This is a genomic window from Microtetraspora sp. NBRC 16547, from assembly GCF_030268965.1.
Lineage (GTDB): Bacteria > Actinomycetota > Actinomycetes > Streptosporangiales > Streptosporangiaceae > Microtetraspora.
In genome coordinates, this window is record NZ_BSSE01000010.1 from 1 (window position 1) to 115,343 (window position 115,343).

Here is a 115,343-nt window from a genome sequence, read left to right on the forward strand (position 1 = left end):
ATCTGCAAACTTCTCAAGCCGCGGGCGTACCAGCGCCATCTCGTCAGGTGTCACGACAGCATGATCCCGAAGTAACTCATCAAAATGATCACGTTAAGTGATCATCGATCTAACGAAGTACTACTAGGTCGCCGCGGTGGTAGACCAGACGCCGAGCTCGTCGATCAGTGCTGCTTGTAGGGGCAGCATCTGGTCGGCGAGCTCCGCGTCGGTCAACTGGGCCAAGTACGAGTTCGGCGGCGGCTGAGCACCCCGCGCCACGAGGAGTTCCACCACGCGCCACGACCGCGTGAATGGCCATACCGGGAACTCTCGGTCAACCGCGGGCCGGCAGGCGCAGGCCGGACATGCCGCCGTCGACGGCGAGGGACATGCCCGTCACCGCCCCGGCGGCCGGCGATGCCAGGTACAGCACAGCCGCGGCCACCTCCTGCGCGGTGACCAGGCGGCCGGTGGGCTGGCGGGCGGCGAGCCGGCGCTTCTCGGCCTGCGGGTCGTCGGCCTTGGCGAGCAGCCGCGCCACCCACGGAGTGTCGACCGTTCCGGGAGCGACGCAGTTGACCCGGATTCCCTCACCGACCAGGTCGGCGGCCATGGCGAGAGTCAGCGCGTGCACCGCGCCCTTCGACGCCGAGTACAGGGCCCGCTTGGGCAGGCCGGCGCCCGCCGCGATAGAGGAGACGTTGACGATCGCCGCCGCTTCGGACCGGCGCAGATAGGGCAGGGCGGCGGCGGTGGTCCGGGTGACCCCCGTCACGTTCACGTCCAGGACGCGTGCCCATTCCGCGTCGTCGTTGTCCTCGACGGTGCCGACAGCCGAGATCCCGGCGTTGTTGATCAGGATGTCCACTCCGCCGAATGCCTCCGCCACCGACTCCATCCCCGCGATGAGCGAGGCACGGTCGGCCACGTCGGCCCGGACCCCGTGGACACGCGGGTCGTCCGGCGCGCCCGGATCCAGATCGAACACCCCCACCCGGGCGCCGTCGGCGACGAGCGCCTCCACACAGGCGCGGCCGATTCCCGAGCCGCCCCCGGTCACCACGGCCACCAAACCGTCAAACATCACAAGAATCTCCGTCCAATCCAAGTAGTCGTCGAAGCCGGTGCACGGCGGCCTGGAAGGCCGCGCGGTCGAGGGTGTCGAAATACCGCTCGGGCAGAGTGTCCGCGGCGGGTGGCACGCCCAGGCGCGCATTGATCTCGGCCATGAGCCGCAGCCGCCGGTAACCGAGGGCGAGCACGTCGGGCCGGTCGCCGGTGACCGCCTCCACCAGATCACCCACCCGGTCCAGGGTCAGCGGCCGGGTCGGAGTCGCGGCGAACACGCACACGCCCAGCGCGTCCAGGCCCGACCACAGGGCCATCAGCACCGCGGTCCGTTCCACATCGATCTCGCCCGCCGGGCGGGGCACCCGCGCCCCCAGCCGGCGTACCTCCGGATAGGCGTACGGCAGGCCGTGCTCGGGGTCGAAATCGAGGTCGTGCTCGCACACGTCGTAGCGCGGGCCGAACGGGGCGACCGCGTAGCCGAGGCCCAGGTTGGGCTGCTGCCGCGGGTCGAACGGCGGCAGCGCCACCCCCTTGACGGTGTCGGGGCCGGGCGGCGGGTAGGCCCCGCCGTCGAAGGGCGTACGGCCGGCGGCGCGCAGCGCCTCGCCGTACGACACCGGGTCGACGCCCTGGCGCAGGCACTGCGCGTTGTCATCGAGGACGGCCGCGGTGTCCGTGATACCGAGGTCGCGGCCGAGCGCGGCGAGGGCCTCCTGGTGAAGCCCGGCACCCTGGAACGTCTTCACGCAGTCCGTCGGGCAGCCGGGGCAGGGTGCGACGCCGTCGGGCTCCGGCGCGGGCGCCATGACCGCGTCCGGCCCGACCGTGGGCCACACGCCGAAGCCGGGCGCGTTGTGCTGCCAGCCGGCGAGTGGATTGCGCGGGGCCTCCTCGGCGTACCAGCCGGTGATCTGGGCGAGGGCGAGCGGATCGGCGACGGGCGGGCGGTCGGTGCCGACGCAGACGACGGCCTTGACGTTCTTGGCACCCCACACCGCGCCGAAGCCCAGGCGCGGCAGCGGGTGCTGCCGACACGTGACCACCGACGCGTACGGCGTGCCCGCTTCTCCCGCCGGGCCGATCACGGCGACGGCGGCGTTCGGGCCGTGCCGGGCGACGAGCGCGTCGGTGGCCGTCCAGGTGTCGCTTCCCCACAGGTCGGCGGCGTCGTGCAGGCTCGCCGAGCCTCCGGTGACCAGGACGTACACCGGGTGTTCCGCGCGACCGCGCAGGACCACCCCGGTGGCGCCCGCGGCCCGCAGGCCCGCGGCGAAGGGCCCCTCGGCGCGGGTCTCCGCGACCCCGCCGGACAGCGGTGACACACCGACCGCGGCGACCCGGGCGAGCCCGGGCGCGGCGACGCCCGCGACGCTGGAGGCGACCAGCGCGCTCGGTGCGTCGGCCGCCAGGCGCCCCGCCGCCTCCGAAGCGGCCACATCGGCGGGAGCTCCGCCCCGACGGCCCCCATCAGGCAGCACGCCGGGCACATCAGTCAGCACGTCGGGCACATCAGTCAGCAGGTCGGGCAGGGCGTCGAGAAGCAGGCGCAACGCCTGGATCGAGCCGCCGTACCCCTCGACCGGCCGGGTGCTCACCCGCCCGGTGGCCAGGTCGACGTCGACTATGCCCATGCCGGCCCGTCGGGGTAGGAGTAGGTGGCGATGCTGTCCGCGCGCATCTCGGCCGAGAATCCGGGCAGTATCGGCGCGACGTAATGGCCGTCGCGGACGATCGCCGGGGCGAGGAAGTGCTCGTGCAGGTGGTCGACGAACTCGATGACCCGGTCATCGGTCGTGCCCGACACCGCCACGTAGTCGAACATCGACAGGTGCTGGACCAGTTCGCACAGCCCCACACCGCCGGCGTGCGGGCACACCGGCACGCCGTACTTCGCGGCCAGCAGCAGGATCGCGATGTTCTCGTTGACTCCGCCGACCCGGCACGCGTCGATCTGGACGAAGTCGACGGCGCCGGCTTGCAGCAGCTGCTTGAACACGACCCGGTTCTGCACGTGCTCCCCTGTCGCGACCCGGATCGGCCCGCCCTCGGGCGAGGCGGTGGCCAGGGCGGTGCGGATCGCGGCGTGGGCGAGGACGTCGTCGGGGCTGGTCGGCTCCTCGATCCACCACGGGTCGTACTCGGCCAGCGCCGTCATCCGGTCGACCGCGGTGGCGACGTCCCAGCGCTGGTTGGCGTCGACCGCGATCCGGATGTCCGGGCCGACGGCCTCGCGCGCCACCCGGAAGCGGCGGGCGTCGTCGGCCAGGTCGGCGCCGACCTTCAGCTTGATCTGGGTGAACCCGTCGGCCACGGCCTGCTTCGCCAGCCGGACCACCTTGTCGTCGTCGTACCCCAGCCAGCCGGGTGAGGTCGTGTACGCGGGGTAGCCGCGGGTCCGCAACGCCTCGATCCGCTCGGCACGACCCGGCTCGGCGGCCCGCAGGATCCGCAGCGCCTCTTCGGGGGTGAGCGCGTCGGTGAGGTAACGCCAGTCGACGAGGTCGACGATCTGCTCGGGGGTGAGGTCGGCGAGGTAGCGCCAGACGGGCTTGCCGGCTCGCTTGGCGACCAGGTCCCACATCGCGTTGATGAGCGCGGCGGCGGCGAGGTGCACCACCCCCTTCTCCGGCCCCAGCCAGCGCAACTGCGAGTCGTGTGTGAGCTCGCGGGCGAACGCGCCGAGGTCGACGGCGTCGGGGTCGGCTCCGACGACGAAGGGGGAGAGCGCCTCGATCGCCGCTCGGCAGATCTCGTTGCCGCGGCCGATGGTGAACGTGAACCCGTGCCCTTCCGGCCCTTCGTCGGTGCGCAGGACCACGTACGCGGCCGAGTAGTCCGGGTCGGGGTTCATCGCGTCGGAGCCGTCCAGCTCGCGCGACGTCGGAAACCGCACATCGAAGGTGTCGACCGCGACGATCACGGCCATCAGGCGCTCCTCAGGGCCGAACGCTGCCGGCCGAGGCCGTCGATCTCGACCTCCATCACGTCACCCGGCGCCAGGTAAGGGAACCGGCCAGACAGCGCGACCCCCTGCGGCGTACCGGTGTTGATGAGGTCTCCCGGATCCAGGACGGTGTACTGGGACAGGTGCCACACCAGGTACGCCACATCGAAGATCATGTCCTTGGTCGAGGAGTCCTGCCGGGCCTCGCCGTTGACCCATGAGCGCAGCCCCAGCGCCTGCGGATCGACGATCTCGTCGGGCGTCACCAGCCACGGTCCGAGCGGCTGGAAGGTCTCGCACGACTTGCCCTTCGACCACTGGCCACCGGACTGGTCGAGCTGGAAGTCCCGCTCCGACACGTCGTTGGACAGCACGAAACCGGCGATGTGCGCGAGCGCCTCATCCGGGGAGGACAGGTACCGGGCGCGTCGGCCGATCACCACGCCCAGTTCCACCTCCCAGTCCGTCTTCGCGGAACCGCGGGGGATCAGCACGTCGTCGAACGGCCCGACCACGGTGTTCGGGGCCTTGTAGAAAACGATCGGGACGGTGGGCGGCTCCGCGCCGGACTCGGCCGCGTGGGCGGCGTAGTTCTGGCCGACACACAGGATCACGCCCGGGCGCGCGATCGGCGCCCCGATCCGCTGTCCCTCGATGTCGATCTCCGGAAGTCCGGTCGCCTCGCGTACCCTCCGCACCCCGTCCGAGGCGAAGAACGCCGCGTCGAGATCGGCCGTGATCGACGACAGGTCGAAGTGACGGCCCTCGGTGTACAGCACGGGCTTCTCGGCCCCCATCGGTCCGACCCGCATGAGCTTCAAGAGACAACCTCCAGACGATAGGTACGGATCGCGGTGCCCGCCGTGACGGCGGCCCGCTCGGTCGCCGACAGCCCGCCCAGGCAGGCGTCGACCGTCTCCAGGGCGGCGGCGTACGAGGCGACGAGTTCGCACACCGGCCAGTCGGAGCCGACCATGAGCCGCTCGGCGCCGAACAGCTCAAGGGCGGCCTCGACGTACGGCCGGATCAGGGACACGTTCCAGCCGGGTCCGGCCTCCACCAGCAGGCCGGACAGCTTCGCGACGACGTTGTCGCAGGCGGCCAGGGGAGCCACGGCCGCCCGCCACTCGGCGAACCCCTCGGCTCCCGCGCCGATCCGCGGTTTGCCGAGATGGTCGAGGACGAAGACCGTGCCCGGGGTGGCCCGCGCCGCCTCGGCACTGGCGGCCAACTGCCCGACATGGACGACGAGGTCGTAGGTCAACCCCGCGGCGCCGAAGCCGGCCAGCGCCGCTCGTACGTCGGGGCGGGCGAGGTGCCCCGGATCGTCGACGCCCTGCACCTGATCGCGGATGCCGACCAACTTCGCCGCGCCGGGCAGGTCACGGTAGGCCGCCAGGGTGGCGGGCAGGTCGGGGTCGGTCAGTGACGCCCAGCCGACCACGCCCGCGATGCGCGGCGTCGTGGCGGCCAGCGCGAGGAACTCGGCGGTCTCGGCGGCGTCGCAGCGGCCCGCCTCGACGAGAACGGTGGCCGTGACGCCCGCCGCCTCCAGCCGGGGCGTGAGGTCGGCGATGGTGTAGTCGCGCCGGATCGCCTCCAGGCCCGGCTCGGCGAGCCACTGGTAGTCCGCGGTCCACAGGTGATGGTGCGCGTCGATGATCACGGTGTCGGTGCCTCCTCCGGCAGCAGGCCGTCCCTCTTCAGATCGGCCCACATCGCGCCCGGGATGTCCCAGTCGAACATCGCCGTGTTGTCGATGATCTCCTCCGGGCTCCGGGCCCCGATCACGACGCTCGCGACCGCCGGATGGCCGAGCGGGAACTGGATCGCCGCCGCGCGAAGTGGCACTCCATGCCGTTCGCACACCGCCCGGATCGCCAGCGCCCGATCGACCAGCGCACGGTCGGCCGGGGCGTAGTCGAAGTGGGCGCCCGGCTTCGGATCGGCGAGCAGGCCCGAGTTGTACACTCCGGCGGCGAGGACCGAGATGCCCTTCTCCCGGCACAGCGGCAGCAGCTCGTCCAGCCCCGACTGGTCCAGCAGCGTGTAGCGCCCGGCGAGCATGAGACAGTCGAAGTCGCCTGCCCGGGCGAGGTCCGCCAGCATTCCCGCCTGGTTCATGCCCGCGCTGACCGCACCGACCTGTCCTCGCGCGCGCAGCTCCGCCAGCGCCGGGTATGCCCCGCTCATCGCCTCCGCGAAGTGGTCGTCGGGGTCGTGGATGTGTGCGATGTCGACCCGGTCCAGGCCCAGCCGCAGCAGGCTCTCCGCGTGCGAGCGCAGCACCCCGGCGTGGGAGAAATCGAAAACCGGGGTGAGGTCGCTCGACTCCGCCCAGAATTCCTGCGTGTCGGCACCGCGGGGCACGAGCAACCGGCCGACCTTGGTCGACAGCGTGAACTCCTCCCGCGACTTGCCCGACAGCACCGCCCCGGCCCGGCGCTCGGAGAGCCCGCAGCCGTACAGCGGGGCGGTGTCGAAGTAGCGCAGCCCGAGGTCCCAGGCCGCCTCGACCGTCGCCCGCGCGGCCTCGTCGCCCACGGCGGTGAACAATCCGCCGATCGGCGCGAGCCCGAGGCCCAACCGGGTCACCTCCACGTCGGTGCGCCCCAGCCGGACCTTCTCCGTCGCCCTTTGCGTCGCCTTCTCCGGCCCCTTCTCCGGCCCCTTCTCCCGCTCTGTCACGCGGCCTCCTGCGAACCGTGGATCAGCCGGATGACCGCCTGGCTCATCCGGTCGTACTCGTGATCGTTGACCAGTTCGCCCGCGACGGCGAAGTCGCGCATCACCGCGATGCGGTCGGCGAGAGTGATCATCTCGGGCAGATCCGACGAGATGAGCAGAATGGCCATGCCCTGCTCGGCGAGTCCGGCGATCAGCTCGTGGAATGCGGCCTTGGTGCGAACATCGATGCCCACTGTCGGCTCGTCGATGATGAGGATGTCGCAGTCCGCGGCGAGCCACTTCGCCAGACTGACCTTCTGCTGGTTGCCGCCGGAGAGCTGTCCGGCGAGTTGGTCGGGCGAGGCGAGCCGGATGCCCAGCCGCTCGGTGTAGTCGGCGACCAGCGCCCGCTCCGCGCGGTCGCGCACCAGCCCCAGGCGCGAGAGCCGCCGCCATACGGTCACCGCGATGTTGCGCGCGATCGTCTGGTCGAGGAAGAGCCCCTCCTCCTTGCGGTTCTCGGTGACGTAGCCGATGCGGTGCCGCCGCAGCGCGTCGCCCACATCGCGGATGCGGGCCGTCTTCCCGTGCACCCGTACCTCGCCGGCGGTGATCTGCTCGAGTCCCAGCAGGGCCTTGGCCAACTCGCTGCGACCGGCACCGACCAGTCCGTACAGGCCGAGGATCTCGCCCGGGCGCACCGTGAGGCCGACATCGTGGTGCCCGGCGGAGGTGGAGACCCCGTCCAGGACCAGCGCCGGTTCGGCCGAGGGGTCGACGGTGCGCTGGGGGAGCCGTACCTCCTGGTAGGCCCGGCCCACCATCAGGTCGACGATCTGGTCACGGGAGTGACGGGCGAGCGGTTCGGCCTCGGCGACGCTGCGGCCGTCCCGGAGGACGGTCACCGTGTCGGCGACCGCGAAGATCTCCTCCAGCTTGTGACTGACCAGCACGACGGCGTGGCCCTGGTCACGCAGCCGGCGCACGATGGCGTACAGCCGGTCGGCCTCGTCACCCGTCAGCGACGCGGTCGGTTCGTCGAGCAAGAGCACCTTGGAGTCGGCCGAGAGCGCCTTGGCGATCTCCACGAGCTGCATCTGCGCCACCGACAGCCGCGACACCGGCGTATCGGGGTCGATGTCCACATCGAGCAGTTCCAGGCAGCGCCGAGCCTCCGAACGGACGCGGGCCCGGTCGACCAGCCCCTTACGCCGGGGAAGGTGCTGCAGGCAGATGTTCTCCGCGACGCTGAACGCCGGGATCAGGTTCCGCTCCTGGTGAACGACTCCGACGCCGGCCCGCTGGGCGTCCTGCGGGCTGCCGAAGTGCACCTCCTGCGGGCCGTCCGGCCCGGCCAGCAGGACACGTCCGCCGTCCGGCCGGTACACCCCGGTCAGGAGCTTGATCAGGGTGCTCTTGCCGGCGCCGTTCTCCCCCAGCAGGGCGTGGACGCTGCCGGCGGTCAGGGTCAACGTCGCCTGGTCGAGCGCCCGCACACCGGGGAAGGTCTTGACCAGCTTCTCGGCCGACAACACGATGCTCATCGCGCACCTCCGGTGAGTTTGTCGCGGGCCCGGCCGAGCAGGACGGCGCCCAGCACGACCGCGCCGATGATGAGGTCGACCCACCGGCGGTTGATGTCGAACTGCGCCTGCGTGACGTCGACCAGCCGCACCAGAAACGCCGCGAGCACCGTGCCGGTCACGCTCACCACGCCGCCGGCCAGGGCGACCCCGCCGATGATCGGCGCGGCGAAGCTGGACAGCAGCAGGTCGTCGCCGATCGACGCGTTCACCGTGCCGAACGCGGCCACCACGATGACGGCGGCGACCCCAGCGAGCAGGCCCGACAGCGTGTGGGCGAGTACGAGCGCCCGGTCGTTGGAGATGCCCGACAGCCGCGCCGCGAAGGGGTTGCCGCCGGAGGCGAGCAGACGACGCCCGGGCACCGAGTGGCGGAAGAACAGCGCTGTCGCGACGGCGACCGTCCCCGCCAACAGGAAGACCACGGGTACGCCGAGCACCGACGCCCCGCCCAGGGCACGCAGGCCCGGCGAGTAACCCTGATAGGTGCCGGTCCCGTTCACTCCGTAGCGCAGCCCTTCGAGGATCGTCATCGTGGCGAGAGTGACGATGAACCCGTTGAGCCGGGTGAAGACCACCAGCAGTCCGTTGACCAGGCCGACGAGCGCTCCGAGGGCCAGGGCGGCGAGCACCGCGAACGGCGCGGGCACGCCGGCTTCGACCAGCAACCACGCCGACGCCATCGCGCAGAAGCCGGTCAGTACGCCCACGGAGAGGTTCATCTGGCCGACGACGAGCACCACCATCTGGGCCAGTCCGATGACGATCGGCACCGCGAGGAAGCGGAGGAACGCGTCCATCGTGCCGGCGGTGAGCAGGTTGAGATCGGTGGCGACGGCGAGCGCGCCGAAGCCGACGATCGCGATCACGGCGAGGGTGAACTCGTTCGTGCGCACGAGGTTCTTCAGCGCGCGGTTCTTCATCACGGGGTTCTTCATCACGAGGTTCTTCATGACGAGGACACCGCCCTGCGCTCGGCGAGCACGGCGCGCAGCCGGTCCAGCGACAGCGCGGCCAGCAGGACCAGGCCGATGTAGAGCTTCAGCTCCTCCAGCGAGAACTGCAGGAGATTGAGGCCCTTGTAGATGACTTGGGTGAGGGTCGCCCCGAGCACTGTGCCGAGCACGCTGACCGCGCCACCGGCGAGCAGCGTGCCGCCGAGCACCGGGGCGAGGAACGACGGCAGCAGGAACGATTCGCCGATGCTGGCGGAGAACGCGCCGTTGTTGGCGGCGAGCATGAAGCCGGCGAGGGCGGCGAGCAGGCCGCTGGTGGCATGAGCGGCGACGATCCGCCGGTGCGTGGGGATGCCGGACAGTTCGGCCGCGACTGGATTGGCACCCGTCATCAGGATCTCCCGGCCGAGGCGCGCGAAGCGGAACAGCAGCCCGACGCCGAGCGCCGCGACGAGCGCGAACGGTACGACGAGCGGGACGCGCGGGCCGCACAACTCGCCCGCGCAGTAGTCGGCGAAGGTGTCGAAGCGCAGCTCGGCCAGTCCGGCCGGCTTCACCGCGAACGCCACACCGTCGGTCGCCTGCGTGTAGAGGATCGTCACCAGGCCCAGCAGGCCGAAGTCGAGCGCGAGCGTCACGACGAAGGAGTTCACGCCGGTCTTGGCGATGACCAGACCGGCGAGGGCTCCGATGGCCGCCCCCACGGCGAGGCCGATGGCGAGGCCGACCAGCAGCGGCACACCGAGCCGGTCGTACGCCAGTCCCATGGCGAACGTGGACAGCGCGGCCATCCGGCCGACGGCCATGTTCATGTGGCCAAGGGACAGCACGGCGAGCTGGGCCAGGCCGACGACGACGTACACGCTGACGTCGGCCTGCAGCGGCGCGAGGGTGAGCTTGGGATCGAGGAACGCGGGGCTCAGCGATGAGAAGAGCGCGACCAGCGCGGCGATGACGATGACCAGGCCCAGGCGCGGATTGGCCCAGAACGGCAGGACGCGCGACCGCGCGCCGGGGGGCGCCGCCGACGGCGCGGAGGCCGTCGGCGGCTGGGGAGAAGCCGTTCTCACGCGACTCTCCTGTCATCGATCGCGTCACGGTCCCAGTCGATGCCGAGGCCGGGCGCGGTCGGGGCGAGGGCGTGGCCGTCCTCGACGAGGATCTCGGTCCGGGTCACCGCGCGCAGCTGCGGGATGTACTCCAGGTAGCGGCTGTTGGGCACGGCCGCGCACAGGCTCAGGTGCAGCTCCATGAGGAAGTGCGGGCACACCGCCACGTTGCACGCCTCGGCCATGTGAGCGACCTTGAGCCACGGGGTGATCCCGCCGACTCGGGCGACGTCGACCTGGACGATGCCCGCGGCCTGGCGGCGCAGGTACTCGGCGAACTGCCCGATCGAGTACATCGACTCGCCGACGGCGATCGGGATGCTCGTCGAGCGGACGAGCAGCTCGTGACCGGCCACGTCGTCGGCGGGTAGCGGCTCTTCGAACCAGGTGAGCCCATGCGGTTCGAGCAGCCGTGCCCGGCGGATCGCCTCGGCGGCGGTCAACGACTGGTTGGCGTCGACCATCACGTCGAGCCGGTCACCGACGGCGGCCCGGACCGCGCCGATCCGCTCGGCGTCCTCGGCCGGGTCGGGCTTGCCGATCTTGAGCTTGACACCCTGCCAGCCGGTCGCCTGGGACGCCTTCGCCCCGGCGACCAGTTCGTCGACACTGAGATGCAGCCAGCCGCCCTCGGTGTCGTAGAGCGGGATGCGGTCCTTGGCCCCGCCGGCCAGCACCCACAGGGGCAGATCGGCGGTCTTGGCGCGCAGGTCCCACAGCGCGGTGTCGACGGCGGCCAGGGCCAGTGAGGTGATCGCGCCGACGGCGGTGGCGCGGGTGCTGGCGTGGAGGTCGCGCCAGATCGCCTCCACCCGGGTGGCGTCAGCGCCGATCAGGCGGGGCACCAGGTGGTCGCGCAGGAGCGCGAGCACCGCGGTGCCGCCGGTGCCGATGGTGTACGAGTAGCCGGTGCCGTGCCGGCCGTCGGCGGTGCGGATTTCGACGAAGAGCGTCTCCTGCTTGAGGAACGCCTGCACGGCGTCGGTGCGGACGGTCTCGACGGCGATGTCGACGAGGTACGCCTCAGCGTGCGTGATCGTGGACATCACTTGCACGTCAGGTACTCGGCGTCGAACTGCTTCTTGAGTTCGTCGGTGGTGGTGGTGCGGTCGGCCTCGTAGCTGTCCACGTTGTCCTTGGTCACGACGAACGAGCCGGAGTCGATGACGATGCCCGGCGTGGCCATCGTGCAGCCGCCGGCGATTTTGGCGAGGGCGTACGAACCGACGTAGGCCTGGCCGACCGGGTTCTGCAGCACGGTGCCGGCCACGGAGCCGTCGCGGAGACCGTCGAGGATCGCCTTGTCGTCGTCGATGGCGATGACCTTGATGGGCAGCTTCGCCTGCCGGACGCCTTCGGCGGAGGCGACCGACGGGTTGTAGGCGGTGTTGACGATGCCCTGGATCTGGCTGCCCTTGGCGGCGAGGAGGTCGGCGACGGCCTTCTGCGCGCTCTGCAGGTCCTTGTCGATGTCGGTGACGTTCTGGAGCAGGACGACCTTGCCGCTGGTCTCGGCGACCGCCTTCTCCACACCCTTGATGCGGCGCTGGGTGTTGGAGTCGACCTTGTTGCCGGTCAGATGGACGAGGTTGCCGGCGCCGCCGATCGCGTCGATGGCGGCCTTCGCGGCCTTGTACGCGGCGAGCTCGACGTCGGTGGACAGGCAGAAGTCGGCCTTGTTAGCGTCACCGGCGGGGCAGGAGGCGAGGGAGGCGACAGGGTAGCCCTGATGCTTGAGATCTTCGAAGGTGGAGTTGATGTTGTCGGGCGAGACACCGAAGACGCCGAAGGCGTTGTAGCCCTGTGCGGCGAGGGACTTGAGCACGTCGTTCTGCTTCGTCTGGTCCCAGCCGGCGGTCTCGTTGTAGGTGACGTCACCGAGCGCGAATTCGGACTTCGCCTTGGCTCCGGCATCCTTCCACGGCTGGAAGTACGGGTGCGAGCCGCCTGGAACCAAGGCCACCTTCACCTGGTCCATGGCCATCCCCTTGGCGGTGGCCTCGCCGGCGTCGTCGCTCTTCTTCGTACACGCCGTGGCGGTCACGGCAAGTGCGAGCACAGCGAGACCTGCGCCTATGCGGTCCAGCGCGGTGCGCCTCATGCGGTTCTCCTCGGGGGGCGACGGCGGATCATGGATCCTATAGGAAAGATTGTGCTGGTAATATGTACATGCATATGCCGTCCCCAGTCAAGGGCTCGGAGGAGACGAGATGGCGAAGGAAACCCGATTCCGGGTCCCACCGGCACGGCGACTTACCCTGACCGAGGATGTGTACGAGACGGTCAAAACGCTCATTATGGACCATGCGCTTCCGCCCAGTGAGCGGGTGAACATCGACGCTCTCTCCAGGGAACTCGACGTCTCTCCCACCCCCGTACGAGAGGCACTGGCCCGGCTGGAATCCGACGGCCTCGTGCGCAAGCGCCCGCTGTCCGGCTACACGACGACACCTCTGCTGACCAGGAACGAGTTCGACGACCTCTTCGACATGCGGCTGCTCCTCGAAAGCGCGGCCGCCGCCCGGGCGGCGGCCCGCGCCTCCGCCGCCGAGCGGGACAAGATCACCGCCGAGGCCGCCGCGACCACCGAGGTAGGCGACGGACAGCGGAGGAACCCGGCGTTCACGGCCCAGGACGCGAGATTCCACGACCTCATCGCCGAGGTGGCGGGTAGCCCGCTGCTCCGCGACGCCATCACCCGGCTCCACGCCCACCTGCATCTGCACCGCCTGTACTTCCCGGTCGCGACGGCCTCCGACACCCGTGCGGAGCACGAGCGCATAGCCGCCGCCATCTCCCACGGCGACCCGGACGCCGCCGCGACCGCGATGCGCGAGCACCTCACAGCCGCCCGGCAGCGCCACCTGTCGGCCTTCGACCAGATGCCTCCAGCGGGAGGGCCGGCGACCGCGGTCTGACCTCGCCGGACGGGGAGTTTGACGTCCGCCGCCGGTGGTGTCACGTGAGCCCGGTGGTGTGACGGTCCGCCGCATGCGGAACGTTCGGAGGGGTATTGAACGGCCATCCGCCCGGACAGACGGGGGCGGCTGTTCGTCCTGGTGATGCCCTGTCTCGGTAGGCCGGCGGGAGAAGGGGGTGCTTCGGCGATGTCAGACGTCGTGGACCGCCTGATCAGCTCGCTCAACGCCCATGATCTCGACGAGGTGATGCGGTGCTACCGGGCCGACGCGGCCATGGTCGGCCCGGTGATGGAGGCGGGAAGCCCCGAGGAGATCGGCTCTTACTTTCTGCACGTCTGGCAGGGGTTTCCCGACTTCGGGCTCACTGTGTGGGAGAAGATCACCTGTGGTGAGGTCGTCGCGGCCGAGCTGCTGATCTCAGGCAGGCAGACGGGGCCCTACCTGATGATCGGCGGCGAGATACTGGCACCGACGGGCCGCAGCGTCAGCCTGCGCTGTTGCTGCTTCTGGAACGTCGAGGACGACCTCATCGCCAGCCAGCGCATCTATTACGACCAGTTGGAAATCTACGCTCAGCTCGGGTTCCGGCTCCCGAGCGACTTCGAGGCGACTTAACCCTTTCGGCCGGCGGCGAGCTGGGACTCGGCGCTGCCGAGCAGCATCTCCAGGGCGGCGGGGTAGGCGCTGTCGTTCATGCCGGCGACCAGCAGGGGGGCGACCGCCGCGATGTTGGGGTGAGTGGCGGCCGGCAGGCGGGCGTAGGTCGCCTGCCAGATCTCCTCGTCTGCCGTGCGTGCTTCCACGGGCAGCGCCAGGGACGCCGCGTCCAGCGCGGCGAAGGCCAGGGTCATGTCGATGAAGGCGTGGTAGATGCGGACCACGTCTCGGTCCGGGAATCCGGCGCCCCGCAGCAGCCCGAGGATCGCCTCGTCGGCCGCGACCTCGTGAGACTTGCCGGTTATGCGGTTGGCGGTCAGCACCGCGGCCTGTGGGTGTTCGAGGTAGGCGGCGTGGATGCGCAGGCCCAGTTCGCGCAGGTCGGCGCGCCAGTCGCCGGTGCTGTGCCAGCCGGCCATCGCCTGGCCGATGAGCATGTCGCCGATGGCCAGGGTCAGGTCGTCCATGCCGGTGAAGTAGCGGTAGAGCGTGCTGGGGTCGGCACCCAGGGCCGTGCCGAGCCGTCGCGCGCTCAGACCCGCGGAGCCGTGCTCGCGCAGCATGCGCAGCGCGGTCCGCACGATCAGCTCCTCTGAGAGGACCATCCCGTTCTTTGTCGGGCGGCGGCGTTGCCGCGCCGACTCCGAGACCACCGGCTTGGGCACGGTGCTCCCTCCTCATCCTGTTTCCTGCTCCGTTACCCGGGAGCTTATGCCAACACCATTGACGTATGAAGGGGTGGTGGCGTTGGATCGGGCGCACCGAAGGCGTGCGCCTTGGAAAGGGGAAGGTTCTGTCATGCGTGTTCTGCTCGTCGGCGCCGGTGGTGTGGGCACGGCGATCACCCGGATCGCGGCCCGCCGGTCGTTCTTCGACCACATGGTCGTCGCCGACTACGACCAGTCCCGCGCCGAGGCGGCCGTCGCCGCGCTCGGGGAGGCGGGCACCCGCTTCAGCGCCGAGCGGGTCGACGCGAGCGACGAGGCGGCCGTGGTGGCACTGCTGGAGGCGCACCGCTGCGACGTCCTGCTCAACGCCACCGACCCGCGCTTCGTGATGCCGCTGTTCCGGGCGGCGCTGAGCGTCGGTGCGCACTACCTGGACATGGCGATGTCGCTGTCCCGGCCGCACCCGGAGCGTCCCCACGAGGTGTGCGGGGTCAAGCTCGGCGACGCCCAGTTCGAAATGGCCGCCGAGTGGGAGAAGGCGGGCAAGCTCGCGCTGGTCGGCATCGGTGTGGAGCCGGGGCTGTCGGACGTCTTCGCCCGGTACGCCGCCGACGAGCTCTTCGATCACATCGAGGAGATCGGCATCCGCGACGGCGCCAACCTCACCGTCGAGGGATACGACTTCGCGCCCTCGTTCAACATCTGGACCACCATCGAAGAGTGCCTCAACCCGCCGGTCGTCTACGAGGCCGACCGGGGCTGGTTCACCACCCCGCCCTTCAGCGAGCCGGAGGTGTTCGACTTCCCCGACGGCATCGGCCCGGTCGAGTGCGTCAACGTCGAGCACGAGGAGGTCCTGCTCGTACCCCGCTGGGTCGACGCCAAGCGGGTGACCTTCAAGTACGGGCTGGGCGAGGAGTTCATCCAGACGCTGCGGACCCTGCATCTGCTGGGCCTCGACCGCACCGAGCCGGTCCAGGTCCCGGGTGAGGGCGGCGCCCCCGTCATGGTCTCCCCGCGCGACGTGGTCGCGGCATGCCTGCCCGACCCGGCGACCCTCGGGGAGCGCATGCGCGGCAAGACGTGCGCGGGCACCTGGGTCAAGGGCACCAAGAACGGCAGTCCGCGCGAGGTCTACCTCTACCACGTGGTCGACAACGAGTGGTCCATGCGGGAGTACGGCTCCCAGGCAGTGGTGTGGCAGACCGCCGTCAACCCGGTGGTGGCCCTCGAGTTGATCGCCGCGGGCACCTGGTCCGGCGCCGGCGTCCTGGGCCCGGAAGCCCTTCCGCCTCGGCCCTTCCTCGATCTGCTGACCGCGTACGGCACCCCTTGGGGCATGCGCGAACAGTGACCGCAGGCGTCGGGGCGGCCTGCCCCGGCGCCAGGGCTACGGCACGGTGCTCCACCGCGCCGACCGGCTTTCGTTGTCGACGATGGCGGGCTGCGGGTGCGGCCCGGTGACTCTATCTATTTGCCCTGCGGGCGGCGGCCGCTCGGCGCACCGCGTACGCCGCGGCGCCGACGGCCAGCACAGCGGCCCCGGAGACCACCGAGGAGACCGGCAGGGCGAAGGCAAGGGCCAGACAGCCCGCCAGCCCGAGCACGGGCACGATCCGTGCGGGGCGGCCCTCGGCGGGGGAGAGGGTCCATGCGGCGGCGTTGGCGACGGCGTAGTACGCCAGCACCCCGAATGACGAGAACCCGATCGCGCCGCGGAGGTCCGCCGTCGCGGCGAGGACCGCCACAACGCCGCCGACGGCGAGTTCGGCGTGATGCGGCACTTTGAATCGCGGATGAACCGCGGCCAGGATGTGCGGCAGGTGCCGGTCGCGGGCCATGGCCAAGGTGGTGCGCGACACGCCCAGAATCAGCGCCAGCAGGGAGCCGAGCGCGGCCACCGCGGCTCCCGCGCGCACCACCGGTACCAAGCCGGGAAGACCCGCGGCGCGGACCGCGTCGGCGAGCGGGGCGGTGGCCTCACCCAGGCTGGTACCGCCCAGCACGGCCAGCACCGCGACCGCCACCGCCGTGTAGACGACCAGAGTGATGCCGAGCGCAAGCGGGATGGCGCGGGGAATGACGCGGGCCGGGTCGCGGACCTCTTCGCCGAGCGTGGCGATGCGGGCGTACCCGGCGAAGGCGAAGAACAACAGGCCCGCTGCCTGCAGCACCCCGCCGAAGGTGGCGCCGGAGCCGATGTCCAGCCGGGTGGCGTCCGCCTCGCCGGAGACCGCCACAGTGACCGCGACCGTGGCCAGCACCGACAGGACCACGGCGACGATCGCCCTCGTCAGCCAGGCGGACTTGTGCACTCCCGCGTAGTTGACCGCGGTCAGCGCCACGACGGCGGCCACCGCCACCGCGTGCGCCTGTGACGGCCACAGGTATGAGCCGATGGTGAGCGCCATCGCCGCACAGGAGGCGGACTTGCCGACCACGAAGCCCCACCCGGCCAGGTAGCCCCAGAAGTCTCCGAGGCGCTCGCGGCCGTAGACGTAGGTCCCGCCGGCGGCCGGGTAGCGTGCCGCCAGCCGAGCCGAGGAAGTGGCATTGCAGTATGCCACCACCGCCGCGAGTGCCAGTCCCAGGAGCAGGCCGGGACCGGCCGCGGCCGCGGCAGGCCCCAGCGCGGAGAAGACACCGGCGCCGATCATCGATCCCAGGCCGATGACCACGGCATCGGTCAGGCCCAGGCGCCGCTCCAACATCGGCTGCCCGGCTCCGGTCGACGTGCCGGCCATGGCGTTAACCCTCCATCGACGTGAAACGGATTCGAGATCGGGTTTCGATCGAGGCCGACGAAGCCGCGGCTCTCTCGAGGACGTCACCATCCTCGCGCAACCTCGGTCACCCCCGCGCCGGCCGGTCCGGCGTCCTACCGCTTCAGCCGGAGCGTGACCAGTTCGAACGGCCGCAGCGTCAGGGGCACCGTGTCTCCCTCGTCCCCCTCGCGCCGCGGCTCGCCGATGGGCCGCTCCAGCAGGTCGGTCGCCGTGACGCCGGTGATCGGGAAGCCCGCGGTCAGGGTTGCCCGGGCCCGGCCGCCATGCGCTTCGTGGAACCGTACGATGACGTCGCCGCTCCCGTCGTCGGCCAGCTTGACGGCGGTCACGACGACCGCGTCGTTGTCGAGCGTGACCAGCGGCGCGACCTCGGCGTCACCGAGCACCCGTCGCGCGGGCAGGTTGATGACGTAACCCTCGCGGACCGCGTCGCCGATCGTCGCGCCCGGCACGAGCGCGTGCCGGAACCGGTGCACGCCCTGGTCGGTCTCGGGGTCGGGGAAGCGGGGGGCGCGCAGCAGGGAGGCCCGGAGCGTGGTGGTCGTCCCGCCGTCGGAGGCGCGGACCGCTCGGGTCACGTCGTGGCCGTAGGTCGAGTCGTTGACCAGGGCCACGCCCCAGCCGGGCTCCTCCAGGTGCACGAAGCGGTGGTTGCACGCCTCGAACTTGGCGGCCTCCCAGCTCGTGTTGGTGTGGGTGGCCCGGTAGGTGTGGCCGTACTGGGTCTCCGAGGCGTACCGCTCGGCGCGCACATCCAGGGAGAAGGCCAGCTTGAGGAACTTCTCGGTCTCATGCCAGTCGACCTCGGTCTGGATGTCGAGCCGCTTGGCGCCGGGCGGGAGGCTGAGCGACTGGGTCACCTTCGAGCGGCCGAACGAGCGGGTCACGCGGACCGAGCCCGGCTCCTCGCCGGGCGCCACCTCGTCGGCGTCCACCAGGTCGGTGACCGTGTTGCGGTAGAACTCGTCCACGTCCCAGGCGTCCCACATGTTGGGGAAGTCGGGGTGGATCTGCAGCAGGTTGGCCGCCCCGCCGGGCGCGACGGCCTCCCGTTCGGCGGCGAGGTCATAAACCGACACGACCAGGCCGCGCCCGTCGATCTCCACCCGGAGCAGGCCGTTGTCGAGGATGTGGCCGCCCCTCTCGCCGACGGCGTCACGCGAGCGGACGCCGGTGGCGCCGCCGACGAGGAGAGGCGCGGAGGCGCCGCCCGCCGCGACGCCCTCGCGGGTGTGCGGTGCGGAGTTGAAGAGGAGCGGCGTGCCCCCGGCGGGATCACCGGCGAGGGCGCGCTGCGCCGCGTCGATGATGCCGTCCAGCTCCTCGGCCACGGCCGCGTAGGTTTTCTCGGCCTCGCGGTGCACCCAGGCGATGGACGAGCCGGGCAGGATGTCGTGGAACTGGTGGAGCAGCACGATCTTCCAGACCCGGTCGAGCTGCTCGTACGGGTAAGGGTGCCCGGCCCGTACGGCGGCGGTCGCGGCCCACAGTTCGGCCTCCCGCAGCAGGGACTCGCTGCGCCGGTTGCCCTGCTTGGTCTTGGCCTGGCTGGTCAAGGTGGCGCGGTGGAGTTCGAGGTAGAGCTCGCCGACCCAGACGGGCGGGTTGGGGTATTCGGCTTCGGCCTTGGCGAAGAACTCGGCGGGCGTCTCCCAGGTGACGGTGGCCGAGCCTGCCAGGTCGCGCATCCTGGCCGCCTTGGCGACCATCTCGCGGGTGGTGCCGCCGCCCCCGTCGCCCCAGCCGGTGGGGGCGAGGGAGCGCCGCGCGACGCCCTTGTCCTTGAAGTTGCGCGCCGCGTGCGCGATCTCGCCGCCCTTCATCGAGCAGTTGTACGTGTCGACGGGCGGGAAGTGGGTGAAGATCCGGGTGCCGTCGATGCCCTCCCAGAGGAAAGTGTGGTGCGGGAACGTGTTGGTCCGGCTCCACGAGATCTTCTGGGTGAGCAGCCACTTCGACCCGGCGGCCCTGATGATCTGGGGGAGCCCGGCGGCGAAGCCGAACGTGTCGGGCAGCCACACCTCGTCGTTCTCGATGCCGAACTCGTCCAGGAAGAACCGCTTGCCGTGCACGAACTGCCGGGCCATCGCCTCGGAGCCCGGCATGTTGGTGTCGGACTCCACCCACATGCCGCCTGTAGGGACGAACCGCCCGGTGGCCACCGCCTTGGTCACCCTGGCCCAGACCTCGGGCCGGTGCTCCTTCACCCAGGCCCACTGCTGCGCCTGCGACATGGCGAAGACGAAGTCGCGCTCGCTCTCCAGCAGCGCGGTCATGTTGGACGTGGTGCGGGCGACCTTGCGCACGGTCTCGCGGAGCGGCCACAGCCAGGCCGAGTCGATGTGCGCGTGGCCGACGGCGCTGATCCGGTGTGCGGACGGCTCGGCGGGCGTGGACAGGACCCCGGTGAGCCGCTCACGGGCGGCGGTCGCGGTGCCGTTCACGTCCTGGAGGTCGACCGCGTCGAGCGCCCGCTCCACGGCGCGCAGGATCTCCCAGCGGCGGGCGCCCTCGACCGGCAGCTCCCGCATGAGCTCGCCCAGCACCTCCAGGTCCATCACCAGCTGCCACACGGTCTCGTCGAAGACGGCCAGGTCCATGCGGCCCAGCCGGTATTGCGGCCGGGTCCCGGCGGTCTCCTTGTCGCCGAGCGTGGTCGGCAGGAAGGGGTGGTAGTCGAGGACGACGGGGTTGGACGCGGCCTCGATGTGCAGCCGCACCTCCTCACCGCCCTCGACGGGCGCCCCGACGCGTACCCACTGGTTGCGCGGGTTGAGACCCTTCACCGGGGTGCCGTCGGGGCGGTAGACGAGACCCTCGCACTGGAAGCCCGGCATGTTCTCGTCGAACCCGAGGTCGAGGATCGCCTCGACGGTCCTCCCCGCCCATTCGGCGGGCACCACGCCGGTGACGGTGAACCAGCTCGTGCCCCACGGCGGGCCCCACTCGTCCCCGACCGCGATGGGCCCGGGTACGGCCGACAGGCCCTCGGCGACCGGAACCGGCTCGCCGGGCGCGTGCCAGACGGCCACGTCGAGCGGCACGGACGCGGGATACACCGCCGGCCGGATGCGCTCGTCGAGGACGCGCTTGAGGCGGGCTTCGACCAGATCGCGGTCGTCATGCATCGGGGCTCCTGAACATCTGAACGGTCAACCGGAAACGCAGCTTGGCCAGGGCATACCCGGCGAGGGCCGCCTCCACGGCCTCCGACGGTCTCGGGCCAGGGCGAGGTGTTCCAGGCGAGCACTCCCTCCTGAACCGCCCCCTGAGGCGGGGCGGCGTGTAAGGACGGCTCCTCTGCCGTCGCGTGTTTGTCGTACCGGCTCGGTACGGTCCGCTTGTTCCCGCGTGAACGTGGGGGAGACGCCTCACAGGTTCCGGGGAGTTGAGACCGACGTGGAGTTCCGAGGAGTTCCGATGCCCGAGACCATGCTTCCTGACGACCTGGCGCGGCTTCTGCCCGACGACGGCGTACGCCGCACGCTGGAGGTGACGCCGCCCGCCGGTCGCCTCGTGGCCCCGGATCCGTCCATGGTCACCCCCGGTGCGACGGACTTCGAGCGGCCGGTCCTGTGGATGAGCTCCCAGCCTGTCGATGGAAGGGTCTGGTCCGCTTTCCGCGACCAGCATCCGCGATCGGGGTTGTGGCCGCTGCTCCTGCTGCACGACCTGGCGGACGGGGATGACGACCGTCCCTGGGCCGACGGCGAGCTCACGCCGTGGCCGGTGGCGGAGATCGACGAGCACGACGCCGCGGCGTTCGTGGCCGAGGAGTGGTCAGGCTGGACGGAGGAGGCCGATGGGGACGACCAGGTCTTCGGCCTGAAGGATCTCGAACCGTTCGGCCGCGAGTGTCCGGGGCTGGCTCCCGTGGCGGCCGTCACCGAGGACCCGTCGGCGGTCGCCGACCGGTTCGCTCGGGAGATGGCCGGGCGGCCGGCGCATCTGGGCCTGGTGGCGGCCGGGCGAGGCGCGGACGCGCTGACCGTGATCGGCTGGCTGGGACCGATCAACCGTCACGAGACGCCGCCGCTGTCGGCGATGCTGCGCAGCTGGGAGGAGCGCTTCGGCGTCCGGGTGGTCGCCGTCGGCTTCGACACCCTCTACCTCAGCGTCGCCGCGCCGCCGACGACGCCGGAGGAGGCGCTGCGGGTGGCGGCCGAGCATTTCGTGTTCTGTCCGGACAACATCCAGCAGGGCGACGCCGACGGCACGCTCAGGTCGTACGCCGAGCGACTGGTCGGCGCGAACGCGTGGGCCTTCTGGTGGGACTAGGGAGAGGGTTCTCCGTCCCTGAGGCGGAGCCGCAGCCAGGTGACCAGGCGGGTGCCGGGATCTGGACCTCTACTCCTGCCGTGCCGGCTCCTCCGCGGACCCGCCCGACAGGTCGAACTGGTCGTCACGCCACTCGCCGGCCAGTCGCGTGCCCGAGTGCTGCTCCTCGCGCGTTCGCAGCTCGACTCGGCGGATCTTGCCGGAGATCGTCTTCGGCAGGTCGTAGAACTCCAGGCGGCGGACGCGGAGGTACGGGGGCAGGTGCTCCCGGGAGTAGGCGAGGATCGACCGCGACGTCTCCTCGTCGGGCTGGTAACCCGGCGCCAGGGCGACGTACGCCTTCGGCACCGCCAGGCGGACGGGGTCTGGCGCGGGAACGACGGCGGCCTCGGCGACGGCGGGATGCTCGATGAGGACGCTCTCCAGCTCGAAGGGGCTGACCTTGTAGTCGGAGGCCTTGAAGACGTCGTCGGTGCGTCCGACGAAGGTGATGTATCCGTCGGCGTCCCGGCTGGCGACGTCTCCGGTGTGGTAGTAGCCGTCCGCCATCGCCTCGGCGTTGAGCTCCTCGTCCCCCTGGTATCCGGTCATGAGGGTCAGCGGGGCCTGGGACAGGTCGAGGCAGAGCTCGCCCTCGCCCTCGCCGGGGACCTTCTCGCCGGTCGTCGGGTCGACGAGGACGACCGGGACGCCCGGCAGGGGGCGGCCCATGGATCCCGTCTTGACGCGCTGGCCGGGGGAGTTGCCGACTGACGCGGTGGTCTCGGTCTGCCCGAAACCGTCCCGGATCGTCAGCCCCCATCGCTTCTCGACCTGGTTGATGACCTCGGGGTTCAATGGTTCCCCCGCGCCGACGGCCTCGCGCAGCGCGACCGGGGCTTCGGACAGGTCGGCGTTGATGAGCATGCGCCACACCGTGGGTGGGGCGCAGAACGTGGTCACCTTCTCGGATCGCAGCTGCGCCAGGAGCGCCACCGGGTCGAAGCGCGAGTAGTTGTAGACGAAGACGGTGGCCTCGGCGAGCCATGGGGCGAAGAAGTTCGACCACGCGTGCTTCGCCCAGCCCGGCGAGGAGATGTTGAGGTGGACGTCCCCGGGCCGCAGCCCCAGCCAGTACATGGTCGACAGGTGGCCCACGGGATAGGACACGTGGGTGTGCTCGACGAGTTTCGGCCTGCTGGTCGTGCCCGACGTGAAGTAGAGCAGCAACCGGTCCCCGCTCGCGTTGCCCGGGTGCGGCAGCGGCGCGGCCTCCAGCTCGTACGCCGCCGCGAGCTCCCGCCAGCCCTTGACCGCGCCTCCCACGACGACCTTCAGGTAGGACCCCGGAACGGTCTCGAACTTCGGCGCGTCGGCCGCGTTGCAGATGACCGCCTTCGCGTTCCCACGGTCGAGCCGGTCGACGAGCTCGGCGGGCCCGACCGCCGTGGTCGTCGGCACGACGACCGCGCCGAGCTTGATGATCGCGAGCATCGACTCCCACAGCTCGACCTGGTTGCCGAGCATGACCACGACGCTGTCGCCGCGGCCCACTCCGCCGGCCGCGAGATGGCGGGCCACCTGGTCGGACCTGCGGCACAGCTCGGCGAACGAGTACGCGGAGCGGCTTCCGCCCTCCTCGACGATCACCAGGCCGGTGCGCTCGTCGTCCCGCGCCCACGTCTCGAACCAGTCGTGCGCCCAGTTGAAGGTGTCGCCCACATCGGGCCACGAGAACTCCGCGACGGCGCTGTCGTACGACGTGCGCAGGTCGATCAGGCGGTCCCGTGCGGCTCGCAGGGCGGACGTGGGGTCGAGTGACATCGCAGCCTCCTTGGGGGTCCGTCGCACATGGTGACTTTGATTCCTCCGTCGCGACACCCCCCGATGGGGGTCACGGGAGGAGGCCGTGGCGACGGGCGGCGACGACGGCCTCGTGCCGGCTGTGCACGTCGAGCCGGACGAGGATGTCGCGCATGTAGCTCTTGACCGTCATGGGTGCGATGCCGAGCTCCGCCGCGACGCTCGCGTAGGTGCGTCCCGTCGCCACCATCGACAGGACCGCCAGCTCGCGCGCGCGGAGCGCGGGCACGTTCTCGGCCGCGTTGCCGGCCGCCTTGCCAGCCGCATTGCCGGCTGCCTCGCCGGACAGCTCCTCCAGCAGGTCGCTGATCCGCTCGCGGACCACGCCGTCGACTGTGCTCTGCCGCAACGCGTGCAGGCCGGAGTGGACCTTGCGCAGCCGTTCGAGCGCGCTCGCGTGGAGCCGGTCGACCGACTCGACGTGAGCGGCCACGCGCCGCTCGATCTCGTCCTCCACGGCCAGCTTCCGTGCCAGCACGCGGGCCGCGACCGTGGTCGCGGTCTTGAGGCGGTCGCCGAGGCCCGGGCTCTCGCGGACGGCGGAGTAGATCACGCCGCGCACCGTCGTGCCGACGAGCACGGGCGCCGCGACGGTAGCCCGGATGCCTTCGGTCAGGACCGGGAAGTCGTAGTCGTGGGAGATGTCGTCCGCGATGCGGTAGTCGTCGACGCCGACCACGCGGCGTTCGCCCCAGGCGCGGCCGCCGACCCCGGCGCCCGGGGACACCGCGAGCCCGGACAGCAGGCGGGTCCGGGTGCCGTCGAAGTGTGCCAGGCACAGCCGGCCGTCCACCACCGGGCCGCCGAAGGCGATCGGGGCGCCCGTGGCCTCGCGCAACGAGCGCAGCTCCTGCCCCCACAGGTGCGGGATGTCCGGGGGCGTTTCGCCGTCGAGCCTGACCATGCTTCATCTTGCCCTGGTTCGACCGCCGGGGGAATACCTGGTCGCCGGCTGGCAGATCCCGGTCAAGAGGGGGTAAGCTTGGCCGCTGCGAAGGGGAGTAGCCCCGCGAACCGGTCGTCGACACGCTGGAGCCCCCGGCTCCCGGTGGCCGGGCCTGTGATCTGAAACAGGCGGGCGAGACCTTCGGCCCATTGTCGACGACGTGTGCGCGTCGCGGGGCCGAAGCCGTGCCGCCGCCCCCGCGCCGGTCGATCTCGGACCTCGCGACCGCGGGAAGGTTGGACGAGGTCGTGATACATGTCCTGTTGCTCATCGCCTGCGCGGTGGCGATCTATTTGTCCTGCGAGTGGTTCGTCAACGCGGTCGAGTGGCTGGGTGAGCGGCTGAACGTCGGGAAGATGGCGGTTGGCACCATCCTGGCGGCTTTCGGAACGGCACTGCCCGAATCCGTGGTGACGCTGGTCGCGGTGACCACCGGCGGCACGGAGGAGGCCAAGAACATCGGGGTGGGCGCGGCGATGGGCGGCCCGCTGGCCCTGGCCACCGTCGCGTACGGAGTGAGCGGCGTGGTCCTGCTGCTCCATCGGCGCAGGCGGCGCGCGGCTGTCATCGCCGGAGGCTCCGGCGAGGTTGAGGTGGATCCTCCGGGTGACTCCGCGCAGGCGCTCGGAACCGCGCGGGACATGGCCCGCCTGGCCAAGGACCAGACGTGGTTCCTGCCGATCTTCATCGTCAAGGTCGGGCTCGGCCTCGTCGCGTTCGCGTTCAAGCCCGTGCTGGGTCTGCTGTTCTTCGCCGCCTACGCCGTGTACTTCTGGCGTGAGATCCGCGGCGGCCACGATGATGACGACGAGCTGGAGGTGGAGCTGGAGCCGCTGAAGTTCCAGCCCAAGGCGGCCGCGCCGGCCACCTGGGCGGTGATCGCCCAGACCCTCGTCACCCTCGTGGTGATCTTCTTCGCGTCGCATCTCTTCGTGACCCAGCTGGAGATCATCGGCCCGATGATCGGGCTGTCCGCCTCCGTCACGGCGCTGTTGCTGTCTCCCATCGCCACGGAGCTTCCTGAGACGATGAACGCGATCATCTGGATCCGGCAGGGGAAGACCAAACTGGCCCTGGCCAACATCTCCGGCGCCATGATGATCCAGGCCACCGTGCCGAGCGGGTTGGGGCTGCTGTTCACCGCCTGGAAGTTCGACGGCGCCCTCCTGTGGTCGGGGCTGGTCACGATGGCGGCGATCGTCTACCTGCTGGCGAACATGCGCGCCCACAGGCTGACTCCCCTCCGGCTTGGGATGGCCGCCGGCTTCTACCTGGTGTTCGCGATCGGGCTCATCCCGATCCTCACCTGAGGCTCCGGCCGGTCGATCGACGAACGGCGGCCGGAGGCCATGACCGTACACATGGCGGCACACATGGCGGCACACATGCCGTACGCCTGGCCGTACGGACCGGTCGCCGGGGACCTTCGGCCCTGCTCACCGGGGCGCCGATGTGATGCGCTGGCCTCGTACTTCAGCCGCCGGAGTCGCGCCACGTGAGAACGGAGAGGGGAAGAGATGGCCGAACCGATCGTCGTCGGCGCGGACGGTTCCCCGGCCGCCTCGGCCGCCGTCGCGTGGGCGGCCGACGATGCGGCCAAGAAGGGAGCGCCCCTGCGGGTGGTCCACGCCGTCTACCGCCTGCCGTACGCCAGCCCGCCCTACCCGATTCCCGGCCTGGACGACGCCCTGACGAGGGCGGGCGGCCAGTTCCTCCTGGAGGCTGAGCGGCTCGCGCTGGGACGGCACCCCGATCTCGACGTGTCCACCCGGCTGTTCGAAGGAGGCCCGGCCCGCGTCCTGATCCGCGAGGCCGCAAGCGCGTCCGAGCTGGTGGTCGGCAGCCGTGGCCGCGGCGGGTTCACCGGGATGCTGCTGGGCTCGGTGAGCACGCAACTCGCCGGTCACGCGGCCGTCCCCGTCGTCGTGGTACGGCCCGGCCACACGGAGGCGGCCCGTCCCGAGGTGGTCGTCGGCGTCGACGAGTCGCAGGAGTGTGAGCCCGCGTTGGCCTACGCGTTCGAGCAGGCGCGGCTGCGCGGCTGCCTGCTGCGCGCGGTGCACGGATGGCGGCTGCCGCCCGAGATCTACACCGGATGGTTCGTCTACGACCTGCCCGAGATGCAGCAACTGCGCGAGAGCCTCACCGCGGGACGGCTCGCCGCCTGGCGGGCGAGATATACCGACGTGTCCGCCGAGGTGGAGGTGATCTGCGATCACCCGGTCGCCGCGCTGGTCGAGGCGGCCAAGAACGCGGCCGTGCTCGTCGTGGGCTCCCACGGCAGGGGCGGGGTCGGCGCGATGGTGCTCGGCTCGGTCAGCCGCGGCGTGCTGCACCACGCCCGATGCCCCGTCGCGGTGGTGCGCTCCCGGCCCGCGGACCGGACGTCCGCGCAGGCCACCCCCTGAGCGGCATCTCCAGAGGGGCACCCCCCTGAGCGGCGCCCCCTGAGCGGCGCCCCCTGAGCGGCGCCCCCTGAGCGGCGCCCCCTGAGCGGCGCCCCCTGAGCGGCGCCCCCTGAGCGGCGCCCCCTGAGCGGCGTCACCGCCGTACGGCTGGCCCGAGAGGCGTGAGGCGGCGCCGCGTCACCGACGCCGCCTCGTCAGAGCCGCCTTATCGGAGCCGCCGGCGGTACGGCGAGGGCGGGGGAGCGGCGGGCGCGATCCGTACCCGGATGTCGACCGCCGCGGCCCCGCGCGGAGTGACGATCAGCGGGTTGATGTCGAGCTCGGCGACCTCGGGCAGGTCGTCGAGCAGCCGCCCGATCCGGACGATCCGCTCCTCCAGCGCGCGTACGTCCGCCTCCGGGCGACCCCGGTAGCCGAACAGCAGGGGAGCGCAACGCAGTTCCCTGATCATGTCCGCGGCGTCGCCGTGCGTGAGCGGCGGCACCCGGAACGCGTGGTCGGCCAGCAGTTCGGCGGTCACGCCGCCCATGCCGACCATGACCAGCGGGCCGAAGGCCGCGTGCCGGACGCCGCCGACGATCATCTCGATGCCGCCGGCCGCCATGCGCTGCACGAGCCCGCCGGTCATCGCGGGGCCGATCCGCTCCGCCATCTCCCGGTAGGCCGCAGCGACGTCCTCAGGGGTGTGCAGGCCCAGCCGTACGCCTCCGACGTCGCTCTTGTGGACGATGCCGGGCCCGGTGGCCTTCAGGACCGCGGGCAGTCCGACCAGGGCCGCCGCCTCCGCCGCGCTCTCCGGGTCGTCCACGCCGATCGACTCGATCACGTCCACGCCGTAGCAGGCGAGCAGCCGCGCGGCGGTGCGATGGTCGAGCCAGCCGCCTTCCGGAGTACGGGCGAGCTCGCGGGCGACGATCTCCTCCGCCGCCGCGACGGCACGCCGGTCCTTCTCGGAGTCCGTCTCCGGTTCCGGCTCCTCCGGCCGGGCGCGCCAGCGGGCGTGGCACTCCGCGCGGGCCAGGGCGTGCACCGCCTGCTCGGGGAAGGCGTAGGTGGGCACCCGGCCGCCGATCAGCCCGTCGTGGCCCACCACGCAGGCGAGCACCGTCTTTCCCGTGTCCCGCGTCGCCTCGTCGATCGCCGCCTCCATGCGGACGCGTCCGGAGCCGAACGGCGGCGTGTAGACCACGATGACGGCGTCCACGCCGGGGTCGGCCAGCACGGTTCCAACCGCGAAGGCCAGCTCGTCGGCGTCGCCGTCCGCGGTGAGGTCGACAGGATTGCCCACGGCGGCCCCGGGCCGCAGGCGGGCGCGCAGCCGCTGCCGGGTCTCCTCCGACAGCTCGGGCACCTCCAGCCCCTGCCGCTCGCAGGCGTCGGCCGTCAACGCCTCGGGACCGCCGGAGTTGCCGACGATCGCCACGCGCGGCCCGGCGGGAAGCGGCTGGCCGACCAGGAGCCGTGCCGTGTCGAGGAGGTCCTGGACGGTGTCCACGCGGATCACTCCGGAGCCGGTCAGCAGCGCGTCCACGGCGATGTCCGGGGTGGCCGCCGCGGCCGTGTGCGAGCGGACGGCGCGGTCGCCGGAGGCGCTGCGCCCGCTCTTGACCACCACGATCGGCTTGGTACGGCCGACCCGGCGGGCGATCCGGCCGAAGCGGCGCGGGTTGCCGAAGGACTCCAGATAGAGGCCGATCACGTCGGTGCGGTCGTCGTCCTCCCAATACTCCAGCAGGTCGTTGCCGCTCACGTCCGCCTTGTTGCCGACGGACACGAAGCCGGACAGGCCGAGGCCGACCTCGGCTGCGCGGTCGATCAGCGCCACCGCGACGGCTCCCGACTGCGACATCAGGGCCAGCCGCCCGGGCGGGGGAGGCGTGGGCAGGAAGCTCGCGTTGAGCCGCGACCCGGTGTCGACCACGCCCAGGCAGTTGGGGCCGACCAGGCGCATCCCCGCCTCGCGGCAGATCGCCAGCAGCTCCGCCTCCGGCTTCGCGTCGCCGGCCTCGGCGAAGCCCGCGCTAACCACGATCAGGTTCCCCACGCCGATCCGCGCGCAGTCGCGGGCCACGTCCAGTACGGCCTCCGCCGGCACGGCCACGACGGCAAGGCCGACCGGCCCGGGAACGCTGTCCAGATCGGGGTAGGCGGGGAGGCCGCAGAGCAGGTCGGCGCGCGGGTTGATCGGATAGACGGGGCCGGGGAAGCCGCCGTCGACCAGGTTGCGCAGTACGCGGTGACCGACGTTGGAGGGGTCGCGGCCGGCGCCGATGACGGCGACCGACTCCGGCGACAGCAGCCGGGCCAGCGAGGCACGCTCCGCCTCGTGCGCGCGTTCCTCAACCTTCATCAGCAGGCGGTGGGTGGGCCGCGGCGTGATGTGCAGCTCCACCTGCTCGCCGTGGTGGCTCCGTCCGACTTCGAGGCCCAGGTCCCGCACCACTTCGAGCATCGGCCGGTTCTCGGCCAGGACGTCGGCGATCACCTCGCGCACTCCGCTCTCGGCGGCGTCCAGGGCCAGGTGCTCCAGCAGGAGGGTGCCCAGCCCCTGGCCGTGCACGCCGTCGTCGAGGAGGATGCCGAGGTCGGCGACCTGGCCCGTGTCGTCGGGCATGTACTCGGCGACGGCCACGAGCCGGCCGTTCATCAGCGCCACGAGCGCGTGGCCGTCGAAGCCGGGCTCGGTCAGGCGATCGATGTAGACATGGGCGGAGGCCCTGCCGCCGCTGAAGAACCGCAGGTACGCCGAGCGCTCGCTGGTCCGGTCGACCAGCGCCCGTAGCGCGGGCCGATCCGCCGGGCGTAGCGGGCGCAGATGCGCGATCCCGCCGTCGCGTAGAAGGACGTCGCATTCACCGGAGGCCGCTCGTTTCATGCCTCCAGCCTCGGCTCGGGCGGTGGTACGAAACAGGGTCTTTGTGCCCACAGGGAACGGGCTCTCGTCCCTCCGGCGCCTCGGCGCCGCCACCACCGCGCCGCCACCACCGCGCCGCCACCACCGCGCCGCCACCACCGCGCCGCCACCACCGGGGCATCCCCGCCGCCGGATCCTCCGGCCGCGCAGACGGCGGCGCGGGCGGCGGCGCGGCATACCGTCGGGCACTGGGGGAAGGGCTGCTCGTCAGGAGGGGCGCGTGATGGAACCCTGGACGCTGACCTATGAGGGCTTCGACCCCAACGACGAGGGGTTGCGCGAGGCTCTCTGCACGCTGGGCAACGGCCGTTTCGCCACCCGCGGGGCGGCGCCGGAGGCCCTGGCCGACGAGGTGCACTATCCCGGGACGTACATCGCGGGCTGCTATGACCGGCTGGTTTCGACCGTCGCCGGGTACGACGTGACGAACGAGGACATGGTCAACGCGCCGAACTGGCTGCCCCTGACCTTCGCGACGACCGGCTCGGAGTGGTTCTCGCCGCGCACCGCCCACCTGCTGGAATATCGGCAGGACCTTGACCTGCGCCACGCCGTTCTGCACCGCTTTGTTCGGTTCCGGGACGAGGAGGGCCGGATCACCGCCGTCCGGCAGCGCCGCCTGGTCTCCATGGCCGATCCGCAGCTGGCCGCGCTGGAGACGACCTTCACCGCCGAGAACTGGTCCGGCCCGCTGCGCGTACGTGCCGCGCTCGACGGCCGGGTGACCAACCGGGGCGTGCCGCGCTACCACGAACTGCGCGGCGACCACCTGACCGCCCACGCCACCGGGACGGACGGAGACATCCTGTGGCTGCGCGCCCATACGCGTACCTCAGCGGTCGTGATCGCTCTCGCCGCGCGCGTGGAGGCCCGCGCGCCGGGACACGAGGTCGCGCGGGATCCGGAGCTGATCGCGCGGGAGCACGTCCTGGAGCTGGATCGCGGCCGTCCGGCGGTGGTCGTGAAGACCGTCGCGCTGGTGACGTCCCGCGACCACGCCGTCGCCGGTCCCGTCGAGACGGCGGTCCGGCGGGTACGGCTGGCACCGGGGTTCGAGCCGTTGCTCGAACGGCACCAGATCGCCTGGGACGCGTTGTGGGGGCGGGCCCGGCTGGACGTCGACGATTGGAAGGCGCGGCGCAATGTCCGGTTGAACATCTTCCACGTGCTGCAGACGCTGTCGCCGCACACTGCCGACCTCGACGTGGGGGTCCCGGCGCGCGGCCTCCACGGTGAGGCGTACCGGGGACACGTGTTCTGGGACGAGCTCTTCGTGCTGCCCTGGCTGAACCTGCGCTTCCCCGAGATCGCGCGCGGCCTGCTGCGATATCGCTGGCGGCGGTTGCCCGAGGCGCGGGCCGCCGCGTCCGCCGTGGGCCTGGCGGGGGCGATGTTCCCCTGGCAGAGCGGCGGCGACGGGCGGGAGGAGACGCAGGCCCTCCACGTCAACCCGCGGTCCGGCCGGTGGCTGCCGGATCACTCGCGCCTGCAGCGCCACGTCGGCCTGGCCATCGCCTACAACGTGTGGCAGCACTACCTGGTCACCGGCGACCTGGAGTTCCTCGCCCACTTCGGCGCGGAGCTGCTGATCGAGATCGCCCGGTTCTTCGCCTCGCTGGCGCGGTTCGACCCCGCTTCCGGCCGGTACGAGATCCACGGCGTCATGGGACCCGACGAATATCACGACGCCTATCCCGGGGCCGCCCTCCCCGGGCTGGACAACAACGCGTACACGAACGTGATGACGGTGTGGCTGCTCCTGCGGGCGCAGGAGACGCTCGACCTGCTGCCGCGGCGGGCGTACAAGGAGCTGGTCACGCGGCTCGGCCTCGACGCCGCCGAGACGGAACGCTGGGACGACATCACTCGCGGGATGCGGGTGGACTTCCACGACGACGGAGTGATCAGCCAGTTCACCGGCTACGCCGGGCTGCTCGAACTCGACTGGGCGCGTTACCGGGGCGTGCGGCGGCTGGACCGCGAGCTGGAGGCCGAGGGGGACAGCACCAACCGCTACCAGGCGTCCAAGCAGGCGGACGTGCTCATGCTGTTCTACCTGCTCACCGCCCGGGAGCTGGGGGAGATCCTCGACCGGCTCGGCTACCGGACGGAGCCCGGCATGATCCCGCGTACGATCCACTACTACCTCGCCCGCACCTGCCACGGATCGACGCTGAGCGCGGTCGTCCACGGCTGGGTGCTGGCCCGGTGCGACCGGTCGGGGTCCTGGCGGTTCTTCACGGAGACGCTCACCGCCGACCTCGGCGACGTCCAGGGCGGCACCACGGCCGAGGGCGTGCACCTGGGCGCGATGGCGGGCACCCTCGACCTGCTCCAACGCTGTTACCTCGGGCTGGAGATCCGCCACGACGGCCTGCACCTGGATCCGCTCCTGCCCGACCGGTTGGCCATGCTCTCGCTGCGGATCCGGTGCCGGGGCGCGGAGTTGGCGATCCAGGCCGACCCCGCAGGGATCGAGATCTGCCGCGCCGACGACGGCCCGGACACCGTGGCGGTGACCGTATGCGGCCGGGCCGCCCGGCTCGGGCCTCGGGAGAGCCGCACTTTCCGCCTGCGGGACGAGACGCTTCCGGCCGCCGGATATGTCTAGGCGGCGAAGACGCGGCGGGCGGTGACGAGTCCCGGCCCTGCTCTCACGCCACGGCCCGGCACCGGCAGAGCCAGGCCGTTGACGGGCGGGGAAGCGGACGGGCCGGGTCGTCGACGGGCGGGCCGCGCTTCTCACCGACGTACCCTGCTGGAAGGATGCTGAGCGTGTCACCCGAGGTGCCGGCCCTGCGCCTGCCGCGAGCCATCGTCTTCGCGGCGGTGTGCGTCGTCGTCTCCGCGGCCGGACACGCCGTCGCGGGCGGCGGCTCGGTCCCGCCCGACGTGATGGCGCTCGGCGCCGTGGGCACCCTGGCGCTGGCCTACGCGCTCAACGGCCGCGAGCGTGGCCCCGAGGTGGTGCTGACGGCGACGATCGGCGCGCAGATCCTGCTGCACGAGCTGTTCGCCTGGTCCGCGACGACGATGCTCTCCACCCCCGTGCCCTCCATCCCCATGCCCTCCACCCCCATGCCGGCCGTGCGGATCGTGCCGGGCATGGCCGCGATACCGGCCGCGCCGGTCGTGCTCTCCGGCGCTGGGCACGGCGGCCATCTCGGCGTGGGAATGCCGCTGGCGCACCTCGTGCTCGCCGCGTCGACCGGCTGGTGGCTGTATCGCGGTGAGAGAGCGGTGTGGCTCATGCTGCGCCTGTGGAACACGGCCCCGTTCGCCGTACTGCGCTGGATCCGCGCCGTCTCGGTCGGGACGTTCTCGCCGCCGGGCCGGGCCGTACCGCCGTCCGAGCCCGGGCCGTATGTCGGCAGGGAGGTCGCGGCGGCGATCCATCGGCGCGGTCCGCCGCCGCGCCCAGCGCCGGCTCTGAGCCGCTGAACGGCTGAAACCCGGCGCGCCCGGTGATCGTACGCTCCGCGATGTGGCGTGAGCGTTTTTCGGTTTTCCCGGCATGATCCGGGATTCTCTGCATGGAGTCAGTGATGGCATTCCTGCCACGATTCATCCGCAACGGCCTTGTGGCGGCGCTCGGCTGCGGAATGTTCCTCGTCCTGACGGCGAACGCCGCCCAGGCCCACGACAGCCTGAAGAGCAGTTCCCCCGCTCAGAACGCCCAGGTCGACGACCTCAAGAAGATCGAGCTCGACTACAGCTCCCAGGTGCGGTTCCCTGTCGTCATCATGCGTGACAGCGCCGGGAAGCCGGTCCAGGTCGGCACGCCCCGCGTCGACGGGTCCAAGGTGCTCGCCGACGTCACCGCGCCGCTGACGCCTGGCGGTTACGTGATCGCCTGGCGCGTGGTCTCCTCGGACGGCCACCCCATCGAGGGGGAGATCCCGTTCACCGTGAGCGGATCGGGAAGCGCCGGGGCCGCCACACCGGCGGCCTCCATCTCGGCTTCGAGCGTCGCCGCCTCGACCGAGGTCTCGCCCTCCTCGACCTCGCCCGCCTCGGCGTCGGCCGCGGCGCCTTCCGGCGCGGCCGCTCCCGCCGCGCAGGTGTCCGCTTCGGCGGTCGAACCCGCGGAGACGTCACGCGGCGCCGGTGGATGGATCTGGGGCGGGCTCCTCGCCCTGGCGGTGGTCGGGGCGGTCATCTGGCTGCGCAACAGCCGTGGGAATCCCCCTGCTCAGCAGGAGCAGAGCCGGGGGTAGCACGTTCATGAGAACGGCGGTCGGGCCCTGATGGTCGGGCCCTGACGGCCGCCACCTGACGGCCGCCACCTGACGGCCGGCTCCCGGACGGACAGAGCCGGGGCCGGCGGTCAGGGGCGGGTCTCCGGCTCGACGCCGAGCACCTCCTCGGGGCTGCGCGGGTCGGGCGCGGTGGGAGGTAGGCCCCCGACGGCACGCAGGACTCGCCCCACCGCGGGCCCCCAGGCCGGGCGGAGCGAGGCGTCGCGCAGCAGATCGGAGTCGGTGAGCAGGCGGTCCGCCGGTCCGGAGTGGAGCGCTCCCCTCGCGATGATCGCGACGTCGTCGGCCCATCGGTGGGCGAAATCGACGTCGTGCGTGGACGCGATGATCGTCGTCCCGCCCGCGCCCAGCCGCCGTAAGGTCGAAAGCAGCGCCTCGGTGCCCGCCGGGTCGAGCCCGGCGGTGGGCTCGTCCAGGATGAGCACCACCGGGCGCAGGGCGAGCGCTCCCGCGATGGCGACCCGCTTGCGCTGGCCGAAGGACAGCAGGTGAGTGGGCTGTTCCACCAGCGGGACGATCTCCATGTCCTCCAGCGCCGCGGTCACGCGCGCCGCCACGGCGGCCGGTCGCAGCCCGAGGTTCAACGGGCCGAAGGAGACGTCCTGACCGACGGTGGCGGCGAAGAGCTGGTCGTCCGGGTCCTGGTGGACGAACTGGACCTGCGTGCGGAACTCGCTCAGGGCCGCGCGCCCGTAGCCGAGGGGACGGCCGTGCAGCATGACCTGGCCCGCCGTCGGCCGGAGGCCGCCGCACAGGAGGCGCAGCAGCGTGGTCTTCCCTCCTCCGTTGGGTCCCAGTACGGCGAGGGCGGCCCCCTGGGACACCTCCAGGCTGAGCTCCGAGAAGACCGGGGGAGACCCGGGATAGGAGTACGAGAGCCGGTCGGCGGCGAGTACCGCGGTCATGCGGCCATCCCTTTCAGATGAAGGCGTCAAACGGAGGCATCAGACGAAGGCCGACGCGGAGGTCAGCATGAGGGTCAGTCCGGCCGACACGAGCCCGGGCAGCGGGGCGACCGCGAGAAAGCCGCCGGTCAGGGGGAGGCTCTCGACGCTGACGGCGAGACTTCCCGTGTAGCCGCGGTCGCTCAGGCCGTCCTCCAGGCGGCGGGCCCGGTCGAAGGACAGGACGAAGACCTGGGCCGCCAGCCCGGTGACGGATCTCCACCGGGCCCGCCACGACAGGGTGCCCAGCCGGTCCACCTGGGCACGCCGTACGGCGTCGACCGTCTCCAGGACCACGGACAGCATGCGGTAGACGAGCCCGGCCACCTCGGCGACGCCGGACAGACCCGGCCGGCGCGCGATCCGGGGCAGCACGTCGGCGAGCGGGGTCGTCATGGCGAACAGGAGCTGGCAGAAGACGGCCGCCACGCAGCGGCCGATCACCTCGCCCGCCCGTGCCGCGCCGCCTGGAGCCCAGGCGAGCCCGGACGCGTCCACGCTGACCAGGAAGGTCACCGAGCCGGTGACGATGAACGCGAGCGGGGCGCGGGCCGAGCGCAGGAACGCGCGCGGCGGCACGCGGGCCCAGCCCAGCGCGACCAGGAGAGTGATCGCCGCCGTGATGGGCGCGCCTGGCCAGGGCGGCAGCAGCAGGGCGCTCAAGAGCAGTCCTCCCGCCAGGACCGCCTTGGCCGCGGGATGGCGCCGCCGCCACGGGCTCCGGTAGGCGGCGGCGTCGATGGCGAGCACGTCGCGCTCAGCAGGCGGGCGCGCCGGGTTCGGCGGCGTCGCGCCCCGCTCCCGACGGTGCGTTCCCTGCCCCCGCCAGCGCGTTCGCCGCCCCCGCCAACGGGGTTCCCGCCCCCGCCGACGCGTGCCGCAGCCTGTTGCGGGTGCGCGCGACGCCGAAGTAGTAACCGAGGAACCCGGCGCCGACCGCGGCCTGCAAGGCGAACAGCGCGGACTCGATCTCCCCCGACGGAGGCTCGTACAGCGAGGCGAACCACGGCTTGTAGTGGGGCGCGAGCTCGCCGATCGCCGCCTCGGCCTGGGCGTCCGCCCCCGCGAAGGGCTCCTCGCGCCCCTCGCCCGCTCCCATCGCCAGGGGAAGTACGGCGAGCGCGGCGACGGCGGCCAGCAGGAGCAGGTTGATGAGGGTGTCGCGCTTCACAAGGCGCCGCACAAGGCGATTCATGAGGTCTTTCACGACGCCGCCTGGCCTTCCTTCAGGACGCGGAGCCGGATCAGCTCGGCCGCGCTGGTGGAGCGGAGCAGGCGCACGATGAGCACGGTGAGCAGCCCTTCACTGACGGCCAGCGGGATCTGGGTCACCGCGAAGATCGCGCCGAACTTGCTCAGGGCGCCGGTGAAGCCGCCAGCCGGGTCGGGGAAGGCGAGTGCCAGCTGGGCCGACGTCACGCAGTACGTCACCAGGTCCGCGGCGAAGGCTCCGGCGAAGACCGAGCCGAGCAGCCCTCCGCCCATGCGCCGGACCAGCGCGTACGCCCCGTATCCGGCCCACGGGCCGACGACGGCCATCGAGAACGCGTTGGCCCCGAGCGTGGTGAGCCCGCCGTGGGCGAGCAGCAGCGCCTGGAACAGCAGCGTGATCGTGCCCAGCACGGTCATCACCGGAGGCCGGAACAGGATGGCGCCCAACCCGGTGCCCGTGGGGTGGGAGCAGCTGCCGGTGACCGAAGGGATCTTCAGCGCGGACAGGACGAAACAGAACGCGCCCGACGCTCCGACGAGCAGCTTCGCCTCGGGGTTCTCCCGGATCTGACGATTGAGGCGGACGACGCCGTGGACGACGAACGGAGCGGCGGCGACGGTCCAGCCCGCCGCATGCAAGGGGGGCAGGAACCCCTCGGCGATGTGCATGGTGAAACCCGACCTTTCCAGCACCTCGTGGATGGTGTTTCCGTGCCTTGGCCGGTCTCCTGGCTGACGGGTTGGCACATCTCGCTCGCCTTCCCAGGCGGCTGTCGCCCAGTGGCTTCCGCGTACGCGGATGAGCGAGACGATTCCCGATCACAGTGGCGAGGGCCGCGCCGGATTGGCGTCCCGAATGGGGCGCGCACCGGACTTCCCGTTTGCCGAGGCGGCTTCAGCGTAAGCCCGATCTCTTGTCATGGACAAGGCGGGGTAACTGCGAACTGGTCGCACGTGCATCTACAAGGCAGGAGCCCGCGCGAGCGGCGGGTGCGGTTCCGTGGGTTCCCGTGCGGCCCGCCCCGTACAGGCAGGGCGCCGGTCAGGGGTGCTGGAAACCCTTGCCGGTCCGGTCGAGAGGGTCCGGCTCCAGCCCGAGATAGGTTGCGCGCAGCTCGTCCCAGACGGCCAGCCGATCGTAGTCCGGCGGGTCGAGGATCTGCTGGCGGTCGGTGAGGAAGGGATTGGGCAGCAGCACGGTCATGAGCTGCTCGTCCCGCCCGTTGAACATGCGCACGCCCCACGAGGTCGGGCAGCCGTCCGGGCCGATGGAGCGGTACAGCTCGGCGCGGGCGCAGCGACGGATCCGTCCCAGTTCAGGACCGCTGGCCGTGTGCTCGCCGATGCACAGGTGGAAGTGCCAGCGGCCGAAGTCGACGGTGACGTAGCCGTCGAACATGCTGATCCGCTCGGGCGCGTTCGGCGCGGCGACCTCCCAGGCCGCACCCTGGATGATCACGCCGAACCAGATGTGCTTCCAGTGCTTCTGGAAGATGTCGGTGACCAGGGACAGGAGGGTCTGTTCATCGGTGGGCAGCGGCCAGACGTGCAGCGTGCCGGTTCCGGGTTCCTCCACGACGGTGTGACTCATCGTGCGCCTCCGCTCGGTAGGTACGGGCCCCGGCCGTCAGTCGAGCTCGGTCAAGGGCCGAAGCAGCGCGCAGTCGCCGCACTTGCCGCCACCAGGCAGGCGGTAGTAGAGGCAGCAGCTGCGCCGTACGAAGAAGGGGTGCCGGGTCGTGGCGTCGGCCAGTGCGCCGCTGCCCCGGAGTACGCCCAGGGAGAGCAGTTCGTGGCCGGTCGCGAGCGCGCGCTCGGCGAGTGGGGGACGCTGGAGGGCGATCACCCGAATGGTTCCGGCCAGCGCGGAGGCGGCGTTCCCCCACAGCAGGCCCGGCGCGATCTTCGTGATCCGTCGCACGGTTCCGGCCAGCGGCTCCAGCAGCCCGGTCATCACGGTGCGATAGAGGGACACGGGCAGAGTCCGGGAGAGGGACGGGTCGGGAGACGGGGAGTGAGACCGGGCGCGGGGGCCGGCCAGCCGCTCCCGATCGTCCGCCCACCATCCGGCCGGTCGCACGGCGCGCAGCGGCAGCGGCCCCGCGGGCACCGGCCGACACAGGATCCGGACGGGATCCAGGTCGAGCACCAGACCGTGGGCGATGGCTGCGGCGACGGCGGGCGACCACAGCCGGGCGGCCAGGCCCTGGTACAGGATCGAGGCGGCGATCCTGGTCTCGGCGGTGTCCAGGCGCCGGGCGACGCCGTCGATCAGCGCCGCGAGCGCGTCCGTGCCGGTGCACAGGTCGGCGAGGGGCCGCCAGTCCAGGGCGTCAGGCCCTGCCGGACCGGTCTCGATCTCGAAGTACGCGCTGAACCCGGCCACGTCGGCGAGGACGTCGGCGAGCGTGCCCGGATCGGCGACCGTGCCCGGATCGGTGACGCGGTCACCGACGGTCCGTTCGCCGGTCGGCTCCGAGGTGCCGCCGGTCGCGGTCTCAGGTATGGAGAGGTGGTCCATGTCGCATCGCCAGTCCGGTCTGTGCCGTGCGGCTGCGCGGCCGTGCGCCGTGCGGTCGTGTGGGAGTGCGGTCGTGCGGTGGCACGGCGGCGATCACCGCGGGCGACTCGGGTGGTGTCCCTGACAAGTTAACTGTCATGGCGGGAAGCGGCGCAAAGTTGACGTTCGCGGTCCCCGCGGGATACGTTCCCGAGGATTCGCGGTGGTCCGAGGGAAATCCGGTGAGATGCCGGTGCGGTCGCGCCACTGTATCCGGAGCGTGAGCTCCGGGAGCCAGGTCACTTGGCCGCCGCGTCCTCATCTGGCGGGACGCGTCATCCCAAGGAGGCATCGATGAGCGAGCCGACCATCTCCATCTCGCACTCCCACCCTTTCTCCGGCTTCTCCGGCCCGGTACGCCCACGTGCGGCGATCTGCCCGCCCGGCGCCGTCCGCCGCCGCGCCGGGTCCTGACCTGACCGCCGTGCCCGGCCTGCCGGCGGTGCCGGGCCCGCGCGTGGCCTGCCGTACGTCTGGTGCCGGTGAGCAGGAGCCCCCGCGCCCCACGCCCTGACAGGACGGGCGGACACGGACGCGCCGGCAGGACGCGTTGACAGGACTATCCAGAAGGGACCTTCGTGATCATCGCTTATCCGTTCAGCGCCGTCGTGGGGCTCGACGATCTCAAACTGGCGTTGATTCTCAACGCGGTCTCCCCCCGGGTGGGCGGCGTGCTGGTGCGCGGGGAGAAGGGCACGGCCAAGTCCACCATCGTCCGCGCGCTGGCCGCCCAGCTGCCTCCCGTCGAGGTGGTCGCCGGGTGCCGCTTCGCCTGCGATCCTTCCACTCCAGATCCGTCCTGCCCCGACGGCCCGCACGGCGCGGGCGAGGGCCGGCGGGCACGCCCGGCCGCGCTCGTGGAGCTGCCGGTGGGGGCCTCGGAGGACCGGCTGGTGGGCGCGCTCGACATCGAGCGGGCGCTCACCGAGGGGGTCAAGGCGTTCGAACCCGGTCTCCTCGCCGCCGCCCACCGGGGCGTTCTCTACGTGGACGAGGTCAACCTGCTGCACGACCAACTCGTGGACCTGCTGCTGGACGCCGCCGCGCTCGGCACCTGCTTCGTCGAGCGCGAGTCGGTGTCGGTGCGGCACGCGGCGCGGTTCCTGCTCGTCGGCACGATGAACCCCGAGGAGGGCGAGCTGCGGCCCCAGCTCCTGGACCGGTTCGGGCTGACCGTCGAGGTGCGGGCGTCCCGCGCTCCGGCCGAGCGGGCCGAGGTCGTACGGCGCCGCCTGGCCTTCGACGCCGACCCGGCGGGCTTCGCGGCGAGCTGGGAGGCCGAGGAGTCGGCCCTGGCCGGGCGGATCCTCCAGGCCAGGGAGCGGGTGGCGGACGTCGTCCTGCCGGATGCCCGGCTGCGTCAGATCGCCGCGGTGTGTGCGGCCTTCGAGGTGGACGGGCTCCGGGCCGACCTGGTGACCGCCAACGCCGCCATCGCGCTCGCGGCCTGGCATGGCCGTACGAAGGTGACGACCGAGGACGTGCGCGAGGCCGCCCGGCTGTCCCTGCCGCACCGCCGGAGGCGTGACCCGTTCGACGCGCCGGGCCTGGACGAGGCCCACCTCGACGACCTCCTGTCCCAGCACGCTGACCAGGATCCCGACGACGACCCTGACGGTCCCGGTGGACCTGGGGGCGCTCCGGAGCACGGCCCGGATGCCGGCGGCTCGGACGACGGAGGCGAGAGTGTCACCGCTGAAACCGCCCACGATGACGGCGACAGTGCAGCCGGCGGGCGCGGCGGTCCCGACGGCGGCTCTCTCGGCTCCGGCGTCGCAAGCGTCTGCGATCCGGGTGCGCCGGAGGAGAACGGCCGTGCGGATCGTCCCTCCACTGAGCGGGTGATCGCCGCCGCGGATCCGTACCGGGTACGCGCCTTCCAGGTTCCGGGGCTCGGAGACGGCGCCTCGGGGCGGCGGTCGCGGGGGCGCACCCCGAACGGCCGCACCACCGGCTCGCGCGTCCCCTCCGGGCGGCTCCAGCGGCCGCATCTGTCCGCGACTCTGCGTGCCGCCGCGCCGTATCAGCGGGAACGCGGCCGTACCGGGCCGGGCCTGCTGGTCCGCGACACTGACCTGCGCGAGGCGGTCCGCGAGGGCAGGGAGGGCAACCTCGTGCTCTTCGTGGTGGACGCGAGCGGCTCGATGGCGGCGCGCCGGCGCATGCGCGAGGTCAAGACCGCCGTGCTGAGCCTGCTCCTGGACGCCTACCAGCGGCGGGACAAGGTCGGGCTGATCACCTTCAGGGGTTCCGGTGCCGAACTTGTGCTGCCGCCGACCTCTTCGGTGGAGGCCGGTGCCGCACGGTTGCGGGAGCTGCCGACCGGCGGCCGTACCCCGCTGGCCGCCGGACTGCGGCGGGCCGCCGAGGTGCTCCGCGTGGAGCGGCTGCGCGATCCCGCCCGGCGGCCGCTGCTGGTGGTCGTCACGGACGGCCGCGCGACAGCGGGGACCGACGTGGCCGGAGCGGCCGCGCGGCTCGCCGGCACGGCCGGTGTCGTGGTCGACTGCGAGAGCGGCCCGGTACGGCTGGGCCTGGCGCTCGACCTCGCGGCCCGCCTGGGCGCGCCCGCCGTACGGCTCGACGCGCTGGCCGCGGGTGGCCTCGGCGCCCTGGTCCGCGAGCACAGGGCCGAGCGCGGCGAATACCGGAACGACTACAGGAGGGCGGTCTGAGATGCCGCAGGGCAAGCCGGCCATCGTGCCCGACGACGGGCTCACCACGCGGCAGCGCCGTACCCGGCCGCTGCTGATCGTGCACACGGGCTCTGGCAAGGGCAAGTCCACCGCCGCGTTCGGGATGGCGCTGCGCGCCTGGAACCAGGGGTGGCCCATCGGGGTGTTCCAGTTCGTCAAGTCGGCCAAGTGGCGCATCGGCGAGGAGCGCGCTCTGCGGGTGCTCGGCGATTCCGGCGAGGGTGGTCCCGTGACCTGGCACAAGATGGGCGAGGGCTGGTCGTGGATCCAGCGGCCCGGCAGCGAGGAGGACCACGCCGCCGACGCCCGCGAGGGCTGGGAGCAGATCAAACGCGACCTGGCCGCCGAGACGTACCGCTTCTACGTGCTCGACGAGTTCACCTACCCGCTGAAATGGGGCTGGCTGGACATCGCGGAGGTGGTCGACACGCTGACGGCGCGGCCGGGCGTCCAGCACGTCGTGATCACCGGCAGGGACGCCGACCCGAGGCTGGTGGAGGCGGCCGACCTGGTGACCGAGATGGGCAAGGTCAGACACCCCATGGACGCCGGGCAGAAAGGTCAAAAGGGCATCGAATGGTGATCCCGCGCCTGGTGATCGCCGCCCCGTCCTCGGGCAGCGGGAAGACCACGGTCGCGACCGGGCTGATGGCGGCGCTGCGCGCGCGGGGGCTGCGGGTCTCGCCGCACAAGGTGGGGCCGGACTACATCGACCCCGGCTACCACGCGCTCGCCACCGGACGGCCGGGTCGCAACCTCGATCCCTGGCTGACCGGTGAGGAACTGGTCGCCCCGCTGTTCCTGCACGGCGCGCGGGACGCCGACCTGGCCGTGGTCGAGGGTGTCATGGGGTTGTACGACGGTGCCGGGTTGGAGGAGTTCGCCTCCACCGCGCACGTCGCACGGCTGATCGGCGCGCCCGTGGTCCTGGTGGTGGACGCCGCCCGGCAGGGCCGTTCGGTCGCCGCGCTGGTGCAGGGCTTCGCGTCGTTCGACACGCGGGTACGGCTGGCGGGGGTGATCCTCAACCGGGTCGGCTCCGAGCGGCACGAGGAGATCTGCCGGTCCGCGCTGGCGGAGAGCGGTGTGCCGGTGCTCGGCGTGATCCCCCGGGTGGACGGCGTGGCGACCCCGTCCCGCCATCTCGGGCTGATCCCGGCGGCCGAGCGCCGGGAGGACGCGGTGGCGGCGGTGGACCGGATGGGCGCGCTGATCGCCGCCTCCTGCGACCTCGACGAACTCGTGGCGCTGGCGCGTTCCGCGCCGCCCCTCGCGCAGGCCCCCTGGAATCCCACGGTGCCGCTCCTGGGCATGGCCGTGAGTCCCTCGGCGTCTGAGTGGCACACCGGTTCGCGGCCATCCGGGCGGCGGCCGGTGGTGGCGGTGGCGGGCGGTTCGGCGTTCACCTTCGGGTACGCCGAGCAGGTCGAGCTGCTGGCCGCCGCCGGCGCCGACGTGGTGACGTTCGACCCGCTCAGGGACGAACGCCTGCCGGAGGGCGCGGGGGCGATCGTCATCGGCGGCGGCTTCCCCGAGATGTACGCGGCGGAGCTGTCCGCGAACGAACCGCTGCGGCGTGAGGTGGCGGCCTTCGCCGGACCGATCGTGGCCGAGTGCGCGGGACTGCTCTATCTGGCCCGCGAGTTGGACGGCCACCCCATGTGCGGGCGGCTCGACGTCACCGCGACGATGACGGGCAGGCTCACGCTCGGCTACCGCGACGCCGTGGCGACCGCCGACTCCGTGCTCACCCGGGAGGGCGAGCGCTACCGGGGGCACGAGTTCCACCGCACGGCCACCGACCCCGCGCACGCGGAGCGGCCGCTGTTCCGCTGGCGCGGCGCGGCCGACGGTTTCGTCGAGCCTCTCCTCGCCGCGTCCTACCTCCACCTGCACTGGGCGGGCAGCCCCGAACTGGCTGGACGCCTGGTCGCCGCCTGCCGCCGACCGCCAGCGGAGAGCGGCGGCCGGCGTCACAGCTAGCACCGTCGGCGGCGATCAGGAGTGTCGCCGGCGTTGCCGCATGGCCTTGAACGGTGCGACCTCGACGATCGCCTGCCGAGGATCGCCAGGCCGAGCGAGATCTCGTCCCGCGTGGAGGTGAAGACGGGCGTGATCTCCGGATGATGGCCCGATCGAAAATCGTCACCGCGGCGGGCGCGCACACGGATGGTCGCTCCCAGCGGCGCTGCCGTTCACCTGGGCGAGTGATCAGTTTCGCCTGTGCAGTGCCTGGCGTTGCGTTACGGGACATCCGTGAGTTGTTGACTTCCCTGGTGCGGATGTTCAACGGACAAAGGATGCTTATGCGCAGAAATACCATTCCTATGATGGCCGCGGTTGCGACGGTTCTGACCGCGGCTGTGGCCGCACCGGCCGCGGGGGCTGCGCTGCCGCAGTCTTACACCGTTGCTGGCGTTTCCGACACGCCCTTCTTCGGCCAATCGTTGCCTCTCAGCGCGCCGTCGGTGACGACCACCGTGACGCCAGGGGTGACCCTGACCTCGATGTCGCTTGGGGCGAAGGACGCCGACGACTACTGGACCGTCCAGGTGTACCTGCCGGCCACGATCGACGGCCCGCTCAACGTGGCCGACACCGCGCTGGGGCCGAAGAAGATCGCCGATCAGGTGGCCCAGGCACTACGGAGCAAGGGGTTCGATCCGCGCACCGAACAGGTCGACTCGCCTGCCTATGCCGATCACCCTGCGGGAACCCTCGGATGGATCGTACGGATCGGGCAGTACGCGACCAGCGGTGACGCCTCGGCGATGCTGTCCAAGCTCAGAGCAGCCGGCTTCGCGGGCGGCACGCGCTACACGGCGCAGGATGGCACCGACGCCACCGCGCCGCAGAAGGTCCACGTGCTCCGGGTGGATTTCCGCGAGTTCGGCGGAACCGTCGGCACCGACTTCGGACCGACCCTGAACGGCACCGAGAAGCTGACCGACCTGGCCGCCGCGGCGGGCGCCGTGGCCGGCATCAACGCCCAGTGGTTCTACAACAGTGCTCCGGGCGGTCTGTTTGTCAAGGACGGCAAGCTGCTCGGTGCGGCGACCCAGGGTCGGGCCGGGGTGAAGATCACCCACGGTGGCCGTGCGGTCGATGTGGACACCTACACCGCCCATGTGACGCTCCGCGCCGGACGGGACACCATCGAGATCGACGGCGTCAACCGCGTGCCCGGTGAGATTTGGAACTGCGGTGGCGTGGGTGGTGACCTGCCGACCGAGAAGCCGCAGCATGACCTGAAATGCACTGACAGCAGTGAGTTGGTGCAATTCACCCCTGAATGGGGAGCGACGCCGACCGGTGCCGGTGCTGAGGTCGTGCTCGACGCGCATGACAAGGTGATCGCGGTGAACGCCACGCGCGGTGCCGGCGTGCCCGCCGGCGGATCGACCATCCAGGCCATCGGTGACAGCGCCGACTGGCTGCTGGAGCACACCAAGGTGGGAACGAAGTTGACTCTCACCGAACGGGTCGAGGACAGCAAGGGCCGCAAGGTCGCACTGACCCCGGGCACCACGATCCTGCAGGTCGGGCCCGCCCTTGTCCGAGACGGGAAGGTGTCGGTCAACGCCGCGGCGGATGGTTTGATCCGCGAAGGCGAGGACCAGACGTTCACCTACAACTGGGCCGTACGCGGCAATCCGCGATCGATGATCGGCATGGACGACCAGGGCAGGCTGATGCTGGTGGTCGTCGACGGTCGGCAGGCCGGATACAGCGAGGGCCTGGGGATCGCGCAGACCGCTGAACTGATGAAGCTGCTCGGCGCGCGCGAGGCGATGAATCTCGACGGTGGCGGTTCGAGCGTCATGGTCGCTTCGGGCGCCGGCATCGTCAATCGTCCGTCCGATGCCACCGGGGAGCGTTCGCTCGGCAACGTGCTGCTCGTCCGTCCCTGAGTGAAGTCGGCCTCTCGATGAAGGCTGTCGCCGCGTCCGAGATGCGGTGAAAAGAGGAGCGGGCGCAGGTTGCCGTGGTGAACCGGCCGGGGTCCCGCGACCGGAAACCTGCGCCCGTGAGGTCCTCGACATGCAGGAGCCCGCCGGCAGAGCCCCGGCCTCGATGCTCGGGCATGGCCCCGCACAACCGAACACCGCCTGCGGTGACCCCGTCTGCCCGCAACCACCATCGGTCCGCGACAAGCCGATATTTCCCGGTGACCGGGTCGAGTTCCCAGCGGGGACGGCCCCGGCGGATCTCATCGATCCCGATCGCCTCCGTTGGCTTGGGCTGCTCAGGAAGCACCTGTGCGGCGTAGGCGCACGCCTCGTCGCCGCCTGTGCCCCCGCGGGCGGCTGAATCACCCCGTCCGGATGGTGCTCTGGAGGAAGCCGCCGATCTCGGCTCGGGCCATCTGCGCGCCGAAGCCGCCCCAGGCGAGATCGAAGGCGTGGCCGGCGTACTCGATCTCGACGTACCGGTGGGACGCGCCCGCCTCCTGAGCCAGGCGCGCCGCGCGGCGGCCGTCGTCGGGGTACTGGATCTGGTCGTGCCCGCCCTGGATGGACAGGGTCGGCGGCACGTCCGCCCCCAGGTAGGTGATGGGCGACGCGGTCTGGTAGGCCGCGCGCTCCCTCTCTGGCGACCCGCCGACGAAGTCGTACAGCATCCCCCGCCCCTCGCCGTCCGAGAGCCACTTCTCGGCCCACCAGGGGACGGCCAGGCCGTACGAGTAGGCCAGATCGTAGGGGCCGTACAGCGAGACGACCGCGCTGACCGACGTGCTGCCGGTCTCGCAGCTCGGCGGGAACGCGTTCGCCCCGACCGCGTCGCCGGAGGCGTAGGCGGCCAGCAGCGCCAGGTGGCCGCCGGCCGACATGCCCATCAACGCGATGCGGCCGGGATCGACGCCGTACCGGGTGGCGTTGCGCCGGACCCAGCCGACGGCGCACCGCACGTCGCCCGGGGCCTGGGTCCAGGTGGCGGGCGGCGCCAGCCGGTAGTCGATGTCGAAGACCGTGGCGCCGTGCTCGGTGAGCCATTCGTTCCAGCGGGGCGTCATGCCGCGCTGCCCCTTGGTCCAGCCTCCGCCGTGGACGAGCACCACCGCCGGGCCGCGCTTCTCCGCCGGCGAGCGGGGGCGCCACACGTCCAGCTGCAGCTCCGTGCCGCCGATGCGGGCGTAGGCCACGGTGGCGTCCGGCCCGCGATCCGCCGCGGTGGCGGGGCGCTGGAAGTAGGCGGCGTAGGACAGGGGCACGCCGAGCCGGCGGGCGTCGCGATGGGCGGTCACCACGGGGGCGAGCGTGGCCACCAGGCACAGTGCCGCCACAGCGGTGGTCACCGCGCCCGCCCGCCGCGCGCCGAGCCACAGCGCGATGACGGCCGCCGCCGTCGCCGCCAGGGCGGCCAGCGCGCCGAGCAGGCTGTACTCGCGGGCGAACACCGCCAGGGTCCAGAAGGTCCGGGTGGGGGAGGGCAGGACGATCAGCGCCGCCACCGGCACGGCCGGGATCGCCGCCGCGATCGCCATGCCCAGCGCGAGGCGTCGCGCGAGCCGTTTGGACAACCGCGCTTTCACGGGCATCTGCCGACCCTAACCCCGCTGTTCCCCGGGCGGGAGACCCGTTGACGAACGACGGCGGGCGGCTGACCCTCAGCGGTCCTCCAGGTCGCCTTCGATTTCGAGGTAGACCTCGCGCAGCGCGTTCAGGACCTCCGGGTCCGGGTGCTCCCACATCCGGCGGTCGGCGGCTTCGAGCAGACGCTCGGCGATGCCGTGCAGGGCCCACGGGTTCGACTCGGTCATGAACGCCCGGTTCTCCGGGTCGAGGACGTAGGCGGCGGCCAGCCGGTCGTACATCCAGTCGGCCACCACGCCGGTCGTGGCGTCGTACCCGAACAGGTAGTCCACGGTGGCGGCCAGCTCGAACGCACCCTTGTAACCGTGGCGGCGCATCGCCGCCAGCCAGTTGGGATTGACCACCCGCGCGCGGAAGATCCGCGCGGTCTCCTCGTGCAGGCTCCTGGTGCGGACCGCGTCCGGGCGGGTGCTGTCGCCCACGTACGCGGCGGGTGCCCGGCCGGTCAGGGCGCGCACGGTGGCGATCATCCCGCCGTGGTACTGGAAGTAGTCGTCGGAGTCGGCGATGTCGTGCTCGCGCGTGTCGATGTTCTTGGCGGCCACCGCGATCCGCCGGTACGCGTTCTCCATGTCCTGACGGGCGGGTATCCCGTCGAGGTCGCGGCCGTAGGCGTAGCCGCCCCACACGGCGTACACCTCGGCCAGGTCGGCGTCGTCGTGCCAGTTCCGGCTGTCGATGAGCGGGAGGAGGCCGGCGCCGTACGCGCCCGGGCGGGACCCGAAGATCCGCAACGTGGCCCGCCGGTCGTCCCCGTGGGCCGCGCGGTCGGCCTCCGCGTGCGCCCGCACGTAGTTGTCCTCGGCGGGTTCGTCCAGGTTCGCGACCAGCCGTACGGCGTCGTCCAGCATCGTGACGACATGAGGGAACGCGTCCCGGAAGAAGCCGCTGACGCGCACAGTCACGTCGACGCGGGGACGGCCCAGCTCCGCCGCCGGGATCGGTTCGAGGCCGCCGACCCGCCGGGACGCCTCGTCCCAGACCGGCCGCACGCCGAGCAGCGCGAGCACCTCGGCCACGTCGTCGCCCGAGGTGCGCATGGCGCTGGTACCCCAGACGGACAGGCCGACGGAGCGCGGCCACTCGCCGGTGTCGCTCCGGTACCTGTCGAGCAGCGAGTCAGCCATCGCCTGCCCGGTCTCCCAGGCCAGCCTGCTCGGCACCGCCCTCGGATCGACGGAGTAGAAGTTCCGCCCCGTCGGGAGCACGTTGACCAGCCCGCGCAGCGGTGAACCGCTCGGCCCCGCCGGGACGTAGCCGCCGTCGAGCGCGTGGAGCAGCGCGTCGATCTCGTCCGTGGTCCGGGCGAGCCGGGGCACGATCTCCTCCGCCGCGAACCCGAGGACCTTCTCCACCGCGGCCACGACCTCGGGAGCGGAGGCATCCGCCGTCGCTCCCTCCCGCACCGCGTCCTCCGCCGTCGCTCCCTCCTGCGCCGCCGCTCCCTCCTGCGCCGTCGCCTTCGTGGTGCCGAGTACGGAGGCGGTCACGGCGGGCACGGCGGACGGCTCCCAGCCGCGCGCCTCCATGCCCTCGACGAGCGCGCGGGCCAGGGACTCGGCCTCGTCCACGGTCACGCGGGCGGCGGCGCCGTCCTCCGCCAGGCCGAGAGCCTCGCGCAGGCCGGGCAGCGCCTCCTGGCCGGCCCAGATCTGGCGGGCGCGGAGCATGGCCAGCACCAGGTCCACCCGGACCTTCCCCTCGGGGGCGACGCCGAGCACGTGCAGGCCGTCCCGGATCTGGGCGTCCTTGACCTCGCACAGCCAGCCGTCCACGTGCAGCAGGAAGTCGTCGAACTCAGTGTCGTGCGGCCGGTCGGCGATGCCCAGGTCGTGATCGAGGCGGGCGGCCTGGATCAGCGTCCAGATCTGCGCGCGGATCGCGGGGAGCTTGGCCGGGTCCATGGCCGCGATCGAGGCGTGCTCGTCCAGCAGCTGCTCCAGCCTGGCGATGTCGCCGTACGTCTCCGCGCGGGCCATCGGCGGCACCAGGTGATCGACCAGTACGGCGTGCGCCCGCCGCTTGGCCTGGGTGCCCTCGCCGGGGTCGTTCACCAGGAACGGATAGACCAGCGGGAGGTCGCCGAGCGCGGCGTCGGGCCCGCAGGACGCCGACATCCCCGCCGACTTGCCGGGCAGCCACTCCAGGTTGCCGTGCTTGCCGACGTGCACGATCGCGTGCGCGCCGAACTCGTCGGCCAGCCACCGGTACGCGGCCAGGTAGTGATGGCTCGGCGGCATGTCGGGATCGTGATAGATCGCGATCGGGTTCTCCCCGAACCCGCGCGGCGGCTGGACCATCACGACGAGGTTCCCCGCGCGGAGGGCGGCCAGCACGATCTCCCCGGCGGGGTCGCGGGACCGGTCGACGAACAGTTCGCCGGGCGGCGGCCCCCAGTGGCCCTCGACGTCCGCGCGCAGGTCTTCGGGTAGCGTCGCGAACCAGGCGCGGTACCGCGCGGCCGGGATCCGCACCGGGTTCGCCGCGAGCTGCTCCTCGGTGAGCCAGTCCTGGTCCTGGCCGCCCGCCGCGATGAGCGCGTGAATCAGCGCGTCGCCGTTCTGGTCCGCGACCCCGGGGAAGCCCGCGCCGAGGTCGTAGCCGGTCTTCTCCATGGCCGCGAGCAGCCGGACCACGCTGGCGGGGGTGTCCAGGCCGACCGCGTTGCCGATCCGCGAATGCTTCGTCGGATAGGCGGAGAGCATCACCGCGATCCGCCGCTCCGCCGCCGGGACGTGCCGCAGCAGGCCGTGCCGTACGGCGATGCCGGCGACCCGCGCCGCCCGCTCGGGGTCGGCCGCGTACACGGTCAGGCCCTCGGCGTCGATCTCCTTGAACGAGAACGGCACGGTGATGATCCGCCCGTCGAACTCCGGGATCGCCACCTGGGACGCGGCGTCGAGCGGGGACAGGCCGTCGTCGTCCTCCCGCCACGCGTCCCGTCCCGTGGTCAGGCACAGGCCCTGCAGGATCGGCACGTCCAGCTCCGCGAGCGCGCCGACGTCCCACGCGGCGTCGTCGCCTCCGGCCGACGCGGTCGCCGGACGGGTGCCGCCCGCCGCGAGCACGGTGACGACCAGGGCGTCCACGCGCCGGAGGGTGTCCAGCAGCTCGGGCTCGGCGGTCCGCAGCGAGCCGCAGTAGAGGGGCAGCGCCTGCCCGCCCGCGTCCTCGACCGCCCGGCAGAGCGTCTCGACGAACGCGGTGTTCCCGGCCACGTGGTGGGCGCGGTAGTACAGCACGCCGATCACGGGGCCGTCCGCACGCCGGGTGGTGCGCTCCAGCGGTCCCCAGCTCGGCAGCGGCTCGGGCGGGGCGAACCCGTGCCCGGTGAGCAGCACCGTGTCGGAGAGGAAGGCGTGGAGCTGGGCCAGGTTCGCCGGGCCGCCGTGCGCGAGGTACGCGTGCGCCTCGGCGCAGACGCCGCCCGGCACCGTGGACAGCTCCATCAGCTCGGCGTCGGGCGCCTGCTCGCCGCCGAGCACCACGACCGGCCGGGGGCCGGCGAGCAGCGCGTCCAGCCCCTCTTCCCAGGCCCGCCGCCCACCGAGCAGCCGTACGACGACGAGGCCGGCGCCCTCCACCAGCGCGGGCAGGTCTTCGAAGGTCAGCCTGGCCGGGTTGCCCAGCCGGTAGCCCGCGCCGCTCGCCCGCGCGCTGAGCAGGTCGGTGTCGGACGTCGACAGCAGGAGGATCTCAGCGGACGCGTCCCGCACAGGTCCCGGCTCGGTGGGCGCGGGCGACACGAGCGGCACATCAGACGGCCCGCAGGGCGGCGGCACAGAGCGCACGAAAAAATCCTCCCTTGGGGTCCTCGCCCCAGGTCGTGGTCGTCACGACGGCAGGAGTCTCCTGGCTCCCGGATCGACGCTCACCCCGGCCTTCCCGTCCGTCGCCGGACCGTGGCCTTCGGTGGGGTTCGCTCCCCGGTTACAGTGGCGGGACCGCGCCGGTTTCACACCGGCTTCCTCCCTGCGCCATCGCCTGAGATCACACTATGCCAGGCGGACATCCGCCGGGAAATAGGGCGTTACCATCCTCTGCGTGTTCATCGGTGACCTTTCTGGACGGTCGCGGTCCGATGCCTGCCCTGGAGCGCTTCAGGTGCACGCCGCCGCCGACGGTGGCCTGGCACGGGTCCGGACGCCCGGCGGCGCGGTCACGGCGGACCAGCTCCGCGTGGTCGCCGCCGCCGCCCGCGAGCTCGGATCCGGCGTGATCGAGCTGACCTCCCGGGCGAACCTCCAGGTGCGCGGCCTCCCGCTTCCGCCAGACGATTCCGCCGCCGGAGGAGCCGATGGATCCGCCGCCGACGCGGGTCCCGGGCCTTCCGGGTCACCGGACTTCGCCACGCGGATGGCCGCGGCAGGGTTGCTGCCGTCCGCGACGCACGAGCGCGTACGCAACATCGTGGCCTCGCCGCTGGCCGGGCGGAGTCCGGAGAGCAGGATCGACGTGCGCCCACTGGTGGCCGACCTGGACCGCGAACTCCGCGCCCGCCCCGCGCTCGCTAGCCTGCCCGGACGGTTCCTGTTCGCCCTGGACGACGGATCCGGCGACATGGCGGGCCTCGCGGCCGATGTCACGCTGCTACCGGTCGAGCCCGCGGCGAAGCCGGCGGACGTTCCGCGAGCCGAGCCGGAACACCCATCGGGAGAGGCGTCGCAGGTGGCACTGCTGCTCGCCGGCGCCGACTGCGGCCTGCGCGCACCCGTCAGCGCGGCGGTGGCGGGCCTGCTCGCCGTAGCGGAGGCGTTCCTGGCCGAGCGTGCCGAGCAGGGCTCGGGCGCCTGGCGGCTCGCCGAGCTGGCGGACGGCCCTGATCGGGTCTCGGCCCGCGCCGCCCTGGCCGAGCCACTTCTCCGCCTGTCGTCCGCCTCCGCCGTACGGCCGGAGCGGACGGCGGGCGGCCGCGAGGCCGAGAACCCGACGTGGCACATCTCAGCCGACACGACCGGGGTCACGGTCACGACCGGCCCTGGCGTGGTGGGTGTCGTCGCGCAGCGTGACGGGAGGTTCGCCCTCACCGTCCTCGCACCGCTCGGGCGGCTCACGCCGGCCCAGGCGGAGGCGCTTGCCCAGGCGGCCGACGCGGGTGGGGGCGAGGTGCGGGTGACGCCCTGGCGGGCGATCGTCATACCTGATCTGCCGCCGTCGGCGGTCGACGAATCGCGCGCGAGGCTCACGGACGCGGGCCTCGTCGGCGATCCGGCGTCGCCGTGGCTCGGCGTGACCGCCTGCGCCGGCCGGCCCGGTTGCGCCAAGGCCCGCGCCGACATCCATGCCGACATCCATGCCGACATCCATGCCGACATCCATGCCGACATCCATGCCGCTGTCCACGCCGACGTTCGTGCCGAGGTCAGCTCCGTTGAGAGCGGCCCGCAGGCGGACGGCCATGCCGATGCCGGCGGCTCGCACCATGCGGGTGTCGCGGGCGATGCCGTACGCTCACCGTCCGGTGACGGGGGGCTGCTTCCCGCGCACTGGGCGGGCTGCGAGCGGAGGTGCGGGCGCCCGCGTGGCCGGGTGGTGGACGTGATCGCCATCGGGGACGGATACCGCGTCGAGGTGGACGGCGTCAGCCGCACATTCGCCGACGCCGAGCAGACGAGCGCCGCCGTCGCGGCGACCAGAGAGGGAACGTGATCGACTACATCCGGGACGGCGCGGAGATCTACCGCCGGTCCTTCGCCACCATCCGCACCGAGACCGACCTGAGCGGCATGCCGCCGGGTGTGGCCCAGGTGGCGGTTCGCATGGTGCACGCCTGCGGCATGGTCGACCTGGTGAACGACCTCGCCTGGTCGCCGGGCGTCGTGACGGCGGCGCGCGAGGCGCTGCGGAACGGTGCTCCCGTGCTGTGCGACGCCATGATGGTCGCCTCCGGCGTGACCAGGCGTCGCCTTCCCGCGGACAACGAGGTGCTCTGCATGCTCGGCGACCCGAGGGTTCCCGAGCTCGCGGAACGCCTGGGCACCACCCGTAGCGCCGCTGCGCTGGAACTGTGGCGCGACCGGCTCGACAACGCGGTGGTCGCGATCGGCAACGCGCCGACCGCGCTGTTCCGCCTGCTCGAACTGGTCGATCAGGGCGCGGGCCGTCCGGCGGCCGTGCTCGGCGTCCCGGTCGGCTTCATCGGGGCCGCGGAGTCCAAGGTGGCCCTGGCCGAGCACCCGTCCGGCCTGGACCACCTGGTGGTGCACGGGCGCAGGGGCGGCAGCGCGATGGCCGCGGCGGCCGTCAACGCGATCGCGAGCGAGGAGGAGTGAACGGCATGAGCGGAGAGCTCGGGCGCCTGTACGGGGTGGGCCTGGGGCCCGGGGATCCGGAACTTGTGACGGTGAAGGCCGCGCGCCTCCTCGGCGCGGCCGATGTGATCGCCTACCACAGTGCCAGGCACGGGCGCAGCATCGCCAGGTCGGTGGCCCTGCCGTACCTGCGGGGCGACCAGATCGAGGAACCGCTGATCTATCCCGTGACCACGGAGACCACCGACCATCCCGGGGGATACCAGGGCGCGCTGGACGACTTCTACGTCGAGTGCGCCGCCCGGCTGGCCGCGCATCTGGACGCGGGCCGGGACGTGGTCGTGCTGTGCGAGGGCGACCCGCTCTTCTACGGCTCGTACATGCACATGCACAAGCGGCTCGCGCACCGCTACCCGACCGAGGTGGTGCCGGGGGTGACCTCCGTCAGCGGGGCGTCGGCGGTGCTGGGCCGCCCGCTGGTCGAGCGGGACGAGACGCTGACCGTGCTGCCGGGCACCCTGCCCGCGGACGTCCTCGCCGAGCGGCTCGCCGCCGCCGACTCGGCCGCGGTGCTGAAGCTCGGCCGCACCTTCGAGAAGGTGCGTACGGCCCTCGCCGAGGCCGGACGTCTCGACGATGCGTGGTACGTCGAGCGGGCCACGACGGAGAAGCAGCGCATCGAGCCGCTGGCCGAGGTCGATCCGGCCACCGTGCCGTACTTCTCGCTCGCGCTGCTGCCGAGTCCCCTCACGCCCGCGACCGGTCGCGCGACGGAGTCCCGTACCGCGCGGACCGGTACGGAGGCCGGTACGGAGGCCGGCACGGGGGCCAGTGCGGCGACCGGCACGGAAGCCGGCGGGGAAGGGCGCGGCGAGGTGGTCGTGGTCGGGCTGGGCCCGGCGGGGCGGCCGTGGCTGACCCCCGAGGCACAGGACGCCCTCGCCGCCGTCGACGAGCTGGTCGGCTACGGGCCCTACCTCGACCGGGTGCCGCCCAACCCGCGCCAGCGCCGTCACCCCACGGACAACCGGGTCGAGGCCGAACGGGCCGCGCACGCGCTGGAGCTCGCCGCCGCGGGTTCTCGGGTGGCCGTCGTCTCCTCGGGAGACCCTGGGGTGTTCGCCATGGCCAGCGCGGTGCTTGAGGCGGCGGCCGAACCGAGGTTCGCCGACGTCGCCGTGCGCGTGGTGCCCGGTCTGACCGCCGCGCAGGCCGTGGCGAGCCGGGCCGGCGCCCCGCTGGGCCACGACTACTGCGTGCTGTCGCTGTCGGACCTGCTCAAGCCGTGGGAGGTCGTCGCGGAGCGGATCAGCGCCGCGGCGAAGGCCGACCTCGTGCTGGCGATCTACAACCCGGCGTCGCGGAGCCGTACCTGGCAGGTGGCCGCCGCGCGGGACCTGCTGCTCGAACACCGGGCCCCGGACACGCCGGTCGTCATCGGGCGGGACGTCGGCGGTTCGGGCGAGAGCGTCCGAGTCGTCGAGCTGGCCGCCCTCGACCCGGCCGAGATCGACATGCGCTGTCTGCTGATCGTGGGCTCGTCCACGACGCGGGTCGCCGATCGGGGCGGGCGGCCCGTCGTCTACACCCCGCGCCGCTACCCGGCGTGAGATTCGACCCAGGCCACGGCCGCCTCGACGGTCTCCACGAGCGGGACGCCGTCAGGCGGCGGCGGCCGCCGTACGACGACCACGGGAAGGCCCAGCTCGCGTGCGGCGGCCAGCTTGGCCGTGGTCATCTCGCCGCCGCTGTCCTTGGTGACCAGCACCTCGACGCGGTGCTCGCGCATCAGCGCCAGCTCTCCCGGCACGGTGTACGGCCCGCGCGAGAGCACCACGTGCGTGCGGCGGGGCATCGGCGGCGCGGGCGGATCGACCGACCGGGCCAGGAACCACAGGTCGTCCAGGCCCGCGAAGACCGCCAGGCTGCGGCGGCCGGTCGTGAGGAACACCCGCTCGCCCAGGCCGGGCAGCAGCTCGGCGGCCGCTTCGAGCGTGGGCGCCCAGCACCAGTCGTCGTCCGGCCCCTGCCGCCAGCCGGGACGGCGCAGCACCAGCAGCGGCACACCCGTCTCAGACGCGGCGGTGACGGCCGAGGAGGTCATGCGCTCGGCGAAGGGATGGGTGGCGTCCACGACCGCGTCGATCGCGTGCTCCCGCAGCCAGGCGGCGAGCCCGTCGGGGCCGCCGAAACCGCCCTCCCGCACCTCACCGGCCGGGAGCCGGGGATCGGCGACCCTGCCCGCCAGCGAGGACACCACATGCAATCCGGGAAGCCCGACCAGCCGCTCGGCGAGGCCCCTGGCCTCCGCGGTGCCGCCCAGGATCAGGAGCCGTTCCGTCATCGCTCCACCTCCGTCATCCCCTTCACCTCGATCAGGCCGACGCCATGAGCACGCCACTGCGTCACGGATGGACCACCGGCGCGTGCGCCACCGCCGCGACGACCGCGGCCTACACCGCGCTGCTCACCGGCGCCTTCCCCGACCCGGTGGAGATCGTCCTCCCGAAGGGGCAACGCCCCGCGTTCGCCCTGGCGCGCGAACGGCTGGGCGAGGGGGCGGCGACGGCGGCGGTGGTCAAGGACGCGGGCGACGACCCCGACGTCACGCACGGCGCGCTCATCTCCGCGACCGTACGGCACGGCGCCCAGGGGAGCGGCGTCACCTTCCTGGCCGGGCCGGGCGTCGGCACCGTGACCAAGCCCGGGCTGCCGCTCGACGTGGGCGAACCCGCCATCAATCCCGTGCCGCGACGCATGATGCGCGAGCACGTCGCCGAGGTGGCCGCGCGCTGCGGCGGGACCGGCGACGTGGTCGTGGAGATCTCCGTCGAGGGCGGCGAGGAGCTGGCCCGCCGCACCTGGAACCCGAGGCTCGGCATCCTCGGCGGCCTGTCCATCCTGGGCACGACCGGAGTCGTGGTGCCCTACTCGTGCTCGGCGTGGATCGACAGCATCCGGCGCGGCGTGGACGTCGCACGGGCCGCCGGCCGTACGCACGTGGCGGGCTGCACCGGCAGCACCTCCGAGCGGGTGGCCGCGGAGCTCCACGGGCTGCCGGAGGACGCGCTGCTCGACATGGGCGACTTCGCCGGAGCCGTGCTGAAGTACCTGCGCCGCCATCCAGTGCCCCGGCTCACGGTGGCCGGCGGGATCGGCAAGCTGTCCAAGCTGGCCGACGGGCACCTCGACCTGCACTCCGGCCGGTCCCAGGTCAACCCGGACCTGCTCGCCGCGCTCGTGCTCGGCGCCGGAGGAGACCCGGCCCTGGCCGAGCGCGTACGCGAGGCGAACACCGCGCTGCACGCGCTGCGGCTCTGCCAGGAGACCGGCCTCCCCCTGGGCGACCTGGTCGCGGAACGGGCGCTCGGGACGGCGCTGGAGGTGCTGCGCGGCGCGCCGGTCGAGGTGGACGTCGTGGTCATCGACAGATCTGGCCTGATCGTCGGCCGCGCGGGCGTTCAGGACCACGGGGGCGGCGCCGGTCAATCGCGGCACCGTTCCGCCGAGTAGAGGTGGCTGTCGGGGAACGCCGACGCCGTCAGCACCCGGCCGACCACGATCACCGCCGTGCGCACCACCCCGGCTGAGCGGACCCGCTCGGCGATGTCGGCCAGGGTGCCGCGCAGGATCACCTCGTCGTCCCGGCTCGCCCGGGCCACCACCGCGACCGGGCAGTCCGCGCCGTAGGCGGGGAGCAGTTCCTCGACGACCGCCTCGATCCGCTGCACGGCCAGATGCAGCACCATGGTCGCCCGGCTCGCGCCCAGTGTGGCCAGGTCCTCGCCCTCCGGCATCGGGGTCGCCCGCGCCGCCGTACGGGTGAGGATGATCGACTGCCCGACTCCGGGCACCGTGAACTCCCGCTTCAGCGCGGCCGCCGCGGCGGCGAAGGCCGGCACGCCCGGCACCACGTCGTACGGCACGCCGAGGGCGTCCAGCCGCCGCATCTGCTCCGCCATCGCGCTGAACACGGACGGGTCACCGGAGTGCAGCCGTGCGACGTCCAGTCCGGCGGCGTGCGCGGCGGCCATCTCGGCGATGATCTCGTCCAGGTTGAGCTTCGACGTGTCCACCAGGCGCGCCCCGGGCGGGCAGTCCTCCAGTAGTTCCCGAGGCACCAGCGACCCGGCGTACAGGCACACCGGAGACGAGGCGATCACGCGCAGGCCGCGCACGGTGATGAGGTCGGCCGCGCCCGGTCCCGCCCCGATGAAGTGCACCATTCCCGGCACCGTGTCCGTCACCGTGTCCATCGCCGTCCCTGTCACCGTCCCCGTCCCTGTCACCGTGCCCGTCACCGCGCCTGTCACCGTGCCCGTCACGACCGCTCCTCCTCGCCCGGCCCCGCGTCCGGCTGGGCCACCGGTTTCACTACCGACCACACGGTGACCGGCATCATGGCCCGCCAGCCGGTGAAGCCGCCGACCGGGGCCGCGCGGTTGACCGCGAGGCGTACCAGGTCCCCGCCGAGCCTGCCGTACCAGCCGGTCACGACGGCCTCCGACTCCAGGGTGACCGCGTTGACCACCAGCCTGCCCCCGGGCCGGAGTGCGGCCCAGCAGGCGTCCAGCACGCCGGGAGCCGTCGCGCCGCCGCCGACGAAGACGGCGTCGGGAACGGCCAGCCCGGCGAGCGCGTCCGGGGCGGCGCCGACGACGATCCGCAGGTCGGGCACGCCGAGCGCCGCCGCGTTGCGGGTCGCCCGCTCCGCCCGCTCGCGCCGGCTCTCGACGGCGATCGCCCGGCAGGCCGGGTGGCTGCGCATCCACTCGATCGCGATGCTCCCCGCCCCCGCGCCCACGTCCCACAGCAGCTCGCCGGGTACGGGCGCGAGCCGGGACATGGTGACCGCGCGCACCTCCCGCTTGGTGAGCTGCCCGTCGTGCTCGAACGCGTCATCCGGCAGTCCCGGGACGCGGGGAAGCGGTGTCACACCCGGGTCGGCCCGGCATTCCACCGCGATCACGTTGAGCTCGGACGGGTCGGTGTGATGCCACCGCTCCGCCGTACCCGAATTCCGGCTCTCGTCGGGGCCGCCGAGGTCGGACAGCACCGTCATCGGGCTCCGGCCGTACCCGCGCCCGGCGAGCAGCGCGGCGACCCGCGCGGGCGCGGCCCTCCCCGCGACGAGCACCAGCACCCTGCGCCCGGGAAGGACCGCCGGATGCAGCAGCTCGTCGGGACGGCCGACCAGGCTCACCACCTCGGTCTCCTGGACCGTCCAGCCCATCCGCGCGCAGGCGAGCGACAACGACGACAGGTGCGGGATCACCCGTACCCGGTCGGCGCCGAGCAGGCGGACCAGGCTCGATCCGATGCCGAAGAACAGGGGGTCGCCACTGGCCAGGACGCACACCGCTCGCCCTCGGCGCTCGGAGAGCAGCCCGGGCAGCGCGGGAAGCAGAGGCGACGGCCACGTCACCCGCTCGGCGTCGGTCTTCGGCACCAGGTCGAGCTGCCGTGCGCTGCCCATGAGGACCTCGGCGGCCCGCAGGGCGTCGCGGGCCGCCGGGCCGAGGCCGCTCCAGCCGTCGGTTCCGACGCCGACGACGGTGATCCGGCCGCTCGGCTCAGACATTGCCGAGCACCCGGGCGACCCGGATCTCGATCACCACGCGCTGCGGATTCACCCTCGGGGCCTTGTAACGCAGCGCGTACCGGCGCTCGGCGTCGGCGACCTCCTCAGGGCTGTCCCGGATCACCGCGCGTCCCTCCAACGTGGACCAGCGGCGGCCGTCGACCTGGCAGACCGCGACCGCCACGCCGTCGGGCCCGGCGGCGGCCACCAGCCGGGCCTTGTGTGAACCCCGCGAGGTGATCACCCGGGCGATCGCCGCGGCCGGGTCGAGCGTCACGCCGACCGGCACCACGTGCGGCGTTCCGTCGGGGCGCACGGTGGTCAGCGTGCACAGGTGCCGCTCACGCCAGAACGCGCCGAACCCCTCGCCGAGTCCCGTCAGGTCGGGAAGTGCGGCTCCCGCCGGCATCACGTTCACCTCGAAAATCGTCAATCCGGATCAGTACGGACATCCCTTGACGGGGCGCCAGTTTACGGGAGCGCCCGATGCTCCCTTCAGGGGCTGGGGTGTGAACGGGATCAGCCGCGTTTCGCCGGCGGCCAGCCGTGTCCCCAACCTCCCTGCACCATCGTCTGGAACGCCCATCCGTCCTCGGTGCGCACCAGCAGGTCGGCGTAGTGCATGCTTTCCCGCCGGCCCTCGATCGTCATCGTCGCCGTGGTCTTCACGAGCACGAGGTTCTGGCTGATGAAGTGCGGCGTCCTCGTGGACTCCAGTTCGAGTCCCGCCGTGCCGCCGCTCATGGCCTCCTTCATCGCCTCGATGTACTCCTCGCGCGTCCACTGCCGGACCGCCGCGAAGGCGCCCGGCACGTCGGTGGCCAGGTTCATCGGGAAGACCGCCAGATCGGCCAGCTTCTCGATCTCCCCCTGATCGGCCAGCGCGTCGTACTGGACGAACCAGTCTTCGATGCTTTTCAGTTCCTCGTCACTCGGCTGATACAAGCTCAGATCCCTTCTTCTTTTCCGTACAACGTACCGTACACCATACGGAAGGACGAGAAGGGCGTGAGCGCCCGCGCCCACGCCGGCACGCTGCGCGCCCCGGCCGAGCCGGAGGTGGCACAGAGCGACGGGTGAGCGCGGGGGCGCGGGGGGAGGAGGACGGGCCGGCGGGTCAGCCGCGCATGGCGGCCATGTTGGCGTAGCTCAGCTCGGCATACCGGAGCGAGCGGCCCGGATCGGTCGCGTCGCCCGGGGCGTTGTCCTGCTCGTACATCGGGTTGTGGTAGCCCTTGGCCCCCATGTTCGCGAAGAAGGCGGCGTAGTCGATGTCGCCGGTCCCGAACGGCACCATGTCGTAGCCGTTGCCGCTCGCCGGGTTGTACTTGCCGTCCTTGGCGTGGAACAGCGGGAACCGCTTCGTCTGCGCCCGCACCACCGCGAGAGGGTCGAAGACGGCGGTCTGCGTCGACCCGTCCGGGGCGGTGTACGTGCGGAACTTGAACTGGGCCACATGCGCCCAGAAGATGTCCATCTCCAGGTAGACGTTCGCGGGATCGGTGATCGTCAGGAAGTACTCCAGCTTGCGGATGCCCGAGGACCGGGTGGGCCGCCCGGCCGCGTCGAGCGGGCCGCTGTCGAGGAGGAAGCCGTACGCCGCGTCGTGGTTGTGGGTGTACAGCTTGATCCCGGCGGCGGAGGCCAGCGAGCCCAGGTGGTTCCACTTCTCGGCGGCCACGTCCCAGTCGCCCTTGTACGCGCTGCCAGTGGGGTCGCCGCCGGTGCCCATGTGCCCGAGGCCGAGGATGCCGGCGATCTCCAGGTGCAGCTTGAACCGGTCGAGGTCGGCCGGCGTGAGCGGCCACGAGCCGGGGATGAAGCCGTGGTTGCCCTCCGCCTGGAGGCCGTTGTCGTCCAGCCACCGGCGCAGCAGCCGGGCGCCCTCGACGCTCTCCAGGTTGGCGCCGCCCTCGGCGTTCCGATGCTGCCCGTAGCCGGCGAACTCCACCTGCTTGTAACCCATCCGGGCCAGTTCCTCGAACACCCGGCGGAAGCCGGACGCGAGCGGGGTGGAGCCGGGGTCGCGGCCGATCGCGTCGCGCACGGTGTAGAGGATGATGCCGCGCTTGCCCGGCGGCACCAGTACGCCGTTGCCTCCGGCCGCGCTCGTGGCCGCGCGGGCGGCCGACGTGAGCGGGCCCGTCCCGGCCAGGGTGGCCGCCGCGGTGATGCCCGTCGTGGCGGCGAGGAAGCGCCGCCGGCTCAGGCCGAGCGCGCGGCGCAGGGCGTCGGAGGTCTCGATCGATTCTTCGTGTGCAGTCATCGCTGTCGTCCTTTTCGGCAAGGACGCGTGCGCCGAACACGTCGGGAGTGCGGGAGGCCGGCCGATCCTCGCGACGTGCCACCGTCACCGGGGGATCAGGGTGCCCTCATTGTTACGGCCCGATCACCGATCGGTCAATGCGCGGTCGGCGCGACCGCCTGGTCGACGGTCCCCGGCGCCAGCACGTGCTCGACCACCATGACCGCGGCCCCGATGACGCCCGCCCGGTCGCCGAGCTCGCTGGCCCGGATGGTCAGGTGCTGGGTGGCCAGGGGGAGCGAACGGCTGTAGATCGCCTCGCGTACCCCGGCGAGGACGTGCTCGCCCGCCTCGGCGATGTCGCCGCCGACGACGATGACCGACGGGTTGAAGAAGTTCACGATGGCGGCCAGGACGCCGCCGATGTCCCGCCCGGCCTGCCGGATGACCTGGGCGGCCTGGGCGCTGCCCCCGCGGATCAGCCGTACGACGTCGCGGCTGCCCGCGGCCTCGATGCCCGCGTCGCGGAGCCGGGCGGCCATCGCGGCGCCGCTCGCGACCGCCTCCAGGCAGCCGGAGTTGCCGCACCGGCACAGCGCGTCGCCCGCAGAGGTGACCCGGATGTGGCCGATGTCGCCCGCCGCGCCCTGCGAGCCCCGGTGCAGCCGCCGGTCGGCGATGATGCCGCAGCCGATGCCGGTGCCGATCTTCACGAAGAGCAGGTGGTCGACCTCCGGGCTGGCGATCCAGTGCTCGCCCAGGGCCATGATGTTCACGTCGTTGTCGACCAGGACAGGGGCGGCGAGCCGCGCGCCGAGCCACTCGGGGACCGGGAAGTCGTCCCAGCCGGGCATGATCGGCGGGTTCACCGGCCGGCCCGACACGTGCTCCACCGGCCCGGGCAGGCCGATCCCGACGCCGCAGATCTGGGAGAGCGGGTGCCCGGTCTCGGCGAGCATCTCCTCGAACGCCGTCACCAGCCAGGACAGGGTCGGCTCCGGGCCGCGCTCGATCGGCAGCTCGGCCGCCCGCTCGGCCAGTACGGCCATGCCGAGGTCGGTGACCGCCAGCCGCGCGTGCGTCGCGCCGAGGTCGGCCGACAGCACGACGCGGGCGCCGCGGTTGAACGCGAAGGCGGTGGCCGGACGCCCGCCCGAGGAGATCGTGTCCTCGGCGGGAACGATCCAGTCGTGGTTGATCAGGACGTCGAGCCGCTGTGACACGGTGGACCGGGCCAGGCCGGTGAGCTGGGCCAGCTCGGCGCGCGTCCGGGCCTGGCCGTCCCTGAGGATCGCGAGCAGGGCGCCCGCGCCCGCGGCCGGGCCGCCGGATTCGCTCAGTGTGCCGTGCGTCAACGCGCCTCCCATCAACGGACATCGAACCCGATGCTTCATCGTGATGTTACAGCAGCAGATCTTTACCTTTTGTTGACACTCGGCGGAAGTCAGGCTTAGCGTCCCGAAATATGGACGACATAAGTCGAGTATCGCCGGATTTCGTGCACCTGTAGCTGCTCCAGGCAGCCGGGCCCGGTCGTCCGTTCCGCCGTCGCGCCGAGGCGTCGGGACGGAGGAGTGCCACCCGGGCCCCGGCCGTCCCTCCTTCCGCCGTCGCCGTTCCGTCCCTCGTTCCGTCCCCCGCTCTGTCCCCCGCTCCGTCACCCGTTCAGTCCCCGTACGTCCGTGCCCGGACTCACCGGGCCGGGACGTGACCTCCCCCGAGTGAAGGGAATCTCCGCCATGCCCCCCAGGCGGCGAACCACGCGCGCCACCCGCTGGGTCGCGCAGACGTGCGCCTTACTCCTGGCTCTCACGAGCCTGACCGTGCTTCCCATGACGCTGGCGGCCACACCCGCCCAGGCCCATGCGGCCATCGATCCCGCGGACTACCAGCGCGTCGAGCTGGCCAAGGGTGTCGCCGAGATGGGCGAGCCCATGACGATGGCCGTGCTCCCCGACCTCTCCGTGCTGCACACCTCACGCGACGGGACGCTGCGCCGTACGGACGCGACGGGGAACACGACGGTCGCGGGCGCGCTGAACGTCTACACCCACGACGAGGAGGGACTGCAGGGCGTGGCGGCCGACCCCGGCTTCGCCACCAACCGGTTCATCTACCTCTACTACGCGCCGCGCCTGAACACCCCGGCGGGCGACGCCCCGGCGACCGGCGCCGACTTCTCCGCCTGGCAGGGCGTGAACCGGCTGTCCAGGTTCAAGATCAAGACTGACTGGACGCTGGACATGGCCAGCGAGGTGAAGGTGCTCGACGTGCCCGCCGACCGCGGCATCTGCTGCCACGTCGGCGGTGACATCGACTTCGACGCCCAGGGAAACCTCTACCTGTCCACGGGCGACGACTCCAACCCGTTCGACTCGGCGGGCTACTCCCCGCTCGACGAGCGGCCCGACCGCAACCCGGCGTACGACGCCCAGCGCAGCGCCGGCAACACCAACGACCTGCGCGGCAAGATCCTTCGCATCAAGGTCAAGCCGGACGGGAGCTACGACATCCCGGAGGGGAACCTCTTCCCGCCCGGAACGCCCAAGACCCGGCCGGAGATCTACGCCATGGGCTTCCGCAACCCGTTCCGGATGAGCGTGGACAAGCAGACCGGCATCGTCTACGTCGGCGACTACGGCCCCGACGCGGGCAGTTCCGACCCCAACCGGGGACCGGGCGGCCAGGTCGAGTTCGACCGCGTCACCAGGCCGGGCAACTACGGCTGGCCGTACTGCACGGGCACCAACACCCTGGCCGAGACCTACAACGCGTTCACCTTCCCGTCCGGGCCCTCGGGGCCGAAGTACGACTGCGCGGCGGGTGGCCCCACCAACGGCTCCTTCCGCAACACCGGCATGGACAAGCTCCCGCCCGCGCTGCCCTCGTGGATCAAGTACGGCGGTGACGAGGGCAGCCCGCCGGAGTTCGGCGGCGGGTCGGAGTCGCCGATGGGCGGCCCGATCTACCGCTACGACCCGGACCTGGACTCCCAGGTCAAGTTCCCCGCGGAGCTGGACGGCCACTTCTTCGCCGGAGAGTTCGGCCGCCGCTGGATCAAGGCGATCGACGTCGCCGCCGACGGCACCCGCGGTGAGATCGCGAACTTCCCGTGGACCGGGACGCAGGTCATGGACCTCGCCTTCGGCCCCGACGGGGCGCTGTACGTGCTCGACTACGGCTCCGGCTACTTCGGCGGCGACGCGAACTCCGCGCTGTACCGCATCGAGTACATCAAGGGGCGCGACCGCTCCCCGGTCGCGGTGGTCAAGGCCGACAGGACATCCGGCAAGACGCCGCTGACCGTCGCCTTCTCCTCGGCCGGATCGGCCGACCCCGAGGGCGAGCCGCTCACCTACGCCTGGGACTTCGGCGACGGAACGTCCTCCACCGAGCCGAACCCGACCAAGACCTACACCGAGGACGGGGAGTACACCGCCACGCTGACCGTGAAGGACCCCGGCGGCAACGCGGGCCGCGCCAGCGTGCTGATCACGGTGGGCAACACCGCGCCGACCGTCACCATCGAGAAGCCCGGCCCCGGACGGCTGTTCGAGTGGGGCGACACCGTGCCGTTCACGATCAAGGTGACCGACCCCGAGGACGGGGACGTCGACTGCGCCAAGGTCACGATGACGTACGTCCTCGGCCACGACAGCCACGGCCACCAGATCACCTCGAAGAACGGCTGCACGGGCGAGCTCACCATCCCGACCGACGGAGAGCACGACGACGCGGCCAACATCTTCGCGGTGTTCGACGCGGAGTACACCGACAAGGGCGGGCTGACCACCCACACCCAGCACATCCTGCAGCCGCGGCACCGCCAGGCCGAGCACTACACCGGGATGTCCGGCGTCTCGCAGATCAACAAGGCGTCGGCGCACGGCGGCAAGACGGTCGGTGACGTCCACAACGGCGACTGGATCTCCTTCAAGCCGTACGAGCTGAGCGATGCCAAGGGCTTCACCGCGCGCGTCTCCTCAGGCGGCGTGGGCGGCGCGATCGAGGTCCGCGCGGGTTCGGTGACCGGCGCTCTGCTCGGCAAGGCGTCCGTGCCGGTGACCGGGGGCTGGGAGACCTTCGTGGATGTCTCCGCCACGCTCGCCGGAGCCCCGGCCGGCACGACCGAGCTCTACCTGGTCTTCACCGGAGGCTCCGGCGCGCTGTTCGACGTGGACGACTTCACCCTGCTGAAGGAGCCGCGCGGCACCGGCCCGGCCATCGGCCCGATCGCCGGGCCCGGCGGGCTGTGCGTCGACGTCGCCGGGGCCAACAGCGCGAACGGCACCAAGGTGCAGCTGTACACCTGCAACGGCACTGGCGCGCAGGTCTGGACCGTCGACGGGACGACCCTCAAGGCGCTGGGCAAGTGCCTGGACATCGCGGGCGGCGCCACGGCCGACGGCACCAAGGTGCAGATCTACACCTGCAACAACACCGGTGCCCAGCAGTGGACCGCCGGACCGAACGGCTCGCTGAAGAACCCGCAGTCCGGCCGCTGCCTCGACGGCGCCGACACCGGCCAGCTCGTCATCAGGACCTGCGACGGCGGCGCCGCGCAGAAGTTCGTCCTGCCGGCCTCCGGCGGCCCCGGCGGCTCGGGCGACGTGCTCGTCTTCTCCCGCACGGCGGGCTTCCGGCACGACTCGATCCCGGCGGGCATCCAGGCGATCAAGGACCTCGGCTTCTCCGTGACCGCGACCGAGGACCCGGGCGCCTTCACCGCCGCCAACCTCGCCAAGTACAAGGCCGTCGTCTTCCTCAGCACCACCGGCGACGTGCTGAACGACGCCCAGCAGGCGGCGTTCGAGGCCTACATCAAGGGCGGAGGCGGCTATGTCGGCGTGCACGCCGCGGCCGACACCGAGTACGACTGGCCGTGGTACGGCGGCCTGGTCGGCGCCTGGTTCGCCTCGCACCCGGCGATCCAGCAGGCCACGGTCAAGGTGGAGGACCGGGCGAACCCCGCCACCGCGCACCTCGGCCCGACCTGGACCCGCACCGACGAGTGGTACGACTACAGGTCCAACGCCCGGACCACCGCCCACGTGCTGGCCACGCTGGACGAGTCGACCTACTCCGGCGGGAAGATGGGCGCCGACCACCCCATCGCCTGGTGCAAGCCGTACGACGGAGGACGCTCCTTCTACACCGGCGGCGGGCACACCGCGGCCTCCTTCGCCGAGCCCGCCTTCCGCGAGCACCTGCGCGGCGGCATCGCGTACGCCATGGGCGACGCCAAGGCGGACTGCCGGCCGGAGAGCGGCTACACCGCGATCTACAACGGTTCCACGACCGGCTGGGAGCAGGCGGGACCGGGTGGCTTCGCCAACGCCGACGGCACGCTGACCTCCCAGGGCGGTATGGGGCTCTTCTGGTACAAGGCGCGGGAATTCCACTCCTACTCGCTGAAGCTCGACTGGAAGATGCGTGGCGACGATAACTCGGGCGTGTTCGTCGGCTTCCCCGCCTCTGACGACCCGTGGTCGGCGGTGAACAACGGCTACGAGATCCAGATCGACGCCACGGACGCCCCGGAGAAGACCACCGGGTCCGTCTACGGCTTCAAGTCCGCCGATCTCGCCGCCCGCGACGCCGCGCTGAACCCGCCCGGCCAGTGGAACGCGTACGAGATCCGGGTCGAGGGGGAGCGCCTGCGGGTCTTCCTCAACGGCGTGCTGATCAACGACTTCACCAACACCGACCCCGCCCGCTCGCTCCAGCAGGGGTACGTGGGCATCCAGAACCACGGCGCGGGCGACGAGGTGGCGTTCCGCAACATCCGGATCAAGGAGCTCGGGCTGGACGAGAAGGCGCCGGTGACCGCGGCCTCGCTGGACCCGGAGGCGAGGCCGAGCGGCTGGCACACCGCGCCGGTGGCCGTCACCCTGACGGCCACGGACGAGGGCTCGGGGGTCGCGTCGACCGAGTACCGCGTCGGCGACGGCGACTGGACCGCCTACACCGAGCCGTTCACCGTCAAGAAGGACGGCACCCACACGGTGTCGTTCCGCTCCACGGACAAGGCCGGCAACAAGGAGGAGGCGAAGAAGATCACGCTGAAGCTGGACGCCACCGCGCCGACGCTGACCGTCGGAGGGCTGAACGACGACGGCGAGTACGGCGACGCCGCCCGGATCACCGTCACCGCCGAAGGCGCGGACGAGGGCTCGGGGATCGACACGGTGACGGCCACCCTCGACGGCGAGGAGCTGAAGCTGGGCGAGCCGCTCGACCTGCACACGCTGGCGCTCGGCGCGCACACCGTGACGGTGACCGCGACCGACAAGGCGGGCAACACCGCCGAGCGGGTCAGGACGCTGACGGTGTCCACGTCGTTCGGCGACCTGGAGACCCTGCTGGAGCGGTTCTCCATCGACGGCCCGCTAGGGGCACAGCTCGGCAACTTCCTGAAGGCGGCGAACCACCAGGACGTCAAGGAGCACCCCGAGCAGGCGATCCACCACCTGGAGAAGTTCCGGGACACGGCGGCCGACGTGGCCGACGCGACCGCCCGCGCGGTCCTCGTCCGTGACGCGGAGGCCCTGATCGCGGGGCTGCGCGGACCGGACGCTGACGGGGCGGTGACCGCCTGATCCCCGTTTAGTCGACCCGTTTAGCCGACGTGGTGCACGAGGGTATAGACCCGAAGGTCCCCCCAAGCGGATACGAGCCTACGAACCGTGAAGGGGGACCCGTGCAGCACGAGGAAACCGTTGAGAAGGACGAGAAGCAGCGGCAACTCGACCAATACCGCGTCGATCTCCAGGGCACCCGGCTCACCACCGACCAGGGCGTGCTGATCGACGACACCGACAACTCGCTCCGGCCCGGAGAGCGTGGACCGACCCTCCTGGAGGACTTCCACTTCCGGGAGAAGATCACCCGATTCGACCACGAGCGCATCCCCGAACGCGTCGTGCACGCGCGGGGCTCGGGTGCGTACGGCCAGTTCCGCGTGTACGAGTCGCTCGCCGAGTACACCGTGGCCGACTTCCTGTGCGACCCGTCGCTGGTCACGCCGGTGTTCGTACGCTTCTCCACGGTCGCGGGCTCGCGCGGTTCGGCCGACACCGTACGGGACGTGCGCGGGTTCGCGACCAAGTTCTACACCCGGCAGGGCAACTACGACCTGGTCGCGAACAACATGCCGGTCTTCCCCATCCAGGACGGCATCAAGTTCCCCGACTTCGTGCACTCGGTCAAGCCGGAGCCGCACAACGAGATCCCACAGGCGCAGTCGGCGCACGACACGTTCTGGGACTTCGTGCAGTGCCAGCCGGAGACCATGCACTTCGTCATGTGGCTGATGTCGGACCGGGCGATCCCGCGCAGCTTCCGGATGATGCAGGGGTTCGGCGTGCACAGCTTCCGGCTGGTGAACGCCGAGGGGCGGGCCACGTTCGTGAAGTTCCACTGGAAGCCCCTCCTGGGCACGCACTCGCTGCTCTGGGACGAGGTGCTGCGGATCCAGGGCAACGATCCGGACTTCAACCGGCGTGACCTGTGGGAGGCGATCGAGCGCGGTGACTTCCCCGAGTGGGAGCTCGGCCTGCAGCTCGTGCCCGAGTCGGACGAGCACGCTTTCGACTTCGACCTGCTCGACCCTACGAAGATCATTCCTGAGGAGATCGTGCCGGTGCGTCCGGTCGGCCGGATGGTGCTCAACCGCAACCCGCAGAACTTCTTCGCCGAGACCGAGCAGGTGGCCTTCTGCACCGCGAACGTCGTGCCCGGCATCGACTTCAGCAACGACCCGCTGTTGCAGGCCAGGAACTTCTCGTACCTGGACACGCAGCTCATCCGGCTGGGCGGGCCCAACCACGCGCAGATCCCGGTCAACCGTCCGGTCGCGCCGGTGCACAACGACCAGCGCGACGGCTACAACCAGCGGATGATCCACCAGAGCGAGACCAGCTACTCGATCAACTCCATCAACGGCGGCTGCCCGATGTCGGGGATCCTGAGCGGCGACATGTCCGGGGTGTTCCAGCACTACCAGGAGCGGGTGGACGGCCGGAAGATCCGCAAGCGCAGCCCCAGCTTCGAGGACCACTACACCCAGGCCACACTCTTCTGGAACAGCATGTCGAGCTGGGAGAAGGACCACATCGTCAACGCGTTCCGCTTCGAGCTCGGGCACGTGAAGCGGCGGTACATCAAGGAGAAGGTCGTCGAGCACCTCGTCCAGGTCGACCACGAGCTGGCCACCCGGGTCGCCGCCGGACTCGGCATGCCGGAGCCCGCCGCGGGCCCGCCCAACCACGGCAGGTCGTCGCCCGCGCTGAGCCAGGCCAACTCCACCCGCGAGACGATCGCCACCCGCAAGATCGCGATCCTGGTCGCCGACGCCACCGACGCGGGCGCGCTCACCCCGGTCAAGGAGGCGCTGGAGGGCCAGGGCGCGGTCTGCGAGCTGCTCGCGCCGCACGAGGGGACCGCCGGGACGCTGACCGTGGACCGGCAGCTCACCTCGGCCGGTTCCGTGCTCTACGACGCGGTCCTGCTGGCCGACGGCGGCGCGCTCGCCGGGGACGGGTACGCGATCCACTTCGTCCGCGAGGCGTTCAAGCACGGCAAGGCCGTCGGCGCGCTGCAGGGCGGCGGCGCCCTGCTTGACGCGGCCCGGCTGCCGGACCGGCAGGGCGTGGTCGGGCCGGAGGCGGCGGGCGACCCGTTCGTCCAGGACTTCGCCGAAGCGATCAAGGTTCACCGCCACTTCGACCGGGACGTGGCCGCGTTCCCGGCCTGAATCCCGCGCGTTGTGCGGCGGGGCGCGGGGAAGCGCCCCGCCGCGGCGCACGCTGGCCGATCACAGCCACGCGGGCGTCGCCCCGCCCTCACGGCGTCGCGTTCGCACCTCGGCGAGAGAACGCTCTCCTGCGGTGTTCCGAGTGAAAGACAGCGTTCCAGGTCAGCGGCGGTGTCGTTGAGAGAGCGCTCTCAGACTGTTGACTGACCGCCGCGCCGGGATCAGGATCTGCGCAACGCGGTGGCCCACGGGGCCGTCACGATCGCCGTTGCCGCCTCTTGAGAACGGACCCCCCATGACACGACCGTTCGCCCGGTTACGGGCGCGTCGACGCACCTCCGCGGTGCTGGCCGGCCTCGCCGTACTGGCGGGGAGCCTCGCCGGAGTTCCCGGCGCGAACGCGGGGGCGGGTGAGAGCCCCGCCCAGCCGGTGGTCGGGGCGCCGCCCCTGGGCCGCGACGGGTGCGCCCGCGTCGACGGCGACCTCGCCACGCTCGCCGACTGGCCGAAGGTCACCAGCCGGATCAAGAGGAACCCGGCCGACGAGAAGCGGGTGGCGAAGATCCTCGCCGGCATGACGCTCGCCGAGAAGGTCGGGCAGATGACCCAGCCGGAGATCGGCGCCGTCACCCCCGAGGAGGTCCGTCAGTACGGCATCGGCTCGGTGCTCAACGGCGGCGGCTCCTGGCCCGGCCGGGACAAGCACGCGTCCACGCGGGCCTGGCTCGACCTCGCCGACGCGTACTGGGCGGCCTCCGTCGCCACCCGGACCAAGATCCCGGTCATCTGGGGCATCGACGCCGTGCACGGCAACAACAACGTCTACGGCGCGACGGTCTTCCCGCACAACATCGGGCTCGGGGCGGCGCACGACCCCTGCCTGGTCAGGGACATCGGGGCCGCGACCGCCACGCAGATCCGGGCGACCGGCCAGGACTGGGCGTTCGCGCCCACGCTCGCCGTCGTCAGGGACGACCGCTGGGGCCGCACGTACGAGGGCTTCTCCGAAGACCCCCGGATCACCCGCGCCTACGGATACGAGATGGTCCGCGGGCTGCAGGGCGACCACCCGCGCGGCATCGGGGAGCGGAGCGTCATCGCGACCGCCAAGCACTTCATCGGCGACGGAGGCACCCTCAAGGGGCAGGACCAGGGCGTCAACCCGTCCTCCGAGGCCGAGATGATCAACATTCACGGTCAGGGCTACTACGGTGCGCTGGCCGCCGGGGCACAGACCGTGATGGCGTCCTTCAACAGCTGGACCAACGCCGACCTCGGCATCGACGAGGGCAAGCTCCACGGCAGCGAGCGGGCGCTGACCGGCATTCTCAAGGGGAAGATGGGCTTCGACGGCGTCGTCGTCTCCGACTGGAACGGCATCGGCCAGGTGGCCGGGTGCACCAACGCGAGCTGCGCGCGGGCGATCAACGCCGGCATCGACGTCGTGATGGTGCCGAACGACTGGAAGGCGTTCATCGCGAACACCGTCGCGCAGGTCGAGGCCGGTGAGATCCCGATGGCGCGGATCGACGACGCGGTGACCCGCATCCTGCGGGTGAAGCTGCGGGCCGGCCTGTTCGACGCGCCGAAGCCGTCCGCCCGCGCCGGGGCCGGGTCGGCGTCGGCGCTGGAGGCGAAGGCGCTGGCCAGGAAGGCCGTGCGCGAGTCACAGGTCCTGCTCAAGAACAACGGCAAGGTCCTGCCGCTGGCCTCGGACGCGAAGGTCCTGGTCGTCGGGAAGAGCGCGGACAGCCTGCAGAACCAGACCGGCGGCTGGACCCTCACCTGGCAGGGCACCGGCAACACCAACGCCGACTTCCCCGGCGGCACGACGATCCTCGGCGGGCTGCGTGAGGCGCTCGGCGCCGCGAACGTGACCTTCGCCGAGACGGCTGACGACGTCGATCCCACCACGTTCGACGCGGTCATCGCGGTGATCGGCGAGACGCCGTACGCCGAAGGGGTCGGAGACATCGGGCGGCGCTCGCTCGAGGCGGCGAAGCTCTATCCCGGCGACCTCGCCGTGCTGGACAAGGTCAGCGGCAAGGGCGTCCCCGTGGTCACCGTCTACGTCACCGGCCGCCCGCTGTGGGTCAACAAGGAGCTGAACCGCTCGGACGCGTTCGTCGTCGCCTGGCTGCCCGGCACCGAGGGCGGCGGCGTGGCCGACCTGCTCGTCCGGTCCCGGCACGGGGGAAGGCCCGGCGGCGGTTTCACCGGCACCCTTCCGTACTCCTGGCCGAAGACCGCGTGCCAGACCCCGCTCAACGCGGGCGACGAGGGCTACGACCCGCTCTTCCCGCTCGGGTACGGCCTGCGCGACGGGCAGGCGGGATCCGTCGGCACGCTCGACGAGACGTCGCCCGCGGCCGGGTGCTCCGGCAACGGTGGCGGCGGCACCGCGACCGAGGACCTGGAGATCCACAACCGTACGGACGTCGCGCCATACCGGAGTTACATCGGCTCCGCCGACAACTGGGGCGGCACCGAGATCGGCGTGGACGGCGAGGCGGCGCACTCCGTGATCAGCGTGGTCCCGGCCGACGTCAACGTGCAGCAGGACGGCCTGAAGGTGACCTGGACCGGCGGCGGCCCCGGGCAGATCTACATGCAGGACCCGGCGGGCGGCACCGACCTGCGCGGCTATCTCAACGCCGGCGCGGCGCTGGTCTTCGACGTGATCGTCCACCGGCCCCCGGCGGCGCGGACCGTGCTGGGCGTGCACTGCGTCTACCCGTGCATGTCGGAGGTGGCGGCGACGTCCCTGTTCCAGCGGCTGCCCACGGGGACCACGGCGACGGTCAAGGTCCCGATCGCCTGTTTCGCGGAGGCCGGTCTCGACCTGGAGGCGGTCAACACGCCGTTCCTCGTCTACACGGACGGGGCGTTCTCCGCGTCGTTCGCGAACGTCCGCTGGGTGCCCGGCGCCGCCAAGGACGCCGACGCCCAGACCTGCTCCGGGCTGACCTGATCCGCTCGACCCGGCCCCGGGTAAGGATCGCCGCCGTGGGCAGTCACGGACTATGGCCGGAACCGAGCCCGGAGCCGGATCGACCGAGGTCGACGCGGTGGTGGTGGGCGCCGGGCCGAACGGGCTGACGGCGGCCGTCACGCTCGCCCGGGCCGGCCTGTCCGTACGCGTGTACGAGGCGGCGGCGACCGTCGGCGGCGGGGCGCGGACCGGCGAACTGACACTGCCCGGCTTCCGGCACGACATCTGCTCCGCCGTCCATCCACTGGGCGCGGGCTCGCCCGCGTTCGCCGCGCTGCCGCTGGACCGGTACGGCCTGACCTGGGTGGAGCCACCACTCCCGCTGGCCCATCCGTTCCCCGACGGGTCGGCGGCGACGCTGGCCCGCTCCGCCGAGGAGACGGCGGCCTCGCTCGGTGGAGACACGCGGGACGGTGATGCCGACGGGGACGCCTATCTCCGCCTGGTGCGGCCGTTCCTCGGGAGGTGGAGCGACCTCGCGCCTGACGTGCTGCGCGCGCCGCTCGACGGGCTGCCCCGCCATCCGGTGCGGCTCGCGCGGTTCGGCTTCCGCGCGGTCGCGCCCGCCGCGCTGCTCGCCCGCCTGTTCCGCGGGGAGCGCGCCCGGGGCCTGCTCGCCGGGCTGGCGGCGCACGCCATCGCGCCGCTCGGCTCGCCCGCGACCGGCGGCGTTGCGCTGCTGTTCGCGCTCGCCGCACACGACGTGGGCTGGCCGTTCCCGCGCGGCGGCTCCCAGGCGCTGTCGGACGCGCTGGCGGCGTACCTCCGCGCGCTCGGCGGCCGGATCGAGACCGGACGTCCCGTCGGAAGTCTCGCCGAGCTGCCCGCCGCCCGGGCGTACCTGCTCGACGTCATGCCCGAGGACCTCGCCGCCCTGGCCGGGGACAGGCTGCCGGAACGGTACGCGGCCCGGCTGCGCGGCTACCGGCACGGCCCGGCCGTCTTCAAGATCGACTATGCGCTGTCCGAGCCGGTGCCGTGGAAGGCCGACGCCTGCGCCCGCGCGGGCACCGTCCACCTCGGCCCGACGTTCGGGGAGATCGGCGCCGCCCTCCGCGCCGCCTGCCGGGGGTCCGCGCCGCGTACGCCGTTCCTCATCGCCGCCCAGCCCAGCCTGTTCGACGGGACCCGGGCGCCGGACGCCCGGCACGTGCTGTGGGTCTACGGGCACGTCCCGAACGGCTGGCGCGGCGACCTCACCGAGGCGATCGAACGCCAGATCGAGCGGTTCGCTCCCGGATTCCGTGACCGCGTCCTGGCCCGCGCCGCCGCCGGGCCCGCCGAGATCGAGGCCCGCGACCGCAACAACACCGGTGGCGACATCGCGGGCGGCCGGTGCGACCGGCTGCGGCTGCTGTTTCGCCCCATCCTGGCCCGGGTGCCGTACGCCACCCCGGACCGGGCGGTCTACCTGTGCTCGTCGGCCACGCCGCCGGGGCCCGGCGTACACGGCATGTGCGGCTACCACGCGGCGCGCACCGCGCTGCGGCGGGTATTCGGGCTCGCGCCGGTGGGGGAGTGGGGATCATGGACTGGTTCACGGACTGGTTCGCGGCGCCGGACTACTGGCTGAGCCGGCTGGTCTTCCAGCGGGGCCTGGCCGCGATCTACCTGTTCGGGTTCCTCGTCGCGGTGAACCAGTTTCCCGCGCTCCTCGGCGCGAACGGGCTGACGCCGGTGCCCGCGTTCCTGCGCCGGGTGCCGTTCCGCCGCGCGCCGAGCGTCTTCCACCTCCACTACTCCGACCGGTTCTTCGCCGTGCTGGCAGGGAGCGGGGCGGCGCTGTCCGCGGCCCTGCTGGCCGGACTCGCCGACCTGGTCCCGTTGTGGGGCGCGATGCCGCTGTGGGCCGTCCTGTGGGTCCTCTACCTGTCCATCGTCAACGTGGGCCAGGTGTGGTACTCCTTCGGCTGGGAGTCGCTGCTGTGCGAGGCCGGCTTCCTCGCGATCTTCCTCGGCAACGCGGACACGGCCCCGCCCGTGCTCATGCTGTGGCTGCTGCGCTGGCTGCTGTTCCGGCTGGAGTTCGGCGCCGGTCTGATCAAGATGCGCGGCGACCGCTGCTGGCGCGACCTGACCTGCCTGTACTACCACCACGAGACCCAGCCGATGCCGGGCCCGCTGAGCTGGTACTTCCATCGGCTTCCCGGGCCGCTGCACCGCGTGGAGGTCGCCGGCAACCACTTCGCCCAGCTCGTCGCGCCGTTCGGGTTGTTCGCGCCCCAGCCGTACGCCAGCGTGGCCGCGGGCATCATGATCGCCACCCAGCTCTGGCTGATCCTGTCCGGGAACTTCGCCTGGCTGAACTGGCTGACCGTCGTGCTGGCGGCGTCGGTGGTCTCCTGGGGGGACCTGGTGCGGATGGCGGGGCTCGCGCCGCCGCCGCACCCCACGGCCGTACCGCTGTGGTTCGCGGGAACGGTCCTGGCGGCGACCGTCCTGATCGTCGTGCTGAGCTACTGGCCGGCGCGCAACCTCGTGTCGCGGCACCAGTTGATGAACGCCAGCTTCAACCCGTTCCACCTGGTCAACACGTACGGCGCGTTCGGCAGCGTCACCAGGGCGCGCTACGAGGTGGTGATCGAGGGCGCCCGAGACCCGGAGGTCACGCCGGAGACCGTGTGGCGGGAGTACGGCTTCAAGGGCAAACCGGGCGCCCTGGGGCGGCGGCCGCCACAGTTCGCGCCCTACCACCTCAGGCTGGACTGGTTGATGTGGTTCGCGGGCCTGTCGGCGGCGTACGCCCACCCGTGGCTCGTGCCGTTCGTCCGAAAGCTGCTGATGAACGACCTGGCGACGCTGCGGCTGCTGCGTGACGACCCGTTCCCGGACGCGCCGCCGACCTTCGTCCGCGCCCTCCTCTACCGCTACAGCTTCACCACCCGGCAGGAGCGGCGCGCGACCGGCGCGTGGTGGGAGCGCGAGCTGGTGGAGGAGTATCTCCCGCCGGTCAGGCTGGAGCCCCATCGCTGACGTCCGGATCTTGCGTGCCGGATGCGGTGCCGGTCGGAAGGTCGAGGCCCGCTCTGCCGGCCGTCGGAAGTCAGGCGCGTGGTGTGATCCGCTGTCGTGACCTGTCGCTGCACTGCGGTGGGTGGTTGTTCCGGCGCGCCGTGATAGTTGCGTCCCGGTGATGCCGCTGTCGCGGCCATCGCGGGCGCGGTGGTTGCTGGCACGGTCCTACGCGCGCCTCCACAACCACCCACCTCCGCTCCGCTCCCCGCCGCCCTCGGCTCGCCGCCGCCCCCAGTTCGCCACCGCCCTCGGCTCGCCACCGCCCCCAGTTCGCCGCCGCCCTCGGCTCGCCACCGCCCCCAGTTCGCCGCCGCCCTCGGCTCGCCGCCGCACGATCCCTTGCCTCGCTGCCATGAGTGCGACTGATCCAGGTCACATGTCCTGGTGCGCTCTGGATGACCCGCCCGTGTTGGCCCGCATACTGCTGTTTCCCCTGAAACGGGGTGGTGTGGCAGATTCGGATCAGAAGGGCGGGATGTCGTCCTCCGGGGCCGGCGCCGGAGCCGCAGCCGGTGACGCCGTGGCCACCGCGTCCGCTGAAACGGGGTGGCGTGGAAGATCCGGGTCAGAAGGGCGGGATGTCGTCGGCCGGGTCGGCTGGCGGGCCGGACGTGGTTTCGGGTCCGGTCTCTTGCGCCGGGCTCGGTGCGGGGATGGGTTCTTCCCACCAGGCGGGTTCGTAGGTCCAGGTCGGCAGGAACGGGAGTTCGTCGTTGGCGGGGTCGGTGATGCTGCCCGCGCCGTACCCGAAGGCCGCGAGCCCGCCTACCCCGCCGGTTCCCGACCGGCCGGGCATGGCCCAGCCTCCGGGGGCGAAGGGCTCCGGCAGGGATTCGATGATCGGCGGCGGCTGGACCGGGTAGTGGTGGCCGGTGCGGCTGATCCACGTCACATGTCCTGGCGCGGTCTGGACGACCCGCCAGCCGTTGTCGCGTAGATCGTGGTCATGCGCACACGCGGCAGCCAGGTTGTCCTCGGTGGTGAGACCGCCGTGCGCGTACTGGCGGGTGTGATCCAGCTCCGACCGGGTGGCCGGAGCACGACAGCCGGGATGGGAGCAGACCCTGTCGCGGATCTCGATCCGCCGCCGCAGTCCCGCCGTGGGGAACCGCCGCCGCTCATCCCCACCAGCCGCCCCACAGCCGACCACAGACCCTCCGGCAGCGTCATTCTCCACAGCGCCCTGCCGTACAGGCCCGTCTGCCGCAGCGCCGTCACCCGCAGCGCCGTCCCACGCAGCTTCGTCTACCGCAGAAGCGTCACCAACAGAAGCGTCACCCGCCGAACCATCACCTGCCGAACCATCACCCGCAGCACCGTCACCCGCACTGTGGCCGTGGCCGTCATCGTCGGTCGGAAAGCTCTCTTCGATGGCCTGGTCGTATTGGCGCATGACGTCAGCGATCACACCGGCCCAGCCACCCTGGGCATAGATGTCGGCGTACAGCGCCCGCAGCAGCGACAGCGGGAACTGCAACTCGACGATCCCACGACGGCGGACCGACACAGCCCTCGCGCGGGGATCCCCTTGCGGCTCCTGGTCCGACTCGCGGGCAGGCTTCGCCCTTGTCCCGCCGATGCCTGCGGAAGCGGTATCAGCTGCGGAGCGGAGTCTGGATGAGATGCCGGGCGCGCAGCCGGGGCCGGGCGCCTCACAGGAATCGGACGCGTACGGCGCGGCTGAAACCGGACCAAGCGCCGGCGGGGAACCGCGGCCACCCACGGGGCCGGCGTCCCGTTCGCGACCAGCGGCCGGGCGGGATGCGGGAGGTGATGGCGGTGGAGGGGCCGGGCGGCGGGGCCACCCCGCGGGGCGGCGGCGAGTGATCCCGGCGTAGAGGAGGTGACCGTCCTCATCGCAGATGGCGAACCGCCACTCGCCGCCGATCTGTCGTTTGGCGAGCCTGCGGGCCAGATGAGCGTGAATCGGCCCCCACCCGGCAAGCTCTGAGGGCAGGTCGTCCAGGTGCATGAGCGTGGACACCTGAACCCGCAGCTCACCCGCCGCGAACCCCACCGGCTCCACCACGCCCGCGCTCGACTTCACGCTGCTGCCCTGAGCACTCCCAGCGCCACCGTCACCACGGCTACGGCTACGGCTACGGCTGTGGCCACCATGGCCGCTGTCTCCATCGCCGTTGTCCTTGCTGCCGTCCCGGTCGCCGTCGTCCTCGCTTCCGTCGCCGTCGCCGTCGCCACTCCCACCATGGCCACCGCCTCCGCCGGCGGCCGGCCGTCCGCCACCGCCGTCGCCGCCGTCGTCAGGGTCGTCCGCGCGGCCGTCGCCACAACTGCCAGGGCCACCGTCGCCACCATGGCCACCGCCGCCGTCGTTGCCGTCATTGGGGGCATCCGCGTGGCTATCGCCACAGCCGTCATCGCCGTCGTCGCCGTCACTGGGGGCATCCGCGCGGCCAGCGCCACAGCCGCCAGGGCCACCGCCGCCGCCGTCATCGGGGGTGCCCCCGTGGCTATCGCCACAGCCGTCATCGCTGTCACCACGGCCACCGTCGTCGTCGCCGTCGTCGCCGTCGAAGTCGTCGCCGGTGTGGTCGGGGTCGTCCCAGCCGCGGGAGTCGGGGTCGTCCCAGCTTTGGGGGTCGGGGTCCGAGCCGTGGGGGTCGGGGTCGTCGAAGGGGGCGTCGGAGAGTTGATCGTCGTAGTCGTCCTCCTCACCGGCCGCCTTGCGGGCGGCGTTGGCGAACAGGACAGCGATGATCGCATCGTCGTCCAGGCCCGACATGCTCCCCTCAAGCAAGCCGAGAAACACATCCGCCCGCACATGATCGATCGGGGCGTGCAGGCCACTCTTCTTCGCCCGCACCGCGATCGCATCCACCCGCGCGATCGCAGCAGCCGCCTGATCCACCGGCAACTGCTCGCCAGTGATACTCGCCGAACCATCGGCATGCCGCACCCCGATCACCCGCCGCTGGTGAACAGCCCGCTCATACTTACGGCGCGCCCAGGCCGGATCCGCGGCGATCAACAACTTCTTGATCTTCTCCCGCAGCTCACTCGTCGTCCACTTACCCGCCTTGGGCAGCAGATGATCGGCAACAGCGCGGGCGAGCTCGACGGGGACGTCTTCCAGCCAGTCGCAGAACACCACCGCCCGCGCCTTATCGATCAAACCCGCCGACAGGGCATCCCGCACCCGCGGGAGACGGACTTTCAGGTCGTAGGCGAAACCGTATTCCCGCTCGGCGGCCCGGCGGGTGAGCCCCAACGCCGACCTCACCTCATCGGGTGAGTTCTTGTCCGGCTCCGCCATTTTCTCCATGCCGGAGACGGAAATCTCATACAGGCCGACCTCGGCCATCACGGTGGCTTTCCGGGCTTGCATGTGCGCTTCGAGGCGGGCGTATGCCTGCATGACGATCACGGCGTCGAAGCCGTCCAGCCTGGCGATATCGATCCCATCCAGCACGGCGGCCAGCTCCACGCCGGGGGCCATCAGCTCCAGGCCGGCGGGGATCGGCTGCCGTTCGATAATCACACCGGAACGCTAACAACCGCCACCGACAAAAACGCCGCCCAGGCGGGTCCTATAAGGCGCCGGAAAGAAATCATCTGGAGTCACAGTTACGAGCCGTTGAGGCTAGTGGAATAAGGCGTATTTGGGTCCGGCGGGTAGGGCTGGTCGTTTCGAGGGCGATGGTCTGGTTGGCGGTTCATCGTGGCGCAGCGAAGCGGCCACCCGATCCGGTGCGGCGATCGGTGACCGCCATGGTGCGGCTGTCGTCGATGGTTCGCCAGGCGCGGTGCGGCCGTTCGACTGCGGCAGATGCGCGGGGAGTGGGGGTCGCAGCGGGCGGTGAATTGGGGGGCGCCGCTGCTACTTGCGCGGGGAGATCCCGAGGCCGACGCGTTCTTCGATCAATGTCTGGAAGTGCGCGCAACCGATGACATCGTCGTGATCGCATCCGAGCGCGCATTCGATCAGGTCGAGCGACGCCTGCATTCCGGCGATTCGTCGTGCCAGCTCCGCATGGCGGCGAAGGAGGATGTCACGCCGAGCGGCCGGATCCTCTGTGTTGATCATCTCTCGTATGTCGTCCAGAGTGAAGCCGGCCTTCTTGGCGCGCATGATGACCGCGACCCGGTAGAGGTCGTCATGGTCGTAGCGGCGGCGGCTGCCCTCGACCCGGGTGGGGGTGAGCAGTCCCATCGCCTCCCAGTGCCTGAGAACGTGCGTCGCCAGCCCGAAATGTCCGGCGATTTCGCCGATGGTCATCACGTCATTTGACTTCATGTCGGCATTAAGTCGGATCCTCGATCGCATGTCCAACGACTTCAATACAAACGGCAAGCATGACGCCGTCGACGAGCTGATCCGGCTTCTCGATGCGGTCGACTCCAGGCCTGGCTCGGCCGAGTTCCGGGCCCGATCGTACGAACTGCTCCAGCTCGCCCCCGGGGTATCGGCGGTCGATGTGGGGTGCGGTTCCGGTTTGGCCGTCGAGGAGCTGGCGGGTCGCGACGTGAGAGCGATCGGGATCGACCACAGCGAACGGGTGATCGACGCGGCGCGACGGCGACGCCCCCACGCGGATCTCCGCATCGGTGACGCCTGTCGGCTGCCCTTCCATGACGGAGAGCTGGCCGGTTATCGGGCCGACAAGGTCTATCACGAGCTCGATGACCCGGCGCGGGCGCTCGCCGAGGCCCGGAGGGTGCTCGCGTCCGGTGGGCATGTCGTCCTCATCGGTCAGGACTGGGACACCGTCGTCATCGACTCCGATGACCCGCTCCTCACCCGGACGATCGTGCACGCCCGTGCCGACACCGTCGCCGCTCCTCGCGCGGCTCGCCGCTATCGGAACCTGCTGCTCGACGGCGGCTTCGACGACGTCACCGTAGAGGCGTATACCGCCGTGTTCACGGACGCGACGATGCTGCCCATGGCGTCGGGGATGGCCCACGCGGCCTGTACGGCGGGTGCCGTCACAGAGGAACGGGCCGCCGCGTGGGCCGCCGAGCAGGCCGAACGGGCCAGGACCGGGCGGCTCTTTCTCGCGGTTCCGCTGTTCATGGCCGCCGGGCGCCGTCCCTGATCCGATGCACGGTCCCGCCGCGTTCAGCAGGGGTCATGCCGTCATTTGGCGGCGGGCTCCGGTTCCGCGCGTAGGGCTGTCGCGGAGCGTCCGCGGAGCAGGGTGAGGGCGAGGACGCAGCCGAGTACGGCCAGGGCCGAGGCGGTGGCGAACCAGGCCAGGGCAATCGCCTGCAGGGCCAGGCCGCCGGCCACAGGAAGGACCGCGAGGCCGGAGGCGATCGGGGTGAAGTGCTGGCTTTCTGCAGGTAGAGCGAGAGCAGCGCGAAGGCCGGTACGTGTGCCGCTCCCACGAGTGCGTTGACGATCGCCGAACCGGTGACCTCGCGTACCAGGAACAGTCGCAGCGGCGTCAGCGGCTCGGCTGCGGCGGCCTCGATTCGTACGAATGCCGCGAGCAGGATCACACCGGCGGCGAGGAGCAGCCAGGCCAGAGGCCGCGTGCCGGGGTCGGCCAGGGCGCCGATGGCGTACCCGATCAGCAGCAGCGCCGCCGTACCGGTCACCGTGCCAGGCAGGTCGAGCCGTCCGGCCGGTACGGTGGCGCGGGCCGCGCGGGAACCACGATCGCCACTCCGACGCCCGGCAGCGCGCGAGCGGCGATCAGCGGCCACATCGACGGGGCGAACCCGGCCAGGGCCGACGCGCCGGTGAAGACCGCCAGGCCGACCCCGAAGACGCGGCGGGGTCCGAGCAGGTCAACGGCCCTGCCGCCGACCAGCATGCAACCGCCGAAGGCCAGCAGGTAGGCGTTGGTCACCCACCCGAGCTCCGCCTCGTCGAGGCGCAGGCCCGCGCCGATCGCGGGAAGCGCTGCCGCTTCAATGTCAGCAGTCGTAGCGAAGCCGCCCGCAGGATTTCGGAAGCGCGTCAGCGATGCACCGTACATGGCACGCACGACAGCGGCTCTTGTTCGCGCTGCGCGAGGGCTACTTCCTCATCTGCGATCAGCATGCGGGCAGGATAGAAGCCACGCCCCCGCCGCTCGTTCAGGAGAGCAGATAGACGATCAGCGACAGCGAGACCATCGAGAGCAGCGTGGACAGCAGGACGGCGTCCCTGGCCAGGTCGGTGTTCAGTTGGTACTCGGCCGCGTAGATGTAGGTGTTCTGGGCGGATGGAAGGCCACTGCAAAGCACAGGGGCGAGCAGCGCCTCTCGCTCGGCTCCAAGCAGTAGGACGCCGAGGAGGAAAGCCACCAATGGTTGGACGATGACCTTCAGGCCGACCAGCGACAGCCGTTCGGTACGCCCCGAGGCGTCGGGCCTTTCCTGCGTGTTTAGCGACATGCCCAGCGCGAACAGCGCCGTCGGGATGGCTGCGGCGCCGACCGTCCGCAGTGGCGATGCCACCGGGGACGGCAGCTGCAGGCCGAGGATCGCCAGGGCGACACCGGTACAGGAGGCGACGATGATGGGGTTGCGAATGGGGATGGCCACGATCCGGCGCCATCGTCCGAGCTGCTTCCGTGCACGTCCAGGTCGGCGAGCACGAGGATGAGAGGAGTGATGAAGAGCATCTGGAACAGCGCGGCGGCAATAACGAAAGAGGAGTCGCCAAGCACATGCACCGCCACCGGGATGCCGAGATTGGCCGAGTTGACGTAGGCCGCCGCCATCCCGCCGATGGCCTGGTCGCCCAGGCGGCGGCGGAAGACCCAGCGAGAGAGGAGCAGTCCCGCGGCGAACACGGTGCACATGCTCGCGGCGAACACGACGACGCCCGGGTCGGCGATGTCGCGGATCTCGGCGGCGGACAGGTCGAGCAGCAACAACGCCGGCATGGCGATGGTGAACGAGAAACGGCCGAGCACCGCTTGCGCTCCACTACCGAGGATGCCGAAGCGGTTGGTGACCCAGCCGGCCGCGACGATCATCCAGATGGGCAGGAACCCGGAGAGCATTGACTGCATGACAGACCGCCTGTTCCCGTGCGCCGTTCAGCCGAAGATCGCGGGTGGTGCGCCCCGCTTCCCGGACGCCGCCCGCGGCACGCACTTCACGCCAGTTCGAACACGGCCCGTGGGTGCCGACAGGTGACATCGGATGTGCAGTCACACACCAGCGCCCTGATCTTCGCAGGCGGCCGGCCGGGGTGATGCGCCCGCGTTGGTCGTTGAGAGCGGCGAGCGGCTGCAGGGGTGTCGTGCTGCGGGACGGTAACCGGCTGCGCCCCGACATCGTGCTGGCCGCGATCGCCCGGAGCATCACGCGCGCCGTCGTCCGGGGCGTCGGATGACCCCGCTCGGAGCTCTCGGAACTCCGGCTCCGAGATCTCCGAGCGGTGATGTCACGCGGCGAGGGTTACGGCTGGTAGACGGTGGTGAAGCCGGCGCCTCCGTCCGTCGACTCGTACACGGTGCCGTCCATCGAGGCGGCGAGCAGGTGCTTCGCGGAGACCGCGGTGAAGGCGACGGCCTGCATGGGCAGCCGACCCTCGGGCTTCCACGTGGTGCCGCCGTCGGCGCTGGTCCGCACCTGGCCGTCGGGCGCGACCCCGATCAGGACGTTCCCGTCAGCCACGTCGAGGAACGACAGCAGCGGTGCGCCCCTCAGCAGGCGGAAGGTCTTGCCGGCGTCCATGCTGACCTTCACTCCGTCGGGGGTGGTGGCGTAGACGGTGCCGGGCTTTCCCGCTCCCGCCCCCAGGTCGAGCAGGTCGAGGCGGGCCCCGGGGGTGAGCGTCCCGCCCTCGCCCCGCCAGACCTGGCCGGTCTGTGTGTCGTAGCCGTACACCGTCGTGCCCGCGACCTGGAGCGCGTGGAAGTCCGCCTTCCCGGCCAGCGCCACCTGCTCCCACGTCGCTCCGGCGTCCGCCGAACGGATCAGCCCCAGGTGCGGTGGCCGCCCCGCCGCGATGTCCTCGGCGGACGGGTGGCCGCTGGCGTAGAACGTCCCGGGGCCGGCGACGGTGAAGCCCATGTGGTCGGCGTCGCGGTCACCGACCCGGGCGAGCTCCCCGCCTTCGACGGTGAACAGGCCGTAGTGTCCCGCGACGTACACCTTGCCGGTGGCCGGGTCGACGCCCAGGCCGTGCACGTGCCCGACGCCCGGATCGGCGGTCTGCGCCGCGCTCTGCGGTGTGTCCTGTGACCGTGACCCCGCCGGCTCGTCCGTGCCGCATGCGGTCAGTCCCGCCGCGAGCAGCAGCGCCCCGGCGGCCAGGCCGAACTTCTTGATCATCGTAAGTCCCCTTTAGGCCCGGTAGCCGAGCAGGGTCATCATCCCGGCCTCGGCGTGGTAGACGTTGTGGCAATGGATCATCCAGATGCCGGGATTGTCCGCTTCGAAGTCGGCGTTCACTGTCGCACCGGGCAGCACGATCGCGGTGTCCTTGCGCACGCCGCTCGTCCCGAGGGCGAATGTGTGGCCGTGCAGGTGCATCGGATGCCACATCAGGCTGCGGTTCACGAACGAGAGCCGCACCCGCTCACCTGGCCGGACCGGTTCGATGACCTTCGGGTCGTACTTCTTGCCGTTGATCGCCCAGTCGTACTTCGCCATGCTGCCGGTGAGCGTCAGCGTGATCGTGCGGTCCGGGGCCTTTCCGGCCAGCCGGACGGCGTCCGCCGGGACGAGCGCGTCGTAGGGGACGAGGCGGCCGTCCAGCTCGGTGGGCTGGACGTCGGCCTCCGGCGCGCGAGCGCTCGCGGCCGTGCGCACCAGGGCTCGGCCGACCGCGCGCTTGCCCTCCGCCAGCGCGACCAGGGGGAACACGCCGTCCTTGAGGGTGACCAACACGTCGTACCGCTCGCCCATGCCGATCAGCAGAGCGTCGGTCTCCACCGGTGCGACGGGATAGCCGTCGGTGTGTGTCACGGTCATGGCGTGGCCGCCCAGCGCGACCCGGAACGCCGTGTCACCCCCCGCGTTGATCAGCCGGATCCGCAGCCGGGTGCCCGGCTTGGCCGTACGGGTCTCCGGGGACGCGGCGACCCTGCCGTTGACCAGGAAGTGCGGGTAGTAGACGTCCCCGGCGTCCCCGCCGAGAAAGTCGCTCTCCGCGTTCATCATCATGTGCGGCCACCTGGAGGAGGCCGAGGGCGAGGGGGCGGGCATCGCCATGTCACCGTGACCGCCCCCGTGACCGCCCCCGTGACCACCGCCGTGACCCCCGCCTCCGCCTGGGGTGCTTCCGGAGTGGTCCATGCCCGCCATGGAGGTGAGTTCGGCGAGTACCTCGTCGGGCGTTCCGGTGACACCGTCCAGCCAGTCGTCCAGGACGACGACCCACTCCTCGTCGTAGCTCAGCGGCTCGGCCGGATCCTCCACGATGAGAGGCGCGTACAGCCCTCGGTCGAGCTGGGTGCCGTGGTGCGGGTGGAACCAGTACGTCCCGGGATGGGAGGCGGTGAACTCGTAGGCCAGCTCGCCACCTGCCGGGACGGCCGGCTGGGTGACGCCCGGCACGCCGTCGGCGTCGTTGCGCAGGGCGAGGCCGTGCCAGTGGACGGTCGTCTCCTGGGGCAGCCGGTTGGTCAGGCGGGCCCGGACGACCTCGCCGGCCCTGACCCGGATCGGCTCGCCTGGGATGCGGTCGCCGTACATCCAGGTGCGTACGGTGGGCCCGCCCAGGTCTGCCTGCCCTTCATGGGCGAGCAACTGGAACTCGCGCACCTTGCCGGGACGGCGCGCGGCTTCGGCGGCGCGCACCTCGTCGCCGTCGGGCCGGACGAAGGCGGTGTTCTCGCGGGAACACGCGGTGACAAGGGCTCCACCGGCTGCGGCGGCCAGGCCGGCACGCAGGAAGAGCCGTCGATCGATCGATGGCATGGGAAATTCCGCTCACGGTTCGCTGATGGATAGAGGGTCCGCGAGAACCGGGCGAGGCGGTACGCCGTCCCGAGGAGGGCCGTCGATCGCCGGGCCCGGCGGGGGCCTCTATACGCGCAGCACCGTGACGCGTCGGAGTGAAAGGGCGAAGGGCGACGGCGATCTGCGTACGGCGGGCAACCGGGCGGTCCGCTCCCGTTCGCCGGCGGCTCCGGAAAGGCGTCCCGCGAAGATCAGGCCCAGCACCACGGTGACCAGGATCGCGGCGACCGCCGTCAGGCACAGCACGAACGGATTCGCCCCACTCGTCCCCTCATGAGTCGCTACCCCAGTCCTGGACGAGTCCGTGGAGTACGCCAGTGCCGATACCGCCGAGGCTTCGTGTGCCGAGGCGACGTCCATGGAGGCGCCAGGGCGGCTGCCGTCCATGGCGGACGCCTGGGACATCGCCCGCATGGGGGACGTCGGAGGCATGCCCTGCATGGAGGAGTGCGACAGGGGAGCGCCGGACATCGGCATCCCGCAGTAGTGCGCGGTCGCGTGACTCAGGCCGATGCCGAGCAGCACGGACGCGAGCAGGACGAGCTTGGGCAGCACCGCCGCGACCGCGCTCCTGCCGGTCTCCCGCCGAGTGCGCACCGCTTCACATTACCGGCGGCGCACCCCCGCCCCCGGACGCGCCATCGGTCGGAACCGGCCAGGTTGTCGCAAACATCTCGCCCTTCCGCCGGGCGCGTCTCGTTGCTACATTCGCGGTAACAAGAATTCATTTCAGTTTTGGCCAGGAGGACGCTATGACCCTCAGTCCTTCACCCGAGGCCGCGGCACCGGCGCGCCGAGAGCTTCCCCCGTCCATGGTCGAACGGATGACCCTGATCATGGACGCGTTCGCCGGCCGCTCGACCCGGCTCACCCTGGAGGACGTGGCGCGCCGCACGCACCTCCCGCGCTCGACCGCGCACCGCATCCTCGACCAGCTCGTCCGCCTCCATTGGCTGGAGCACACCTCGTTCGGCTACCGCCTGGGACGGCGCGCGCTGGGCCTCGGCGGCAGGGACGGGAGCCACGGCGAGATCCGCGAGGCCGCCGCGCCGCTGCTGCACGACCTCCAGATCAGGACCGGAATGGTCGTCCACCTCGCGGTCCTCGACGGCGCTCAGGTGTACTACCTCGACAAGGTCGGCGGCAGGTTCGCCACCTCGGTCCCCTCGCGGGTCGGCGGCCGGGCCCCCGCACACTGCACCGCGCTCGGCAAGGCGATTCTGGCCTGGCTCGAACCTGAGCAGGTCGAGTCCCGGATCAGCGGCTCCATCAGCCGGATGACGAACCGCACCATCGGCGAGATGGGCGTCCTGCACCAGGAGTTGCACCGGATCCGGCAGCGGCACGGGCTCGCGTTCGAGCGGGGGGAGTGCTTTCCCAGCATCGCCTGCGTCGCCGCGGCGATCCGCGGCTATGAGGGCCCGGTGGCCAGCATCTCCCTGGTGGGCGACACACGCACGCCGTTGGAGAAGGTCGCGCCGCTGGTGATCGACGCCGCGCGGCAGGCCTCGCTGGCCCTCTTCCCCGACCTCGCGGCGCCCCGCCGGGCCCGCCTCATGGTGGCGGTTCCGGACCAGACCTGGTCGTCGGAGACCATGAACCGGCTCCTGGAGACCGGACAGAACGGCGACTGGATGTGATCGCCACGCGCGGGGGCCGGGTCACGTCCCCCGCGCGGTGCGCCGGCCGGAGCCGCGCGGCGTGCCGGGGTCACCCCCAGTGGTCGCCCCAGCCCCACAGGTTCGGCCCGATCTGCGGCTCGTCCTCGTCGAGGCCGAACCGGCCCTTGAAGAAGATCATCGGCCGCTGTTCGGCGACCGTCTCCACCTCGAGCACCCGTCCGATCACCACGTCGTGGTCACCGGCGACGTGCACGTCCGCCACCTCGGCGTGCACGCGGAGCAGCACGTCGCGCAGGGCGGGGGCGCCCCACCGGGTGCGGTCCCACTCGAGACCGTCGAACTTGGCGCCCTTGCTCGACCCGAACCGGCGGCAGACGTCGACCTGCTCCTCGCTGAGGACGTTCACGCAGAACCGTCCGGCCTTGCGGATCCGCGGCCAGGCGCGGCCGCCCCGGTCGGCGCAGAACAGCACCAGCGGCGGCTCCAGCGACACCGACGCGAACGACTGGCAGGCGAAGCCCACCGGCTCGCCGTCGTCGATTCCGGTGACCACGGTGACACCGCTGGCGAACGCCCCCATCGCGCGCCGCAGCTCCAGCGGCGTGGGCGGAGCGACGTCGACGGGCTCCGTCGAGAGCGGGGTCTCGGCTGTCATGGGTTCCCCTCATGTAGTCACGGCCGTTGCGGTGGCCCAGGAAAGAACGTAGGCCGAGCCACCTGCCGAGCAGAAGACCATCCCGATGAGTGGAAGGTCACATCGGCGGCCGTGGACGCCTCCCCGGAGGGCGGGCGGGGGCGGCCGTCGTCTCGCTCATCGGGATGACCCGGGGCGTGACGGGCCGCCGCTGGTTACCTTCCGAGCAAGCTGACATTCCTATGACCGGAGCGGATGATGACCACGGAGCCGACCTACGAGTCGACGTTGCGCGAGCTCGCGACAGACCAGGGAGTCCTGCGATATCACGAGGCCGGCGACGGCCCGCCGCTGCTGCTGCTGCACGGCTCCGGCCCCGGCGTCACCGGATGGCGCAACTTCCGCGGGAACCTCGCGGTGTTCGCCGAGCACTTCCGCTGCCTGATCCTGGAGTTCCCCGGCTTCGGCGTGAGCGACTCGACCGACGAGCACCCGATGATCGCCGCGAACTCCGCGGTGGTCCGCTTCCTCGACGGGCTCGGCCTCCACCAGGTCGACGTGATCGGCAACTCCATGGGCGGCATCATCGGCGCCCAGTTCGCGATCAGCCATCCCGACCGCGTCCGCCGGCTGATCACCATCGGCGGGATCGGCAGAAACCTCTTCAGCCCCGGGCCGGGCGAGGGCATCAACCTGCTGATGGAGTTCACCGAGAACCCCACGCGTGAAGCGCTCGTCCAGTGGCTGAACTCCATGGTCTACGACCCCGCCCTGGTCACCGAGGAGCTGATCGAGGAGCGGTGGGCCCAGGCCACCGATCCCGACACGCTCGCCAGCGCGCGCAGGATGTACGGCAGGGCCGCGTCGGCGGCGCGCGCGGCGGCGCTGGCCGCCTCGGACGCCCCGCCGTACTGGGCGATGCTGCACAAGATCAAGGCCAGGACCCTGCTCACCTGGGGCCGCGACGACCGGGTCAGCCCACTCGACATGGCGATCGTGCCGATGCGCACCGTCCCCGACATCGAGGTGCACGTGTTCCCCAGCTGCGGGCACTGGGTGATGATCGAGCAGAAGGACGCCTGGGAGAGCGTCGTGCTCGCCTTCCTCACCCGGAAGGACAACGCGTGAGCGCCGAGTGGGACGAGGAGTACGACCTGATCGTGGTCGGCAGCGGCGGCGGCGGTATGGCTGCCGCGCTGACGGCCGTCGACTGCGGGCTGTCCGTGCTGGTGGTCGAGAAAGGCACGAGGTTCGGCGGCACCACCGCCCTCTCCGGCGGCGGCATCTGGATCCCCAACAACCCGACCCTTCGGGCCAAGGGCCACGACGACAGCCGGGTGTCGATCCGGCGCTACCTCGACCTGCTCACACGGGGCCGGGTGCCCGCGGCGCGGCTCGACGCGTACGTGGACAACGGCCCGGCGGTGATGGAGCTGCTCGGCAGGAGCAAGTGGATGCGCTTCTTCTGGACGAAGGGGTACGCCGACTACCACCCCGAGCTGGAGGGCGGCCGCCCGCTCGGCCGGTCGATCGAGGCGGTCCCGTTCGACACCCGCGAGCTCGGCGACGACGAGCGGTTCCAGCGCCCCAACAACATGAAGGGCCCGCTCGGCCTCTGGATCACCAGCAAGGACTACCACGACCTGGCGATGGCCAAGCGCACCTGGCGCGGGCGGTGGGCCTCGGTCGTGGCCGCCTGGCGGGTCTCCTCCAACGTCATCCGCCGCCGCCATATGGCGACCGGCGGGCGCGCGCTCGTCGCCCGGCTGCGGATGGCACTCAAGGACGCGGGGGTCCCGCTGCGGCTGAGGACGTCCATGACCGAGCTCGTCGTCGGTGACGGCGGCCCGGACGCCGGCAGGGTCATCGGCATCGTCGCGGAGCGCCGGGGAGAGAAGGGGAGCCAGGAGCCCACGCGGACAGTGCGGCTGCGCGCCAGGAAGGGCGTTCTGCTGGCCACCGGAGGGTTCGACCACAACCCCGAGATGCGCGCGAAATACCTGCCCGAAGGCGGCCGCGACGACTACAGCATGGGCGCCAGGGAGAACACCGGAGACGGCATCCTGGTGGGGGAGCGGCTCGGCGCCGCCCTCGACCTGATGGACGACGCGTGGTGGATGCCGGCCGTTCGGCATCCGGCGGGGGCGACCATCCCGCTCGTCTCCGAACGCTGCATCCCGCCGTCGATCATCGTGTCCGCTGAGGGGCGGCGGTTCAGCAACGAGTCGTCGCCGTACGTGAACTTCGTCCACGACCAGCTCGCGGGCGGGCACGTCCCGGCGTGGTTCGTGATGGACGCGAAGGCCCGGGCCCGCTACCCGTTCGCGCAGATCCTGCCTGGGATGCCGATCCCGCAGAAGTTCTACGACCAGGGCCTGGCGTTCCGCGCCGACACGCTCGCGGAGCTGGCCGGGAAGATCGGCGTCCCGCCGGAGGCGCTGACCGCGACCGTCGAGCGGTTCAACGGCTTCGCCAGGAGCGGCAAGGACGAGGACTTCGGCCGCGGCGACGGCGCGTACGACCGCTACTACGGCGACCCCACGCTCAAGAACCCCAACATCGACGTGATCGACCGGGCGCCGTTCTACGCGTTCCGGATCGAGGCCGGCGACCTCGGCACCAAGGGCGGTCTGGTGTGCGACGAGCACAGCCGGGTGCTGCGCGAGGACGGTTCGGTGATCCAGGGGTTGTACGCCACCGGCAACACGTCGGCGTCGGTGATGGGCAACGAGTACGCCGGTCCCGGCGCCACCATCGGTCCCTCGATCGTGTTCGGATACATCGCCGCCCGGCATGCCGCGGGAGTCACGGGCGCGGCGGGAGCCACGGAATGACCCAGCCGGGGCCGCTGACCGTGCGCGTCGTCGAGGTCATCCGGGAGACCGCCGACGCGCACTCCCTCGTGCTCGAGCCCACCGAGGACGGTCAGGGCCGGTTCGGCTACCGGCCAGGACAGTTCCTCACCATCCGGGTGCCGACGACACGCGAGGGCGGGGCAGCCCGCTGCTACTCCCTGTGCAGCTCCCCGGTTCGCGGCGAGAAGCTCAAGGTGACCGTCAAGCGGGTCAGGGGCGGCTACGCGTCGAACTGGATCTGCGACAACGTCACCGAGGGGGACACCCTGGAGGTGCTGCGGCCGTCCGGCACCTTCACTCCCGACTCGCTCGACCGGGACTTCCTCCTCTTCGCGGGAGGGAGCGGCATCACGCCGGTCATGTCGATACTCAAGTCCTGCCTGCACGGCGGCTCCGGCGCGGTCACGCTGATCTACGCCAACCGGGACGAGAACTCGGTGATCTTCCGGGACGAGCTGATCGCACTGACCACGGAGTACGGCGACCGGCTGAGCGTGGTCCACTGGCTGGAGTCCGTGCAGGGCCTGCCCACGGCGGCCGGACTCGCCGCGCTGGCCCGGCCGTACGCCGACCGGGAGGCGTTCGTGTGCGGTCCAACGGCGTTCATGGACCTCACGGTGGCGGTGCTCGCCGGTCTCGGCGTGCCGGACCGGCGGGTGAACATGGAGCGTTTCACGTCGCTCGCGGGCGACCCGTTCGCCGACCCCGGCGTCGTCATCGACGAGGAGGGGCCGGTCAGCGAGGTCGAGGTCGAGCTGGACGGCGAGACGCGCACCGTTCCCTGGCCGCGCGGCAACAAGTTGCTCGACGTGCTGCTCGACGCGGGCCTGGACGCGCCGTTCTCCTGCCGTGAGGGCTCGTGCAGCGCGTGCGCCTGCGTGCTCCTGGAGGGCGAGGTAACGCTGGAGCACAACACGGTGCTCGACAAGCAGGACCTCGCCGACGGCCTGATCCTGGCCTGCCAGGCGATCCCGGTCACCGAACGGCTGAGAGTCACCTTCGACGCCTGAGCTCCCGGCTCTCCACCGGCGACTCCCACTCAGCGGGAGACGCGGCACGCCCGGTGATCCCCGGCTGGAACCTTTGACTCAGGAGCCCTGCCGATCCGAGCACGGGCCGACGACCCAGGAGGAAGTGGATGCTGGAGGCGGCACAACGCGAGTCCGCGGCCGACCGGCTGTGGGCGGCACAGCGGGAGCGGAAGCCGATCGGTCCGCTGACCGAGTCCCTCCCGGACATCGACGTCGTCGACGCGTACGAGATCCAGCTGATCAACATCCGCAGGCGGCTCGCCGCCGGAGCCCGGGTCTACGGGCACAAGGTGGGGCTGTCCTCCCTGGTGATGCAGCGGATGATGGGCGTCGACGAGCCCGACTACGGGCACCTGCTCGACACCATGGTGCTGTCGGAGGACACGCCCATCGAGACCGGCGCGTACTGCTACCCGCGGATCGAGGTCGAGATCGGCTACGTGCTCGGCGCGAGCCTGCCGGGCGAAAACTGCACCGAGGAGGACGTCCTCGCCGCCACCGAGTACATCGTGCCGAGCATCGAGCTCATCGACAGCCGGATCACCGACTGGAAGATCGGGCTCGCCGACACCATCGCCGACAACGCGTCCTCCGCGGGGGTGCTCCTCGGCGCGGCCCGGGTGAGCCCCAAGGAGCTGAACCCGTCCGGCATCGAGGCGGTGCTGTACTCCCGCTCCGGTGAGACCGAGGTCGCCCGCGGCAACACCGACGCGGTGCTGGGGAACCCGACCACCGCCGTGGCCTGGCTGGCCAGGAAGGTCGCCTCCTTCGGAGTGAAGCTCGAAGCCGGGCACGTGATCCTCCCCGGATCCTGCACCCGCGCCGTGGACGTGCGCCCCGGGGACACCTTCCGCGCCGAGTTCGCCGGGCTCGGCTCCGTGACCGCTCGATTCGAATGACGTGGAGAATTAGGTGGAGACAGTGACCAAGGCGACCGCCGCCATCGTCGGCTCGGGCAACATCGGGACCGACCTGATGTACAAGCTGCTCCGCTCCGACCTGATCGAGCCGCGCTGGATGATCGGCGTGGACCCCGACAGCCCCGGCCTCAAGCGGGCGGACGCGCACGGCCTGATCGCCTCGGCCGAGGGCGTCGACTGGCTGCTCGCCCAGGACGAGCGGCCCGACCTCGTGTTCGAGGCCACCTCCGCGTACATCCACAAGGAGAACGCGCCGAAGTACGCGGCGCTCGGCATCAAGGCCGTCGACCTGACCCCGGCCGCGCTCGGCCCCGCCGTCGTGCCCGCGGTCAACCTCGGCGCCCACCTAGACGCGCCCAACGTCAGCCTGATCACCTGCGGCGGCCAGGCCACGATCCCGATCGTGTACGCGGTCTCCCGGGTCACCGAGGTCGCCTACGCCGAGATCGTCGCCAGCGTCGCCTCCCCGTCGGCCGGCCCCGGCACGCGGGCCAACATCGACGAGTTCACGAAGACCACCAGCCGCGGCATCGAGACGATCGGCGGCGCCGCGCGCGGCAAGGCGATCATCATCCTCAACCCGGCCGAACCGCCGATGCTCATGCAGGACACGGTCTTCTGCGCGATCCCCGTGGACGCCGACCGCGACGCCGTCGCCACCTCGATCACCGACATGGTCGCCACCGTGGCGGCGTACGTGCCCGGCTACCGGCTGCGCGCCGAGCCGCAGTTCGACGACCCGACGCCGGTGAGTGGAGGGCTGGCCCGCGTCGCGGTCTTCCTGGAGGTCGAGGGCGCCGGCGACTTCCTCCCGCCGTACTCCGGCAACCTCGACATCATGACCGCCGCCGCCACCAAGGTCGGTGAGGGCTTCGCGCAGCGCGTTGTCTCCGAGCGCGTGCCGTCCTAGTTCGCCTACGTACAAGGAGACCCTGCCATGCCTTACAGCGCCGACCTCGACATCCGGGTCACCGACTCGTCGTTGCGTGACGGCTCGCACGCCAAGCAGCACCAGTTCACGGTCGAGCACGTCCGGTCCATCGTCGGCGCCCTCGACGACGCCGGCGTGCCGGTCATCGAGGTCACGCACGGCGACGGGCTCGGCGGCTCGTCGTTCAACTACGGCTTCAGCCACACGCCCGAGCAGGAGCTGATCAAGACGGCGGTCAAGACCGCCAAGGGGGCGAAGATCGCGTTCCTGATGCTGCCCGGCCTGGGCGTGCAGGACGACATCCGCGAGGCCGCCGGGAACGGCGCGAGCGTCTGCCGGATCGCCACGCACTGCACCGAGGCGGACATCTCCGTCCAGCACTTCGGGCTGGCCAGGGACCTCGGCCTGGAGACCGTCGGCTTCCTGATGATGGCGCACAGCCAGCCGCCGGAGGTCCTGGCCAAGCAGGCGCGGATCATGGCCGACGCCGGCTGCCAGTGCGTGTACGTCGTCGACTCCGCCGGCGCGCTCATCATGGAGCAGACCAGCGACCGGATCTCCGCCCTGGTCGCCGAGCTCGGGGCGGACGCCCAGGTCGGCTTCCACGGTCACGAGAACCTCGGCCTCGGGGTCGCCAACTCCGTGCTCGCCGTACGCGCGGGCGCCCTCCAGATCGACGGCTCGACCCGCAGGTTCGGGGCCGGGGCCGGCAACACCCCCGTCGAGGCGTTCGCCGCGGTCGCCGAGAAGCTCGGCATCCGCACCGGCATCGACACCCTGAAGATCATCGACGCCGCCGAGGACGTCGTACGCCCGATCATGGACGGCGAGTGCCTGCTCGACCGGCTCACGCTGACCATGGGCTACGCCGGGGTCTACTCCAGTTTCCTGAAGCACGCCGACCGCCAGGCCGGGAAGTACGGGGTCTCGGGCGCCGAGATCCTCGTCGAGGCCGGGCGGCGCAAGCTCGTCGGCGGACAGGAAGACCAGCTCATCGAAATCGCGGTCGCACTCGCGGGGAAGCGGGAAGAGGCATGACGAACCAGGTACTCGAGGCGGTCACGCAGCGCGCGGAGGAGCTCCGCGCTCTCGGCACCTCGAACGAGGCGCTCGGCCGGCTGGACGACCAGGCGGCCAAGGTGCTGCGCGAATCCGGCGTCATCCGGATGCTCCAGCCGAAGACCTACGGCGGATTCGAGTTCCACCCCCGGGACTTCGCCGAGACAGTGATAAAGATCGCCAGCCTCGACGGCTCGACCGGGTGGGTCGCCGGTGTCGTCGGCGTGCACCCGTGGGAGATGGCGTTCGCCGACCCGAAGGTGCAGGAGGAGATCTGGGGCGAGAACCAGGACACGTGGATCGCCTCGCCGTACGCGCCGATGGGCGTCGCCCGGCCGGTGGACGGCGGATACGTCTTCAACGGCCGCTGGCAGTTCTCGTCCGGCACCGACCACTGCGACTGGATCTTCCTCGGCGGCTTCCTCGGTGACGACGAGGGCAAGATGGCCCAGCCGCCCGTCTTGATGCACCTGATCCTGCCGCGATCGGACTACCAGATCGTGGAGGACTCCTGGGACGTGGTCGGCCTGCGCGGCACCGGCAGCAAGGACATCATCGTCAAGGACGCGTTCGTCCCGGAGTACCGGGTCCTGCAGTACAACAAGGTCGTGAACGGCTCCGCGGCCAGGGAGGCGGGGCTGACAAACCCGACCTACCACCTGCCGTTCTCGGCCGCGTTCCCCCTCGGCATCACGGCCTCGGTGATCGGCATCGCCGAGGGCGCGCTCGCGCACCACATGGCGTACCAGAAGGGCCGGGTCCAGGTCACCGGGACGAAGATCAAGGACGATCCGTACGTGCTGTTCGCGATCAGCGAGGCTGCGGCCGAGATCGCGGCGGCCCGGTCGGCGCTGCTCGACAACGTCTCGCGGATGTACGACCTCGTGGCCTCCGGCCGCGAGGTCACCTTCGACGAGCGCGCGGTCGGCCGGCGGACCCAGGTCGCGGCGGCCTGGCGCGCGGTGCGCGCGGTCGACGAGATCGTGGCCCGCTCGGGAGGAAACGCCATGCGCATGGACAACCCGATCCAGCGTTTCTGGCGGGACGCGCACATGGGCCTGGCACACGCCATCCACGTGCCCGGTGCGGTCTTCCACGTGTCCGCGCTGACCCAGCTCGACATCGAGCCGCCCCACGGCCCGATGCGCTCCATGATCTAGATCGGCTGTCCCAGGGTGACCGGTCCGGCTTCGGACAGGTGAGCTGGGGCCGGCCCTCGCCGGCCACTGGCCCCAGCCGCCCGCGGCATTTATAGTCATATCCATGACTATTCATCATCATGAGTGCGGCTAGCCGATGGCTCTGCGACACGCGGTGCTCGCGGCGCTGCTGGACGGCGAGTACAGCGGTTATCAGCTGACCAAGATCTTCGAAGTGGGCGTCTCCAATTTCTGGTACGCCGCCCCCCAGCAGCTCTACGCCGAGCTGGCCAAGCTGGAGTCCGACGGCCTGGTGGCGGGGCGGGAGGTGGTCCAGCGGGAACGCCCCAACAAGCGGGTCTTCACCGTGACCGAGGCCGGGATGAACGAGCTGGCCGCCTACGCCGCGGCCCCGGCCAAGCCCCTGCTCATCCGCGACGACCTGATCGTGAAGGTCCACGCGGTCGACGTGCTCGACCCGGCGTCCCTGATCGACCAGCTCCGCCGGCGTGCTGAGGAGGCCGAGGCCAAGCTCGCGCTGTTCGAGAAGATGCTGGTGCGCCTGCGCGGCGACATGGACGAGGAGTCGTTCCTGCGCCGGGGCGAGCGCGTCGGCCCGTACCTCACCTGCCTGGGAGGCTGCCGGCTGGAGCGGGAGATGCGTGACTGGTGCCTGCAGACCGCCGAGACGCTGAGCGAGCGCGCCGCCCGAGCCGGAGAGGAGCCGTCGTGACCCACCACCGATACGTCGCCCTCGGCGACAGCCAGACCGAGGGCCTGGGCGACCGCGACGACGTGCGCGGACACCGCGGCTGGGCCGACCGGCTGGCCGAGCACCTGGCCCGCGCCAACCCTGGCCTGCTCTACGCCAACCTCGCCGTACGGGGCCGCCAGGCCGCCCGGATCCGCGACGAGCAACTGCCCGCCGCGTTGGAGCTCCGCCCCGACCTGGCCACGGTCATGGCGGGAATGAACGACATCATCCGGCCCGGCTTCGACGCCGCCGAGGTGACGGGCGCGCTGGAAGACATGTACGCCGCCCTGACCGCCGCCGGCGCCCACGTGATCACCGTGACCTTCCCCGACATCGGCAAGATCGCCCCGCTGGCCCGCCCGCTCCTGCCCCGCGTGCTCGACATGAATCAACGCATCCGCGAGGCCGCCGCCCGTCATGGGGTCACCGTGATCGACACGTACCCGCTCGCGTTCACCACCGACGCCAGGATCTGGAGCGAGGACCGGCTGCACGCCAGCCCGCTCGGCCACGCCCGGATCGCCGCCGCCATGGCGCACGCCCTGGCCCTGCCGGGCAGCGATGACACCTGGATGTCGCCGCTTCCCCCGCTGGCTGCCCCGAGCGTGTGGCAAAAGTCGCGGGCGGAGCTGCGCTGGCTGGCCACGTTCGCGGGGCCGTGGATCGGCCGCCGTCTGCGTGGCCGCTCGTCGGGCGACGGCCGCACGGCCAAGCGCCCTCTCCTCGCTCCGGTGACGGAGTGGGGTGATCAGGTGCTGCCTGGACAGCACACCTAGTGCCCCGCCCGGCAATCTTTGCCCCGTCGCGTCGCCCAGGGCGGCACCTCGCTGCGTTGTCGTCGTCGGCCGTAGGCTCCGCTACGACCTCCTCCTCCGCCTTGCGATGCACCACCCTGGACACCGCTCCTTCCGGGCAAACCTTGCCGGTTGGGGCACTAGTCCGCGGGCGGGGATCTCACTGAGCGGGAGGCCGGGGGCGGCCCGGCGGCGGCTCTGTCACCTTGGGGAACAGAGAGGACCGCCCTGTCCGGGGGGCGGACCGGACGAGTTCCACGCTCGACCGAGGCGCCGGCAGATTGGATTGAGGACAGTGATGCAGATCCGAGGGCTCGGCTATCTGAAGGTCCAGACACGGGACATCGCCCGGTGGCGCGAACTCGTGATCGACGGCCTCGGCTTCGCCGAGGGGATCGGCCCCGATCCCGACGGCCTGTACCTGCGGATGGACGAGCGCCAGGCGCGGCTGATCGTGCTGCCCGGCGACTCCGACCGGGTGCTCGCCGTCGGCTGGGAGGTGCGCGACCAGTTCGCGCTCGCCGCGGTGGGCCGCGCGGTCGAGGCCGCCGGTACGGCCGTCAAGGTGCTGTCGGAGGCCGCGGCTGCCGAGCGCTCCGCCGAGCAGGTCATCGCCTTCGAGGACCCGGCCGGCACGCCGGTCGAGGTCTTCTTCGGCCCCGTCCTCGACCACAGCCCGGTGCTCACCGGCAGGGGCCAGCGGTTCGTCACCGGCCCGCAGGGGATGGGCCACGTGGTCCTGCCGACCACCGCGATGCAGGAGACCGTCTCCTTCTACACGGAGGTGCTCGGCTTCCTCCCGCGCGGCGCCATGAAGGTCGGCGGCGGCCAGGGCGGCGTGCCCGTGATGCGCATCCGTTTCATGGGCGTCAACCAGCGTCACCACAGCCTCGCCGTCTGCCCCGCGCCGCACGGCGAGGAGCCCGGCCTGGTCCACCTCATGGTCGAGGTCGACACCCTCGACGCGGTCGGGATGGCCCTGGACAGGGTGCGCGAGCTCGGCTTCTCCATCTCCTCGACGCTGGGCCGGCACACCAACGACAAGATGGTGTCGTTCTACGTCCGCGCCCCCGGAGGCTGGGACATCGAGTACGGCTGCGACGGGATGCTCGTCGACGAGACGTACTACACCGCCGAGGAGATCACCGCCGACAGCTACTGGGGGCACGACTGGTCCGGCTCCGAGCCGCTCGCCGCCTTCGTCCCACGGTCCTGAGGGTGGTTTCGTGAGCTCCCTCCCCCCGGTCGAGCCGGTCCCGGCGGCGTCCGTCGCCGGGTTCGACCACGAATGCGATGTGCTCGTCGTCGGGTTCGGCTGCGCCGGCGCGGCCGCCGCGTACGAGGCGGCCGCGGCCGGCGCCGACGTGCTCGTGCTCGAACGCGCAGGCGGCCCCGGAGGCTCGTCCGCCGTGTCGGGCGGCGAGCTGTACCTCGGCGGCGGCACGGCGGTGCAGAAGGCGTGCGGCTTCGAGGACACGCCGGACGACATGTTCGCCTACCTGATGGCCGCGCTCGGGCCGCACGCCGACGAGGAGAAGCTGCGCCTCTACTGCGACGGGAGCGTCGAGCACTTCGAGTGGTTCCGCGAACGCGGGCTGACCTTCAACGAGAGCCTCTACGACGCGCCGAGCTGGATGCCGCCGACCCAGGACGGGCTGATGTGGCTGGGCGAGAACGCCTGGCCGTACAACACGATCGCTCGCCCGGCGCCGCGCGGCCACCGTCCGGCGACCGAGTCGTTCGGCGGATGGATGATCATGGAGAAACTGGTCGCGGCCGCCACGGAGGCGGGCGCCGTCGCCCACGCGGACACCCAGGCCACGAACCTGGTGATCGGCGACGACGGCCGGGTGGCCGGCGTAGTGGCCCGCAGGTACGGCGCGCCGCTGACCTACCGCGCGCGCAGGGCGGTCATCCTCACGACCGGTGGATTCGTCGACTCGGAGGAGCTGCTCAGGCAGCACGCCCCCGTGCTCCTCGGCCACGGCAAGGTCAGCGACGGCCTCGACGACGGGAGCGGCATCCGGATGGCGGCCGCGGCCGGCGCCGCCACCCGCCGCATGTCGGTCGTGGAGATCGCGCTGACGGCCCTGCCCGCGATGCTCACCCGCGGCATGCTCGTCAACGGGCTCGGGCAGCGGTTCGTCAACGAGGACGTCTACCCGGGCCTGTTCAGCGTCGCCGCCGTGCTGCACCAGCCGGGGCCCTACTGGGCGATCCTCGATGAGGAGGGCTACGAGGACATCCCCAAGCGGGACCTGTGGGGCGTGCGCCCGCGGTTCGTCGCGGAGACGCTCACGGAGCTGGAGGAGTCGCTCGGCATGCCGCCCGGCGCGCTGGAGTCGACGGTCGGCGTCTACAACCGGCACGCGGAGCGGGGCGAGGACCCCTACTTCCACAAGGACGCCAAATGGCTCCGGCCGCTCAGGCCGCCGTACGCCGCGATCGACCCGCGCCGCGGCTTCGGCGCCGGGGACCGGGAGAGCTCCGGCACGGGCGTCGCCGGCTTCACGCTCGGCGGTCTGCACACCACCGTGGACGGCGCCGTGCTCGACCAGTCGGGCCGCCCGATCCCGGGGCTGTACGCCGCGGGCCGGGCCAGCTCCGGCATCCACGGCGACGGCTACATCAGCGGCACCTCGCTCGGCGACGGCACCTTCTTCGGCCGCAGGGCCGGGCGCGCCGCCGCGGGACGGCCGCTCCCCGGGGGCACCCTCGTCACCGAGGGGTAGGCGAGCCTGATCACAGCCGCCACGCGGAGCCCGTGGTCAGCGGACCTTCCGGAAGAACGCCCGGACGTCGTCGACCAGCAGGTCGGGGGCCTCCATGGCGGCGAAGTGACCGCCCCGGTCGAACTCCGACCAGTGGATCACATTGTGCTCGCGCTCGGCGACACGCCGGATCCCGCCGTCGCCGGGGAAGACCGCGACCCCGTGCGGGACCTCCGAGCGCTCGACCGGCATCCCCCACTGTGCCGAGCCCTCCTTGTAGAGCCGGGCGGACGAGGCGGCGGTGCGGGTCAGCCAGTAGATCGTCACGTCGGTGAGCATCTGGTCAAGGTCGACCGCCTCCTCGGGCAGGTCGTGCGCGGGGTCGGTCCACTCCTTGAACTTCTCCACGATCCAGGCCAGCTGGGCGGCGGGGGAGTCGTGCAGGCCGAAGGCGACGGTCTGCGGCCGGGTGGCCTGGATGATCGCGTAGCCGGAGCGGTCGTCGTCGGCGTAGATCTGCATGCGGGCCTGCTCGGTCTCGGTGAGGCCCTCCATCTCGGCCGGGTCGAAGGTCGGGAAGCCGAGCGCGCCGTTGACGTGCACGCCGGCCACCCGGTCGGGGGCGACGCGGCCGAGCTCGGGGGAGATGACCGAGCCGCTGTCGCCGCCCTGGGCGCCGTAGCGCTCGTAGCCGAGGCGGCTCATCAGCTCGGCCCACGCGCGGGCGACCCGGCGCAGGTCCCAGCCGGTCTGGCGGGTGGGACCGGAGAAGCCGAAGCCGGGGATGGACGGGGCGACGACGTGGAAGGCGTCGGCGGGGTCGCCGCCGTGGGCGCGGGGGTCGGTGAGCGGGCCGATGACCTTCATGAACTCGACGATCGAGCCGGGCCAGCCGTGGGTGAGGACCAGCGGCAGCGCGTCCGGTTCGGGGGACCGCACGTGCAGGAAGTGGATGTTCTGGCCGTCGATCTCGGTGGTGAACTGCGGGTACTCGTTGAGCGCCGCCTCGTGCTTTCGCCAGTCGTATCCGCTGCGCCAATACTCGGCCAGCCGCTGCACGTACGAGACCGGGATGCCGTACGACCAGCCGACGCCGGGCAGCTCGTCGGGCCAGAGGGTGCGCGCCAGCCGGTCGTGCAGGTCGTCGAGCGCGGACTGCGGGATGTCGATACGGAACGGGCTGATCTCCGTGGTGAACGTCATGGAGAACACGCTAGAGACGGGTTAGGACAGGGTCAGTCCTAGGAATAGGGCAATCTGGAGAACATGTTGGAGACATCGGCCCGGTTGCTCAGACTGCTCTCGCTCCTGCAGACCCACCGGGAGTGGTCGGGTGCGGAACTGGCGGAGCGGCTCGGCGTGACCGCGCGGACCGTCCGCCGTGACGTCGGGCGGCTGCGCGAGCTCGGCTATCCCGTGCACGCCACCGCGGGCGCGCCCGGCTACCAGCTCGGCGCAGGCACGGACCTGCCGCCGCTCCTGTTGGACGACGACGAGGCGGTGGCGGTCGCGGTGGGGCTGCGGACGGCGGCCGGGGGCTCGGTGTCGGGGATCGAGGAGACGTCCATGCGGGCGTTGGCCAAGCTGGAGCGGGTGCTGCCGTCCCGGCTCCGGCATCGCGTGCACGCGCTGCAGTCGATGACCGTGCCGATGGGACGGGCGGCTTCGGTGGTGGACCCGGCGTCCCTGAGCGCGATCGCCGCCGCCTGCCGCGACCACGAGACCCTGCGGTTCGACTACCGGACGCACGACGGGCAGGAGAGCGTCCGCGCCGCCGAGCCCTACCGGCTCGTCCATTCGGGGCGGCACTGGTACCTGCTGGGCTGGGACACCGGCCGGGCCGACTGGCGCACCTACCGGGTGGACCGCCTGACCCTGCGGACGCCGAACGGACCGCGGTTCGTCCCCCGCGACCCGCCCGACTCCGACCTGGCGGCCTACATGTCCCGGTCGATCTCCAGCGCCCCCTATCGGTACCAGGGCCGCTTCACGATGCACGCTCCGGCCGAGGTCGTCGCCGAGCACATGCCGGCCACGGTGGGGACGATCGAGCCGATCGACGAGCGGTCCTGCACCTTGTCCAGCGGCGCGAACGACCTTGACGAACTCGCCGTCTGGGTGGCGCTGATGGACGTCGACTTCGACGTGCACGAGCCGCCCGAGCTCGTCGACCGCATCCGCGCTCTCTCCACCCGCCTCGCCACCGCTGCCAGATCATCCGGAAGCAGCGTGAAGAGCTCTACGAGCTCGTCCAGGTCCAGTGGCTCAGGCACCCCGCGGAACTCCTATCCAGGAAGTGGCTCCTGATCTTCCTGAGCTGGTCCATGGTGATCCCCCGTGGATCTCGGAGAGATAGCTGGCCCTGACCATGTCGGAGGACCGTTCACCGAGTAGCAGCACCAGGGTTCGTCCGACGCGGTGTCTCAGCTGTGCGGCGACCAGGCGGGTCACCCGAGCCTGCCGATGAGCGCGCGGGCGATCGCCACCCGCTGCTGCTGCCCTCCGACAGTTCGCCAGGTGTCGCGCGTTCTCTCCCCGCCAGCCCCACCGCCTCGAGGAGCTCGCGGGCCCGCGCCTTCCTGTCGAAGTCCACGCGGTACGGCAGGACCGGGGCGAGCACGTTGTCCAGCACGCTCAGGGCGGGCAACAGGTGGAAGCGCTGGAAGACGAAGCCCACGCGGCGCCTGTGCGCGTCCAGCTTCCGCCGTGGCAGCGGCCGATCGTCGATGACGATCTCTCCCGCGTCGGGCAGGTCCATGCCGCCGATCAAGTGCAGCAGGGTGCGACCACCGCTACGTCCTGCCCGTCGTGCCCGTGGCCTGCGTCGCCGCCGCCCTCGCCGTACGGGTCCATCAGGTACAGCCCCGGCCCGGACACCATCCGGTCCAGGACCGTGAAGAAGCCCTCGCCGTGCGACTGCTCGATGAGGTCGTCCTCCCAGAAGCCGTACCGGCCGGAGATGTTCTGCCCGAGGGTGAACAGCGTCTCGGCGCGGAAGAAGAACGCCCGGCGCCGGAGCCGGGGGCCGTGGAGCAGCCGCAGCCCGGCCGCGGTCAGGTCGGCGTCGATGACCCGGCCGAGCGGGGTGGCGGGGCCGGATCGACCTCCTCGTCAACAACGTCTGGGCCGGGCCAGCCTACGACGGCGCCGCCGAGCCGTCACCGTGATCAGCCCGCTGACGTTCAGGTTCCGGATAATCAAGCCCAGCGCGGGTGGGCGCTCGTCTGCTCACCGGGTCGCAGCGAGCAGACGAGTGTTCAGTTGCCTGGTGGCATGGATCTACATGGTCGTCCCGCCTGAGACGTCGAGCCGGTGTCCGGTGATGTAGCGGCTGTCGTCGGAGGCCAGGAAGGCGACAGTGTCGGCCACATCCTGCGGGGTGCCCAGCCGGCCGAGGGGCGTCTGGGACGACAGCCAGGCCAGAGCCTCGCCAACCAGGCGTCCTTGGTGCATGTCGGTGTCGATGACGCCGGGTGCCACGGTGTTGACCGTGATGCCACGTGGACCGAGCTGCTTGGCCAGGGCGGTGGTGAGGACGTCGAGCGCGGCCTTGGACATGGCGTAGTCGATCGCTCTGGGCATGGCCGCCCCCCGGGTCAGCATGGTGCCCACGGTGATGATCCGCCCGCCGTCGCGTAGCCGTGGCAGGGCGAGCTGGGTGATGAAGAACGGGGCTGTGGTGTTGACGGCGAACAGGTGCTCGAAGCCCTCCCGGGTGACGCCGTCGATCTCGGCCTGGCCGCCGAGGATGCCCGCATTGTTGACCAGGATGTCCAGCCCGTCGGCGTGGGCGTCGAAGGCGGCCCATAGGGCTTCGGCGTCGCCGGGCGCGCCTAGCTCGGCCTTGACGGCGAAAGCTTGCCCGCCGGCTGCCTCGATGGTGGCGACGGTGTCCCTGGCGGCCGCGTGGTTGCCGCCGTAGTGCACGCCGACGCGGGCCCCTTCGCGGGCCAGCCGGGTGGCGATCGCGCGGCCGATGCCCCGGCTCGCGCCGGTCACCAGCGCCGTCTTTCCGTCCAAATTCGTCATGATCATGCCCTTCCAGTTCATACGGTGTAGGGGGTGGTGGTCTTGGCGTCGCGCAGGATGCGCGCCCACCAGGTCACCTGGTCCAGGAGAGTCTTGGCGGCCGCGGCCGGGCCGACGGGGTCCTTGGGCTGTCCGTTGCCGTCGAAGCACTCCCAGGCGCCGTGGAAGCTGACGGTGTCGCGGGTGGTGACGGCGTGCAGCTCGGCGAAGACGGCCCGCAAGTGCTCCACCGCGCGCAGGCCTCCGGAGATGCCGCCGTAGGAGACGAACGCCACCGGCTTGGCATGGAACTGCTGGTTGTGCCAGTCGATCGCGTTCTTCAGCGCGGCCGGGTAGCTGTGGTTGTACTCGGGGGTCACCACCACGAACGCGTCGGCGGCCTCCAGCCGCGGGGTCAGCTCTCCCAGGGCCTTCAGCACCGGCTCCGGTACGGACATCGACGGGGCGCTCGACCCGATCGGCACGTCGGCCAGGTCGATCACGTCGACGTCGAGATCCGAGCGGGAGGCGGCCTGGCCGGCGAACCAGGTGGCCACGGTGGGGCCGAGGCGGCCGTCGCGGATGCTGCCGACGATGATGGCCAGCCTCAGCGGGTCAGTGTTCATGATGTTTCTCCGTTCGTGGTGGCGGCCTGACGCAGGGCCGCCAGCAGGGTGGTCTCGGTCGGGGATCCGGTGAGCGGGAGCAGGTTCTCGATGAGGAAGACCGGTACGCCGGTGATGCCGCGCGACAGGACAAGGCGGCGTACCCGGTCAAGCCGGGAGCGCACGTCGGTGGCAGGCACGTGGCCGGTGGTGACACCGACCTCGGCGGCGAGCCGGGCGAGGGTGGCGGGGTCGCCGATGTGCAGCCCGTCGGTGAAGTGGGCGCGAAAGAGCCGCTCGGCCATCGGCTCGGCCTTGTCCTGGCGCGCGGCCTCGGCGATGAGACGGTGGGCGTCGAAGGTGCCGGTGGCGATCGCCTTGCCGTACTCCAGGCGGAGGCCTTCGCGCGCCGCGCGTTCGGCGAAGGCGAGCGCGCCGGCGGCTGCTTGCGGGCCGAAGGTCTGTTCCAGGACCGCCAGGAGCGGCCGTCCGCCGGCCGGGGCGCCTGGGGCGAGTTCGAAGGGCAGGAACTCCACCGTCACCTGCACGCCCTCGGCCCTGAGCCGGTCGGCAGCGCGGGTGAAGCGGGTGTAGCCGAGGTAGGAGTGGACGCAAATGACGTCCATGACGAGCTGGACTTTCACACTGTGTGACATGGGTGGCTGCCTCATGCGGCCGCGGTAACGGGTTCGGGCGACGAGGTCCGGTCGCGCAAGGGAACCTCGCGGATGAACCAGGCCAGCGCGAAGGCGAGGGCGCCCAGCACGGCGGTGCCGAGGGCCATGGCGTGGATGCCGTCGGAGACGGCGAGGCGAACCGCCTCCCGCGCGGCAGGGGGGAGCTCGGCGAGCGCGCCGGGCGTCAGTTCTCCGGAGGCGATCCGGGCGCCGGTTGCCGCGCCGAGGCGGTCGATGAGGGTGTCCTGCAGCCGGGCGGTGTACAAGGCACCCAGGGCGGCCACGCCCAGCGAGGCGCCCATGGTGTGCCAGAGGGTGACCGAGCCGCTGGCCGCTCCCATGTCGCGCGGTGCGGCGCTGTTGATGGTGATGATCGTGGTGGACTGCATCAGCAGGCCCACCCCGAGCCCGCCGATCAGTGTCAGAGCGGAGGCGAGCGCCAGGTTGACGCCGGGCCGCAGCAGGAGCAGCGCGAGCATGCCGGCCGCCACCGTGGCGCCGCCGAGGATCGGGTAGATCCGGTAGCGGCCGGTGCGGCTGATCAGCCGGCCGGTGCCGATCAGCACGGCGACCATGCCGAGCATCGCGGGCAGGATCAGCAGGCCGCTGGCGATCGGCGAGGCGCCGTGGACCAGTTGCATGTACTGGGGCAGGAAGGTGGCCGCCACCACCATGCCGACGCCGCCGAGGAAGCGGATGACCTGGGCGAGAGTGAAGTTGCGGTCGGCGAACAGGCGCAGCGGGACGATCGGCTCGGCCGCGCGCCGTTCCACGTGCACCAAGGCGACCAGCGCCGTCAGCCCGATCAGGACCAGGGCAAGGATCGCAACCGAACCCCAGGCGTACTGGGTGCCGCCCCAGCTGGCGACCAAGCTCAGCGCCACCAGCGCCACCGTCAGCAGCAGCGCCCCCGGGTAGTCGATCCGCGCCCTGATCCGGCGAGGCTCCAGCCGCACGGCGGCGCCGATGAACAGCAAGGCGACCGCGCCGATCGGGAGGTTGACGAAGAACGCCCACCGCCAGCCCACATCGGCGAACAGGCCCCCGAGCAACGGCCCGGCGATGAAGGCGATCGGCATCATGACCCCGAACAGCCCCATGAGCCTGCCGCTGTGCCGGGGCGGCACCAGCTCACCGATCAGCGCCAGAGCCCCGGTCATCAGGCCGCCTGCGCCCAGGCCCTGCACCATCCGGAAGCCGATGAGCTGGATCATGTCCTGCGCTGTTCCCGACAGCCCGGACCCCAGCAGGAAGGCCGCGATGGCGGCCATGTAGACCGCCTTGCGGCCGTACAGGTCGCCGAGTTTCCCCCAGATCGGCGTCGAGGCGGCCATGCAGATCAGGTAGGCCGTCGCCACCCAGGAGAAGTACTCCAGACCGCCGAGATCTTTGGTGATCGCCGGCAGCGCGGGCCCGAGCATCATGCCGTCCAACGGGGCTGTGATCATGCCCAGCATCACGCCGATCACGCCCATGCGAAGAGATCGATCCACACGTCCTCCATTTCGCGTACCTCGTACGTGAAATGGACCATAGTCATTCAGGTACTATGTACGCAAATAGAAGGAAGGCGCGCATGGCCGACGAGGAACCGACCAGCATCTGGATGCAGCCGGAGCGGCACGAGCGCTCCGGGCCGGGACGGCGCCCCGGCTACAGCCGTGAGCAGATCACCCGGACGGCCGTCCAGATCGCCGACGCCGAGGGGGTGGAGGCCGCGACCATGCGGCGGGTCGCGGGCGAGCTGGGCACCGGCGCCATGTCGCTCTACCGCTACGTGCCCCGGCGCGACGATTTGTTCGACCTCATGATCGACCTGGCGATGGTCGAGATCGAGCTTCCCGGCGGCCCGTCCGGTGACTGGCGAGGCGACCTGACGCTGCTGGCCCGGCAGATCCGCGCCGCCGGCCTACGCCACCCCTGGCTGATCGCGCTAGTCACCAGCCGGCCGACGCTGGGCCCCAACCTGCTGCGCGTGCACGAGTTCGCGCTCAGCTCGCTCGACGGGACCGGGCTCGACATCGACGACATCACCGGCCTGGTCGGCATGCTGAACGACTACACGTACAGCGCGATCCGCCGGGAGATCGGCTGGCTGGAGGAGGCCCGCCGCACCGGCCTGGATCCCGGGCGCTGGAAGCGGGACTACATGGGGCCGTACGTGCGCCAGGTCGTCGAATCCGGCGCCTTCCCGCTGTTCAACCGATCGGTTCTCGACTCCCGCACCGCCCACCTCGGCCCCGAGGAGCGCTTCCGGCACGGGGTCGACCGGATCCTCGATGCCATCGCCGCGCTCATCCCATCGCTCTGTCGTCGTTGAGCAGGAGGCAGTGACGCTCCTGCGAAGGAGCAGCGCGATGTGCGGGAGCGGACCGCAAGCATCGCGCCAACGGCGGCGCACCGGCAGAGCGTCGCCGCCGCCCTTGCCGTACGGCCGCGGGAGGTTCAGTCAGCCGGGTCGGACAGGACGTGCCGAAGGTAGAAGTCCGGCCTGGCCAGGTAGCGGCGCCAGTGGTTTACGAGCTGCAACCCCTCCCACTCGGCCGTGCGGATGCCCTCGTCGCCGAGCTCCAGGATCTGTGCCCCGGGGAGACCGGCCAGGACCGGCGAGTGAGTGGCGCAGATGATCTGGCCGCCGTCGCGGGCCACCTGGTCCATGAGGCCGATCAGCCGCAGGCACGAGGTGAACGACAACGCGGCCTCCGGCTCGTCCATCAGGTACAGCCCCGGCCCGGACACCATCCGGTCCAGGACTGTGAAGAAGCCCTCGCCGTGCGACTGCTCGGTCAGGTCGTCCTCCCAGAAGCCGTACCGGCCGGAGACGTTCTGTCCGAGAGTGAACAGCGTCTCGGCGCGGAAGAAGAACGCCCGGCGCCGGAGCCGGGGGCCGTGGAGCAGCCGCAGCCCGGCCGCGGTCATGTCGGCGTCGATGACCCGGCCGAGTGGGGTGGCGGGGCCACGGCTGGCGTACTTCGTGCCCGCCTTTCCGCCGTGCGCGTTGATGCCGCACACGTCGGCGATCGCCTCGACGATCGTGGACTTCCCCGAGCCGTTCTCACCGACGAGGAACGCCACGGGGGCGGTGAGCCGGACGCCGCGTCCGGCCAGGTGCCGTACGGCGGGGAGCGTGAACGGCCACTCCGCGGGCACCCGGCCGGGAACGCGCAGGCGGCTGAGCAGCACGGGAGACCTCCTCCACGCGGGTGTCGCGGCCGATCCACGGGCCGCGGCCGGGGCCGTGCCCCACGCGGCGCTCCCACATCGGCGGCCCGCGACGAGGGCGCCGTACGCCCGAGGCTAGCCGCACGCCCCCGGCCGCCGCGGGACCCCGCGCCTGTGAATCCACGCGGGATTTGTTGGAGTCGCCGCCCTCTGGTTCTCAGAAGAGAGGGGTCATAGGCTGTTCTATGCGGACTCTACGCATGAGGATGAAGATGACGGGGTGTAGGGCCGTGTTTCAGTAGGAGGTTCGCGTGCTGATCCGTTTCCGGCTGGCCAATCACCGCTCCATCCGGGACGAGCATGAGCTGTCCCTGATCGCCACCGAGTTCGACGAGGGAACGGGCCGTGAGACCGGCCTCCGGCATCGTGGGCGGGATGTTCTGGTCCAGCCGGTGGCGGGCGTGTTCGGAGCCAACGCGTCGGGCAAGTCCAATCTGCTCGGTGGGTTCCGGATCATGAGGGAAGCGGTGCGGGACTCCTTCGCGGACTGGGCGAAGGAGCCGCGGACGGTTCCCCGTCAGCCGTTCAAGCTCGACGCCGCGTCCCGGGAGGAGACGAGCCTGTTCGAAGTCGATCTCGTGCTGGGTCAGGACCGTGTCCGCTACACGTATGGCTTCGAACTGTCGGACGAGCGGGTGGAGGCGGAATGGCTTCATGCGTATCCGCATGGGCGGCGGAATGTCTGGTTCGATCGGGAGGCGGGGCGCCCGGATTCGGAGGGTGGAGAGTTCATCTTCAGGGGCGAGGGCTTCAAGGGGGAGCGGGAGTCCCTGGTGAGGCTGACCCGTCCGAACGCGCTGTTCCTGTCAGTGGGAGCCACACTCAACGATCCCCAGTTGTCGGCGATACACCGCTGGTTCCTTGACAATCTGTGGCTGGTGACATCGGAGCGCGATTTCGGCGCCCGAGTGGAACAAACCAGACGTCTTCTCGCGGAGCCGGGTCAAGCGGAGACCTACCGGCCACGCATCGTGCGACTGATGCGGTCGGCAGACCTGGGGATCACCCGCCTGGACACCGACCCTGAGACCGGCGAGATCAGGCTGTGGCATCGCATGCCGGATGGCGGGGAGACACCGTTGGAATTCCGTACCGAGGAGTCACTCGGCACACACGCCTGGTTCGCCTTCCTGGGACCCATGCTCACCGTGCTTGACAGGGGAGCCGTCCTTCTGGTGGACGAGCTGGACTCGAGCCTGCACCCGACGCTGGCCGCGGAGGTCGTGCGGGTCTTTCAAGATCCCGCGTCGAATCCACGCGGCGCGCAGCTGATCTTCACCACGCATGATGCGACCTTGTTGGGCAGCGCGGTACTCGACCGTCCCGTGAGCCGTGACCAGGTGTGGATCACCGCGAAGAAACGCTCCGGGGAGACGGAGTTGTACTCGTTGACGGAGGCCAAGCCACGCAAGGAGGAGAACCTCGAGCGTGGCTATCTGCGGGGTCGCTACGGTGGGGTGCCACGGGTCACCGCAGGAGAGATCGCCCGCGAGCTGTCCTGGCAGGAGGCGAGGGCGACGGCATGAGTAGACAGGCGGGGAAGGGGCAGGAACGGCCACGGCGGAAAAGGCGCGGGCATATGGAGGACGAGCGTCCCCTGACACCGCGGGCAGGCTCTCGTCATCGTGGGGCGCGCGTGGTCTATGTCGCCTGCGAAGGCGAATCAACGGAGCCGGACTATCTCCGATTTCTGAATGAGGAGTTCGGAGACGGTGACGGGGGATGAGGCGGCCTTTCCGGGTCCAACCCGTCTATCGCAAGAACGGGATGACTCCTTCCGAGGTGGTCGCGGCAGTACAGGAAGCGGCCTCTGAGGACGAGGCATGGGCGCTGTTCGATCGCGACCAGTGGGATGACATCCCGCAGGCGGTCGCGGCAGCGGCCGCGTCGGGCGTCGAGCTCGCCTTCTCACACCCGTCGTTCGATCTCTGGCTGTTATTGCACTTCCAGCCGTTCGGAGGAGCGCAGAGCGGCAGCAGCAAGCTTGTGATCGAGAAGTTGCGGCAGGCCAAGGGCGCGACCGCTTTCAGGACCTACGACAAGAGAGCCGACAAGGGCCTCGGGGGCGCTCGGCGCGATGCCTTGAGAGGGCGGGAGGGGGACGCGGTGGCCCATGCTCGGCGTCTTGTCGCCGCCTGCGCTCATGGTGGCTGCACCCCCGGGCGTGCGTGGACGGAGCCGGTCGGCCGTGGCATCGAACAGTGGTCTCCCCAGGCGTGGTCGTCACGCTCGGGGCACGCCCCTGAGTGCCCGATCTTGCATCGTGATCCGTCCACGGATGTGTGGCGCCTGCTCGTTACCCTGGGCATCCAAGGAAATGCGAAGTGACGCCGACGCGGCCCGGGTGGGGAGGAGGCGTTTGGCGGCAGTGCGTCGGGGACGAGCAAGGGCCACCGTCACGGCGTTTCCGGGACGGTCGCCACCGGGCCGTAGTGGTCGTCCGGCACGGGGATGGCGCCGTCTAGTGCGGCCTGCTTGATTGTCTGCCGCAGTGCCTCGCAGGAGGGGAACCGGCCGCCGTTCGGCCCCCCGCCGGGAGTGGACGCCCGCCGCTCCAGGCAGGCGTCCATCGCCTCCGCATCCCACTGGATGCTCGTCTGATGCCAGCTCGACTTGCGCACCCGCACGCGAGTGCCGCACTGCGCGCACCGAAGCGGCAGCATGGGAGCGCCGTCCAGCAGGCGGTTGTCCTCGCGGATCGTCATGCGGGCTGGCTCTCGGCGGCCCGGCGGGCGAGGTTGGCCTCGACCTCCTTGCGCCACGCCTCCACCGGCCGGGTGGTGTCGAGCTCGTACTCGAAGCGCTCCACCATCTCCGGTGTGACGTCGGCGACGTCCACGTAGAACTGCTCGTACCAGCGGCGGAGCTGGTAGACCGGCCCGTCCTCCTCGCACAGCAGCGGGTTGTCGATCCTGGTCTTGTTCTTCCAGATCTGGATGTCCTGGTCGAAGCCCTTGAGGATGAAGTCGCCCAGCTTCCTGGCCATCACGTCGGCGGCCTCGCCCTCGAGCGCGTCGCTGCGCTGCACGATGATGCCCGAGTGCAGCACGAACGAGTTCGCGTCGATCGGGTAGTGCGCGTTGATCAGGACGGACTTGATGTCCATCGTGTCGTAGTGGTACGTCAGGTCGTCGATCATGAACGACGGCCCGTGGTACGTCGCGATGGAGGTGTTGCCGGTCATCTGGGGCTCGCCGTTCCTCGCGGGCGGGCGGGCGTCCGGACGGCCGCTGCCCTTCATGATCTGGGTGGCCGTGTGCCCCTCGAAGATGTTCTTGAAGTACGTCGGGAACGAGTAGTGCACGTAGAAGAAATGCGCCATGTCGACGACGTTGTCCACGACCTCGCGGCAGTTCGTGTGGACGATCGTCTCCGACCAGACCCAGTCGGTCCAGTCGTCACGCGTCGCGCCCTCGATGACGGGGATCGTGACGTCCGCCGGCGGCGGGTTGCCTTCCGGGTCGTTCCAGACGAACAGCAGGCCGTCCTGCTCCATCGTGGTCCACGCCGCCGTACGGGCGCGCAGCGGGACGCGGCGGGAGTACGGGATGCTCTTGCACTTGCCGTCGCCGCCCCAGCGCCAGTCGTGGAACGGGCAGGCGATCTCGTTGCCCTTGATCGTTCCCTGAGACAGGTCCCCGCCCATGTGCCGGCAGTACGCGTCAAGGACGTTCAGCTTCCCGTCGCCGCTCGCGAAGACCACCAGCTTCTGGCCGAACGCCTTGACGGTGTGCGGCTTGCCGTCCGTGAACCGGCTGGACAACCCCAGGCAGTGCCATCCTCGGGCGAATCGCGTAGGCGCGGCCTCGGCTTCGATCGCACGCACACCGTCGTGTTCGGATCCGACTGCGGTCACTGTTGACCCCCACCCTTCGGGACGCAGGTTCTCTCGATGGGAAAGGTAGGTCGCCACGGCCGGGGGCCGGACCGGAAGTCCCAGTGGGCGGGATGCCCCGGGTCGTGCTCAGCGCACCCGACGCACCATCATGGTTTGCGCCCCTATGTCGAGAGTGCACGGAGACGCAACTCATGAGCAACGAGGTCCTGGAGTCGGTTCGCGCGCTGCTGCCGTCCATCGCGGGGCGGGCCATGTCCACCGACCAGAACCGCCGGGTTCCGGCGGAGACGATCCAGGAGCTCGTCGAGGCCGGCGTCTTCCGCATGCTGCAGCCGAGGAGGTACGGCGGCGCCGAGAGCGATCCCGTGAAGTTCTACGAGGTCGTGCGCGAGATATCCGGGGTGTGCGGCTCCACCGGATGGGTGGCCTCCGTGCTCGGCGTCCACCCGTGGCAGCTTGGCCTGTTCGCCGAGGCCGCGCAGGACGAGGTCTGGGGCGACGACCCCGACACGCTGGTGGCCTCGTCGTACGCGCCGGTCGGGCGGCTGACCCCCGTGGACGGCGGCTACGAGCTGTCCGGGCGGTGGAAATTCTCCTCCGGCTGCGAGCACGCGTCGTGGGCGCTCGTCGGCGGCCTGATCGTGGGCGCCGAGGGGAGGCCGGTCGACTTCATGACCGTCGTGGTCCCGCACGCGGACTACCGGATCGAGGACGTCTGGGACGTGATCGGGCTGCGCGGCACCGCCAGCAACGACATCATCGTCGAGCGGGCGTTCGTCCCCGAGCACCGAACGATGCGCAACTACGAACAGGCGCAGCTGCGCGGTCCCGGTCAGCAGGTCAACACCGGCCCGCTGTACCGGATGCCCTTCGCGACCCTCTTCACGTCCGCGATCACCGCGCCGGTGGTCGGCGCGGTCGCGGGCTGCTACGCGTCCTACATCGGCGCGATGCGCGACCGGGTACGGCTCAGCCTCGGCGGCGGCCGGTTCGCCGAGGACCAGTTCGCCCAGGTGGCGGTGGCCCGGGCCGCCTCCGAGATCGACGCGGCGATCCTGCAGATGGACCGCAACGTCCGCGAGGTCTACCAGCACGCCGTGGACGGTGTGGAGATCCCGATGGAGCTGCGGCTGCGGGCCCGCCGGGACCAGGTGCGCGCCACCGAGCGGGTGCTTGAGGCGATCGACATCCTGTTCAAGACCGCCGGCGGGAACTCGCTCCAGCGCGGCAACCCCATCGAGCGCGCCTGGCGGGACGCCCACGCGGGCAGCGTCCACGTGGCCAACGACGTCGAGCGCGCCCTGGCCATGTACGGCAAGGCCGAGTTCGGCCTTGCCGTAGAGGACAACATGATCTGAGCCGCGCGGAACCTACGCGGAGACTACGGGGCCGTCGCGAACCAGTCCGCGAACCCGCTCGGGTCGTGGCGGCCCATGTTCGCGTGCTCGAACATGCCCCAGCCGACCGCGCCGTCGCAGGTGGCGCGTGCGACGTGGTCCACGGTGGCGAACGGGAGCCGGGACGTGATCGCCGGGTCCTTGAGCTGGTACCTCGACGAGCTCGACCAGTCGCGGCCTCTCCACTGGCCGTGCGTCCAGTCGGGGTCTCCGCCGTACCCGGCGCCGACGCTCAGGGCGATCGACGTGAGGGTCTCGATCTCGACCAGCACCGGTTCGCCGGCGGGAGTGGTCAGGTGCAGGCGCGCCGACTCCGGATGACGCGTGCCGCGGGCGTACGTGATCTCCACCCGGGGCCAGCCGAGCTGTTCGACGCGGCCGTCCGGGAACACCCTGGTGGCGTGGTTGAGGGTGCGCGTCCCGTCGGCCGACTCCTGCGCGATGACGAGCAGGCCGAAGTCGTCGAACCGCAAGGGGGCGTACACCCACCAATGGCCGGCGAGGGGTTCGTCGGCGAGCCGTCCTGCCGGGTCGGCGTCGCCGACGGGACGGACGCCCCACGAGCGGTCGCGGCTCCCGACCCAGACCTCCGGGCCGACCCGGAGATCCTCGCCGTCCACGCTGAGGGTGCCCGACCACGCGCCGACCTGCGCGAACCGGGTGGCGTCGAGGATCGCCTTCGGCCCGGACATCAGTACGTGCCGGTCCTCCAGGACCGCGGGGAACGCGCCCTCCCAGGTGAGGTCGAAGCACACGGAGCGGTCCGCGGGCTCGCAGACCACCCGGATCCTGCGCAGCGGCTCGACGACCTCCACCCGGTAGGCGCCCACCTTCGCCTCCAGGGAGCGGTCGTCGAGCGCGTCGGAGAAGCGCACCGCCCACTGCTCGTCTCCGCGCCGCACCGTCGCGAAGGCGTCGGTCACCCCGAGGTTCGGATAGACGCCGAGACCGGTGACCAGGAACACCTCTCCGGTGCGGTCGTGGGCGTTGAAGTAGCACCGGTCGTAGAAGTTGCGGTCGGTGGCGGCGACCTGGGCCATCGACAGCGGTGACTGGTGGATGGGGTATTCGTCCAGAGGGGCAGGTCTCATTCAGCTCTCCCAGGAGTAGGTTCCGGCCACGAGGTCCCGAAGCGCGGCATGGTGCAGGACGTACTCGTCCGGCGTCGCCGGTGTGGTCTCCTCGCCGAACCAGACGGCCCGGCGCTTGACCTGGGACATGACGATCGCGTGCCGCAGCGCGGCGTACGTCAGGTAGAAGTCGAGATCGCGGACCCGGTGGCCGGTGCGCCGCTCGTACTCCTCGACGACGTCGGAGCGGCGGCAGAAGTCCGGCAGGCCCGGCGTCTCCAGCATCTCGGCGATGTCCTGGAAGAACCGGTGGAGGAAGACGAACCACCCGAGATCCATCTCGCGGGGTCCCAGGGTCGTCATCTCCCAG

The 115,343-nt window shown here is 71.5% G+C and carries 94 protein-coding genes and 3 riboswitches (1 of these 97 running past the window's edge); of the genes, 40 read left to right on the top strand and 54 right to left on the bottom strand.

Going from position 1 to position 115,343, the window contains the following annotated elements; genetic code table 11:
• Positions 1-123 precede the first annotated feature (123 nt).
• Genes QSK17_RS15750 through QSK17_RS15805 form a run of 12 tightly spaced genes read right to left on the bottom strand, consistent with a single transcriptional unit; the run spans position 124 to position 12,413 of the window.
• Positions 124-261 carry a hypothetical protein gene (locus QSK17_RS15750; RefSeq protein ID WP_285705495.1) on the bottom strand — a complete coding sequence of 46 codons (138 nt, stop codon included), beginning with the start codon at positions 259-261 and terminating at the stop codon, positions 124-126.
• Between the two features lie 55 nt (positions 262-316).
• Positions 317-1,066: an SDR family NAD(P)-dependent oxidoreductase gene (locus tag QSK17_RS15755; protein ID WP_285705496.1), complete on the bottom strand. Its 750-nt coding sequence runs from the start codon at positions 1,064-1,066 to the stop codon at positions 317-319.
• Positions 1,059-2,684, bottom strand: coding sequence for an aldehyde ferredoxin oxidoreductase N-terminal domain-containing protein (locus tag QSK17_RS15760; RefSeq protein WP_285705497.1), 1,626 nt, complete (start codon positions 2,682-2,684; stop codon positions 1,059-1,061). Before QSK17_RS15760 ends, QSK17_RS15755 begins: the two co-directional genes overlap by 8 nt.
• The gene (locus QSK17_RS15765; protein ID WP_285705498.1) at positions 2,675-3,979 is read right to left on the bottom strand and encodes an L-fuconate dehydratase; all 1,305 of its coding nucleotides are present in this window, start codon (positions 3,977-3,979) and stop codon (positions 2,675-2,677) included. The genes QSK17_RS15760 and QSK17_RS15765 overlap by 10 nt, the downstream gene beginning before the upstream one ends.
• A complete protein-coding gene (locus tag QSK17_RS15770) occupies positions 3,979-4,809 on the bottom strand; it encodes a fumarylacetoacetate hydrolase family protein (RefSeq protein ID WP_502889218.1) in 831 nt (276 codons plus the stop codon). Before QSK17_RS15770 ends, QSK17_RS15765 begins: the two co-directional genes overlap by 1 nt.
• A 5-nt stretch (positions 4,810-4,814) precedes the next feature.
• On the bottom strand, positions 4,815-5,663 hold the full coding sequence (locus QSK17_RS15775) for an amidohydrolase family protein (RefSeq protein WP_285705501.1): 849 nt from the start codon (positions 5,661-5,663) through the stop codon (positions 4,815-4,817).
• The gene (locus QSK17_RS15780) at positions 5,660-6,685 is read right to left on the bottom strand and encodes an aldo/keto reductase (RefSeq protein ID WP_285705502.1); all 1,026 of its coding nucleotides are present in this window, start codon (positions 6,683-6,685) and stop codon (positions 5,660-5,662) included. Before QSK17_RS15780 ends, QSK17_RS15775 begins: the two co-directional genes overlap by 4 nt.
• Positions 6,682-8,208, bottom strand: a complete 1,527-nt coding sequence (locus QSK17_RS15785; protein WP_285705504.1) for a sugar ABC transporter ATP-binding protein — start codon at positions 8,206-8,208, stop codon at positions 6,682-6,684. Before QSK17_RS15785 ends, QSK17_RS15780 begins: the two co-directional genes overlap by 4 nt.
• Positions 8,205-9,200 (bottom strand): ABC transporter permease, encoded by a 996-nt coding sequence (locus QSK17_RS15790; RefSeq protein WP_285705505.1) that lies wholly within the window; start codon positions 9,198-9,200, stop codon positions 8,205-8,207. The genes QSK17_RS15785 and QSK17_RS15790 overlap by 4 nt, the downstream gene beginning before the upstream one ends.
• Positions 9,197-10,273, bottom strand: coding sequence for an ABC transporter permease (locus QSK17_RS15795; RefSeq protein ID WP_285705506.1), 1,077 nt, complete (start codon positions 10,271-10,273; stop codon positions 9,197-9,199). Before QSK17_RS15795 ends, QSK17_RS15790 begins: the two co-directional genes overlap by 4 nt.
• Complete coding sequence (locus QSK17_RS15800; RefSeq protein WP_285705507.1) at positions 10,270-11,358, bottom strand: mandelate racemase/muconate lactonizing enzyme family protein; 1,089 nt, start codon at positions 11,356-11,358, stop codon at positions 10,270-10,272. Before QSK17_RS15800 ends, QSK17_RS15795 begins: the two co-directional genes overlap by 4 nt.
• Entirely contained in the window at positions 11,358-12,413 is a 1,056-nt protein-coding gene (locus QSK17_RS15805; RefSeq protein ID WP_285705508.1) for a sugar ABC transporter substrate-binding protein, read from the bottom strand. Before QSK17_RS15805 ends, QSK17_RS15800 begins: the two co-directional genes overlap by 1 nt.
• 109 nt (positions 12,414-12,522) lie before the next feature.
• Between QSK17_RS15805 and QSK17_RS15810 the strand changes: the two genes are divergently transcribed.
• Entirely contained in the window at positions 12,523-13,230 is a 708-nt protein-coding gene (locus QSK17_RS15810) for a GntR family transcriptional regulator (RefSeq protein WP_285705509.1), read from the top strand.
• A 189-nt stretch (positions 13,231-13,419) separates the two neighbouring features.
• A complete protein-coding gene (locus QSK17_RS15815) occupies positions 13,420-13,848 on the top strand; it encodes a nuclear transport factor 2 family protein (protein WP_285705510.1) in 429 nt (142 codons plus the stop codon).
• Here the strand turns inward: QSK17_RS15815 and QSK17_RS15820 are convergent.
• Positions 13,845-14,555 carry a TetR/AcrR family transcriptional regulator gene (locus tag QSK17_RS15820; protein WP_285705513.1) on the bottom strand — a complete coding sequence of 237 codons (711 nt, stop codon included), beginning with the start codon at positions 14,553-14,555 and terminating at the stop codon, positions 13,845-13,847. The genes QSK17_RS15815 and QSK17_RS15820 overlap by 4 nt on opposite strands.
• A gap of 133 nt (positions 14,556-14,688) precedes the next feature.
• Between QSK17_RS15820 and QSK17_RS15825 the strand changes: the two genes are divergently transcribed.
• Positions 14,689-15,912, top strand: a complete 1,224-nt coding sequence (locus tag QSK17_RS15825) for a saccharopine dehydrogenase family protein (protein WP_285705514.1) — start codon at positions 14,689-14,691, stop codon at positions 15,910-15,912.
• A 112-nt stretch (positions 15,913-16,024) separates the two neighbouring features.
• Here the strand turns inward: QSK17_RS15825 and QSK17_RS15830 are convergent, their stop codons facing one another.
• Positions 16,025-17,302 (bottom strand): APC family permease, encoded by a 1,278-nt coding sequence (locus tag QSK17_RS15830; RefSeq protein WP_285705515.1) that lies wholly within the window; start codon positions 17,300-17,302, stop codon positions 16,025-16,027.
• Positions 17,303-17,436: 134 nt separating this feature from the next.
• The gene (locus QSK17_RS15835; protein ID WP_285705516.1) at positions 17,437-20,472 is read right to left on the bottom strand and encodes an alpha-mannosidase; all 3,036 of its coding nucleotides are present in this window, start codon (positions 20,470-20,472) and stop codon (positions 17,437-17,439) included.
• Between the two features lie 292 nt (positions 20,473-20,764).
• On the opposite strand from QSK17_RS15835, the gene QSK17_RS15840 reads away from it, so the two are divergent.
• Positions 20,765-21,622 carry a DUF4253 domain-containing protein gene (locus QSK17_RS15840; RefSeq protein ID WP_285705517.1) on the top strand — a complete coding sequence of 286 codons (858 nt, stop codon included), beginning with the start codon at positions 20,765-20,767 and terminating at the stop codon, positions 21,620-21,622.
• Positions 21,623-21,691: 69 nt separating this feature from the next.
• On the opposite strand, the gene QSK17_RS15845 is transcribed toward QSK17_RS15840, so the two are convergent.
• Positions 21,692-23,425, bottom strand: a complete 1,734-nt coding sequence (locus QSK17_RS15845; protein WP_285705518.1) for an AMP-binding protein — start codon at positions 23,423-23,425, stop codon at positions 21,692-21,694.
• A 70-nt stretch (positions 23,426-23,495) separates the two neighbouring features.
• Positions 23,496-24,368, bottom strand: a complete 873-nt coding sequence (locus QSK17_RS15850; protein WP_285705519.1) for a helix-turn-helix transcriptional regulator — start codon at positions 24,366-24,368, stop codon at positions 23,496-23,498.
• A gap of 290 nt (positions 24,369-24,658) precedes the next feature.
• Between QSK17_RS15850 and QSK17_RS15855 the strand changes: the two genes are divergently transcribed.
• Complete coding sequence (locus QSK17_RS15855) at positions 24,659-25,720, top strand: sodium:calcium antiporter (protein WP_285705520.1); 1,062 nt, start codon at positions 24,659-24,661, stop codon at positions 25,718-25,720.
• Positions 25,721-25,927: 207 nt separating this feature from the next.
• The gene (locus QSK17_RS15860; RefSeq protein ID WP_285705522.1) at positions 25,928-26,818 is read left to right on the top strand and encodes a universal stress protein; all 891 of its coding nucleotides are present in this window, start codon (positions 25,928-25,930) and stop codon (positions 26,816-26,818) included.
• Positions 26,819-27,023: 205 nt separating this feature from the next.
• Here QSK17_RS15860 and QSK17_RS15865 read toward each other — a convergent pair whose 3' ends face one another.
• Entirely contained in the window at positions 27,024-29,693 is a 2,670-nt protein-coding gene (locus tag QSK17_RS15865; RefSeq protein ID WP_285705523.1) for a bifunctional acetate--CoA ligase family protein/GNAT family N-acetyltransferase, read from the bottom strand.
• A gap of 262 nt (positions 29,694-29,955) precedes the next feature.
• On the opposite strand from QSK17_RS15865, the gene QSK17_RS15870 reads away from it, so the two are divergent.
• From QSK17_RS15870 to QSK17_RS15880, 3 genes are all read left to right on the top strand, one after another.
• Complete coding sequence (locus QSK17_RS15870) at positions 29,956-32,343, top strand: glycoside hydrolase family 65 protein (protein ID WP_285705693.1); 2,388 nt, start codon at positions 29,956-29,958, stop codon at positions 32,341-32,343.
• A gap of 164 nt (positions 32,344-32,507) precedes the next feature.
• A complete protein-coding gene (locus QSK17_RS15875; RefSeq protein ID WP_285705524.1) occupies positions 32,508-33,173 on the top strand; it encodes a hypothetical protein in 666 nt (221 codons plus the stop codon).
• Between the two features lie 104 nt (positions 33,174-33,277).
• On the top strand, positions 33,278-33,949 hold the full coding sequence (locus tag QSK17_RS15880) for a copper resistance CopC family protein (RefSeq protein ID WP_285705525.1): 672 nt from the start codon (positions 33,278-33,280) through the stop codon (positions 33,947-33,949).
• 110 nt (positions 33,950-34,059) lie between these two features.
• Here QSK17_RS15880 and QSK17_RS15885 read toward each other — a convergent pair whose 3' ends face one another.
• The 6 genes from QSK17_RS15885 to QSK17_RS15910 form a co-directional block, all read right to left on the bottom strand.
• Positions 34,060-34,896, bottom strand: coding sequence for an energy-coupling factor ABC transporter ATP-binding protein (locus QSK17_RS15885; protein WP_285705526.1), 837 nt, complete (start codon positions 34,894-34,896; stop codon positions 34,060-34,062).
• Positions 34,897-34,935: 39 nt separating this feature from the next.
• Positions 34,936-35,685 (bottom strand): cobalt ECF transporter T component CbiQ, encoded by a 750-nt coding sequence (cbiQ, locus tag QSK17_RS15890; RefSeq protein ID WP_285705527.1) that lies wholly within the window; start codon positions 35,683-35,685, stop codon positions 34,936-34,938.
• A gap of 7 nt (positions 35,686-35,692) precedes the next feature.
• A complete protein-coding gene (locus QSK17_RS15895) occupies positions 35,693-36,118 on the bottom strand; it encodes an energy-coupling factor ABC transporter substrate-binding protein (RefSeq protein ID WP_285705528.1) in 426 nt (141 codons plus the stop codon).
• A 20-nt stretch (positions 36,119-36,138) separates the two neighbouring features.
• Complete coding sequence (locus tag QSK17_RS15900) at positions 36,139-36,840, bottom strand: energy-coupling factor ABC transporter permease (RefSeq protein ID WP_285705529.1); 702 nt, start codon at positions 36,838-36,840, stop codon at positions 36,139-36,141.
• An 8-nt stretch (positions 36,841-36,848) separates the two neighbouring features.
• A riboswitch (cobalamin riboswitch) is annotated at positions 36,849-37,066 on the bottom strand.
• Between the two features lie 123 nt (positions 37,067-37,189).
• The gene (locus tag QSK17_RS15905) at positions 37,190-37,738 is read right to left on the bottom strand and encodes a DUF7676 family protein (RefSeq protein WP_285705530.1); all 549 of its coding nucleotides are present in this window, start codon (positions 37,736-37,738) and stop codon (positions 37,190-37,192) included.
• A gap of 36 nt (positions 37,739-37,774) precedes the next feature.
• A complete protein-coding gene (locus QSK17_RS15910; RefSeq protein WP_285705532.1) occupies positions 37,775-38,668 on the bottom strand; it encodes a (2Fe-2S)-binding protein in 894 nt (297 codons plus the stop codon).
• 185 nt (positions 38,669-38,853) lie between these two features.
• Positions 38,854-38,999, top strand: a riboswitch (adenosylcobalamin (AdoCbl) riboswitch).
• A gap of 289 nt (positions 39,000-39,288) precedes the next feature.
• On the opposite strand from QSK17_RS15910, the gene QSK17_RS15915 reads away from it, so the two are divergent.
• The 4 genes from QSK17_RS15915 (at position 39,289) to QSK17_RS15930 (ending at position 45,314) form a co-directional block, all read left to right on the top strand.
• Entirely contained in the window at positions 39,289-41,382 is a 2,094-nt protein-coding gene (locus tag QSK17_RS15915; protein WP_502889227.1) for a putative cobaltochelatase, read from the top strand.
• Position 41,383: 1 nt separating this feature from the next.
• On the top strand, positions 41,384-41,986 hold the full coding sequence (cobO, locus tag QSK17_RS15920; protein ID WP_285705534.1) for a cob(I)yrinic acid a,c-diamide adenosyltransferase: 603 nt from the start codon (positions 41,384-41,386) through the stop codon (positions 41,984-41,986).
• Positions 41,980-43,386, top strand: a complete 1,407-nt coding sequence (locus tag QSK17_RS15925) for a cobyrinic acid a,c-diamide synthase CobB (protein ID WP_285705535.1) — start codon at positions 41,980-41,982, stop codon at positions 43,384-43,386. Before cobO ends, QSK17_RS15925 begins: the two co-directional genes overlap by 7 nt.
• Before the next feature lie 347 nt (positions 43,387-43,733).
• Positions 43,734-45,314 (top strand): phosphodiester glycosidase family protein, encoded by a 1,581-nt coding sequence (locus QSK17_RS15930; protein WP_285705536.1) that lies wholly within the window; start codon positions 43,734-43,736, stop codon positions 45,312-45,314.
• 401 nt (positions 45,315-45,715) lie between these two features.
• Here the strand turns inward: QSK17_RS15930 and QSK17_RS15935 are convergent, their stop codons facing one another.
• A complete protein-coding gene (locus QSK17_RS15935; RefSeq protein ID WP_285705537.1) occupies positions 45,716-46,942 on the bottom strand; it encodes an alpha/beta hydrolase in 1,227 nt (408 codons plus the stop codon).
• A gap of 69 nt (positions 46,943-47,011) precedes the next feature.
• Positions 47,012-50,713: a cobaltochelatase subunit CobN gene (gene cobN / locus QSK17_RS15940; protein ID WP_285705694.1), complete on the bottom strand. Its 3,702-nt coding sequence runs from the start codon at positions 50,711-50,713 to the stop codon at positions 47,012-47,014.
• A 111-nt stretch (positions 50,714-50,824) separates the two neighbouring features.
• A riboswitch (cobalamin riboswitch) is annotated at positions 50,825-51,025 on the bottom strand.
• A gap of 16 nt (positions 51,026-51,041) precedes the next feature.
• On the opposite strand from cobN, the gene QSK17_RS15945 reads away from it, so the two are divergent.
• From QSK17_RS15945 to QSK17_RS15955, 3 genes are read left to right on the top strand one after another with little or no spacing between them, the layout of a single operon-like run.
• Positions 51,042-52,646: a ferredoxin-like domain-containing protein gene (locus tag QSK17_RS15945; protein WP_502889220.1), complete on the top strand. Its 1,605-nt coding sequence runs from the start codon at positions 51,042-51,044 to the stop codon at positions 52,644-52,646.
• Positions 52,643-53,269, top strand: coding sequence for a precorrin-8X methylmutase (locus tag QSK17_RS15950; RefSeq protein ID WP_502889221.1), 627 nt, complete (start codon positions 52,643-52,645; stop codon positions 53,267-53,269). Before QSK17_RS15945 ends, QSK17_RS15950 begins: the two co-directional genes overlap by 4 nt.
• Before the next feature lie 5 nt (positions 53,270-53,274).
• Positions 53,275-54,858 carry a precorrin-2 C(20)-methyltransferase gene (locus QSK17_RS15955; protein WP_285705538.1) on the top strand — a complete coding sequence of 528 codons (1,584 nt, stop codon included), beginning with the start codon at positions 53,275-53,277 and terminating at the stop codon, positions 54,856-54,858.
• Here the strand turns inward: QSK17_RS15955 and QSK17_RS15960 are convergent.
• On the bottom strand, positions 54,846-55,592 hold the full coding sequence (locus QSK17_RS15960; RefSeq protein WP_285705539.1) for a cobalt-precorrin-6A reductase: 747 nt from the start codon (positions 55,590-55,592) through the stop codon (positions 54,846-54,848). The genes QSK17_RS15955 and QSK17_RS15960 overlap by 13 nt on opposite strands.
• A gap of 44 nt (positions 55,593-55,636) precedes the next feature.
• Between QSK17_RS15960 and QSK17_RS15965 the strand changes: the two genes are divergently transcribed.
• Positions 55,637-56,761: a cobalt-precorrin-5B (C(1))-methyltransferase gene (locus QSK17_RS15965; protein WP_285705540.1), complete on the top strand. Its 1,125-nt coding sequence runs from the start codon at positions 55,637-55,639 to the stop codon at positions 56,759-56,761.
• Here the strand turns inward: QSK17_RS15965 and cobM are convergent.
• From cobM to QSK17_RS15995, 6 genes are all read right to left on the bottom strand, one after another.
• On the bottom strand, positions 56,734-57,474 hold the full coding sequence (cobM, locus tag QSK17_RS15970; RefSeq protein ID WP_502889228.1) for a precorrin-4 C(11)-methyltransferase: 741 nt from the start codon (positions 57,472-57,474) through the stop codon (positions 56,734-56,736). The two genes, QSK17_RS15965 and cobM, sit on opposite strands and share 28 nt — an antisense overlap.
• Before the next feature lie 95 nt (positions 57,475-57,569).
• Positions 57,570-58,829 (bottom strand): precorrin-6y C5,15-methyltransferase (decarboxylating) subunit CbiE, encoded by a 1,260-nt coding sequence (gene cbiE / locus QSK17_RS15975; protein WP_285705541.1) that lies wholly within the window; start codon positions 58,827-58,829, stop codon positions 57,570-57,572.
• Positions 58,822-59,238, bottom strand: coding sequence for a TIGR03618 family F420-dependent PPOX class oxidoreductase (locus tag QSK17_RS15980; protein WP_285705696.1), 417 nt, complete (start codon positions 59,236-59,238; stop codon positions 58,822-58,824). The genes cbiE and QSK17_RS15980 overlap by 8 nt, the downstream gene beginning before the upstream one ends.
• A 110-nt stretch (positions 59,239-59,348) precedes the next feature.
• The gene (locus tag QSK17_RS15985) at positions 59,349-59,774 is read right to left on the bottom strand and encodes a nuclear transport factor 2 family protein (RefSeq protein WP_285705542.1); all 426 of its coding nucleotides are present in this window, start codon (positions 59,772-59,774) and stop codon (positions 59,349-59,351) included.
• A 172-nt stretch (positions 59,775-59,946) separates the two neighbouring features.
• Positions 59,947-61,095 carry a sugar phosphate isomerase/epimerase family protein gene (locus tag QSK17_RS15990; protein ID WP_285705543.1) on the bottom strand — a complete coding sequence of 383 codons (1,149 nt, stop codon included), beginning with the start codon at positions 61,093-61,095 and terminating at the stop codon, positions 59,947-59,949.
• A 134-nt stretch (positions 61,096-61,229) separates the two neighbouring features.
• Positions 61,230-62,441 (bottom strand): ROK family protein, encoded by a 1,212-nt coding sequence (locus QSK17_RS15995; RefSeq protein WP_502889222.1) that lies wholly within the window; start codon positions 62,439-62,441, stop codon positions 61,230-61,232.
• Between the two features lie 465 nt (positions 62,442-62,906).
• Here QSK17_RS15995 and QSK17_RS16000 point away from each other — a divergent pair, with 465 nt between their 5' ends.
• The 5 genes from QSK17_RS16000 to QSK17_RS16020 all read left to right on the top strand — a co-directional run bounded on the left by QSK17_RS16000 (position 62,907) and on the right by QSK17_RS16020 (position 75,794).
• Positions 62,907-67,673 (top strand): ThuA domain-containing protein, encoded by a 4,767-nt coding sequence (locus QSK17_RS16000; protein ID WP_285705545.1) that lies wholly within the window; start codon positions 62,907-62,909, stop codon positions 67,671-67,673.
• Positions 67,674-67,774: 101 nt separating this feature from the next.
• A complete protein-coding gene (locus QSK17_RS16005; protein ID WP_285705546.1) occupies positions 67,775-69,829 on the top strand; it encodes a catalase in 2,055 nt (684 codons plus the stop codon).
• A 295-nt stretch (positions 69,830-70,124) separates the two neighbouring features.
• Entirely contained in the window at positions 70,125-72,800 is a 2,676-nt protein-coding gene (locus QSK17_RS16010) for a glycoside hydrolase family 3 protein (RefSeq protein ID WP_285705547.1), read from the top strand.
• Positions 72,801-72,852: 52 nt separating this feature from the next.
• Entirely contained in the window at positions 72,853-74,394 is a 1,542-nt protein-coding gene (locus QSK17_RS16015) for a phytoene desaturase family protein (protein WP_285705548.1), read from the top strand.
• The gene (locus tag QSK17_RS16020; protein WP_285705549.1) at positions 74,349-75,794 is read left to right on the top strand and encodes a lipase maturation factor family protein; all 1,446 of its coding nucleotides are present in this window, start codon (positions 74,349-74,351) and stop codon (positions 75,792-75,794) included. The genes QSK17_RS16015 and QSK17_RS16020 overlap by 46 nt, the downstream gene beginning before the upstream one ends.
• A gap of 607 nt (positions 75,795-76,401) precedes the next feature.
• On the opposite strand, the gene QSK17_RS16025 is transcribed toward QSK17_RS16020, so the two are convergent.
• Entirely contained in the window at positions 76,402-79,335 is a 2,934-nt protein-coding gene (locus QSK17_RS16025; protein WP_285705550.1) for an HNH endonuclease signature motif containing protein, read from the bottom strand.
• 339 nt (positions 79,336-79,674) lie between these two features.
• The gene (locus QSK17_RS16030; RefSeq protein WP_285705551.1) at positions 79,675-80,073 is read right to left on the bottom strand and encodes a MerR family transcriptional regulator; all 399 of its coding nucleotides are present in this window, start codon (positions 80,071-80,073) and stop codon (positions 79,675-79,677) included.
• Between the two features lie 46 nt (positions 80,074-80,119).
• On the opposite strand from QSK17_RS16030, the gene QSK17_RS16035 reads away from it, so the two are divergent.
• A complete protein-coding gene (locus QSK17_RS16035) occupies positions 80,120-80,893 on the top strand; it encodes a methyltransferase domain-containing protein (protein ID WP_285705553.1) in 774 nt (257 codons plus the stop codon).
• On the opposite strand, the gene QSK17_RS16040 is transcribed toward QSK17_RS16035, so the two are convergent.
• The 7 genes from QSK17_RS16040 to QSK17_RS16070 all read right to left on the bottom strand — a co-directional run bounded on the left by QSK17_RS16040 (position 80,868) and on the right by QSK17_RS16070 (position 86,303).
• Positions 80,868-81,398, bottom strand: a complete 531-nt coding sequence (locus QSK17_RS16040) for a hypothetical protein (RefSeq protein WP_285705554.1) — start codon at positions 81,396-81,398, stop codon at positions 80,868-80,870. The two genes, QSK17_RS16035 and QSK17_RS16040, sit on opposite strands and share 26 nt — an antisense overlap.
• A complete protein-coding gene (locus tag QSK17_RS16045) occupies positions 81,395-81,781 on the bottom strand; it encodes an MFS transporter (RefSeq protein ID WP_285705555.1) in 387 nt (128 codons plus the stop codon). Before QSK17_RS16045 ends, QSK17_RS16040 begins: the two co-directional genes overlap by 4 nt.
• Positions 81,782-81,881: 100 nt before the next feature.
• Positions 81,882-82,277, bottom strand: coding sequence for an AEC family transporter (locus QSK17_RS16050; RefSeq protein WP_285705697.1), 396 nt, complete (start codon positions 82,275-82,277; stop codon positions 81,882-81,884).
• Positions 82,172-82,795 carry an AEC family transporter gene (locus tag QSK17_RS16055; RefSeq protein WP_285705556.1) on the bottom strand — a complete coding sequence of 208 codons (624 nt, stop codon included), beginning with the start codon at positions 82,793-82,795 and terminating at the stop codon, positions 82,172-82,174. Before QSK17_RS16055 ends, QSK17_RS16050 begins: the two co-directional genes overlap by 106 nt.
• Positions 82,796-83,195: 400 nt before the next feature.
• Positions 83,196-84,074 (bottom strand): F510_1955 family glycosylhydrolase, encoded by an 879-nt coding sequence (locus QSK17_RS16060; protein ID WP_285705557.1) that lies wholly within the window; start codon positions 84,072-84,074, stop codon positions 83,196-83,198.
• Between the two features lie 12 nt (positions 84,075-84,086).
• On the bottom strand, positions 84,087-85,664 hold the full coding sequence (locus QSK17_RS16065) for a multicopper oxidase family protein (RefSeq protein ID WP_285705558.1): 1,578 nt from the start codon (positions 85,662-85,664) through the stop codon (positions 84,087-84,089).
• A 108-nt stretch (positions 85,665-85,772) separates the two neighbouring features.
• Positions 85,773-86,303, bottom strand: a complete 531-nt coding sequence (locus tag QSK17_RS16070) for a hypothetical protein (protein ID WP_285705559.1) — start codon at positions 86,301-86,303, stop codon at positions 85,773-85,775.
• 155 nt (positions 86,304-86,458) lie between these two features.
• Here QSK17_RS16070 and QSK17_RS16075 point away from each other — a divergent pair, with 155 nt between their 5' ends.
• Positions 86,459-87,346 (top strand): IclR family transcriptional regulator, encoded by an 888-nt coding sequence (locus QSK17_RS16075; RefSeq protein WP_285705560.1) that lies wholly within the window; start codon positions 86,459-86,461, stop codon positions 87,344-87,346.
• Between the two features lie 70 nt (positions 87,347-87,416).
• On the opposite strand, the gene QSK17_RS16080 is transcribed toward QSK17_RS16075, so the two are convergent.
• A complete protein-coding gene (locus tag QSK17_RS16080) occupies positions 87,417-87,983 on the bottom strand; it encodes a flavin reductase family protein (RefSeq protein ID WP_285705561.1) in 567 nt (188 codons plus the stop codon).
• 237 nt (positions 87,984-88,220) lie between these two features.
• Here QSK17_RS16080 and QSK17_RS16085 point away from each other — a divergent pair, with 237 nt between their 5' ends.
• From QSK17_RS16085 to QSK17_RS16135, 11 genes are all read left to right on the top strand, one after another.
• A complete protein-coding gene (locus tag QSK17_RS16085; RefSeq protein WP_285705563.1) occupies positions 88,221-89,090 on the top strand; it encodes an alpha/beta fold hydrolase in 870 nt (289 codons plus the stop codon).
• Entirely contained in the window at positions 89,087-90,796 is a 1,710-nt protein-coding gene (locus QSK17_RS16090) for an FAD-binding protein (protein WP_285705564.1), read from the top strand. Before QSK17_RS16085 ends, QSK17_RS16090 begins: the two co-directional genes overlap by 4 nt.
• Positions 90,793-91,827, top strand: coding sequence for a ferredoxin--NADP reductase (locus tag QSK17_RS16095; protein ID WP_285705565.1), 1,035 nt, complete (start codon positions 90,793-90,795; stop codon positions 91,825-91,827). The genes QSK17_RS16090 and QSK17_RS16095 overlap by 4 nt, the downstream gene beginning before the upstream one ends.
• Before the next feature lie 128 nt (positions 91,828-91,955).
• Positions 91,956-92,747, top strand: coding sequence for a 2-keto-4-pentenoate hydratase (locus QSK17_RS16100; RefSeq protein ID WP_285705567.1), 792 nt, complete (start codon positions 91,956-91,958; stop codon positions 92,745-92,747).
• A gap of 13 nt (positions 92,748-92,760) precedes the next feature.
• The gene (locus tag QSK17_RS16105) at positions 92,761-93,678 is read left to right on the top strand and encodes an acetaldehyde dehydrogenase (acetylating) (RefSeq protein ID WP_285705568.1); all 918 of its coding nucleotides are present in this window, start codon (positions 92,761-92,763) and stop codon (positions 93,676-93,678) included.
• A 27-nt stretch (positions 93,679-93,705) separates the two neighbouring features.
• Positions 93,706-94,737, top strand: a complete 1,032-nt coding sequence (gene dmpG / locus QSK17_RS16110; RefSeq protein ID WP_285705569.1) for a 4-hydroxy-2-oxovalerate aldolase — start codon at positions 93,706-93,708, stop codon at positions 94,735-94,737.
• Entirely contained in the window at positions 94,734-95,918 is a 1,185-nt protein-coding gene (locus QSK17_RS16115) for an acyl-CoA dehydrogenase family protein (RefSeq protein WP_285705570.1), read from the top strand. The genes dmpG and QSK17_RS16115 overlap by 4 nt, the downstream gene beginning before the upstream one ends.
• A gap of 136 nt (positions 95,919-96,054) precedes the next feature.
• A complete protein-coding gene (locus tag QSK17_RS16120) occupies positions 96,055-96,630 on the top strand; it encodes a PadR family transcriptional regulator (protein WP_285705571.1) in 576 nt (191 codons plus the stop codon).
• Positions 96,627-97,427 carry an SGNH/GDSL hydrolase family protein gene (locus QSK17_RS16125; RefSeq protein ID WP_285705572.1) on the top strand — a complete coding sequence of 267 codons (801 nt, stop codon included), beginning with the start codon at positions 96,627-96,629 and terminating at the stop codon, positions 97,425-97,427. The genes QSK17_RS16120 and QSK17_RS16125 overlap by 4 nt, the downstream gene beginning before the upstream one ends.
• A gap of 316 nt (positions 97,428-97,743) precedes the next feature.
• Positions 97,744-98,661: a VOC family protein gene (locus tag QSK17_RS16130; protein ID WP_285705573.1), complete on the top strand. Its 918-nt coding sequence runs from the start codon at positions 97,744-97,746 to the stop codon at positions 98,659-98,661.
• Between the two features lie 10 nt (positions 98,662-98,671).
• Positions 98,672-100,177 carry an FAD-dependent oxidoreductase gene (locus tag QSK17_RS16135; protein WP_285705574.1) on the top strand — a complete coding sequence of 502 codons (1,506 nt, stop codon included), beginning with the start codon at positions 98,672-98,674 and terminating at the stop codon, positions 100,175-100,177.
• A gap of 36 nt (positions 100,178-100,213) precedes the next feature.
• Here the strand turns inward: QSK17_RS16135 and QSK17_RS16140 are convergent, their stop codons facing one another.
• Positions 100,214-101,359: an epoxide hydrolase family protein gene (locus tag QSK17_RS16140; protein ID WP_285705575.1), complete on the bottom strand. Its 1,146-nt coding sequence runs from the start codon at positions 101,357-101,359 to the stop codon at positions 100,214-100,216.
• A gap of 63 nt (positions 101,360-101,422) precedes the next feature.
• On the opposite strand from QSK17_RS16140, the gene QSK17_RS16145 reads away from it, so the two are divergent.
• Complete coding sequence (locus QSK17_RS16145; RefSeq protein WP_285705576.1) at positions 101,423-102,463, top strand: helix-turn-helix transcriptional regulator; 1,041 nt, start codon at positions 101,423-101,425, stop codon at positions 102,461-102,463.
• A 76-nt stretch (positions 102,464-102,539) separates the two neighbouring features.
• Here the strand turns inward: QSK17_RS16145 and QSK17_RS16150 are convergent, their stop codons facing one another.
• From QSK17_RS16150 to QSK17_RS16170, 5 genes are all read right to left on the bottom strand, one after another.
• The gene (locus QSK17_RS16150) at positions 102,540-103,274 is read right to left on the bottom strand and encodes an ATP-binding cassette domain-containing protein (RefSeq protein WP_352231805.1); all 735 of its coding nucleotides are present in this window, start codon (positions 103,272-103,274) and stop codon (positions 102,540-102,542) included.
• A gap of 161 nt (positions 103,275-103,435) precedes the next feature.
• Positions 103,436-104,185, bottom strand: a complete 750-nt coding sequence (locus tag QSK17_RS16155) for an SDR family NAD(P)-dependent oxidoreductase (protein ID WP_285705578.1) — start codon at positions 104,183-104,185, stop codon at positions 103,436-103,438.
• A 17-nt stretch (positions 104,186-104,202) separates the two neighbouring features.
• Positions 104,203-104,790, bottom strand: coding sequence for an NADPH-dependent FMN reductase (locus QSK17_RS16160; RefSeq protein WP_285705579.1), 588 nt, complete (start codon positions 104,788-104,790; stop codon positions 104,203-104,205).
• Positions 104,787-105,425 (bottom strand): DsbA family oxidoreductase, encoded by a 639-nt coding sequence (locus tag QSK17_RS16165; protein WP_285705580.1) that lies wholly within the window; start codon positions 105,423-105,425, stop codon positions 104,787-104,789. The genes QSK17_RS16160 and QSK17_RS16165 overlap by 4 nt, the downstream gene beginning before the upstream one ends.
• Positions 105,426-105,436: 11 nt before the next feature.
• Positions 105,437-106,939, bottom strand: coding sequence for an MFS transporter (locus QSK17_RS16170; protein WP_285705582.1), 1,503 nt, complete (start codon positions 106,937-106,939; stop codon positions 105,437-105,439).
• Between the two features lie 83 nt (positions 106,940-107,022).
• On the opposite strand from QSK17_RS16170, the gene QSK17_RS16175 reads away from it, so the two are divergent.
• Positions 107,023-107,766: a TetR/AcrR family transcriptional regulator gene (locus QSK17_RS16175; RefSeq protein WP_285705583.1), complete on the top strand. Its 744-nt coding sequence runs from the start codon at positions 107,023-107,025 to the stop codon at positions 107,764-107,766.
• Positions 107,767-107,891: 125 nt separating this feature from the next.
• Here QSK17_RS16175 and QSK17_RS16180 read toward each other — a convergent pair whose 3' ends face one another.
• A complete protein-coding gene (locus QSK17_RS16180; protein ID WP_285705584.1) occupies positions 107,892-108,629 on the bottom strand; it encodes an AAA family ATPase in 738 nt (245 codons plus the stop codon).
• Between the two features lie 431 nt (positions 108,630-109,060).
• Here QSK17_RS16180 and QSK17_RS16185 point away from each other — a divergent pair, with 431 nt between their 5' ends.
• Together QSK17_RS16185 and QSK17_RS16190 are read left to right on the top strand one after the other, a co-directional pair.
• Positions 109,061-110,194 (top strand): AAA family ATPase, encoded by a 1,134-nt coding sequence (locus tag QSK17_RS16185; RefSeq protein ID WP_285705585.1) that lies wholly within the window; start codon positions 109,061-109,063, stop codon positions 110,192-110,194.
• Between the two features lie 196 nt (positions 110,195-110,390).
• Positions 110,391-110,996 carry an RloB family protein gene (locus QSK17_RS16190; RefSeq protein WP_285705587.1) on the top strand — a complete coding sequence of 202 codons (606 nt, stop codon included), beginning with the start codon at positions 110,391-110,393 and terminating at the stop codon, positions 110,994-110,996.
• Between the two features lie 68 nt (positions 110,997-111,064).
• Here the strand turns inward: QSK17_RS16190 and QSK17_RS16195 are convergent, their stop codons facing one another.
• Both QSK17_RS16195 and QSK17_RS16200 read right to left on the bottom strand, forming a co-directional pair.
• Complete coding sequence (locus tag QSK17_RS16195) at positions 111,065-111,373, bottom strand: ferredoxin (RefSeq protein WP_285705588.1); 309 nt, start codon at positions 111,371-111,373, stop codon at positions 111,065-111,067.
• Positions 111,370-112,494 carry a 3-ketosteroid-9-alpha-monooxygenase, oxygenase component gene (locus QSK17_RS16200; RefSeq protein WP_285705589.1) on the bottom strand — a complete coding sequence of 375 codons (1,125 nt, stop codon included), beginning with the start codon at positions 112,492-112,494 and terminating at the stop codon, positions 111,370-111,372. Before QSK17_RS16200 ends, QSK17_RS16195 begins: the two co-directional genes overlap by 4 nt.
• A 203-nt stretch (positions 112,495-112,697) precedes the next feature.
• Between QSK17_RS16200 and hsaA the strand changes: the two genes are divergently transcribed.
• Positions 112,698-113,864, top strand: coding sequence for a 3-hydroxy-9,10-secoandrosta-1,3,5(10)-triene-9,17-dione monooxygenase oxygenase subunit (gene hsaA / locus QSK17_RS16205; protein WP_285705590.1), 1,167 nt, complete (start codon positions 112,698-112,700; stop codon positions 113,862-113,864).
• A gap of 23 nt (positions 113,865-113,887) precedes the next feature.
• Here the strand turns inward: hsaA and QSK17_RS16210 are convergent, their stop codons facing one another.
• Together QSK17_RS16210 and QSK17_RS16215 are read right to left on the bottom strand one after the other, a co-directional pair.
• Positions 113,888-114,994 carry an Rv3169 family protein gene (locus QSK17_RS16210; RefSeq protein ID WP_285705591.1) on the bottom strand — a complete coding sequence of 369 codons (1,107 nt, stop codon included), beginning with the start codon at positions 114,992-114,994 and terminating at the stop codon, positions 113,888-113,890.
• A protein-coding gene (locus QSK17_RS16215) for an FAD-dependent oxidoreductase (protein WP_285705592.1) crosses the window boundary here: on the bottom strand, positions 114,995-115,343 show its final stretch. It continues 2,390 nt past the right edge of the window; the window shows 349 of its 2,739 coding nt (coding positions 2,391-2,739); its start codon lies beyond the right edge, outside the window — the gene reads right to left on this strand; its stop codon occupies positions 114,995-114,997.

Coding starts and splice junctions, on each gene's coding strand:
- QSK17_RS15755 (WP_285705496.1), bottom strand. CDS start 1,066: ATGTTTGACGGTTTGGTGGCCGTGGTGACCGGGGGCGGCTCGGGAATC.
- QSK17_RS15760 (WP_285705497.1), bottom strand. CDS start 2,684: ATGGGCATAGTCGACGTCGACCTGGCCACCGGGCGGGTGAGCACCCGG.
- QSK17_RS15765 (WP_285705498.1), bottom strand. CDS start 3,979: ATGGCCGTGATCGTCGCGGTCGACACCTTCGATGTGCGGTTTCCGACG.
- QSK17_RS15770 (WP_502889218.1), bottom strand. CDS start 4,809: ATGCGGGTCGGACCGATGGGGGCCGAGAAGCCCGTGCTGTACACCGAG.
- QSK17_RS15785 (WP_285705504.1), bottom strand. CDS start 8,208: ATGAGCATCGTGTTGTCGGCCGAGAAGCTGGTCAAGACCTTCCCCGGT.
- QSK17_RS15790 (WP_285705505.1), bottom strand. CDS start 9,200: ATGAAGAACCTCGTGATGAAGAACCCCGTGATGAAGAACCGCGCGCTG.
- QSK17_RS15800 (WP_285705507.1), bottom strand. CDS start 11,358: ATGTCCACGATCACGCACGCTGAGGCGTACCTCGTCGACATCGCCGTC.
- QSK17_RS15805 (WP_285705508.1), bottom strand. CDS start 12,413: ATGAGGCGCACCGCGCTGGACCGCATAGGCGCAGGTCTCGCTGTGCTC.
- QSK17_RS15810 (WP_285705509.1), top strand. CDS start 12,523: ATGGCGAAGGAAACCCGATTCCGGGTCCCACCGGCACGGCGACTTACC.
- QSK17_RS15815 (WP_285705510.1), top strand. CDS start 13,420: ATGTCAGACGTCGTGGACCGCCTGATCAGCTCGCTCAACGCCCATGAT.
- QSK17_RS15825 (WP_285705514.1), top strand. CDS start 14,689: ATGCGTGTTCTGCTCGTCGGCGCCGGTGGTGTGGGCACGGCGATCACC.
- QSK17_RS15830 (WP_285705515.1), bottom strand. CDS start 17,302: ATGGCCGGCACGTCGACCGGAGCCGGGCAGCCGATGTTGGAGCGGCGC.
- QSK17_RS15835 (WP_285705516.1), bottom strand. CDS start 20,472: ATGCATGACGACCGCGATCTGGTCGAAGCCCGCCTCAAGCGCGTCCTC.
- QSK17_RS15840 (WP_285705517.1), top strand. CDS start 20,765: ATGCCCGAGACCATGCTTCCTGACGACCTGGCGCGGCTTCTGCCCGAC.
- QSK17_RS15845 (WP_285705518.1), bottom strand. CDS start 23,425: ATGTCACTCGACCCCACGTCCGCCCTGCGAGCCGCACGGGACCGCCTG.
- QSK17_RS15850 (WP_285705519.1), bottom strand. CDS start 24,368: ATGGTCAGGCTCGACGGCGAAACGCCCCCGGACATCCCGCACCTGTGG.
- QSK17_RS15860 (WP_285705522.1), top strand. CDS start 25,928: ATGGCCGAACCGATCGTCGTCGGCGCGGACGGTTCCCCGGCCGCCTCG.
- QSK17_RS15865 (WP_285705523.1), bottom strand. CDS start 29,693: ATGAAACGAGCGGCCTCCGGTGAATGCGACGTCCTTCTACGCGACGGC.
- QSK17_RS15870 (WP_285705693.1), top strand. CDS start 29,956: ATGGAACCCTGGACGCTGACCTATGAGGGCTTCGACCCCAACGACGAG.
- QSK17_RS15880 (WP_285705525.1), top strand. CDS start 33,278: ATGGCATTCCTGCCACGATTCATCCGCAACGGCCTTGTGGCGGCGCTC.
- QSK17_RS15885 (WP_285705526.1), bottom strand. CDS start 34,896: ATGACCGCGGTACTCGCCGCCGACCGGCTCTCGTACTCCTATCCCGGG.
- QSK17_RS15905 (WP_285705530.1), bottom strand. CDS start 37,738: ATGAGTCACACCGTCGTGGAGGAACCCGGAACCGGCACGCTGCACGTC.
- QSK17_RS15910 (WP_285705532.1), bottom strand. CDS start 38,668: ATGGACCACCTCTCCATACCTGAGACCGCGACCGGCGGCACCTCGGAG.
- cobO (WP_285705534.1), top strand. CDS start 41,384: ATGCCGCAGGGCAAGCCGGCCATCGTGCCCGACGACGGGCTCACCACG.
- QSK17_RS15925 (WP_285705535.1), top strand. CDS start 41,980: ATGGTGATCCCGCGCCTGGTGATCGCCGCCCCGTCCTCGGGCAGCGGG.
- QSK17_RS15930 (WP_285705536.1), top strand. CDS start 43,734: ATGGCCGCGGTTGCGACGGTTCTGACCGCGGCTGTGGCCGCACCGGCC.
- QSK17_RS15935 (WP_285705537.1), bottom strand. CDS start 46,942: ATGCCCGTGAAAGCGCGGTTGTCCAAACGGCTCGCGCGACGCCTCGCG.
- QSK17_RS15955 (WP_285705538.1), top strand. CDS start 53,275: ATGAGCGGAGAGCTCGGGCGCCTGTACGGGGTGGGCCTGGGGCCCGGG.
- QSK17_RS15960 (WP_285705539.1), bottom strand. CDS start 55,592: ATGACGGAACGGCTCCTGATCCTGGGCGGCACCGCGGAGGCCAGGGGC.
- QSK17_RS15965 (WP_285705540.1), top strand. CDS start 55,637: ATGAGCACGCCACTGCGTCACGGATGGACCACCGGCGCGTGCGCCACC.
- cobM (WP_502889228.1), bottom strand. CDS start 57,474: ATGGTGCACTTCATCGGGGCGGGACCGGGCGCGGCCGACCTCATCACC.
- cbiE (WP_285705541.1), bottom strand. CDS start 58,829: ATGTCTGAGCCGAGCGGCCGGATCACCGTCGTCGGCGTCGGAACCGAC.
- QSK17_RS15980 (WP_285705696.1), bottom strand. CDS start 59,238: ATGCCGGCGGGAGCCGCACTTCCCGACCTGACGGGACTCGGCGAGGGG.
- QSK17_RS15990 (WP_285705543.1), bottom strand. CDS start 61,095: ATGACTGCACACGAAGAATCGATCGAGACCTCCGACGCCCTGCGCCGC.
- QSK17_RS15995 (WP_502889222.1), bottom strand. CDS start 62,441: ATGGGAGGCGCGTTGACGCACGGCACACTGAGCGAATCCGGCGGCCCG.
- QSK17_RS16000 (WP_285705545.1), top strand. CDS start 62,907: ATGACGCTGGCGGCCACACCCGCCCAGGCCCATGCGGCCATCGATCCC.
- QSK17_RS16010 (WP_285705547.1), top strand. CDS start 70,125: ATGACACGACCGTTCGCCCGGTTACGGGCGCGTCGACGCACCTCCGCG.
- QSK17_RS16015 (WP_285705548.1), top strand. CDS start 72,853: ATGGCCGGAACCGAGCCCGGAGCCGGATCGACCGAGGTCGACGCGGTG.
- QSK17_RS16020 (WP_285705549.1), top strand. CDS start 74,349: ATGGACTGGTTCACGGACTGGTTCGCGGCGCCGGACTACTGGCTGAGC.
- QSK17_RS16030 (WP_285705551.1), bottom strand. CDS start 80,073: ATGACCATCGGCGAAATCGCCGGACATTTCGGGCTGGCGACGCACGTT.
- QSK17_RS16035 (WP_285705553.1), top strand. CDS start 80,120: ATGTCCAACGACTTCAATACAAACGGCAAGCATGACGCCGTCGACGAG.
- QSK17_RS16045 (WP_285705555.1), bottom strand. CDS start 81,781: ATGTACGGTGCATCGCTGACGCGCTTCCGAAATCCTGCGGGCGGCTTC.
- QSK17_RS16055 (WP_285705556.1), bottom strand. CDS start 82,795: ATGCTCTCCGGGTTCCTGCCCATCTGGATGATCGTCGCGGCCGGCTGG.
- QSK17_RS16060 (WP_285705557.1), bottom strand. CDS start 84,074: ATGATCAAGAAGTTCGGCCTGGCCGCCGGGGCGCTGCTGCTCGCGGCG.
- QSK17_RS16065 (WP_285705558.1), bottom strand. CDS start 85,664: ATGCCATCGATCGATCGACGGCTCTTCCTGCGTGCCGGCCTGGCCGCC.
- QSK17_RS16075 (WP_285705560.1), top strand. CDS start 86,459: ATGACCCTCAGTCCTTCACCCGAGGCCGCGGCACCGGCGCGCCGAGAG.
- QSK17_RS16080 (WP_285705561.1), bottom strand. CDS start 87,983: ATGACAGCCGAGACCCCGCTCTCGACGGAGCCCGTCGACGTCGCTCCG.
- QSK17_RS16085 (WP_285705563.1), top strand. CDS start 88,221: ATGACCACGGAGCCGACCTACGAGTCGACGTTGCGCGAGCTCGCGACA.
- QSK17_RS16095 (WP_285705565.1), top strand. CDS start 90,793: ATGACCCAGCCGGGGCCGCTGACCGTGCGCGTCGTCGAGGTCATCCGG.
- QSK17_RS16100 (WP_285705567.1), top strand. CDS start 91,956: ATGCTGGAGGCGGCACAACGCGAGTCCGCGGCCGACCGGCTGTGGGCG.
- dmpG (WP_285705569.1), top strand. CDS start 93,706: ATGCCTTACAGCGCCGACCTCGACATCCGGGTCACCGACTCGTCGTTG.
- QSK17_RS16115 (WP_285705570.1), top strand. CDS start 94,734: ATGACGAACCAGGTACTCGAGGCGGTCACGCAGCGCGCGGAGGAGCTC.
- QSK17_RS16120 (WP_285705571.1), top strand. CDS start 96,055: ATGGCTCTGCGACACGCGGTGCTCGCGGCGCTGCTGGACGGCGAGTAC.
- QSK17_RS16130 (WP_285705573.1), top strand. CDS start 97,744: ATGCAGATCCGAGGGCTCGGCTATCTGAAGGTCCAGACACGGGACATC.
- QSK17_RS16140 (WP_285705575.1), bottom strand. CDS start 101,359: ATGACGTTCACCACGGAGATCAGCCCGTTCCGTATCGACATCCCGCAG.
- QSK17_RS16145 (WP_285705576.1), top strand. CDS start 101,423: ATGTTGGAGACATCGGCCCGGTTGCTCAGACTGCTCTCGCTCCTGCAG.
- QSK17_RS16155 (WP_285705578.1), bottom strand. CDS start 104,185: ATGACGAATTTGGACGGAAAGACGGCGCTGGTGACCGGCGCGAGCCGG.
- QSK17_RS16160 (WP_285705579.1), bottom strand. CDS start 104,790: ATGAACACTGACCCGCTGAGGCTGGCCATCATCGTCGGCAGCATCCGC.
- QSK17_RS16165 (WP_285705580.1), bottom strand. CDS start 105,425: ATGTCACACAGTGTGAAAGTCCAGCTCGTCATGGACGTCATTTGCGTC.
- QSK17_RS16175 (WP_285705583.1), top strand. CDS start 107,023: ATGGCCGACGAGGAACCGACCAGCATCTGGATGCAGCCGGAGCGGCAC.
- QSK17_RS16190 (WP_285705587.1), top strand. CDS start 110,391: ATGAGGCGGCCTTTCCGGGTCCAACCCGTCTATCGCAAGAACGGGATG.
- QSK17_RS16195 (WP_285705588.1), bottom strand. CDS start 111,373: ATGACGATCCGCGAGGACAACCGCCTGCTGGACGGCGCTCCCATGCTG.
- hsaA (WP_285705590.1), top strand. CDS start 112,698: ATGAGCAACGAGGTCCTGGAGTCGGTTCGCGCGCTGCTGCCGTCCATC.
- QSK17_RS16210 (WP_285705591.1), bottom strand. CDS start 114,994: ATGAGACCTGCCCCTCTGGACGAATACCCCATCCACCAGTCACCGCTG.